101 protein-coding genes and 1 tRNA gene (2 of these 102 only partly in view) are annotated in these 115343 nt (G+C 65.1%); 54 read left to right on the top strand and 48 right to left on the bottom strand.

Annotated features, from left to right (window positions below; translation table 11 throughout):
• The 5 genes in view from BM118_RS21650 to BM118_RS21635 are tightly spaced (at most 48 nt apart) and all read left to right on the top strand, a layout consistent with a single transcriptional unit that may run on beyond the window.
• Nucleotides 1-1305, top strand: the 3' portion of a protein-coding gene (locus tag BM118_RS21650) for an exopolysaccharide transport family protein (RefSeq protein ID WP_092187595.1). Its footprint begins 1059 nt before the window's first position; the window shows 1305 of its 2364 coding nt (coding positions 1060-2364); its start codon lies beyond the left edge, outside the window; it ends in the stop codon at nt 1303-1305.
• Complete coding sequence (locus BM118_RS21645) at nt 1298-2104, top strand: WecB/TagA/CpsF family glycosyltransferase (protein ID WP_092187494.1); 807 nt, start codon at nt 1298-1300, stop codon at nt 2102-2104. The genes BM118_RS21650 and BM118_RS21645 overlap by 8 nt, the downstream gene beginning before the upstream one ends.
• 19 nt (nt 2105-2123) lie before the next feature.
• Complete coding sequence (galE, locus tag BM118_RS21640; protein ID WP_092187493.1) at nt 2124-3116, top strand: UDP-glucose 4-epimerase GalE; 993 nt, start codon at nt 2124-2126, stop codon at nt 3114-3116.
• 48 nt (nt 3117-3164) lie between these two features.
• Nucleotides 3165-3383 (top strand): hypothetical protein, encoded by a 219-nt coding sequence (locus BM118_RS41535; RefSeq protein ID WP_177234534.1) that lies wholly within the window; start codon nt 3165-3167, stop codon nt 3381-3383.
• Nucleotides 3347-3688 (top strand): hypothetical protein, encoded by a 342-nt coding sequence (locus tag BM118_RS21635; RefSeq protein ID WP_027547470.1) that lies wholly within the window; start codon nt 3347-3349, stop codon nt 3686-3688. The genes BM118_RS41535 and BM118_RS21635 overlap by 37 nt, the downstream gene beginning before the upstream one ends.
• Here the strand turns inward: BM118_RS21635 and BM118_RS21630 are convergent.
• On the bottom strand, nt 3662-7777 hold the full coding sequence (locus BM118_RS21630; RefSeq protein WP_177234533.1) for a bifunctional diguanylate cyclase/phosphodiesterase: 4116 nt from the start codon (nt 7775-7777) through the stop codon (nt 3662-3664). The two genes, BM118_RS21635 and BM118_RS21630, sit on opposite strands and share 27 nt — an antisense overlap.
• Nucleotides 7778-8082: 305 nt before the next feature.
• On the opposite strand from BM118_RS21630, the gene BM118_RS21625 reads away from it, so the two are divergent.
• The 3 genes from BM118_RS21625 to BM118_RS21615 are packed head-to-tail and all read left to right on the top strand — an operon-like array spanning nt 8083 to nt 11325.
• Complete coding sequence (locus BM118_RS21625) at nt 8083-9135, top strand: Ldh family oxidoreductase (protein WP_092187491.1); 1053 nt, start codon at nt 8083-8085, stop codon at nt 9133-9135.
• A 21-nt stretch (nt 9136-9156) separates the two neighbouring features.
• The gene (locus BM118_RS21620) at nt 9157-10524 is read left to right on the top strand and encodes an LLM class flavin-dependent oxidoreductase (RefSeq protein ID WP_092187490.1); all 1368 of its coding nucleotides are present in this window, start codon (nt 9157-9159) and stop codon (nt 10522-10524) included.
• 15 nt (nt 10525-10539) lie between these two features.
• Entirely contained in the window at nt 10540-11325 is a 786-nt protein-coding gene (locus BM118_RS21615) for a fumarylacetoacetate hydrolase family protein (protein ID WP_092187489.1), read from the top strand.
• 1 nt (nt 11326) lies between these two features.
• On the opposite strand, the gene BM118_RS21610 is transcribed toward BM118_RS21615, so the two are convergent.
• Entirely contained in the window at nt 11327-12247 is a 921-nt protein-coding gene (locus BM118_RS21610) for a LysR family transcriptional regulator (RefSeq protein ID WP_092187488.1), read from the bottom strand.
• A 61-nt stretch (nt 12248-12308) separates the two neighbouring features.
• Between BM118_RS21610 and BM118_RS42370 the strand changes: the two genes are divergently transcribed.
• From BM118_RS42370 to BM118_RS21595, 3 genes are all read left to right on the top strand, one after another.
• Nucleotides 12309-12755 (top strand): hypothetical protein, encoded by a 447-nt coding sequence (locus tag BM118_RS42370; RefSeq protein WP_092187487.1) that lies wholly within the window; start codon nt 12309-12311, stop codon nt 12753-12755.
• Nucleotides 12756-12817: 62 nt separating this feature from the next.
• Nucleotides 12818-13321, top strand: coding sequence for a hypothetical protein (locus BM118_RS21600; protein WP_092187486.1), 504 nt, complete (start codon nt 12818-12820; stop codon nt 13319-13321).
• Nucleotides 13322-13382: 61 nt separating this feature from the next.
• Complete coding sequence (locus tag BM118_RS21595; RefSeq protein WP_092187594.1) at nt 13383-14213, top strand: MFS transporter; 831 nt, start codon at nt 13383-13385, stop codon at nt 14211-14213.
• 14 nt (nt 14214-14227) lie between these two features.
• On the opposite strand, the gene BM118_RS21590 is transcribed toward BM118_RS21595, so the two are convergent.
• On the bottom strand, nt 14228-14683 hold the full coding sequence (locus BM118_RS21590) for an Lrp/AsnC family transcriptional regulator (RefSeq protein WP_092187485.1): 456 nt from the start codon (nt 14681-14683) through the stop codon (nt 14228-14230).
• Between the two features lie 154 nt (nt 14684-14837).
• Between BM118_RS21590 and BM118_RS21585 the strand changes: the two genes are divergently transcribed.
• Both BM118_RS21585 and iaaH read left to right on the top strand, forming a co-directional pair.
• Nucleotides 14838-18287, top strand: a complete 3450-nt coding sequence (locus BM118_RS21585) for an indolepyruvate ferredoxin oxidoreductase family protein (protein ID WP_092187484.1) — start codon at nt 14838-14840, stop codon at nt 18285-18287.
• A 76-nt stretch (nt 18288-18363) separates the two neighbouring features.
• Entirely contained in the window at nt 18364-19788 is a 1425-nt protein-coding gene (iaaH, locus tag BM118_RS21580) for an indoleacetamide hydrolase (protein WP_092187483.1), read from the top strand.
• On the opposite strand, the gene BM118_RS21575 is transcribed toward iaaH, so the two are convergent.
• Nucleotides 19783-20694 (bottom strand): LysR family transcriptional regulator, encoded by a 912-nt coding sequence (locus BM118_RS21575; protein ID WP_092187482.1) that lies wholly within the window; start codon nt 20692-20694, stop codon nt 19783-19785. The two genes, iaaH and BM118_RS21575, sit on opposite strands and share 6 nt — an antisense overlap.
• 279 nt (nt 20695-20973) lie before the next feature.
• On the opposite strand from BM118_RS21575, the gene BM118_RS21570 reads away from it, so the two are divergent.
• From BM118_RS21570 to BM118_RS21560, 3 genes are all read left to right on the top strand, one after another.
• Nucleotides 20974-22155 (top strand): HlyD family secretion protein, encoded by a 1182-nt coding sequence (locus BM118_RS21570; protein WP_092187481.1) that lies wholly within the window; start codon nt 20974-20976, stop codon nt 22153-22155.
• 115 nt (nt 22156-22270) lie between these two features.
• Complete coding sequence (locus tag BM118_RS21565) at nt 22271-23890, top strand: MDR family MFS transporter (protein WP_092187480.1); 1620 nt, start codon at nt 22271-22273, stop codon at nt 23888-23890.
• 27 nt (nt 23891-23917) lie between these two features.
• Complete coding sequence (locus tag BM118_RS21560; protein WP_007615070.1) at nt 23918-24379, top strand: carboxymuconolactone decarboxylase family protein; 462 nt, start codon at nt 23918-23920, stop codon at nt 24377-24379.
• Between the two features lie 146 nt (nt 24380-24525).
• Here BM118_RS21560 and BM118_RS21555 read toward each other — a convergent pair whose 3' ends face one another.
• The 6 genes from BM118_RS21555 to BM118_RS21530 form a co-directional block, all read right to left on the bottom strand.
• Nucleotides 24526-25386, bottom strand: a complete 861-nt coding sequence (locus tag BM118_RS21555; RefSeq protein WP_177234532.1) for a D-amino-acid transaminase — start codon at nt 25384-25386, stop codon at nt 24526-24528.
• Nucleotides 25387-25577: 191 nt separating this feature from the next.
• The gene (locus BM118_RS21550; protein WP_092187479.1) at nt 25578-26309 is read right to left on the bottom strand and encodes an amino acid ABC transporter ATP-binding protein; all 732 of its coding nucleotides are present in this window, start codon (nt 26307-26309) and stop codon (nt 25578-25580) included.
• A gap of 12 nt (nt 26310-26321) precedes the next feature.
• Nucleotides 26322-27014 (bottom strand): amino acid ABC transporter permease, encoded by a 693-nt coding sequence (locus BM118_RS21545; protein ID WP_092187478.1) that lies wholly within the window; start codon nt 27012-27014, stop codon nt 26322-26324.
• 4 nt (nt 27015-27018) lie between these two features.
• Nucleotides 27019-27750 (bottom strand): amino acid ABC transporter permease, encoded by a 732-nt coding sequence (locus BM118_RS21540; RefSeq protein WP_027547451.1) that lies wholly within the window; start codon nt 27748-27750, stop codon nt 27019-27021.
• Nucleotides 27751-27877: 127 nt separating this feature from the next.
• Nucleotides 27878-28789: an amino acid ABC transporter substrate-binding protein gene (locus BM118_RS21535; protein WP_092187477.1), complete on the bottom strand. Its 912-nt coding sequence runs from the start codon at nt 28787-28789 to the stop codon at nt 27878-27880.
• A gap of 113 nt (nt 28790-28902) precedes the next feature.
• Nucleotides 28903-30288 carry a M20 family metallopeptidase gene (locus tag BM118_RS21530; protein WP_092187476.1) on the bottom strand — a complete coding sequence of 462 codons (1386 nt, stop codon included), beginning with the start codon at nt 30286-30288 and terminating at the stop codon, nt 28903-28905.
• Between the two features lie 252 nt (nt 30289-30540).
• On the opposite strand from BM118_RS21530, the gene BM118_RS21525 reads away from it, so the two are divergent.
• Nucleotides 30541-31920, top strand: a complete 1380-nt coding sequence (locus BM118_RS21525; RefSeq protein ID WP_092187475.1) for an LLM class flavin-dependent oxidoreductase — start codon at nt 30541-30543, stop codon at nt 31918-31920.
• A 188-nt stretch (nt 31921-32108) separates the two neighbouring features.
• Here the strand turns inward: BM118_RS21525 and BM118_RS21520 are convergent, their stop codons facing one another.
• The 4 genes from BM118_RS21520 to BM118_RS21505 all read right to left on the bottom strand — a co-directional run bounded on the left by BM118_RS21520 (nt 32109) and on the right by BM118_RS21505 (nt 37524).
• Nucleotides 32109-33770: a thiamine pyrophosphate-binding protein gene (locus tag BM118_RS21520; RefSeq protein ID WP_092187474.1), complete on the bottom strand. Its 1662-nt coding sequence runs from the start codon at nt 33768-33770 to the stop codon at nt 32109-32111.
• A gap of 257 nt (nt 33771-34027) precedes the next feature.
• Nucleotides 34028-34531 carry a GFA family protein gene (locus tag BM118_RS21515; protein WP_092187472.1) on the bottom strand — a complete coding sequence of 168 codons (504 nt, stop codon included), beginning with the start codon at nt 34529-34531 and terminating at the stop codon, nt 34028-34030.
• Nucleotides 34532-34777: 246 nt separating this feature from the next.
• Nucleotides 34778-35905: an alkene reductase gene (locus tag BM118_RS21510; protein WP_092187471.1), complete on the bottom strand. Its 1128-nt coding sequence runs from the start codon at nt 35903-35905 to the stop codon at nt 34778-34780.
• Nucleotides 35906-36027: 122 nt separating this feature from the next.
• Nucleotides 36028-37524, bottom strand: coding sequence for an aldehyde dehydrogenase family protein (locus tag BM118_RS21505; protein WP_177234531.1), 1497 nt, complete (start codon nt 37522-37524; stop codon nt 36028-36030).
• A gap of 192 nt (nt 37525-37716) precedes the next feature.
• On the opposite strand from BM118_RS21505, the gene BM118_RS21500 reads away from it, so the two are divergent.
• Nucleotides 37717-38562, top strand: a complete 846-nt coding sequence (locus BM118_RS21500) for an SDR family NAD(P)-dependent oxidoreductase (RefSeq protein WP_092187469.1) — start codon at nt 37717-37719, stop codon at nt 38560-38562.
• A 10-nt stretch (nt 38563-38572) separates the two neighbouring features.
• Here the strand turns inward: BM118_RS21500 and BM118_RS21495 are convergent, their stop codons facing one another.
• The 6 genes from BM118_RS21495 to BM118_RS21470 all read right to left on the bottom strand — a co-directional run bounded on the left by BM118_RS21495 (nt 38573) and on the right by BM118_RS21470 (nt 42803).
• Nucleotides 38573-38779, bottom strand: a complete 207-nt coding sequence (locus BM118_RS21495; protein WP_092187468.1) for a hypothetical protein — start codon at nt 38777-38779, stop codon at nt 38573-38575.
• Between the two features lie 181 nt (nt 38780-38960).
• Nucleotides 38961-39374 (bottom strand): Rieske (2Fe-2S) protein, encoded by a 414-nt coding sequence (locus BM118_RS21490; RefSeq protein ID WP_177234530.1) that lies wholly within the window; start codon nt 39372-39374, stop codon nt 38961-38963.
• Nucleotides 39375-39381: 7 nt separating this feature from the next.
• Entirely contained in the window at nt 39382-40494 is a 1113-nt protein-coding gene (locus BM118_RS21485) for an amidohydrolase family protein (protein WP_092187466.1), read from the bottom strand.
• Nucleotides 40495-40509: 15 nt separating this feature from the next.
• Nucleotides 40510-41571, bottom strand: a complete 1062-nt coding sequence (locus BM118_RS21480; protein ID WP_092187465.1) for an amidohydrolase family protein — start codon at nt 41569-41571, stop codon at nt 40510-40512.
• 220 nt (nt 41572-41791) lie between these two features.
• Nucleotides 41792-42067, bottom strand: a complete 276-nt coding sequence (locus tag BM118_RS21475) for a YiaA/YiaB family inner membrane protein (protein ID WP_027547438.1) — start codon at nt 42065-42067, stop codon at nt 41792-41794.
• 40 nt (nt 42068-42107) lie between these two features.
• Nucleotides 42108-42803, bottom strand: coding sequence for a PspA/IM30 family protein (locus BM118_RS21470; protein WP_092187464.1), 696 nt, complete (start codon nt 42801-42803; stop codon nt 42108-42110).
• A 103-nt stretch (nt 42804-42906) separates the two neighbouring features.
• Between BM118_RS21470 and BM118_RS21465 the strand changes: the two genes are divergently transcribed.
• The 3 genes from BM118_RS21465 to BM118_RS21455 all read left to right on the top strand — a co-directional run bounded on the left by BM118_RS21465 (nt 42907) and on the right by BM118_RS21455 (nt 46810).
• Nucleotides 42907-43560, top strand: a complete 654-nt coding sequence (locus BM118_RS21465; protein WP_092187463.1) for a TetR/AcrR family transcriptional regulator — start codon at nt 42907-42909, stop codon at nt 43558-43560.
• Nucleotides 43561-43638: 78 nt separating this feature from the next.
• On the top strand, nt 43639-45093 hold the full coding sequence (hydA, locus tag BM118_RS21460) for a dihydropyrimidinase (protein WP_092187462.1): 1455 nt from the start codon (nt 43639-43641) through the stop codon (nt 45091-45093).
• 94 nt (nt 45094-45187) lie between these two features.
• A complete protein-coding gene (locus BM118_RS21455; RefSeq protein WP_177234529.1) occupies nt 45188-46810 on the top strand; it encodes an ABC transporter substrate-binding protein in 1623 nt (540 codons plus the stop codon).
• On the opposite strand, the gene BM118_RS21450 is transcribed toward BM118_RS21455, so the two are convergent.
• On the bottom strand, nt 46807-48150 hold the full coding sequence (locus BM118_RS21450; protein WP_092187592.1) for a glycoside hydrolase family 3 N-terminal domain-containing protein: 1344 nt from the start codon (nt 48148-48150) through the stop codon (nt 46807-46809). The two genes, BM118_RS21455 and BM118_RS21450, sit on opposite strands and share 4 nt — an antisense overlap.
• A 186-nt stretch (nt 48151-48336) precedes the next feature.
• Between BM118_RS21450 and BM118_RS21445 the strand changes: the two genes are divergently transcribed.
• From BM118_RS21445 to BM118_RS21435, 3 genes are read left to right on the top strand one after another with little or no spacing between them, the layout of a single operon-like run.
• On the top strand, nt 48337-49839 hold the full coding sequence (locus BM118_RS21445) for a DUF4153 domain-containing protein (protein ID WP_177234528.1): 1503 nt from the start codon (nt 48337-48339) through the stop codon (nt 49837-49839).
• A gap of 12 nt (nt 49840-49851) precedes the next feature.
• Complete coding sequence (locus BM118_RS21440) at nt 49852-50556, top strand: response regulator (RefSeq protein ID WP_092187458.1); 705 nt, start codon at nt 49852-49854, stop codon at nt 50554-50556.
• Nucleotides 50553-52139: an ATP-binding protein gene (locus BM118_RS21435; protein ID WP_092187457.1), complete on the top strand. Its 1587-nt coding sequence runs from the start codon at nt 50553-50555 to the stop codon at nt 52137-52139. Before BM118_RS21440 ends, BM118_RS21435 begins: the two co-directional genes overlap by 4 nt.
• Here the strand turns inward: BM118_RS21435 and BM118_RS41530 are convergent.
• Nucleotides 52136-52276 (bottom strand): hypothetical protein, encoded by a 141-nt coding sequence (locus BM118_RS41530; RefSeq protein ID WP_007597071.1) that lies wholly within the window; start codon nt 52274-52276, stop codon nt 52136-52138. The two genes, BM118_RS21435 and BM118_RS41530, sit on opposite strands and share 4 nt — an antisense overlap.
• Nucleotides 52277-52546: 270 nt before the next feature.
• Between BM118_RS41530 and BM118_RS21430 the strand changes: the two genes are divergently transcribed.
• From BM118_RS21430 to BM118_RS21405, 6 genes are all read left to right on the top strand, one after another.
• Nucleotides 52547-52942 (top strand): DUF3606 domain-containing protein, encoded by a 396-nt coding sequence (locus BM118_RS21430; RefSeq protein WP_092187456.1) that lies wholly within the window; start codon nt 52547-52549, stop codon nt 52940-52942.
• A gap of 36 nt (nt 52943-52978) precedes the next feature.
• Nucleotides 52979-53473, top strand: a complete 495-nt coding sequence (locus BM118_RS21425) for a hypothetical protein (protein ID WP_092187455.1) — start codon at nt 52979-52981, stop codon at nt 53471-53473.
• 109 nt (nt 53474-53582) lie between these two features.
• On the top strand, nt 53583-54512 hold the full coding sequence (locus BM118_RS21420; protein WP_092187454.1) for an alpha/beta hydrolase: 930 nt from the start codon (nt 53583-53585) through the stop codon (nt 54510-54512).
• Between the two features lie 203 nt (nt 54513-54715).
• Nucleotides 54716-55720, top strand: a complete 1005-nt coding sequence (dctP, locus tag BM118_RS21415) for a TRAP transporter substrate-binding protein DctP (RefSeq protein WP_092187453.1) — start codon at nt 54716-54718, stop codon at nt 55718-55720.
• 6 nt (nt 55721-55726) lie between these two features.
• The gene (locus BM118_RS21410) at nt 55727-57742 is read left to right on the top strand and encodes a putative bifunctional diguanylate cyclase/phosphodiesterase (protein ID WP_092187452.1); all 2016 of its coding nucleotides are present in this window, start codon (nt 55727-55729) and stop codon (nt 57740-57742) included.
• Between the two features lie 122 nt (nt 57743-57864).
• Nucleotides 57865-59088 (top strand): ABC transporter substrate-binding protein, encoded by a 1224-nt coding sequence (locus BM118_RS21405; protein ID WP_177234558.1) that lies wholly within the window; start codon nt 57865-57867, stop codon nt 59086-59088.
• 164 nt (nt 59089-59252) lie between these two features.
• Here BM118_RS21405 and BM118_RS21400 read toward each other — a convergent pair whose 3' ends face one another.
• Nucleotides 59253-60815, bottom strand: coding sequence for an adenylate/guanylate cyclase domain-containing protein (locus tag BM118_RS21400; RefSeq protein ID WP_177234527.1), 1563 nt, complete (start codon nt 60813-60815; stop codon nt 59253-59255).
• Nucleotides 60816-61008: 193 nt separating this feature from the next.
• Between BM118_RS21400 and BM118_RS21395 the strand changes: the two genes are divergently transcribed.
• The gene (locus BM118_RS21395) at nt 61009-62100 is read left to right on the top strand and encodes an enolase C-terminal domain-like protein (protein ID WP_092187450.1); all 1092 of its coding nucleotides are present in this window, start codon (nt 61009-61011) and stop codon (nt 62098-62100) included.
• 93 nt (nt 62101-62193) lie between these two features.
• Here the strand turns inward: BM118_RS21395 and ubiV are convergent, their stop codons facing one another.
• Genes ubiV through ubiT form a run of 3 tightly spaced genes read right to left on the bottom strand, consistent with a single transcriptional unit; the run spans nt 62194 to nt 64630 of the window.
• Nucleotides 62194-63084 (bottom strand): ubiquinone anaerobic biosynthesis protein UbiV, encoded by an 891-nt coding sequence (ubiV, locus tag BM118_RS21390; RefSeq protein ID WP_177234526.1) that lies wholly within the window; start codon nt 63082-63084, stop codon nt 62194-62196.
• A 32-nt stretch (nt 63085-63116) separates the two neighbouring features.
• On the bottom strand, nt 63117-64094 hold the full coding sequence (ubiU, locus tag BM118_RS21385) for a ubiquinone anaerobic biosynthesis protein UbiU (RefSeq protein ID WP_177234525.1): 978 nt from the start codon (nt 64092-64094) through the stop codon (nt 63117-63119).
• On the bottom strand, nt 64094-64630 hold the full coding sequence (gene ubiT, locus BM118_RS21380) for a ubiquinone anaerobic biosynthesis accessory factor UbiT (protein WP_092187447.1): 537 nt from the start codon (nt 64628-64630) through the stop codon (nt 64094-64096). Before ubiT ends, ubiU begins: the two co-directional genes overlap by 1 nt.
• A gap of 47 nt (nt 64631-64677) precedes the next feature.
• Between ubiT and BM118_RS21375 the strand changes: the two genes are divergently transcribed.
• The 3 genes from BM118_RS21375 (at nt 64678) to BM118_RS21365 (ending at nt 67425) form a co-directional block, all read left to right on the top strand.
• Complete coding sequence (locus BM118_RS21375; RefSeq protein WP_092187446.1) at nt 64678-66264, top strand: UbiD family decarboxylase; 1587 nt, start codon at nt 64678-64680, stop codon at nt 66262-66264.
• Nucleotides 66261-66845, top strand: a complete 585-nt coding sequence (locus BM118_RS21370) for a UbiX family flavin prenyltransferase (protein WP_092187445.1) — start codon at nt 66261-66263, stop codon at nt 66843-66845. Before BM118_RS21375 ends, BM118_RS21370 begins: the two co-directional genes overlap by 4 nt.
• A 112-nt stretch (nt 66846-66957) precedes the next feature.
• On the top strand, nt 66958-67425 hold the full coding sequence (locus BM118_RS21365; RefSeq protein WP_177234523.1) for an NUDIX hydrolase: 468 nt from the start codon (nt 66958-66960) through the stop codon (nt 67423-67425).
• A 12-nt stretch (nt 67426-67437) separates the two neighbouring features.
• On the opposite strand, the gene BM118_RS21360 is transcribed toward BM118_RS21365, so the two are convergent.
• The gene (locus BM118_RS21360; protein WP_092187443.1) at nt 67438-67911 is read right to left on the bottom strand and encodes an L-2-amino-thiazoline-4-carboxylic acid hydrolase; all 474 of its coding nucleotides are present in this window, start codon (nt 67909-67911) and stop codon (nt 67438-67440) included.
• Nucleotides 67912-68364: 453 nt separating this feature from the next.
• Between BM118_RS21360 and BM118_RS21355 the strand changes: the two genes are divergently transcribed.
• Together BM118_RS21355 and BM118_RS21350 are read left to right on the top strand one after the other, a co-directional pair.
• Nucleotides 68365-69663, top strand: a complete 1299-nt coding sequence (locus BM118_RS21355) for a heme-binding protein (RefSeq protein ID WP_143099501.1) — start codon at nt 68365-68367, stop codon at nt 69661-69663.
• A 165-nt stretch (nt 69664-69828) separates the two neighbouring features.
• Complete coding sequence (locus BM118_RS21350; protein WP_092187590.1) at nt 69829-70353, top strand: Cif family virulence factor; 525 nt, start codon at nt 69829-69831, stop codon at nt 70351-70353.
• Between the two features lie 140 nt (nt 70354-70493).
• Here the strand turns inward: BM118_RS21350 and BM118_RS21345 are convergent.
• Both BM118_RS21345 and cpdR read right to left on the bottom strand, forming a co-directional pair.
• Nucleotides 70494-70568: transfer RNA gene (locus tag BM118_RS21345), tRNA-Val, on the bottom strand.
• Between the two features lie 72 nt (nt 70569-70640).
• Nucleotides 70641-71000 carry a cell cycle two-component system response regulator CpdR gene (gene cpdR / locus BM118_RS21340; RefSeq protein WP_007597092.1) on the bottom strand — a complete coding sequence of 120 codons (360 nt, stop codon included), beginning with the start codon at nt 70998-71000 and terminating at the stop codon, nt 70641-70643.
• 376 nt (nt 71001-71376) lie between these two features.
• Between cpdR and BM118_RS21330 the strand changes: the two genes are divergently transcribed.
• From BM118_RS21330 to BM118_RS21320, 3 genes are all read left to right on the top strand, one after another.
• Nucleotides 71377-72267, top strand: a complete 891-nt coding sequence (locus BM118_RS21330; protein WP_092187440.1) for an N-formylglutamate amidohydrolase — start codon at nt 71377-71379, stop codon at nt 72265-72267.
• 547 nt (nt 72268-72814) lie between these two features.
• A complete protein-coding gene (gene hisN, locus BM118_RS21325) occupies nt 72815-73597 on the top strand; it encodes a histidinol-phosphatase (protein WP_092187439.1) in 783 nt (260 codons plus the stop codon).
• Nucleotides 73598-73656: 59 nt separating this feature from the next.
• Entirely contained in the window at nt 73657-74622 is a 966-nt protein-coding gene (locus BM118_RS21320) for a Bug family tripartite tricarboxylate transporter substrate binding protein (RefSeq protein WP_092187438.1), read from the top strand.
• A gap of 115 nt (nt 74623-74737) precedes the next feature.
• On the opposite strand, the gene BM118_RS21315 is transcribed toward BM118_RS21320, so the two are convergent.
• The gene (locus BM118_RS21315) at nt 74738-75628 is read right to left on the bottom strand and encodes a LysR substrate-binding domain-containing protein (RefSeq protein ID WP_092187437.1); all 891 of its coding nucleotides are present in this window, start codon (nt 75626-75628) and stop codon (nt 74738-74740) included.
• A gap of 95 nt (nt 75629-75723) precedes the next feature.
• Here BM118_RS21315 and BM118_RS21310 point away from each other — a divergent pair, with 95 nt between their 5' ends.
• On the top strand, nt 75724-76476 hold the full coding sequence (locus tag BM118_RS21310; protein ID WP_092187436.1) for a sulfite exporter TauE/SafE family protein: 753 nt from the start codon (nt 75724-75726) through the stop codon (nt 76474-76476).
• Between the two features lie 6 nt (nt 76477-76482).
• Here the strand turns inward: BM118_RS21310 and BM118_RS21305 are convergent, their stop codons facing one another.
• Both BM118_RS21305 and BM118_RS21300 read right to left on the bottom strand, forming a co-directional pair.
• Nucleotides 76483-76893, bottom strand: a complete 411-nt coding sequence (locus BM118_RS21305; protein ID WP_092187434.1) for a GFA family protein — start codon at nt 76891-76893, stop codon at nt 76483-76485.
• 66 nt (nt 76894-76959) lie between these two features.
• Entirely contained in the window at nt 76960-77592 is a 633-nt protein-coding gene (locus tag BM118_RS21300; RefSeq protein WP_092187432.1) for a LysE family translocator, read from the bottom strand.
• A 225-nt stretch (nt 77593-77817) separates the two neighbouring features.
• On the opposite strand from BM118_RS21300, the gene BM118_RS21295 reads away from it, so the two are divergent.
• A complete protein-coding gene (locus BM118_RS21295; protein ID WP_177234522.1) occupies nt 77818-79614 on the top strand; it encodes an adenylate/guanylate cyclase domain-containing protein in 1797 nt (598 codons plus the stop codon).
• Between the two features lie 169 nt (nt 79615-79783).
• Complete coding sequence (locus BM118_RS21290) at nt 79784-82591, top strand: di-heme-cytochrome C peroxidase (protein ID WP_092187430.1); 2808 nt, start codon at nt 79784-79786, stop codon at nt 82589-82591.
• A gap of 278 nt (nt 82592-82869) precedes the next feature.
• Here BM118_RS21290 and BM118_RS21280 read toward each other — a convergent pair whose 3' ends face one another.
• Nucleotides 82870-83817, bottom strand: coding sequence for an alpha/beta fold hydrolase (locus tag BM118_RS21280; RefSeq protein WP_092187427.1), 948 nt, complete (start codon nt 83815-83817; stop codon nt 82870-82872).
• 207 nt (nt 83818-84024) lie between these two features.
• On the opposite strand from BM118_RS21280, the gene BM118_RS21275 reads away from it, so the two are divergent.
• On the top strand, nt 84025-84495 hold the full coding sequence (locus BM118_RS21275) for an Hsp20 family protein (RefSeq protein ID WP_177234521.1): 471 nt from the start codon (nt 84025-84027) through the stop codon (nt 84493-84495).
• A gap of 318 nt (nt 84496-84813) precedes the next feature.
• Nucleotides 84814-85584 (top strand): alpha/beta fold hydrolase, encoded by a 771-nt coding sequence (locus BM118_RS21265; protein ID WP_092187424.1) that lies wholly within the window; start codon nt 84814-84816, stop codon nt 85582-85584.
• A 252-nt stretch (nt 85585-85836) separates the two neighbouring features.
• On the opposite strand, the gene BM118_RS21255 is transcribed toward BM118_RS21265, so the two are convergent.
• On the bottom strand, nt 85837-86610 hold the full coding sequence (locus BM118_RS21255) for a hypothetical protein (protein ID WP_092187422.1): 774 nt from the start codon (nt 86608-86610) through the stop codon (nt 85837-85839).
• Nucleotides 86611-87098: 488 nt separating this feature from the next.
• On the opposite strand from BM118_RS21255, the gene gltB reads away from it, so the two are divergent.
• Nucleotides 87099-91832 carry a glutamate synthase large subunit gene (gltB, locus tag BM118_RS21250; protein WP_092187420.1) on the top strand — a complete coding sequence of 1578 codons (4734 nt, stop codon included), beginning with the start codon at nt 87099-87101 and terminating at the stop codon, nt 91830-91832.
• 156 nt (nt 91833-91988) lie between these two features.
• Entirely contained in the window at nt 91989-93440 is a 1452-nt protein-coding gene (locus BM118_RS21245; protein ID WP_092187419.1) for a glutamate synthase subunit beta, read from the top strand.
• A 173-nt stretch (nt 93441-93613) separates the two neighbouring features.
• Here BM118_RS21245 and BM118_RS21240 read toward each other — a convergent pair whose 3' ends face one another.
• Entirely contained in the window at nt 93614-95356 is a 1743-nt protein-coding gene (locus tag BM118_RS21240; RefSeq protein ID WP_092187418.1) for an outer membrane beta-barrel protein, read from the bottom strand.
• 192 nt (nt 95357-95548) lie between these two features.
• Here BM118_RS21240 and BM118_RS21235 point away from each other — a divergent pair, with 192 nt between their 5' ends.
• Nucleotides 95549-96556 carry a KpsF/GutQ family sugar-phosphate isomerase gene (locus tag BM118_RS21235; protein WP_177234520.1) on the top strand — a complete coding sequence of 336 codons (1008 nt, stop codon included), beginning with the start codon at nt 95549-95551 and terminating at the stop codon, nt 96554-96556.
• A 241-nt stretch (nt 96557-96797) separates the two neighbouring features.
• Here BM118_RS21235 and BM118_RS21230 read toward each other — a convergent pair whose 3' ends face one another.
• Complete coding sequence (locus tag BM118_RS21230; RefSeq protein WP_092187417.1) at nt 96798-97346, bottom strand: carboxymuconolactone decarboxylase family protein; 549 nt, start codon at nt 97344-97346, stop codon at nt 96798-96800.
• Between the two features lie 72 nt (nt 97347-97418).
• Here BM118_RS21230 and BM118_RS21225 point away from each other — a divergent pair, with 72 nt between their 5' ends.
• On the top strand, nt 97419-97808 hold the full coding sequence (locus BM118_RS21225; RefSeq protein WP_092187416.1) for a winged helix-turn-helix transcriptional regulator: 390 nt from the start codon (nt 97419-97421) through the stop codon (nt 97806-97808).
• 88 nt (nt 97809-97896) lie between these two features.
• On the opposite strand, the gene BM118_RS21220 is transcribed toward BM118_RS21225, so the two are convergent.
• From BM118_RS21220 to hemH, 4 genes are all read right to left on the bottom strand, one after another.
• On the bottom strand, nt 97897-98340 hold the full coding sequence (locus BM118_RS21220) for an NfeD family protein (RefSeq protein ID WP_092187415.1): 444 nt from the start codon (nt 98338-98340) through the stop codon (nt 97897-97899).
• Nucleotides 98341-98439: 99 nt separating this feature from the next.
• A complete protein-coding gene (locus BM118_RS21215) occupies nt 98440-99432 on the bottom strand; it encodes an SPFH domain-containing protein (protein ID WP_092187414.1) in 993 nt (330 codons plus the stop codon).
• 230 nt (nt 99433-99662) lie between these two features.
• Nucleotides 99663-100634 carry an ABC transporter substrate-binding protein gene (locus BM118_RS21210; protein ID WP_092187413.1) on the bottom strand — a complete coding sequence of 324 codons (972 nt, stop codon included), beginning with the start codon at nt 100632-100634 and terminating at the stop codon, nt 99663-99665.
• Nucleotides 100635-100659: 25 nt separating this feature from the next.
• Nucleotides 100660-101697, bottom strand: a complete 1038-nt coding sequence (gene hemH / locus BM118_RS21205) for a ferrochelatase (RefSeq protein ID WP_092187588.1) — start codon at nt 101695-101697, stop codon at nt 100660-100662.
• 81 nt (nt 101698-101778) lie between these two features.
• Here hemH and BM118_RS21200 point away from each other — a divergent pair, with 81 nt between their 5' ends.
• The gene (locus tag BM118_RS21200; protein ID WP_092187412.1) at nt 101779-102177 is read left to right on the top strand and encodes an MAPEG family protein; all 399 of its coding nucleotides are present in this window, start codon (nt 101779-101781) and stop codon (nt 102175-102177) included.
• A gap of 154 nt (nt 102178-102331) precedes the next feature.
• Here BM118_RS21200 and BM118_RS21195 read toward each other — a convergent pair whose 3' ends face one another.
• The 3 genes from BM118_RS21195 to BM118_RS21185 are packed head-to-tail and all read right to left on the bottom strand — an operon-like array spanning nt 102332 to nt 106166.
• On the bottom strand, nt 102332-103456 hold the full coding sequence (locus BM118_RS21195) for a nickel/cobalt transporter (protein WP_092187410.1): 1125 nt from the start codon (nt 103454-103456) through the stop codon (nt 102332-102334).
• The gene (locus BM118_RS21190) at nt 103447-104085 is read right to left on the bottom strand and encodes a DUF1007 family protein (RefSeq protein WP_092187409.1); all 639 of its coding nucleotides are present in this window, start codon (nt 104083-104085) and stop codon (nt 103447-103449) included. Before BM118_RS21190 ends, BM118_RS21195 begins: the two co-directional genes overlap by 10 nt.
• Nucleotides 104085-106166, bottom strand: coding sequence for a M3 family metallopeptidase (locus BM118_RS21185; protein WP_092187408.1), 2082 nt, complete (start codon nt 106164-106166; stop codon nt 104085-104087). Before BM118_RS21185 ends, BM118_RS21190 begins: the two co-directional genes overlap by 1 nt.
• A 137-nt stretch (nt 106167-106303) precedes the next feature.
• Between BM118_RS21185 and BM118_RS21180 the strand changes: the two genes are divergently transcribed.
• The 5 genes from BM118_RS21180 to BM118_RS21155 all read left to right on the top strand — a co-directional run bounded on the left by BM118_RS21180 (nt 106304) and on the right by BM118_RS21155 (nt 111123).
• Nucleotides 106304-106555, top strand: coding sequence for a hypothetical protein (locus BM118_RS21180; protein WP_092187407.1), 252 nt, complete (start codon nt 106304-106306; stop codon nt 106553-106555).
• A gap of 661 nt (nt 106556-107216) precedes the next feature.
• The gene (locus BM118_RS21170) at nt 107217-108359 is read left to right on the top strand and encodes a type III PLP-dependent enzyme (RefSeq protein WP_092187406.1); all 1143 of its coding nucleotides are present in this window, start codon (nt 107217-107219) and stop codon (nt 108357-108359) included.
• A gap of 146 nt (nt 108360-108505) precedes the next feature.
• Entirely contained in the window at nt 108506-109093 is a 588-nt protein-coding gene (locus BM118_RS21165; protein ID WP_092187405.1) for a GNAT family N-acetyltransferase, read from the top strand.
• A gap of 148 nt (nt 109094-109241) precedes the next feature.
• Nucleotides 109242-109631, top strand: a complete 390-nt coding sequence (locus BM118_RS21160; protein ID WP_092187404.1) for a RidA family protein — start codon at nt 109242-109244, stop codon at nt 109629-109631.
• Between the two features lie 49 nt (nt 109632-109680).
• A complete protein-coding gene (locus tag BM118_RS21155; RefSeq protein ID WP_092187403.1) occupies nt 109681-111123 on the top strand; it encodes a homospermidine synthase in 1443 nt (480 codons plus the stop codon).
• 184 nt (nt 111124-111307) lie between these two features.
• Here the strand turns inward: BM118_RS21155 and BM118_RS41525 are convergent, their stop codons facing one another.
• The 5 genes from BM118_RS41525 to BM118_RS21130 all read right to left on the bottom strand — a co-directional run.
• Nucleotides 111308-111640 carry a hypothetical protein gene (locus BM118_RS41525; protein ID WP_177234519.1) on the bottom strand — a complete coding sequence of 111 codons (333 nt, stop codon included), beginning with the start codon at nt 111638-111640 and terminating at the stop codon, nt 111308-111310.
• 101 nt (nt 111641-111741) lie between these two features.
• Nucleotides 111742-112458 carry an MgtC/SapB family protein gene (locus tag BM118_RS21145; RefSeq protein WP_092187401.1) on the bottom strand — a complete coding sequence of 239 codons (717 nt, stop codon included), beginning with the start codon at nt 112456-112458 and terminating at the stop codon, nt 111742-111744.
• A gap of 30 nt (nt 112459-112488) precedes the next feature.
• A complete protein-coding gene (locus BM118_RS21140; RefSeq protein WP_177234518.1) occupies nt 112489-113508 on the bottom strand; it encodes a WD40 repeat domain-containing protein in 1020 nt (339 codons plus the stop codon).
• Nucleotides 113508-114554: a CobW family GTP-binding protein gene (locus BM118_RS21135; protein WP_092187399.1), complete on the bottom strand. Its 1047-nt coding sequence runs from the start codon at nt 114552-114554 to the stop codon at nt 113508-113510. The genes BM118_RS21140 and BM118_RS21135 overlap by 1 nt, the downstream gene beginning before the upstream one ends.
• 54 nt (nt 114555-114608) lie before the next feature.
• On the bottom strand, nt 114609-115343 hold the 3' portion of the coding sequence (locus BM118_RS21130; RefSeq protein WP_177234517.1) for a metal ABC transporter solute-binding protein, Zn/Mn family. Its footprint extends 129 nt past the window's final position; the window shows 735 of its 864 coding nt (coding positions 130-864); its start codon lies beyond the right edge, outside the window; the stop codon is at nt 114609-114611.

The following is a 115343-nucleotide window of genomic DNA, read 5'->3' as shown; positions in this document are numbered from 1 at the left end:
GATCGCTTCGCCCAGTCGGCCAAGAACGATCTGACGCGCGCCCGCGACTTTGAAGCCTCGCTCAACCGGGCGCTGGAGGCGCAGAAGCGGCAGAGCGTGCAGCTCAGCCAGGCCTCCGTGCGCCTGCGCGAGCTGGAGCGCGAGGCCGATGCCAGCCGCGACGTCTATCAATCCTTCCTGAAGCGCTCGCGCGAGACCGAGGAGCAGGAGAGCCTGAACACGTCGGCCGCCCGCATCATCGGCGAGGCCACCGTGCCGCAGCGGCGCTCGTTCCCGCCGGCGATGAGCCTGTTCGCCATGATCGGCTTCATCTTCGGCGCGCTCGCGGCTTCGAGCTGGTTCGTCGCCGCCGAGCTCCTGTTCGCTGGCGCACCCACGCCGGCCCGCCGTGAACGCACGCCGGCGCCGCAAGCTCCGCGGGCTCCAGAGACGAGCCGGACTTCGGAGAGTGCCCCGCCTCAGCAGGCATCGCGCACCCCGGAAGTCGCGCAGGCTCTGCCGGAACTCGCCGCGCCATCGCTGCAGCCCGCGATGGTCGAAAGGCCCCTGATCGAAAAGCCGCTGATCGCACGCCTGCAGGAGGCCGACGTCATCCACACGCTGGGTGCCATTCTCGCCACCGGCGGCGGCGTTGATCTGACACGGCTGGGCTGGCCGACGCTGCGCCCCGGCTTTCCCCTGACGACGCTGCTCAATGCCTGGCGCGACATGCGCGCCGCGGTCGCCCGGCGTGCCGGCGGCAAGGCGATGCCGGTGATCGCGCTCGTTGGTGCCAGCGAGACCACCGGACGCAGCGTGACCGCGCTGAATTTCGCGCTCGCGGCCGCGCGCGACGGTGCCCGCGTCCTGATGATCGATGCCGACCATCAGGCACGCTCGCTCTCGAGCAAGATCAACCTTCCCGGCAAGAGCGAGCCGAGCGCACTCGGCTGGCTCTCGATCGGCAGCAAGGCCGCGCGCGAGATCAAGACGGTGAACGGCATCTCGGTGCTGCCGGCCGCCGAAGGCGACGCCGGCAAGGCGACTGATGCCATCCGCAAGGCGATTTCGCAGGCGCGCGCCGCCGGCGGCTATGACCTCGTGATCCTCGACGGCCCCGCGATGCCGCTCCCGGCCGGCGGCCGCAAGCTGCTCGACGACGCCGACGCACTGGTGGCGGTGCTGCCGACCAGCCTCGACATCAACGACAGCCTGGAAGAGATCTTGAACACGCTCGGCCGCGCCGAGCGCAAGCTCGTCGGCGTCGTGCTCGACGAACTCGCCCCCGCAACCCAGGCGCGCCAGCGAGGCAGACAATATGCTTGAGCGCCGCGTCAATCTGGACGGCCGGGCCGCAACCGCCGACGTGCCGCGGATCACCGTCGGCGGCCTTCGCATGGCCGCGCTCGACCTGGAAGCGACCGCCGACTTCATGATCGAGGCGACCGATCCTGACAATCGCATCGGCCGTCCGTTGCACCTGACCTCGGCCAATGGCGAGGTGCTGGCGCGCTGCTCGACCGAGCCGGAGACCGAACGCCTGTTCCGCGGCGCCGACCTGATCAACGCCGACGGCCAGCCCCTGGTCGCGGCCTCGAAGCTGCAATCCTGGTTCCCGCTGCCCGAGCGCGTCGCGACCACGGACCTGTTCCACGTCGTCGCGCGCAAGGCCGAAACGGTCGGCCGCACGTTCTACATGTTCGGCGCCAGCGAGGACGAGAACGCCGCGGCGGTCGAGAATGTCCGCAATCTGTATCCAAACCTGAAGATCGTCGGACACAGCCACGGCTATCTGCGCGGCGAGGCCCTGCGCGCGAAGATCGAGGAGATCAATGCGCTCGCACCCGATTATCTGTGGGTCGCGCTCGGCGTGCCCAGCGAGCAGGCATTCGTGGAGGAATACACGCCGCTGCTGACCAATGTTGGCGTAATCAAGACATCGGGCGGCCTTTTCAACTTTTTGTCGGGCAGCCGCGCCCGTGCGCCGCAATGGATGCAGAAATTCGGCCTCGAATGGGCCTGGCGCACCTGGCTCGAGCCACGCCGCCTGTTCTGGCGCTATTTGACCACCAACCCCCGCGCACTCTATCTTCTCTTCAGCCGCAAACGGCCCTTCAACCGCTGAGAGAAGAGTAGAAGACGACATGACCGACCGACCGACTGTCCTCGTCACAGGGGGCGCGGGCTATATTGGCTCGCATGCCTGCCGCGCGCTGGCCGCCGCGGGCTATCAGCCCGTCGTTTATGACAATCTCTCGACAGGTCATCGCAGCTTCGTTGCCGGCCCCCTCGTGACCGGCGACCTTCTCGACGGCGCGGCGCTGGCGCGCGCCTTCGCCGATCACAAGGTCACGGCGGTGATGCATTTCGCGGCGGCGAGCCTCGTCGGCGAATCCATGACCGACCCGCAGAAGTACTACATCAACAATGTGCAGGGCACGCTGTCGCTGCTCCAGGCAATGCGCAACGCCGGTTGCCATCGCATCGTGTTCTCCTCGACCGGCGCCGTCTACGGCAACGCCGATTCCAAGGAGCTGCCGGAAGACTTCCCCTGCGCGCCGATCAATCCCTATGGCGCGTCGAAATGGATGATCGAGCGGATGCTCGCCGACTATCGCGCGGCCTATGGCTTCGGCGCGTTCTGCCTGCGCTATTTCAACGCCAGCGGCGCCGATCCGGCCGGCGGCATCGGCGAACTGCGCGACAACGAGACCCATCTCATTCCGCGCGCCATGATGGCGCTCCAGGGCCATGTCGACTTCGCCGTGTTCGGCGACGACTACGACACGCCCGACGGCACCGCGATCCGCGACTACATCCATGTCACCGACCTCGCCGCCGCGCATCTCGCGGCGCTGAAGCTGCTGGAACAGGGACATGCCGGCGGCAGCTTCAATCTCGGCACCGGTTCCGGATTTTCGGTGCGCGAGATCCTCAACGCCATCAGGCAGGAGACCGGGCGCGAGGTGCCGCACACCGTCAAGCCGCGCCGCGCCGGCGATCCCACCTATCTGGTCGCCGACCCCTCCGCCGCACGAAAAGTTCTCAACTTCGTGCCGCGCCACTCCGACCTGCCAACGGTCATCCGCACCGCCTGGGCCTGGCACCAGAAGGCGCATCCATTCAGGTCGCGTTAGGCAACCGTAACACCCGTACCTTGCCTGCCGTGCCTCCAAGCGGCTAGAATGGCTATTCGCCGCCGCCGTCGGCGCATCGCTGACGGCCGCATTTCAGGCATCGCCGACGATGATGTCGGCATGCATGGCTCGGCCAATTTGCGCGAGCCAACTTTTTCCGAGCGTCAAGGCCACGATCAAATCCGCGCATCGGCCCGTCGTCGGGCGCGGATTCCGGGAGTATCGACCGCATGCATCAGGCTGCACGCCTGGAGTTCGAGCGCGTGATGGATGAGTTCGTTCGCTGGCATGTCGTGCCCGAGGACGAGCGCTCGCCTGCGCCTGCCTGGTGGTGGGGGCCTGCCATGGCGGTGGTCGACGACCAGGAGCCGATGAGCGCCGCCTGGTGCTCCGAGCTCGGCTTGAATGAAGGCGCAAGCTTCGCCGACGGTGCGCGCACGATCCTCGCGCTGTTCGTCGAGCAGACCTCGCTGACGGAACCGCAGGATTTTCCGAGCAAGGCCGAAGGCACGGATCACGAGGTCCGCGAGCTGCACCCGCAGCCGTCAGACGACAGCGCGTTTCAGCCGTAGCGCCGCAGCTTCGGTGACGGCCGGATCCGGCTCGGGCTGGAGCGGCGGCGCAACCGGCAGAACCATCGGCCGCAGCAACTCCGCCATCTGCTTTGCCGGCAGCGGCTTCGAGATCAGAAAACCCTGCATCTCGTCGCAGCCATGGGTGCGCAGGAACGCTTCCTGTTCGGCATTCTCGACGCCCTCGGCGACCACGGTCATGCCGAGCGCCTTGCCCATGCTGATGATCGCCTGTGCGATCGCCTGGTCTTCCGAATCCTGCGGCAGGTCGCGCACGAAGGAGCGGTCGATCTTGATGGTGTCGATCGGGAAGTGCTTCATCAGCGACATCGACGAATAGCCGGTGCCGAAATCGTCGATGGCAAGGCGAATGCCGCGACTCTGGATGGCGTCGAGCACCTTGAGCGCGCGCCCGACATTGCGCATCATCATGCTCTCGGTGACCTCCAGCTGGAGCAGCACCGGCGACATGCCGGACGCGGCCAGCGCCTCGTCGACGTCCTGCAGCAGATGTTCGTCGGCGAACTGCCGCGGCGACAGGTTCACCGCCATCGACAGCGGCAGCAGGCCGCGGCGCTGCCAGGCCATCGCCTGCGCGCAGGCCTCGTTCAGCACCCAGCGGCCGATCGGCACGATCAGCCCGGTTTCTTCCGCGAGCGGAATGAACTGTGCCGGCGAGACGTTGCCGAGATCGGGATGGGCCCAGCGCAGCAGCGCTTCCACGCCGGTGATCTGGCCGGTCTCCATGTCGACCTTGGGCTGGTAGTTCAGCGAAAACTGCTCGCGCTCCAGCGCCCGGCGCAGCGCGCTTTCGAGCGACAGCCGCTCGATCGACTGCGTCTTCACCTCCTTGGAGAAGAAGCGGTAGCCGTTCTTGCCGTCCTCCTTGGCGAGATACATCGCCATGTCGGCGTTCTTGGTCAGCGTCTGCGCGTCGGAGCCGTTGGCCGGATACATCGCGATGCCGATCGAGGCGGTGGTGTGACACTCGTGGCCGGCCAGCTCCATGGGCTCGGCGAGCGCCGCGAGCAATCCGGTCGCGATCCGCTGGACGTCGTCGATCTCGCCGCACTGGTCGAGGATTACCACGAACTCGTCGCCGCCAAGACGCGCCACCACGTCGCTTGCGCGCAGCGCGTTGCGGAGGCGGTCGGCGACCTCGAGCAGGAGCAGGTCGCCGGCCTCGTGGCCGAGCGAATCGTTGATGACCTTGAAGCGGTCGAGATCGATGAACAGCACCGCGAAGCGATGGTCGTTGTGCTGCGCCGCGTCGATCGCCTTGCGCAGCAGCCCGTTGAAGGTCTCGCGGTTCGGCAGGTTGGTCAGGCTGTCGTGCGAGGCGAGATACTCGATCCGCTCGTCCGCCTGGTTCTTCTCGTCGGCGCGGTCGAAATTCTCCATCGCGAAGGAGACGTTGTCGGCAAGACGCTGCAACAGTTCGACGAACTCGCCCGTAAAAGTGTCGGGCTCGGTCGACATGTAGATCATGACGCCGACGGCCTGGTCGTGCACAATCAGCGGGAATGCCGCGCCTGATCGCGCACGGTCGTTACGAACAACGGCATGGAAGGCGGCGACCCGGTCATCGTTGAGATAATCGTTACTGATGCAGGGTTGCCGTGTGCGAAATGCCGTTCCGCTCATCCCGCGCCCTTCGGGACGCTCGGGGTCGATCGAGAGGCGGACGTTGCGCGTGGTCTCGGCGGACGGCCCGGCCGCGGCCACGATCTCGAGCTGGTCGCTGTCGGCCCTGGCCAGCGCGATCGTCGTCGAGGTGAACTTGGCGCCGTTCGATGCCGCGAGGCAGACGAGGTCGAACAGCTCGGCGCGCGACTTCGCCCGCATGATCGCCTCGTTGGTCGCGCTCAGCGCCGCGAACATGCGCGTCAGGCGCTCCTTCTGCACCTCGGTGCGGGCCTTTTCCTCGGCCCGATCGAAATTGTCGAGCGCAAACGAGACGTTCTCGGCAAGCCGCCCCAGCAGCTGGATCAGGTCTGGCGTGAACGCGCCTTCGTCAACCGAGAGGAACAGCAGCACGCCGACCGCCTTGCTGCCATTGCTGAGCAGCGGGAAGCAGGCCCCCGATTTCGTGCCCTGAATGCGCGCGATCTGGTGCCAATGCGCCGTGCGGATGTCGGTGAGAAGCTCGTTGGTGACACAAGGGGTGCGCGTGCGGAACGCGGTCCCGGTCAGCCCCCGGCCTTCCGGATCTCCTGCCGACGTCGAGAACCGCCACGACTTGACCTGGTAGCAGCTCTCGCCCTTGGTCATGGCGATGTCGAGGTAATGCCCGGTTTCGTCCACCAGCGCGATGGTTGCGGAGGAGAAGGTGCCGCCGAGCACCGCGGCTTCGCAGACCACTTCGAACAATTCTGCGCGGGTCTTCACCCGCATGATCGCTTCGTTGGTCGCACTCAGCGCCTCGAGCATGCCCCGCAGGCGATTTCGCTGGATTTCGGCCTTGGCCTTTTCATCGGCGCGATCGAAATTCTCCAGCGCGAAGGCGACGTTGGCCTGAAGCTTGCGCAACAGCTCGACGAACTCGGGCGTGAAGGTGCCGCGCTCCGGAGAATTGAACAGAAACACGCCCTCGACCCGGTCGCCATTCAAGAGCGGCAACGCCGCGGAGGAGGCGATCCCGTTGCGGCGGGCGCTGGCCTGCCACGGCTTGATTCGATCGTCGTCCATGACGTCGTTGCTGACCGAGGGCAGGCGCGTCCGGAACGCGGAGCCTGTCAATCCCCGCCCTTCGGGCACCTGGTCGGAGGTGGAGAACTTGAAGGTGCGGACCTGATCGGCGTTCGGCCCATAGCAAGCGACCACGCGCAGCAGCTCGGCACGATGGTCGGCGAGCGCGATGGTGACCGAGGTGAACTTGGCGCCCTTCGCCGTCGCCTCGCAGACCAGATCGAACAGCTCGGCCCGCGTCCGCGCGCGCAGGATCGCCTCGTTGGTGGCGCTCAGCGCCGCATACATGCGCGCCAGGCGCTCTTCTTCCGCGGCGATCCTGGCCTTGTCGGCCTCCCGGCCGAAATTCTCGATCGCGAACGAGACGTTCTCCGCCATGCGCAGGAGCAGCGCGACGACCTCCTCGTCCTTGGCCCACGACCTGCTGACGAAGGACAAAAGCACGCCGACGCTTTCGCCGTGCTTGATCAGCGGCGCGACCACGCAGGCGGCGACACCGGTGTTGACGTTGGCCTGCTCCCACGGCGTTCCCCGGGTGCGGCTGGCGAGATCGTCCTCGACGATGGCCTTCTGCGTCCGGAACACCTCGCCGGAGATGCCCTTGCCGTAGGGATTTTCCGGGTCGATCGAATAGCGCGCCTGGGTGACCAGTTCGAGGTTCTGTCCCGTGGAGGCGACCGGAATCATCCAGTGCGAGCCCGGTTCGCGAAGGAGAATGATGGTCGCAAGCGACTTGCCGCCATGCACGGAGGCATCGCATACGAGCTGGTAGAGCTCCTGCTCGGTCTTGGCGCGGAGAATGGCCTCGTTGGTGGCGCTGATGGCGCCGAACATGCGGTTGAGCCGCCGCGTCGCCCGCTCGCTGGTCTGCCGCGCCGTCTCACGCGCGAAATTGTCGAGGGCATAGGAGATATTGGCCGACATGCGCTCGAACAGCGACACCATCTGCTCGTTCAGCGAGCCGGCTTCACTGCGGGTCACGTACAGCACGCCGACACTCTTGCCGTTGCAGAGCAGCGGCAGCGCCGCGGCCGCGCCGATGTGGGCCTTGGCGGCGCCCTCGCGCCACGCCAGCGAGCGCGGATCGTTCAGATAGTCGTTGCTGACGCACAGCTTCTGATCGCGAAATGCCTCGCCGCCGACGCCCGATCCTTCGGGTGTGCCGGCGTCCGTAGTGATCTCGATCGAGCGCAGCCGCGGGATGTCGTCGCCACAGCCGGCCGCAAAGCGCAGCCGCCGTCCGTCCGGTCCCACCAGGAACACGGCCACGGCCAAAAAGTCCCCGCTCGAAAACCCGGCGTCGCAGACCTTCTGGTACAGCTCGTCCGGCGATTTCGCGTAGAGGATCGCTTCGTTGATGGCGCTCAACGCCGCAAAGGTGCGCGCGAGTGTCGTCGGCACGATCTCAGCTCCCGGGCATTTCTGCCTGATTTTCCCGGGTACTTTATGAACGGCCATCGCCTAAACGGTCGTTATTGCGCGCCGCAAACCGTCGATCAAAGTGAACGAGCTGCGAACGACCTCCGCCAAACTATCGAAAATACCGCCGCGCGGGACGAATCTTCGACCAAAGGCGCGCGCTCTTTACGAATTTGCAGCCCTGTATTGGTTTACGGGAGATTGATATCGGTCCTGCGCTTTGAGACGATGGCCCCCAACAACCGCCCGCCAGAAATCATGACAAGGGCGATGACCGGGGAAACGCCATGCCGATCGTCAGAGCCGACCGCCTCGCGCGCATCAGCGCCGCACTGCTCCAGGCAGCCGGCGCTTCTCAGGAAGAGGCCGATGCGGTCGCGACCGGCTGCGTCAACGCCAATCTCGCCGGCCACGACTCCCACGGTGTGATCGCGGTTCCCACCTATATCGACCGCATCAAGGCCGGGCACATCGTTCCCGGTGCGAAATGGACCATCGTCCAGGAATCGCCGACCACCACCGTGATCGACGGCCATTGGGGATTTGGTTTCCACGTCAACGCCAAGGCGATGGCGCTGACGATCGAGAAGGCGAAGACGGCGAATGTCGCCGCCTGCACCGTGTTCCGGCAGAGCCATGTCGGCCGCCTCGCCGCTTATCCGCTGATGGCGATGCGCGAAGGCATGATCGGGATTGCAACGGCGGACTCCGGCCGCTCGCCGAAGCACGTGGCGCCGTTCGGTGGCAAGGAGGCGCGGCTCGGCACCAACCCGATCTCGATCGCGGTGCCGTCCGATCTCGAGGCGCCGTTCTACCTGGACATGGCGACCTCCGCGGTCGCGGCCGGCAAAATCCAGCTCGCGGTGGCCCGCGGCGAGCAGATCCCGGCGGGATGGATCATCGATGCCGAGGGACGGCACACCACCGACCCGACCCACTACCGCAAGGGCGGCGCGCTGCTGCCGCTCGGCGGCACCGAGGGCTACAAGGGCAGCGGGCTTGCTGCCATGGTCGAGGTGCTGTGCGGCCTGCTCACCGGCCTCGGCTTCGGCGTCGAGCCCACGGGGCGGCACAATGACGGCTGCTTCATGGCGGTGTTCAACGTCGCCGCGTTCCGCCCGCTGAAGGAGTTCAAGCGCGAGGTCGCCGAGTTCGCGCGCTATCTGAAATCGACCCCGCCCTCCGAGGGCAGCACGGGCGTCTACTATCCCGGCGAGATCGAAGGCGTGCGTGCGCAGCAGCGGCTGCGTGACGGCATCGAGGTCGAGGATGCCACCTGGGAGAAGCTGCGCACGCTGGCGCGGGAGTACCGTCTCGACACCGTCCTTGATCTCTCCTGACGGAATTCGGAGAACAGCAGCATGACGCGGCAGATGGTACTGGTCGGCTTCCTCCAGGCGCAAAACTGCACCAATTTGCCGAGCTCCTGGCGGCATCCGGACTCGCGCGACGATTCGATGTCGGCGGATTACTATCAGGAGATCGCCAGGATCCTCGAAGCCGGCAAGTTTCACATGGCCTTCTTCGACGACCGCCTGGCGATGCCGGACCGCTACGGCAACGACCACGCCCACACCGTCGAATACGGCATCCGCTGCGTGAAGATGGATCCGCTGATCGTGCTGACCACGATGGGCATGGTCACCGACAAGCTCGGGCTTGGCGCGACCTGCTCGACCACCTATTACGAGCCGTTCGACGTCGCGCGCCGCTTCGCAACGCTCGATTTGATGTCCGGCGGACGCGCGGGCTGGAACGTCGTCACCTCGCTCAACGACGGCGAGGCGCTCAACATGGGCCGGGACTCCCATCCCGAACATGATTCCCGCTACGACCGCGCCGACGAGTTCATGGAGGTCGTGCTCGGCCATTGGGACACCTGGGAGGACGGCGCGCTCATCATGGACAAGACGAGCGGTCGCTTTGCCGATGCGGCCAAGGTGAAGCGGCTCGATCACAAGGGAGCGGCCTTCAAGTCGCGCGGGCCGTTCACCGTGCCGCGCTCGCAACAGGGCCATCCCGTCATCATCCAGGCCGGCGCATCCGGCCGCGGCCAGCGCTTTGCCGGCCGCTGGGGCGAGGTGATCTTCATCGCAGCGCGCAACCTCGCCGCGGCCAAGGAGGGTTATGCGGCCGTGCGCAACGAAGCCGCCAAAGCCGGCCGCGATCCCGACCAGATGTTTCTCTGCAACCTGACGACGCCGGTCTGTGGCGCGACCAAGACCGAAGCCGAAGACAAGATGGCGCTGATCAACAAGCTGCCGCTCCAGATCGACGCGCTGTCGCTGCTCGCCGAAGCGCTCAATTACGACTTCGCTTCCAAGGACCTCGACGAGCCGCTGACGACGGAAGAGCTGAAGAGCATGCAGGGCATTTTGGGCATCCGCGACGGCGTGCTGAAGAATTCGGGCAAGAGCAATCCGAGCGCGCGCGATTTCGTCGCCTTCTCCGGCCGCGGCCAGGTGCAGGACGCGATGGTCGGCGGCCCCAAGGAGATCGCGGACAAGCTCGAAGAAATGTTCGTCGAGCGCGGCTGCGACGGCTTTGTCATCGCGGCCACCTACGTACCCGGCTCCTACGCCGATTTCGTGCGCCATATCGTGCCGGAATTGCAGCGCCGCGGCTTGTTCCAGAAGGACTATCGCGGCAAGACGCTGCGGGAGAACCTCGGCTTGAGGCGGCCTGCCGCCGGTGCCTGGAAGGTGCAGCCGCGCGATGCTGCGGAATAACAACGAGGACACCACATGCGCTGGCTGAAATTCACCGCCTCGGACAAGACCTCCTGGGGGATCGTTGAAGGCGACAAGGTCATCGCAGTCGACGGCGATCCCTTCGGCGAATGGCAGCGCACCTCGCACACGCATCCGCTTAGCGACGTCAAGATCGAGCTGCCGCTGATCCCGCGCACCTTCTATTGCGTTGGCCTCAACTATTTGAAGCACCTGAAGGAGGCCGCCGACAAGCGCGGCGAGGTGCCGGCCGTGCCCGACCGGCCCGAGATCGGCTATCGCGCGCAAAACGCGCTGATCGCGCATGACGAGGAGGTCGTGATCCCCTCTTTCGCGACGGACAAGATCCACTACGAGGGCGAGCTCGTCGTCGTCATCGGCAAGAAGGTCAAGCACCTCACCAAACAGAAGGCGATGGATTGCGTGTTCGGCTACACCATCGGCAACGACGTCAGCGAGCGCAGCTGGCAGAAGGCGGACCGGAGCCTGTGGCGCTCGAAGAACGCCGACACGTTCAAGCCGATGGGCCCGTGGATCGAGACCGAGGCCGATCTCGCCAGGATGCAGACGATCGTCAGGGTCAACGGCAAGGAGACCAACCGCTTCCACACCAACGACATGATTTTTGGCGTAGTCCCGTTCCTGGTCGAGCTGACCAAATACTTTACGCTGTGGCCGGGCGACGTGATCTGGATGGGCACCGACGGCGCCTCGCCGGACATCAAGCATGGCGATGTCGTGGAGATCGACATCACCGGCATCGGCACGCTGCGCAATCGGTTCGTGCGGGAGCAGCGGTAGATCAGCTCGTGCCGCCTGAGCGGCCCTTCACATGATCGATAAAGGCCCGCAACTTCGGCATGATTTGTCGTTGACCGGGATAGTACAGGAACACGCCCGGTGTCATCGGCGCGAATTGCTCCAGGACGGGAACGAGCTTTCCCGCCGCCATGGCACCGGTGGCCAGCGGTGCGGGCACTTGCGCAAGACCCACACCTTCGACGGCGGCGCCGAGCATCGTCGGAAAGTCGTTGGCGATGAAAGGTCCCGCAACCACAATCTCGATCGAACGACCGTTGTCGTCGAGCGACCATGACGCAAGCGCACCGTTCGATCGTCGCAATCTCAGGCACGCGTGCTCGCGCAGATCGTCTGGCCGCTCGGGCCGACCGCGGCGGGCAAGGTAAGCCGGGCTGCCGAGGATAATGAGCGGTAGCGGATTCGTCAGGCGCACCGCGACCATGTCGGGGGCGATGAACTGGCCCAACCTGATGCCGGCGTCAAAACCTTTGGCGGCGAGGTCGACCAGTTCTTCGCTTGCGGCAAGCTCCACCTCAATCTCGGGAAATGCCCGGCAGAACGACGCAATCAGCGGCTCCAGCAGGATCGGCACGACGGAGCGCGGCACGGTGAGACGCAGGAGCCCGGCCGGTCGCTGTCCGAGCTCGCGCGCCGCGCCGCTTGCGGCGACGAGCTCCTCGAAGGCGGGTCTGGCGCGCGCAAGGAATCTTTCGCCGGCTTCGGTCAAACCGACACTACGGGTCGTGCGGATGAAGAGCGCGGCGCCAACGCGCGCCTCGAGCGCGCGTATGGCCTGACTGATGGCCGATGGCGTGACCCCCAGTTCAGCTGCCGCTCGGCGGAAACTGCGATGTTGGGCGACACTCAGGAACGCCTCCACGCCGTCCAGTGCACCGTGCCTGACTGTGAAGTTCTGCTTCATAGCCCGTGCACATTATCGCGAATAGTAACTCGCGGAAAGCAGCTTTACATCCAAATTGCAAATGAGCCGTGCCGCCGCAGCAACCGCCGCGATCGGAGAAATGAAATCGATGAAGACAATCCGCAACGTCGTCTTGGCAGTCACCCTCATACTCACAGGCGCAATCTCCATGGCCGATCCTTCACTTGCCCAATCACAGACCGCGTCGCCGACAAGCGGGGTCATGGTCATCCTGACCGTCAAGGCGGGCGTCACCCGAGATCAGATCATGGCCGTCATGCCCGATGAAATCAGGCAGACGGTGCAGCTCTATCTCAACGGGACGGTTCGCGAATGGTATTCGCGATCCGACGGGCGGGGCGCCGTATTCCTGTTGAATGCCAGGGATGTCGCCGAGGGACACGCGATCATGGATGGCCTGCCGCTCGCGCGGCAGGAGCTCATGGACCACGATTACATCGCAGTCGGTCCGCTGATGCCGCTCGGTCTGCTGACGGCCAAACCCTGAGCGTCCGCCGACGCCGAACCGACCGCACCCGGCCGGACAGGCCACCACAAGGGAATCCGAACGTGCCGCAAAGCTTCAACCTTCCATTCGTGCTCAGCGTCGCCGGCGCTTTCCTGACAAGCGCAGTGGTGGCTTCAATCTACGTCTGGCCGGCACTCCGCGCCATGCCGCGCTATGAGGCCCTGAGACTTCTCGCGGCCTTCAACGCGTTCAGGTTCTTCGGCATGAATTTCATGGTGACGGGATTCGTATCTCCGGAGTTGAGCCCGAATTTCGCCGCCGAGGTCGGATGGGGGGATCTCATTGCCGCCACTCTCGCGCTCGCGTCAATCGCAGCACTTTCCTGGCGATGGTCGATCGCCGTTCCGGTGGTCTGGACGTTCAACGTCTGGGGCACGCTGGATCTCTTGAACGCCTACTATATGGGCGTGACGAAAATCCAGGATCCCGGCCTCTTCGGCGCCGGCATTTACATTCCAGCCCTCTACGTGCCGCTGCTGCTCGTCAGCCATGTTCTCGTCTTCATGATTCTAGCGAAGCCCGGATCAGAAGAAAAAGCGGCCTGACATGGCCGCTGGCCGCAATCTCCTGCGTCCGCCGCAACCGACCTTTCTCGGAGGAACGCCGATGAACAGCGATGCTGCTTCCGTTGCCGCCCCGGCCCAGCCTCCCATCCGGCTCGGCTTGATGTGGACCGTTCTATTCACGATCCTGTGGACTTGGCTGATCTACTCGCTCCCCGCACTTCCGGAGAGCGGTTTTCCGGCCCTCGGCGTCCGGCTGCTGGCCCATGGCCTCATTGCGCTCGGCCTGTGGCTCGGGCTCGAAAACACCGCGTTGACGCCAGAGCAACGCCGGGCGACTTGGCTGATCGTCATGGTCCCCTTCACGCTTTGGGCTGCCCTCGCCTGGACGGCAGCCATCAATGGTGCATTCCGCACGGGTGCCTCCTCCTTGCCGCTGCTTCCCGCGGCGATCCTGCTGCCAGTGATCGTCGGCACTCCGGTGCTGACGCTATCGAAGCGGGTCGGACAATTGCTCGATGCGATGCCGACGACGTGGCTCATCGCCCTTCAGGTCTATCGCATCTTTGGCAGTCAGTGGCTCGCCTACTGGCTGCGCGGGGTGCTGCCGGGCGTCTGGGCATTGCCGGCAGGAGCCGGCGACGTACTGACCGGACTGTTCGCGGTGCCGGCGGCGATCGCCTTGGCGGCCGGGACGGCCGAGGGGCGGAAAGGCGCGATCTTCTGGAATATCTTCGGCCTCGCAGACTTCGCCATCGCGATCGCCCTGGGAATGGCGATGTCGCCTGGCCCGTTCCAGCTCATCGTTCCGGATGGCCCGAGCATGGCCGTCGATACCTTTCCGAACGTGCTGACCCCGGCCTTCGTCGTACCCAGCTCGATCCTGTTGCATGTGCTGTCGCTGCGCCGGCGCAGCCGGGCGGAGACGGTATGAGTCCCGTCGTTGCATCAAAACGGCAGCGCCACGCCGGTCTTGATCTCCTTCAGCACCACGTTGCTGCGGACGTAGCGGATGCCGGGTATGCGAAACATGAACTCGTCGAGAAACCTGTTGTAGGCCGCCATGTCGTGCACGACGACGCGCAAATGATAGTCGGCGTCGCCCGTGGTCGCAAAACACTCCAGCACCTCACGCCGCGTGGTCACTCGCGCGACGAACTCATCGACGAACTTGGTGTCGTGCCGCTCCAGCGAGACGTGGAGGATGGCGGACATCGCAAAGCCCGCCTGCTCGCGCGCGACCAACGCCGCATAGCCGCGGATGACGCCACTCTCTTCCAGAGCACGCACCCTGCGCCAGCAGGCCGAGGTCGACATGCCGACCTCGTCAGCGAGCTGCTGGTTGGTGGCACGGCCGTCCCTCTGGAGATGGGCGAGAATCCGCGTGTCCTGCTCTTCAATCATGGAAGCCCCCTCAATCGGATCAAATCTACCAAATTTGGCGGTCCATTGCAAAAATCTACCGTATTGACATCATATGCGGGATAGATAGGTAAGATCTACCAGCCGCGCCGGCATAGCCTTCCGTTATTCGGCAGCATGCCGCGCGAGGTCCGCCATGGACGCCATTCCGTCACTCGACCGCTACGAGCTCCCCGACCGCTACGACCGCGAGGAGGGCCGCGTCTTCCTCACGGGTACGCAGGCCATCGTCCGCATCGCGCTCGACCAGGCGAAGCGCGACCATATGCGCGGTCTCAACACCGCCGGCTTCATCTCCGGCTATCGCGGCTCGCCGCTCGGCGGCATCGATCTCGAGCTGTGGCGCATCCCGGAACGTCTCAAGCGGGACCGCATCGAATTCCTCCCGGCCGTGAACGAGGACCTCGCGGCAACCGCCGTGCTCGGCTCGCAACAGGTCGAGACGCAAGCGGAGCGCGAGGTCGATGGCGTGTTCGGGCTCTGGTACGGCAAGGGCCCCGGCGTCGATCGCTCCGGCGATGCGCTCAAGCACGGCAATGCCTACGGCTCCTCGCCGCATGGCGGCGTGCTGGTGGTCGCGGGCGACGACCATGGCTGCGTGTCGTCGTCGATGCCGCACCAGTCCGACGTCGCCTTCATGAGCTGGTTCATGCCGACGCTGCATCCGGCCGATGTCGGCGAGTATCTGGCGTTCGGCGAATATGGCTACGCGCTGAGCCGCTTCTCCGGCATGTGGGTCGGCTTCAAGGCGATCTCGGAGATCGTGGAGTCGGGTGCATCCGTCGCGCTGCGCCCGCCGCGCGCCTTCCGCACGCCCGACTTCACGCCGCCGCCGGGCGGCCTGCACTATCGCTGGCCCGACCTGCCGGGCCCGCAGATCGAGGAGCGGCTGGAGGCGAAGAAGCACGCGGTCTATGCCTTCGCAAAGGCCAATCCGATCGACCGCCACATCTACGACATCCCGGGTGCCACATACGGCATCGTCACCACCGGCAAGGCGCATCTCGATCTGATGGAAGCGCTGCGGCTGATGGGCCTCGACGAAGCGGCCTGCCGCAGCATCGGCATCGACGTTTACAAGGTCGGCATGGTCTGGCCGCTGGCGCTGCATGACGCGATGGACTTCGTGAAGGGCAAGCGCGAGATCCTCGTCGTCGAGGAAAAGCGCGGCATCATCGAGAGCCAGTTCAAGGAATATTTCTACGACTATCCCGGCACCAAGCCCGAGCGCATGGTCGGCAAGCACGACGAGCAAGGGGCGCGGCTGATCTCCTGGATCGGCGAATTGTCGCCGCGTGCGCTGGCTGGCGTGCTCGCCCGCCGGCTCGATCCGATGTTTCCTGGCCTCAATCTCGCCGCACGCGCGGCCGCCTTGATGCCTGAAGCCGCGCGCACGATCAACGTCAGCGGCGCGACACGCACGCCCTATTTCTGCTCGGGCTGCCCACACAACACATCGACAAAGGTGCCTGAGGGATCGAAGGCGCTGGCCGGCATCGGCTGCCACTTCATGGCGAGCTGGATGGACCGCGAGACGTCGTCGCTGATCCAGATGGGCGGCGAGGGCGTGAACTGGGCGGCGTCGTCGAGATTCACCGGCAACAAGCACATCTTCCAGAATCTCGGCGAAGGCACCTACTACCACTCGGGCTCGATGGCGATCCGGCAGGCGATCGCCGCCAAGGCCAACATCACTTACAAGATCCTGTTCAACGACGCCGTCGCCATGACCGGCGGCCAGCCGGTCGACGGCCCCATCAGCGTCCATGCCATCGCGCATAGCGTCCGGGCCGAAGGGGTGGCACGCATCGCGCTGGTATCGGACGATCCCGCGCAGTTTTCGCCGGCGGACCTGCCCATCGGCGTGACCATCCATCCGCGCGAGGAAATGGACCCCGTGCAGCGCGAGCTGCGCGAGATCACCGGCGTCTCCGTCCTGATCTACCAGCAGACCTGCGCCACCGAGAAGCGACGCCGCCGCAAGCGCGGGCAGATGGCCGATCCCAAGCGTTTTGCCTACATCAACGATCTCGTCTGCGAGGGCTGCGGCGACTGCTCGGTCGAATCCAACTGCCTCAGCGTCGAGCCGAAGGAAACGCCGTTCGGCCGCAAGCGACAAATCAACCTGTCGGCCTGCAACAAGGATTTCTCCTGCCTCAACGGCTTTTGCCCGAGCTTTGTCACCGTCGAAGGCGCCACGCGCCGGAAGAAGAGCGCGAGCGAGATCGACGCGGTCGGCCGCGCGGCTACGCTTCCCCTGCCCGCTCCCGCCACGCTCGACCGTCCCTACGACCTGCTGGTAACAGGCGTCGGCGGCACCGGCGTGATCACCGTCGGCGCGCTGATCGGCATGGCCGCGCATCTCGAACGAAGCGGCGTCTCGGTGCTCGACTTCACCGGCTTTGCGCAGAAGTTCGGACCGGTGCTGAGCTATATCCGCCTTGCCGCCTCGCCCGAAGCGCTGCACCAGGTTCGCATCGACCAGGGCGCCGCCGACGCGCTGATCGGCTGCGACCTCGTCGTCAGCTCGGCGCCAAAGGCGTCCGGCACCTATCGCCGCGGTACGCGCGCCGCCGTCAACACGGCGGAGATGCCGACCGGCGACGTCGTCCGCTTCCGCGACGCCGATCTCGCCTCGCCCGCCCGCCTGCGCGCGATCCGGCAGGTCATCGGCAACGACAATCTCGACACCATCAACGCCAACGCTCTGGCCGAACAGCTGCTCGGCGATGCCGTCTATGCCAACATCATCATGCTCGGCTTTGCCTGGCAGCACGGACTGATCCCTGTCTCGCTGCAATCGCTGCTGCGCGCGATCGAGCTCAACGGCGTCACGGTCGAACGCAACAAGCAGGCCTTTGCCTGGGGCCGGATCGCCGCTGCCGATCCGGACTTGTTGCCGAAGGCGGACGAGACGCCCAAAGTCGAGACGCTCGACCAGCTCATCGCCCGCCGCGCCGATTTCCTCACCGCCTATCAGAACGCGACCTATGCGGCACGCTACCGGACGATCGTCGCAAGAGTCCGCAAGGCCGAAGCCAACCTGGACAGCGAGGCGGTGACCGAGGCCGTCGCACGCGCGCTATTCAAGCTGATGGCCTACAAGGACGAGTACGAGGTGGCGCGCCTGCACATGCAGAGCGGCTTCCTCGACGAGTTGAAGCGTGAGTTCGAGGACGGCTTTAGCGTCCAGTATCACCTCGCGCCGCCCTTCCTGCGCTCCGAACGCGACGCCCGCGGCCGTCCACGCAAGCGCGCCTTCGGCCAGTGGATCCAGATGCCGCTTGCCATGCTCGCGCGGCTCAAGCTGCTGCGCGGGACGCCGTTCGATCCGTTCGGCTACACCGCCGAACGGCGCGCCGAGCGGGAGCTGATCTCCTGGTATGAGGGAGTGATCGAACGGATGCTCCGCCAACTCGATGCGGCGCGCCTGCCCGATTTCATTGCGATCGCCAGGGCTCCGATGGAGATCCGTGGCTACGGCCCGGTCAAGGACACCGCGGTCGCCAAGGTGAGGCCGGAGGTCGAACGGCTTCTCGCCGATGTGATCGCGGCATCGCCAGCAAAGATGCGCGCCCACGGTTGACGTGATGCCAGCGAGGCTTCAGCCTCCCGAATTCAATAGGGCTCCCTGATGGAGCCCGGCAATCGGGTGACGCATCATGGATTTCGACCAGTTGACCCTGACCCAGGCCGCGGCCGACCTTCGCGCCGGGAAAGTCACGAGCACTGCGCTCACTTCGGAAGCCCTTGCCCGCGCCAAGGCCAACACGGATCTCAACGCCTTCGTCACCCTGGACGAGGCGGGCGCCTTGAAGGCCTCGGCTGCATTCGACGCAAGCGGCGACAGGAGCAAGCCGCTCGGCGGCGTTCCCATCGTGATCAAGGACAATATCGAGGTGGCCGGGCTTCCCTGCAGTGCCGGCACGCCCGCGCTGAAGGATTACGTGCCGAAGACCGATGCGCCGGTCGCAGCAAGGCTGCGCGCCGCCGGCGCAATCATCATCGGCAAGACCAGCATGCACGAACTCGCCTTCGGCATCTCCGGCTACAACACCGCATTCAAGACCGGCGCCGAGTTCGGCGTACGCAACGCCTATGATCGCGCGCTCATCGCGGGCGGCTCCTCGTCAGGCACGGGTGCCGCGCTCGGGGCGCGGATCGTCGCGGGTGGGCTTGGTACGGACACGGGCGGATCGGTCCGGGTCCCGGCGGCGCTGAACGGATGCGCCTCGCTGCGCCCGACCGTCGGCCGCTATCCGCAAGAGGGCATTGCGCCGATCTCGCACACCCGCGACACCGCAGGGCCGATGGCCGCGACCATCGCCGATGTCGCGCTGCTCGACCGCGTCATCGCGGGTGGCGACGACGTCGTGCCGGCCGACCTGAAGCAAGTCCGCATCGGCATCGTGGAGATGATGCTGGCCAATCTCGATGCCGACACCGAAACAGCATTCCAGGCGGCCGTCGCGGCAATGAAGGCACAGGGTGTCACGGTGGTCGAGATCGAAATGCCGCAGCTTGCCGGGCTCAACGGCCAGGTCGGCTTTCCCGTCGCGCTGTACGAAGCCTATGACGACATGGTCGCCTATCTCGCGCACACCGGAACCGGCCTCACCATCGAGGCGCTGGCAAAGGAGATCGCCAGCCCCGACGTGAAGGGCACCTATGATGGCCTCGTCATCCCGCGCAAACTGCCCGCCCCCGACAACACGCTGCTCGACGCCAGGCCGATCTATGACGCAGCGATCAGGACAGCGCGGCCCGCGCTGCAGGCGCTCTACAGCGACACGTTTTCCGGGAATAAGCTCGACGCTATCGCCTTCCCCACCACGCCGCGCGTCGCCATTGCCTCCAATCCCGACTCCAGCAGTCTGGAGAATTTCGGCCTGTTCATCCAGAACACCGACCCCGGCAGCAATGCCGGCATTCCCGGCATCCAACTTCCGATCGCGCTCGGCGCCACTAGCAAATTGCCTGTAGGTCTCGAGCTGGACGGCCCGGCAGGCAGCGATCGCCGCCTGCTCGCGATCGGGATGGCACTTGAAAAGATATTCGGGCGGCTGCCGGCGCCGCGCCGGTCATGAGTAGGGATTGATCAGCTTCTGCTGCTCGGCGCTGTGGTGCACCAGCATGTCGATGAAGGTTCTGACCTTCGCCGACAGATGATGTTTGTGCGGATAGACCGCGTTCATCGACATCTCGACAGGACGATACTCGGGCAGGAGCCGAACGAGGTGACCGGCCTCGAGATCGTCCCGAATGAGAAACCCGGCCATCAGACAGACTGCAGCGCCTTCCAGCGCGACCTCCCGCAAGGCCTCACCGCTATTGGTGATGAAGCTGCCGGAGATCCGTACCGATGCCGGCGTGCCCTTGCGGTCGAAGAAGCGCCAATCGTCGCCGTAGGGATAATTCACGTGACGGCCGCAATTATGCGCGGTGAGCTCATCGAGCTTCCGCACGCGACCATGCCTCTCGAGATAGTCGTGCGAGCAGCACAGCACGTGGCGCCAGGTGGCAAGACTGCGGACGATCAGACTCGAATCCGGCGGTGTGGTCATGCGCAGGGCAACGTCATACCCTTCCTCGATGAGGTCGACCTCGGCTTCGCCCATGCGCAGATCGATCTTGAGCTCTGGATAGGTCGACAGCAGTTTCGCCGCAACGGGCGCGACAAACGGCACCATGTGCGTGGCGACGTGGACCCGCAACGTGCCGCGGGGGACCGACTGCAATTCGCTCGCGATATCGTCGGCCTGTTCGATATCGGCGAGGATCTGGACGCAGCGGTCGTAATAAGCCTTGCCGATCTCGGTGAGGTTGACCCTGCGCGTGGTGCGCTGAAGCAGCCTCACCCCGAGCCGGTCTTCCAGCGCCTGAACGTGATTGCTCACCATGGTGGTCGACATGTTGAGCTTGCGGGCCGCTGCAGAGAAGCCGCCGGCCTCGACCACCCGGCTGAAGACTTCGAGGCTGGTCAATCGGTCCATGCCGCCTGATTATCCGCTCTTGATCGATAATCTCAAGGTATTCGCCCCGATTATCTATCAGATCACCTCGCTTGCGGCATTGGTACGTGGGTTAGCAGCAATCGCTCGACAGGCGCGGCAATCGCTCTGGGGCAGACGCACGTCCGGTTGGGTAGACCATACCCACCTCAGGCGAGGCCCCGGACTATCCACTCCTAGTGGATAATCCTTCCAGCATTTCGCCGATTATCGCTCGAACTGGAAAGACCGATAGTCCCTGCCAGCCGATAGGAGACCGTCATGTCCGAGATGCCTCGCACCGAAAACTTTCAGCAAGCAACTGAAATCACTCAAGATTATTCCAAGGCGCCGCCGCGTGTGCCGGTCCGTAACAAGCTCCGGCGCGCGGCCTTGGTGCTCGCGCTCCTCGCGGGCACGGCAGCGATCGCCTATTACGGACACGACTACTGGACCAGCGGCCGTTATCTCGAGACGACCGACGACGCCTATGTAAAGGCGGACTCCACGATCGTCGCGCCGAAGGTTTCCGGCTACATCGCGAAGGTCCTGGTCGGCGACAATGAAAAGGTCAAAGCCGGCCAGGCGCTGGCCAGGATCGACGATCGCGACTTCAGGGCGGCGCTCGATCAGGCCCGCGCCGATGTCGCCGCCGCGGAGGCCTCCGTGCGCAACCTCGATGCCCAGCTCGAACTGCAACAGCCGATCATCGAGCAGAGCACGGCCGACGTCACGGCTGCGGACGCCAATCTGAAATTCGCCCAGGAGGAGCGCGCCCGCTACGACGATCTGATGAAGTCGGGCTCCGGCACGATCCAGCGTGCACAGCAGACCGATGCAGCGCTGCGCGCCAGCAGCGCGCAATTGCAGCACGCGAAATCGGGCCTTCTGGCGGCACAGCGCAAGGTCGACGTGCTCACCACCCAGCGCGCCCAGGCCACAGCCCAGCTCGCACGCGCCCGCGCCGTCGCGGACCAGGCGCAGCTGAACCTGTCCTATACCGAGATCACCGCACCGGTGGACGGCACGGTCGGCGCCCGTAGCTTGCGCGTCGGCCAGTACGTGCAGGCCGGCACGCAATTGATGGCGGTGGTGCCGCTCGATGCAGTCTATGTGGTCGCCAACTTCAAGGAGACGCAGCTCACCCATGTGCGTCCCGGCCAGCCGGTCGAGCTGCGCGTCGACAGCTTCCGCAGCCAGACGCTGCGCGGTCATGTCGACAGCCTGTCGCCGGCCAGCGGGCTCGAATTCGCACTGCTGCCGCCCGACAACGCCACCGGCAATTTCACCAAGATCGTGCAGCGCGTCCCGGTGAAGATCATGCTCGACGATCACAGCCTGACCGGCCTGTTGCGGCCCGGCATGTCGGCGGTGCCGACCGTTGACACCAAGCAGGCGGTGCTGGCCGAACGCGAAACGGCGAAGCGCCTCGCCGACAATACGTTCCACCCGAACGGCGGGTGACGCCGGCATGTCGGCTGGATCATCCAGTTCTGCTGGATGATCTTTCCAGAACTCCACCGATTATCGAAACCGTCCGCCCAATGCATCCTGTCTCCATAACCGAGACGAGGCTTCCATGAGCACGCTCCAACCGGCCGTCAACGCCGCTTCCGCCGCCAACCTCCCCGCGCCCGCCGCGGCTCCCACGACTCCGGCCGTGTCGGCCAAGACCTGGATCGCGGTCATCGGCGCGACGCTCGGCGCCTTCATGGCGGTGCTGAACATCCAGATCGTCAACGCCTCGCTCGCCGACATCCAGGGCGCGATCGGCGCCGGCATCGACGACGGCGGCTGGATCTCGACCTCCTACCTGATCGCGGAGATCGTGGTGATCCCGCTGTCGGGCTGGCTCGCCCAGGTGTTCTCGATCCGCATCTATCTCCTCACCAACGCGATCCTGTTTCTGCTTTTGTCCGCGGCATGCGCGCTGGCGCAGGACCTGCCGCAGATGATCGTGCTGCGCGCCGTGCAAGGCTTTACCGGCGGCGTGCTGATCCCGATGGCCTTCACGCTCATCATCACGCTGCTGCCGCGCGGCAAGCAGCCGGTGGGCCTTGCGCTGTTCGCGCTGTCGGCGACGTTCGCGCCCGCGATCGGCCCGACCATCGGCGGCTATCTCACCGAGAATTTCGGCTGGCAGTACATCTTCTATGTCAACCTCGTGCCGGGCGCGATCATGGTCGGCATGCTCTGGTATGCGCTCGACGCCAAGCCGATGAACCTGTCGCTGTTGCGCGACGGCGACTGGGCCGGCATCATCACCATGGCGATCGGCCTGTCCGCGCTTCAGACCGTGCTGGAGGAAGGCAACAAGGACGACTGGCTCGGCTCGCCTTTCATCGTGAAGCTGTCCGTCATCGCGGCCGTCGCGCTGGCTGCCTTCCTGATCATCGAGCTCACCGTGAAGAAGCCGCTCTTGAACCTGCGCCTGCTGGTGCGCCGCAATTTCGGCTTCGGCATGCTCGCGAACTTCCTGCTCGGCATCGCGCTGTACGGCTCGGTGTTCATCCTGCCGCAATATCTGGCGCGCATCCAGGGCTACAATGCCGAGCAGATCGGCATGGTGCTGGCATGGACCGGACTGCCGCAGCTCGTGTTGATCCCGCTGGTGCCGCGCCTGATGCAGCGCTTCGACGCGCGGATCATCATCGGCGTCGGCTTCGTCCTGTTCGCGGCCTCGAACTTCATGAACATCGACATGACCAACGACTACGCCGCCGACCAGCTGCTGTGGCCCAACATCGTTCGCGCGATCGGACAGGCGCTCGTCATGGCCCCGCTGTCGGCGGTCGCAACGTCAGGCATCGAGCCCGAGAATGCGGGCTCAGCCTCCGGCCTGTTCAACATGATGCGCAATCTCGGCGGCGCCGTCGGCATCGCGCTGCTCCAGACCGTGCTGACCAAGCGCGAGCAGTATCACTCCAACGTACTCATGCAGTCGGTCTCGGTGTTCGAGCAGGCCACCCGCACGCGGCTGGAACAGCTCACCCAATATTTCGTCAATCACGGCATTCTCGACCGTGCGGATGCGTCGCATCGTGCCTATGTCGCAATCGGCCATATCGTGCAGAAGCAGGCCTATATCCTGGCCTTCAGCGACACCTTCTACCTGCTCGGCATGGCGCTGATCGTGGCCCTGATCGCCGTCCTCTTCCTGAAGAAGCCCGGCCAGACCTCGGCCGGTGGAGCCCACTGACGTCAACCCAGCAAAAGGAGAACGACCATGAAGCCCCGCATGAATTTCTACCAGGCCGCCCCCGACACGATGAAAGCGCTGATGGCACTGGAAGAGCAGATCCAGTCGACCGGCCTCGAAAAATCGCTGATCGAGCTCGTCAAGATCCGGGCGTCGCAGATCAACGGCTGCGCCTTTTGCATCAACATGCACACCGAGGACGCCCGCAAGCGCGGCGAGACCGAGCAGCGGATCTATCTGCTCAACGCCTGGCGCGAATCCCCGCTCTACACCGACCGCGAGCGCGCCGCGCTGGCCTGGACCGAGTCGGTCACGCTGATCTCCGAGACGCATGCGCCCGACGACGTCTACGAGCAGGTCCGCGCGCAATTCTCCGACGCGGAGACGGTGAACCTGACGATGCTGATCGGGGCCATCAATGCCTGGAACAGGATCGCGATCGCATTCCGTGCGGTGCATCCGGTGAAGGTGAAGGCGTCGGTGGCGTGAGGGGCACGACGCTGCCGCGACTCACTCCGCTGTCATGCCCCGCGAAGGCGGGGCATCCAGTACGCCGCAGCCTCTCGATTCAATCACGGGCGTCACGGAGTACTGGATCGCCCGCCTTCGCGGGCGATGACAGTGGAGGGTGTGGCTTAAACCGCCGTCGCCTTGGCGAATTCCACATAGATCTCGCGCAGACGCGTCGCCATCGGGCCGGGCTTGCCCTCGCCGATTGTCTTGCCATCGACTGCGACCACCGGCTGCACGAACGACGAGGCCGAGGTGATGAAAGCTTCCTTGGCGGCGAGCGCCTCGGCGACCGTGAAGGACCGCTCCTCGACGCGGAGCTGACGTTCTTCCGCGAGCGCGATGACGGCCTTGCGGGTACAGCCCGGCAAGATCGCGTTGGAGTTCTTGCGGGTGACGATGACGTCGTCCTTGGTGAGGATGAACGCCGACGATGACCCGCCCTCGGTGACGTACCCATCCTGCAGCATCCAGGCTTCGCCCGCGCCGGCTTCCGCCGCGGCCTGCTTCGCCAGTACCTGCGCCAGCAGCGCCACGCTCTTGATGTCACGCCGTTCCCAGCGGATGTCGGGCACGGTGATCACGTTGATGCCGGTCTTCGCCGAGGCAGCATTGATGATGTCCTTTTCCGAAGTGAACATCACCAGGCTCGACTTGACCTCAGCCTTGGGGAACGGGAAATCGCGGCCCTTGTCCGCGCCGCGCGTCACCTGGAGGTAAACCAGGCCGCTTTCGAGCTTGTTGCGCGCAATGAGCTCCTTCTGGATCTCGGTGATGCGCTCGACCGTCTCCGGCAGCCTCAAGCTGATCTCGCCGACAGAACGCTCCAGCCGCGCCAGGTGCGAGGCGTTGTCGACCAGCTTGCCGTCCAGCACGGCCGAGACCTCGTAGATGCCGTCGGCGAACAGGAAGCCGCGGTCGAGGACCGAGATCTTGGCTTCCGAGAGCGGGACGAATGAGCCGTTGACGTAGGCAATCGAGTCCAAGGCAGGTCTCCTGGCGGGAAAAGGGGATTTGGCTGTCCGTATACGGGATTTGGTGAGCCCGATAAACCCTCGATCCGTCATTCCGGGGGCATTCGCAAAGCGAATGAGCCCGGAATCCATTTCACCTTCCGTATTGCCGCCCGATGGATTCCGGGCCCGCGCCAAGTGGCGCGTCCCGGAATGACGACTGGTCAGTGGGAGAGAATCTTCGACAGGAACTTCTGCGCGCGGTCGCTGCGCGGCTTGCCGAAGAAATCCTCCTTCGCCGCGTCCTCGACGATCTCGCCGCGATCCATGAAGATGACGCGGTTGGCGACCTTGCGGGCAAAGCCCATCTCGTGGGTGACGACCATCATGGTCATGCCCTCGCGGGCGAGATCGACCATGACGTCGAGCACCTCGCTGACCATTTCAGGATCGAGCGCCGAGGTCGGCTCGTCGAACAGCATGACGATCGGATCCATCGCGAGCGCGCGCGCAATCGCAACGCGCTGCTGCTGGCCGCCGGAGAGCTGCGCCGGAAACTTCTGCGCCTGCTCCTTGAGGCCGACGCGATCCAGCAACTGCATGCCTTTCTTCACCGCCTTGTCGTAGGGACGGCCAAGCACCTTCTGCTGGGCAAGGCAGAGATTCTCGATGATCTTGAGATGCGGAAACAGCTCGAAGTGCTGGAACACCATGCCGACGCGCGAGCGCAGCTTCGGCAAATCGGTCTTGGGATCGTTGACCTTGGTGCCGTCGACGCTGATGTCGCCCTCCTGGAAAGGCTCCAGCGCATTGACGCATTTGATCAGCGTCGACTTGCCCGAACCCGAGGGACCGCAGACCACGACCACCTCACCCTTGGTGACGCTGGTGGTGCAGTCGGTCAGCACCTGGAAGGTCGGGCTGTACCATTTGTTGACGTGGCTGATTTCGATCATGACCGACACGCTCTATCGAATGATGGCGATGCGCGCCTGGAGGCGACGAACGCCGAAGGACGCAACACAGGAGATGGTGAAGTAGACGACGGCGGCAAACAGGTACATCTCGACCAGGCGGCCGTCGCGCTGCGCGACCTTGCTCGCCGCGCCCAGAAAGTCCGGGATCGAGAGCACGTAGACCAGCGAGGTGTCCTGGAACAGCACGATGGTCTGCGTCAGCAGCACCGGCAGCATGTTGCGGAACGCCTGCGGCAGCACGACGTAGCGCATGGTCTGGGCGTAGGTCAGGCCGAGCGCGTTGGCGGCGGCCGGCTGGCCGCGCGAGATCGACTGGATGCCGGCGCGCATGATCTCGGAGAAGTACGCCGCCTCGAACATGATGAAGGTGATGAGCGAGGAGGCGAACGCGCCGACGCTGATCGGCCGCGACGCGCCGGTCACCCACTGCCCGATATAGGGCACCAGGAAGTAGAACCAGAAGATGACCAGCACCAGCGGCAGCGAGCGCATGAAGTCGACATAGATGCCGGCGATGCGGCCGAGCACCTTGAAGCCCGACAGTCGCATCAAGGCGATCGCAGTGCCGAAGACCAGGCCGCCGAAGCCGGCCAGCGCCGTCAGGGTCACCGTGAACGTCATGCCCTCGTAGAACAGATAGGGCAGCGCGCGGCGGATGACGTCGAAATCGAGATTACCGAACATGGCGCTATTTCCCCGTGATGTAGCCGGGGATCGCGACGTAGCGCTCGAGGAAGCGCATCGCGGTCACGACGACGGCGTTGACAAGGAGATAGAGCAGGGTCGCTGCGGTGAAGGCCTCGAAAACCTGGAACGAGAATTCCTGCATCGAGCGCGCCTGTCCGGTCAACTCGAGCAGGCCGATGGTGATGGCGACCGCCGTGTTCTTGATGGTGTTGAGGAACTCGGAGGTCAGCGGCGGCAGGATGATGCGGAACGCCATCGGCAGCAACACATAGCGATAGCCCTGCACGGTGGTCAGGCCGAGCGCCGTTGCGGCCATCTTCTGCCCGCGCGGCAACGAGCCGATGCCGGCCTGCAATTGCACGGCGACACGCGCCGACATGAAGAGGCCGACGCCGATCGCAGCGGTCCAGAACGGTGCGTTCGGCAGTTGCTTCAGCCAAGTGCCGGCCGCCTTCGGCAACAATTCCGGCAGCACGAAGTACCACAGGAACAGCTGCACCAGCAGCGGCATGTTGCGGAAGAACTCGACCCAGCAGAAGCCGAACCAGTAAGCCGCCCTGGAGGGCAGCGTGCGCATGACACCGATCAGCGAGCCGAAGACCAGCGCGATGATCCAGGCAAGAACCGCCGTCTTCAGGGTCAGCGCCAGCCCCGACAGCAGCATGTCGAGATAGGTGCCGGTCCCCATCGGGTTCGGCTCGAAGAAAATTCCCCAGTTCCAGTGGTAGTTCACGTGTCCCCCGCGCGAACGAGCCAATCATAGATGTCGTAAACGTCTATGCAAATGTCCGGCCACTCCCTCCAGAATGGCCGGAATTTGCTTCCTCTCCCCGCAAGCGGGGAGAGGCGAACAACTCAGCTTACTTGTAGTCGTCCGGGTTCGGCGAGTCCGTCGGCTTGGCGAACTCGTTCTTCAGCTCGGCCGAGATCGGCGAATTGAGGTTCAGGCCCTTCGGCGGAATCTTCTGGGTGAACCACTTCTCATAGATCTTCTGGCCTTCGCCCGAGGTGTAGAGCGCGGCGGTCGCCGCATCGACCACCTTCTTGAACGGCGCGTCGTCCCTGCGCAGCATGATGCCGTAGGGCTCGGGCTTGGAGAACGCGTCCTTGGAGATGACGTAGTCGTCCGGCGACTTGGAGCCGGCAACGAGGCTCGCGAGCAGGATGTCGTCCATCACGAAGGCGACCGCGCGATCAGTCTCGACCATCAGGAAGGACTCAGCATGGTCCTTGGCCGGGATGATGTTGGCGCCGAGGCCCTTCGCAACATTGGCTTCGGTGAGCTGCTTGATATTGGTGGTGCCGGCGGTCGAGACCACCGTCTTGCCCTTGAGGTCGTCGATCGACTTCAGGCCGCTCGACTTCTTGAACACGTAGCGGCTGGCGGTCAGGAAGTGGGTGTTGGTGAAGGCGACCTGCTTCTGGCGCTCGGCATTGTTGGTGGTCGAGCCGCATTCGAGGTCGATGGTGCCGTTGGCCATCAGCGGAATACGCGTCGCCGAGGTGACCGGGTTGAGCTTGACCTCGAGCTTGTCGAGCTTGAGCTCCTTCTTCACGGCGTCGACGATCTTGTAGCAGATGTCCATCGCGAACCCGATGGGCTTCTGGTTGTCATCCAGGTAGGAGAACGGGATCGAGGAGTCGCGGAAGCCCAGCGTGATGGCGCCGGTGTCCTTGATGTTCTTCAGCGTGCCGGTCAGCTCCTGGGCCCCGGCCTGGCTGACGGCGAAGGTCGCGGCGAGCGCGAGCCCGATGTGACGGAAATGCTTCACTTTTTTGTTCCCCTTTCAGGATAATGCGGCCGGATGCAAGCACAAATCGGCCCGGATTAGAATGTGACTTTCGGCTGGCTTGCGGCCCAGGTTAATGGCCCAAGGTCAGAGGCTCAGGTCAGCGGCCTGGGCAATTCCCCGAGATCCCAGAACAGCCCGGCCATCACCGTCAAGGCCTCTTCGGTCAATGGCAGCAGGATGTGCTCATTGGGCGCATGCTGGGAGCATCCGGGATAGGAGTGCGGGACCCAGATCGTCGGCAGGCCCAGGATCTCGGAAAATACGTCGTTCGGCAGCGAGCCGCCGAAGTTCGGCAGCACAGCCGGCGCCTTGCCGGTCGTTTCTCGCACCGAATCCGCCGCCCATTTGATCCAGGGGCTGTCGAAATCAGTACGTGAGGCCGCAAAGCTCTGTGCGGCCCGCACCTCGACCATTGGGAAACCCTTCTCGACCAGATGCGCGCGGACGGCCTCGATCAGGCCGTCGATCTTCGTGCCGACGACGAAGCGCAGTTGCAGCACGGCATTGGCATGACCGGGAATGGCGTTGGCCGGCTTCTCGATATTGCCCGAGGACATCGCCAGCACTTCGAGCGTGTTCCAGGCATAGAGCCGCTCGGCCGCTGACAATCCCTCCTCGCCCCAGTTCTCCGCCAGCGCCGGCTCGTCCTCGGTCGGGACGACCTGCACATCGGCAAGATAGCTGCGGATCTGGTTGGTCAGCCGGGGCGGCTTCAGGGCATCGAGCTGGAGACGGCCATGGCCATCGACCAGCGTCGAGATCGCGTTGACCAGAATGGTCGCTGGATTGGCGAGCACGCCGCCCCAATTGCCGGAATGATGGCCGCCATCGCGCAAATTCACGTCGAGATGGATACGGATGCCGCCACGGCAGCCGAGGAAGAGCGTCGGGCGATCTGCCGACAGGCGCGGTCCGTCGGAGGCCATGAACAGATCGGCCTTGAGCGCATCGCGATTGAGATCGCAGACCTTGCCGAGATCGGGCGAGCCTATCTCCTCACCCATCTCGACGATGAATTTGGCGTTGAAGCCGAGCTTGCCGCCGCGGGCCTCGCGCACCGCGCGGAGCGCCGCCATGTTGATGCTGTGCTGGCCCTTGTTGTCGGCGGTGCCGCGGCCGTAGAGGCGCGTGCCCGCAACCGTCGTGCGCCAGGGATCGCGGCCATCGCGCCATTCGCCTTCCATGCCGTCGACGACGTCGCCATGGCCGTAAATCAGCACGGTCGGGGCGGACGCGCTCTCGTGATGCTCGGCGAACAGGAACGGCGCCTTGCCGCTGGGGGATTCGACCATACGGCTTTGAAAATCGAGCGCGGCGAAGGCCGGCTGCATCTCCTGTTCCAGATAGGCACGCAACTCGGCGCCACGCGACGGATTCTGGCTTTCGGTCTTGAAGGCGACGCGGCGGTCGAGTTCGGCGAGGAACGCGCCCGATTTGAAATCCTCACGGGCACGGGCGATGGCGTCGGCTCTGGTCATGACTTGTTTTCGAGATTTTGCGACGAAGGACCTTACCCGAGACAGGCTGCCCTTCGAAAGTGGCGGGGAGTTGGATAGTTCTTCGAGTTCTCTTGTGATTTCGTTCTTGCTCTCTTGAGATTGGCTTGCCAAGCGCGGCAGCACCGCTGATTTTGGCCTTGCCAAGGCCCGGTTATATGCAAGAACTTCGCCAAGTTGTGGCGCACGTCTATCATTCGAAGAGCGCTCAGTACAGAGCGCCGGGGGATCATCATGGCCAAGCAGATCAGGCTCAACGCCTTTGCGATGAATTGCGTCGCACACCAGTCGCCGGGCCTGTGGACCCATCCGCGCGACCGCACCGCCGAATATAACCGCCTGCCCTACTGGATCGACCTTGCCAGGACGCTGGAGCGCGGCCGCTTCGACGGGTTGTTCCTGGCCGACGTGCTGGGCGTCTACGACGTCTATGGCAACAGCCCTGACGCAGCCTTGCGCAATGCAGCACAGACGCCGTCGAACGAGCCGCTGCTCCTGCTCTCGGCGATGGCGGCGGTGACACAAAATCTCGGTTTCGGCGTCACCAGCAATTTGTCCTTCGAGCCGCCCTACCCCTTCGCGCGGCGGATGTCGACGCTCGATCATCTCACCGAGGGGCGGATCGGCTGGAACGTTGTCACCGGCTATCTCGACAGCGCCGCCCGCGGCGCCGGCAAGGACAAGCAGACCGGGCATGACGACCGCTACGACATCGCCGACGAATATATGGATGTCGTCTACAAGCTCTGGGAAGGGAGCTGGGAGGACGATGCCGTGCTGCGCGATCGCAAGCGCGGTATCTTTACCGATCCCGCAAAGGTTCATCGCGTCAATCATGAGGGCGCGAACTACCGCATCAACAACACCGTTCACCTCAGCGAACCGTCGCCGCAGCGCACGCCCGTGCTGTACCAGGCCGGCACCTCGCCGCGTGGCCGCCAGTTCGCGGCGCGTCACGCCGAATGCGTGTTCATGTCGGGACCGTCAGCCAAGGTGATCGCACCGCGCGTCTCCGCGATCCGGCAAGAGGCCGCCGCGCTCGGCCGCAATCCGGCCGAGATCCTGATGTTCTCGATGATGACGATCATCCTCGGCCGGACCGAAGCCGAGGCGAAGGAGAAATACGCCGACTACCGCCGCCATATCAGTCCCGAAGGCGCGCTGGCGCTGATGTCGGGATGGACCGGTGTCGACTTCTCCGGCTACGACCTCGACCAGCAGGTCCGCCACGTCCAGAACGACGCCGGCCGCAGCGCGATGGACAACGTCACCCGCGCCGACCCCGATCGGGTCTGGACCGTGCGCGACGTCATTGAGCATGTCGGCATCGGCGGCGCCGGCCCCGTGGTGGTCGGCACGCCCGAGATGGTGGCGGACAAGATCGAGCAATGGTTCGAGGCGACCGATGTCGACGGGCTCAACGTCGCCTTCGCGATCTCGCCCGGCGATTTCGAGGACATCGCCGACATGCTGGTGCCGGAGCTGACGAAGCGCGGACGGTACAAGCCGGAGTACGCAAAAGGCACATTGCGGGAGAAGCTGTTCGGCGATGGCCGCGCGCGGCTCGGCGCGCCGCATCCGGCGGCGGGGTATCGGGTGGGGAAGACGGGGTAGCCCCCTCTCCGGCGTCGTCCTGGCGAAAGCCAGGACCCATTACCCCAACAAGAAGTTTGGCGAAGACCGGCCGTTCGGGATCAGCACCACCCGCACTCGATAGATCACGCGGTATGGGTCCTGGCTTTCGCCAGGACGACGATGTGGAAGCATCGTGCCTCTACATCGTCACGACGGCGGTAGGCGGACTACACCTTCCCGTCCACCATCACCTCGATCAGCTTCGTTCCGGGCCGGCCAAACGCCGACGACAGCGTCGCCTTCAGCTCGCGGGGGTCGCTGATCTTGATCGCCTCGCAGCCCAGCGCCTTGGCGATCCCGGCGAAATCCACCGGCGGGTCGACGAAATCCATGCCGACATAATTGTCGTCGCCATGGAAGGCGAGCAGGCGCTGCTTGATGATGCGATAGCCGCCATTGTTGGCGATGACGACGTTGAGCGGCAGCTTGTGATGTGCCGCCGTCCACAGCGACTGGATCGAATACATCGCACTGCCGTCGCCGGAGAAGCACACCACGGGACGATCCGGATTGGCGATGCTGACGCCAACCGATGCCGGCAGGCCCCAGCCGATGCCGCCCGAGGCAAGGCCGTGATAGCCGAAGCGATCGCGGTGCGGACGCAGGTTCGTGATCTGGCGGCTGGAGGTGAGGCCTTCATCGACGAGAATGGCGTTCTCGGGCATGGCTTCTACCATGTGCAGCACCAGATAGTCGGGATCGATCGGCGTGCGCCCCGCGCTCTTGCCGATCTGCTCGACCAAAGCGGCGCGGCGCGCGCTCCAGTTCTTCGGCGCGAGCTCGGCGAGACGCTGGCTGGCGCGTTGCGCCAGTGCCGGACCGCCGATCTCCTTCAACACCGGAATCAACGCGCGCAGCGTTTCCTTCACGTCCGCCTTCAGCGCAATCTCCGCGCCAAAATTCTTGGCGATCTCCCAGTCGACGAGGCCGACCTGCAGAATCGGCAATCCGTCCGGCAGCGGGTCGACTTCGCTATAGACCGACATGCGCACTGGATCGCCGCCGAGCGCGACCAGGAGATCGTAGGGCGCGAGCGTATCGCGTGCGACCTTCTGGACGCGCGCCAGCGTGCCGACGAAGCTCAGGCTTTCCGAGAGGAAGTGCGAGCCATAGGCGGTCGAGGATTGATAGGCGGCAGCGCCGAGCAGCTCGGCGAGTTCGGCCGCCTCCTTCAGCGCATCGCTCTTGACCACCTCGTCCATGGTGACGATGACAGGACGTTCGGCCTTGAGCAGCCGCGCGGCAAAGGCCTTCAGCGCTTCGTCCGACGGTCTGGTGCGCGCGTCGATGCGGGTGGAGCGGCCAAGATCGATGCCGGCTTCGCTGTTGAGGATGTCTCCGGGCAGCGAGATGAACACCGGCCCGGTCGGCGGCGTCATCGCGACCTTGGCGGCCCGGCGCACGATGCGCGGCAGATCCTCGAGCCGCGTCACCTCGACGGCCCATTTCACCAGCGGCTCGGCCATGCGCACCAGCGGACCGTACAGCACCGGCTCCATCAGGCCGTGGCCCTGCTCCTGCTGGCCCGCGGTCAAGATCATCGGGGTACCCGTGAACTGGGCGTTGTAGAGCGAGCCCATGGCGTTGCCGAGGCCGGGCGCGACATGGACGTTGCAGGCGACGAGCTTGCCGGAGGCGCGGCTGTAGCCATCGGCGATCGCCACCACCAGGCTCTCCTGCATCGCCATCACATAGGTGAGGTCAGGATGGTCCTTCAGCGCATGCATGATCGGCAGCTCGGTGGTCCCGGGGTTGCCGAACAGGTGGGTAATGCCCTCGTCCTTGAGCAGCGCGAGAAAAGCGGAGCGGCCGGTGATCTTGTTCTTCATGTTTCCTCCAGAAGCGGGCGTTGCCGCAAGGACGGAGGCATGATGGCCGAAATCGCGGGAGCCGCGCAAGGAAGCGCGGTCATGGCTGCGTTGCGTGGGCGCGCGCCGATCACTCTCGTGTCCCGGACGCGACGCAGCGCGTAGCGTTGCGACGCAGAGCCGGGACCCATCGTGCACCGACACCGCTGTCAGATGGGCCCCGGCTCAGCAGCGCATCACCGAAGGGGTGCTGCGCTGCGTCCGGGGCACGAGCGGAGCTACATCTCATCCCGTCCCAATTCGAACAAATCCTCGCCGCTAGCGCGCTTCTTCTTTTTCGAGCGCTGCCAGACCACACCGGGAAAGCCTTTCAGCGGCACCAGCGGCTCGCCGGTATAGGCCCATTCCTGGAGCTCCTCGATGGCGATGTGATAGAGCGGCTGGCGGCCGGTGCGCTCCTTGAACAGGGCGCGCGGGATGTTGACCATGTGCGGGCCCCGCGGGCGCTCGTAGGCGATCGGCGTGCCACAATGCGAGCAAAAGCTGCGCGCGGTCTTGGTGGCCTTGTCCTCGTAGCGCGTGAGCGCAGTCTTGCCGGAGGTGATGCGAAAGCGCTTCTTCCAGCTGCCGACATAGGTCGCGTAAGCCGCGCCATGGGCGCGGCGGCTACTGGCGGAATGATCATGCCAGGCCCAGCGCGCGGGAACGTCGATCTCGAAGGTGACCTTGCCGCAGAGGCATTGGCCGGTGGCTATACCTGCTGCGGCTGCGGCTTTGGCCATGATGTTTCCTCATCGTCATTGCCAGCGTAGCGAAGCAATCCAGACCGCCTCCACGGAAAGACTCTGGCTTGCTTCGCTACGCTCACAATGACGGAAATTGTGTTGACGGTCGCGCAACAAATCAAGCTCGTCATTCCGGGGCGATGCGAAGCATCGAGCCCGGAATCCATCCCACCTCCAGGCATGCGGCCCGATGGATTCCGGGCTCGCGACGTCGTCGCGCCCCGGAATGACGGAAGAGAACGCCTACGCCGGCGTCAGCTCGTCATACGCCGGATAGTCCGTATACCCCCTCTCCTCGCCGCCGTAGAACGTCGCGCGATTGTAGGGGGTGATCGGATAATCGTGCTCAAAGCGCCGCGGCAGATCGGGGTTGGAGATGAAGATGCGGCCGAAGGCGATGATGTCGGCGTGGCCGTCGGCGATTGCCGCATTCGCGGTCTCGCCGGTAAAGCCGCCGGCCGTCATCAGCACGCCGCTGTAGAACGGACGGAACAGCACCATCGCCGAGGGCACGTTCTCCCAGTGGACGTCGGCACGGCCGGCGCCGCTGGAGCGCGGCTCGATGAAGTGCAGATAGGCGAGACCGAGCTTGTCGAGCGCCTTCACGACATGGGTGTAGAGCGGCATCGGATCGGGCTCGCCGGAATCGTTGGCGATGCCGTGCGGCGACAGCCGCACGGCGACGCGGTCTGCCCCCCAGACGTCGATCGCGGCCTGCGTGACTTCGAGCAGAAGCCGCGCGCGGTTCTCGATCGATCCGCCATATTGATCGGTGCGCTGGTTGCTGCGCGATTGCAGGAACTGCTCGAGCAGATAGCCGTTGGCGCCGTGGATCTCGACGCCGTCGAAGCCGGCGGCGAGCGCATTCTTCGCGCCCTGCCTGAAGGCCTCGACGATGCCCTTGACCTCGTCCGTCTCCAGCGCGCGGGGCGACTCGTAGTCGGCGATCTTGCCGTCGGCCGTCATCGCCTTCATGCCCTCGGCCTTGATCGCAATCGCCGAGGCCGAAACCGGCAGCGCGCCACCGTGGAAGGAGGAATGCGAGACGCGGCCGACATGCCAGAGCTGGAGGAAGATGATGCCGCCCTTGGCATGCACGGCATCGACCACCTCGCGCCAGCCGGCGATCTGGGCGTCCGAATAGATGCCGGGCGTTGCCGGATTGCCGCGGCCGTGCGAGAGCACCGGCGAGGCTTCGGCGATGAGCAGGCCGCCTTGCGTGGCGCGCTGGCCGTAATATTCGGCATTGAGCGGCCGCGGCGAAAAGCTGCCGCGCTCGGCGCGCATGCGCGTGAGCGGCGCCATCGCGACGCGATGCGCCAGCTTGTACGGACCGACCTGCAACGGTTTGAACAACGCCGGGAATTTCATGCTGGCCCCAAAGTGGCTATGGAAGGATGCGGATCATATAGCGAAGGGCGGTCACCGGAAAAGATGCCGCCCCCGCAAAAGCAAATATTCCCTCCCGCGGAACGCGCGGGAGGGAATAGACCTTACGCCGTCTTGATCCACACGGCCTTCACGTTGAGATACTCCTCGACGTGCTGCTTGCCGGATTCGCGGCCGTAACCGCTCATCTTGTAGCCGCCGAAGGGCACGGCCGGGTCCATCGCCTGGTAGCAGTTCACCCACACCGAGCCGGCGCGCAGGCTCTTCGCAACCGCATGCGCCTTGCTGACGTCGCGCGTCCACAGGCCCGAGCCGAGGCCGAACGTGGTGTTGTTGGCGCGCTTGACCAGCTCGTCCATGTCCTTGAACGCGATCGCGGAGATGACGGGACCAAAGATCTCCTCCTGCGCGATGCGCATATTATCCTGCACGCCCGCGAACACGGTCGGAGAGACGAAGAAGCCCTTCGACAGCGCGCCTTCGGTGACGCGGCCGCCGCCGGCGAGCGCCCGCGCGCCTTCCTTCTGGCCGATGTCGAGATAGCCGGTGACGCGCTCGAGCTGCTGCTCGGAGACGAGCGGGCCGATCTGCACATTGGGATCGAGGCCGTTGCCGACCTGCAGCTTCTTGCCGAACTCGGCGACACGGCCGACAAACTCCTCGTAGATCGACTGCTCGACGAACAGGCGCGTGCCGGCGCTGCAGATCTGGCCGGAGTTGGCAAACACCGCCATCGCGGCACCGGGCACGGCGGCATCGAGATCGGCATCCGCGAACACGATGTCCGGCGACTTGCCGCCGAGCTCGAGCGAGACGCGCTTGAGGTTGCCGGCCGAAGCGCGGATGATCGACTGTCCCGTGACATGCGAGCCGATGAAGGCGACCTTGTCGACGTCGTGATGCGAGGCGAGCGCAGCGCCCGCAGTCTCGCCATAGCCGGGCACGACGTTGACGACGCCGGGCGGAATGCCCGCCTCCATCGCAAGCTCTGCGATGCGCAGCGAGGTCAGCGGCGCCTCTTCGGCGGGCTTGAGCACCACGGTGCAGCCGGTCGCGATCGCGGGGCCGATCTTCCAGATCGTCGCGGTGAGCGGGCCGTTCCAGGGGATGATGGCGCCGACGACGCCGATCGGCTCCTTGAGCGTGTAGGAGAAGATTTCGCCCGGCAGCGAGTTCTCGATGGTTTCGCCGTGGATCGCGGTGGTCTGGCCGGCGTAATAGCGCAGCATGCCGACGGCGCGCAGGCGATAGGCGCGGGTGCGGCTGAGCGGCGCGCCCATGTCGAGCGTGTCGAGCTGCGACAATTCGTCGAAATTCTTCTCGACGAGGTCGGCAAGCTTCAGGAGCAGGTTCTGCCGCTCGAACGGCTTGACCTTGCTCCAGGGTCCTTCGAAGGCGCGGCGAGCGGCGGCGACCGCACGGTCGATGTCTTCCCTGTCGCCCTCGGCAACGGTCGCGAGCAGTTCGCCGGTCGCGGGATTGTGGGTCTCGAAGCGCTTGCCGGAGGCGGCATCGACCCACTTTCCGTCGATCAGCATCTGCTTGTAGGACCCATTGGCGAACGGGTGGCGCGTGATCGGAATAGCCTGCGACACAGCCATGGCTGCACTCCCTGTCAGATGATTGATTGGGTTCGATCTGGGCGGGATCGTTAGGTCAGAGAGAATACAGCGGTGCCGGAAGGGCGTAAAGGCGGCGTGGAACGAAGACCTCCCATGCCGACTTGTGCAGGGTCGCGCGAACGCCATGTTATAGCTCGACCGAACTTGACGCCCCTTCCCGGAGAATGAGCCATGTCGCATCCTGTCATCGCCAAGGACAATGTCGCCGTAATCACCGGGGGCGCATCCGGCATCGGCCTCGCCGCCGCCATGGCCTTCGCACGTGCGGGAATGAAGGTGTGCATCGCCGACGTCGACCAGACACGACTGACCGAGGCCGCAACAAAACTGTCATCCGTCACGGCCGCCACACATGTGATGACATTCGTCGCCGATGTCAGCCGCGCCGAAAGCGTGAAGGAACTGGAACGCGCCGTGGGTGCGCATTTCGGCGGGACCGACATCCTCATGAACAATGCGGGCATCCAGCCCGGCAGCACGCTGTTTGGCGAGCCCGATAATTGGCAGCGCATCATCGCCGTCAACATGTGGGGCATCGTCAACGGCTCGCGCATCTTCGCGCCCAACATGATCGGGCGCGGCAAGGCCGGTCTCATCATCAACACCGGCTCGAAGCAGGGTATCACCACGCCGCCCGGCGATCCCGCTTACAATGTCTCGAAAGCCGGCGTGAAGGCCTTTACGGAAGCGCTCCAGCATGAGCTGCGCAACACGCGAGACTGCCACATCACAGCGCATCTGCTCATTCCCGGCTTCGTCTTCACGGGATTGACCGCCAAGGGCCGCGCCGAGAAGCCGGCGGGAGCCTGGACCCCCGAGCAGACCGTCGACTTCATGATCGCGCGGCTCGAGGCCGGCGATTTCTACATCCTGTGCCCGGACAACGACGTGCCCCGCGCCCTCGACGAAAAGCGCATGCTCTGGGCCGCCGGCGATATCGTGGAGAACCGCCCGCCGCTGTCGCGCTGGCACCCGGATTACGCCGATGCGTTCGCGAAGTTCGTGAAGGGCGGCTAGGCGCCGCGGCCTACAGCGTCTCTTGCTGGTGCCCGCAATTCTTGCAGGCGAACTTGACGCGGGTCTGGCCTTTTGGCGCCTGCACCCGGTTCGGGGCGCCGCACTTGCCGCAGACCGCCTCGATCCGGGTATCGCCCTGCTTGACGACGATGGTCTTCTTTTCCATCGATTCGCGGATCAGGCGCTCGGCCTCCTCTCGCAGGGATTGTTTGGACAAAGCTCATCTCCGCCATGAATGCGGGCGAGGCTTATCGCACCTGCGTCGAAATCACAATCCGTGATGGTGATCGCGGCTCTATCAACATGTCATTCCGGGATGGTCCGCAGGACCAGACCCGGAATCTCGAGATTCCGGGTTCATTCGCTGCGCAAATGCCCCGGAATGACGGTGTATGACTTCAGACCTCGACAATCACATAGCTGTCCTCGACATGCACCGGAAAGGTCTCGGCGACATACGGGCCTTTCTGCAACTCCTCGCCGCGTTCCACGGCGACCGGATAGGACCTGATCTTGACCCGTTTCGAGTCGAACCAGGACTGGCCGTTGCGCATGTCGAATTCCCAGCCGTGCCAGGGACAGCGCAGCATCTCGCCGACGCGCGACCGCTGATAGATGCCCGGTTCGGGCGAGGTCAGCCGCGCCACGCAGGCCGCCTTCTCCAGCGGAGCACCTTCGTGCGGGCAGCGGTTCAGAAGCGCAAAGAACTCTCCGTTGACGTGGAACACGACGATGTCGCGACCCGCGACGTCGACGACCTTGTTGCCGCCGGGCGGGATGTCGGAGGTGCGGGCGACGATGTGACGGGCCATGCTGGTTTCAGAACTTGTAGACCGCGCGGGCATTGGTGCTGAAGATCTTCTTCCGCTCGGCCTCGGTCAGCGGCGTCTTGAAGGCGAAGCGCGGATCGTCAAAATCCCAGTGCGGATAGTCCGACGAGAACAACAGCCGGTCGATGCCGACCCATTCGATCAGCGCGCGCAGGTGCCGGGCCTCGTCCGGCTCGTCGATCGGCTGGGTCGTGAACCAGAAGTGCTCGCGGACATATTCCGACGGCTTGCGCTTGAGATGCGGCACCTCGCTGCGGAAACGCTCGAAATGCTGGTCCATGCGCCACACCGCCGAGGGGATCCAGCCGAAGCCGCCCTCGATGAAGACGATCTTCAGTTTTGGAAAGCGCTCCGGCACGCCCTCGATGACGAGGCTCGCAAGCTGCGCGGCAATGGTGTGCGCGTTCGACTGGTGCTCCTCGACATAATAAGACGGCCAGCCGCCGCCGGTCGGCGCGTGACCGCCATAGCCGCCGACATGGATGCCGAGCGGCAGATCCAGCGCCTGCGCGCGCTCGTAGATCGGCCAGTAGCGGCGGCGGCCGAGCGGCTCGTTGGCCCGCGGCGAGACGTTGATCTGGATGTATTCACCGATCTTGGCGCAGCGCTCGATCTCGGCAATCGCAAGATCGGTCCCGTCCTGCCCGACCAGGATCGAAGCCTTCAGGCGAGGATCGCGGTGCGTCCAGAACGCCAGCTGCCAGTCATTGATCGCACGCTGGATCGCGGCCCCGAATTCGAGATTCTGCTGCGAGAAGATGAAGAGATCGAGCACCTGGAGAATGCCGAACTCGACGTCGAGCGGATCGAGATGCTGCTTGCGCATGAAATCAAGATCGGAGCCGGGCGGCCCACCGGTCGGCGGCCAGGCATCACGCCGCGCGATCAGCGGCGAGGACCGCGGATAGGGCGTGGTGAACAGATAGGGCGTGCGCAGATGGCTGCCGTATTCCTTGAGATGCTGCTGCCAGCGTTTTGGCAGGAACTCGTTGAGATCGTCGGTAGAGCGCAGGCTCGGATGGACGTCACAATCGACGATACGCAGCCGCATCGCGGCAGGCTTTTCATCATCGCGCAACGGACGGTCGATGACCTCACTCATGCGATCCTCCAGAATCTAATTCAAAGACAACCGCGGAAACGTCTCCAGCGGATTGTCGACGCACATCTTCGCGACGATGCTCTTCGGCAGGTTGGGCGGGATCGGATCGTCGCCGTCGAACTGCCAATGCGGGTAGTCGGACGCGAACAGGAACATTTTGTCGGAGCCGATCTGGTCGATGATCTCCTCGACGCTTTTCGCATCGCTAGGTGCATCGAACGGCTGCATGGTGACACGGAAATTGTCGCGGATGATCGATGCAGGCTCGCGCTCGACCCAGGGCACCTCGACGCGCACGCCGCGCCAGGTCTTGTTGGCCCGCCACATGAAGGCCGGCAGCCAGCTCACGCCCGACTCCATCAGCACGACCTTGAGATCGGGGTATTTGCCGAACACGCCCTCATAGATCAGGCTGAGGATCTGCGCCTGAAATGCCTGCGCCTCGACGAAGTAGTATTCATAACGATGCGACGGCCAGCCGGCGGAGCTCGGCGCCTGACGATATTGCGTGCCGGCGTGGATCGCGAGCGGCAGCTTGTATTTCTCCGCGAGCTGATAGACCGGCCAGAAATGCCGCCGGCCCAGCAGCGTCTCGCCCTGCGCCAGCACCAGGATGGAGACGAAGCGATTGTCGCCGGCGCGGCGCTCGATCTCCTCGATCGCGAGATCCGGCGCCTGCATCGGCACGACGATCGAGGCGCGCAGGCGGGAATCGCGCGCGAGCCATTCGGCGGCGATCCAGTCGTTGATCGCCTTGCAGAAGTCCGCCGCCATGTAGGCGTCGAACACGGCCTGCGCACCATAGAGCACGTTGAGGATGGCGTGGCTCGCGCCCAACTGGTCGAACGCGCCCTTCTGCACCATGGCGAGATCGGAGCCCGGCTTGGCGCCATTGGCCGGCCGCCAGTCGGCGCGGCCCGAAAGCGGCATGCCCGGCGGATAGGAGGTGAGGTCGAGCCCGTCGATCGCCCGGCTCACCACCTGCTCTTTCCAGTGATCGCTGAGATAGGGCAGCAGCGTCGTGCGCGTGCCACCAACCGCCGGGTGGATGTCGCAGTCGATCCGCGTCACCGCCATGGATGCTTCCTCGCCGAGATCTTGTAAGCAGGTCCTTATTGGCGGCGTTCTTGGTGCGCCGCCTGGGCAGAGTGCTCCGGCCGCCATCGCTTCGCAAGGGCGCGCGCCCGCGCGATCCGTCATGGCTCGGTTGCATTTCGCAGGCGCGATATGCGGATCAGTCGGGCGGTGGATGCTCCGACACCACCGCGTCAGATTGCAAACCGTTGCGCACTTCTCCTCAAGCCGCCTTGGAAACCTCCATCAGCAGACGCTCGGCCTTGGCATCCTCGATGCGGTTCATCAGCCGGCCGCTCTCGTGATTGTCGCGCACCGTCTTGGTCAGCGTGATGCAGGTCTGGATCAGCATCACGATGCCCATGGTGAGATAGCCCTTCATCCAGAGGTCGATCGGCAGGAAGAAGATCCCGACGGCGACGAGGAACGCGGAGGCCGCGAAGGACACGTAAGTGAAGGTCACCCAGGCGTTGCTGTGGGGCTGGCCGTTCTGGTTCATGGTCGTCTCCTGTTGGTTCGAATGATGATGGGATCTGAGTTCAGGCAGTCGGCGTGCGCTTGGACTTCAACCGCGCCAGCACATCGTCCGCGGTCGTCTTGAGCCGGGGGCCGAAGCCCTGCTCGGCGAGTCGTTCGGCGGTCGCAAGCGGACCGGTGGCCGCATCGAGCTCAAACAGCGCATCGTCGGCGGCCTGGGCCTCAATCTGTCGCCCGCGCAGGCGCCTCAAGGTGCTCTCCGCTTCCGGCAGCGTGGATTCGTAAGGACGTGCGGCCTCGATGCCGCTGCGGCGAAGCGAGCGCACCGCTTCCGAGGCACGGGCAAGGCGACGGCCGCGATCGAGCTCGGTGATGCGGGCCTGGGCGCTTGCAACGTGCCGCTTCAGCCGGGCGATCTCGGTCGCGAACAGCGCGCGGGCCGTCATCGCCGCATCGCGGTCGGCCTCGAGGCCCGCGATGGCTTCGGCTGCCTCCTTGGCGAGGTCCTCGCGGCCGCCATCGAGCGCCGCCACCGCGCGGGTCTCTAGATCGGCGATGCGAGCGACGGTCGCCTCGAGCTTGCGGCCTTCCTGCTGGTCCTGCGCGATCGCCAGCGCCAGCGTCCGCTTGCTGCGCTCGACGGCCGCAGCCGCATCGCGCATGTGCTGGTCGAGGATCAGCAGGGCCGTACGGTCCTCCAGTTCCTCGCCCGCGGCGGCCACGCTGCCGCGGAAAAGTGTCACGACGGTCTTGAACATCTGCAGCTCCCTGTTTATGAGCGTTGCTCACACATGCTTTGTAGCAGGAATCTTGAACATCGTTCAATAAAAAAATGAGCGACGCTCAAGAATTTGACTCCAGATGACTAAGGCCTTGGAACGTCGAGCGAAACTTCGGACCGACCTGATCCAGGCGGCCGAGCGGATGATCGCTGAGCGGGGGTTGGCGGGTCTGAAAACCCGCGATCTGGCCCGCGAGATCGGCTGCGCCAATGGCGCGGTCTACAATCTCGTCGCCGACGTGGACGAACTGATCCTGCGTGTCGGTTCGCGCACCCTGCTTCGCCTCGATGAGGCGCTCAGCGCAGCGGAAAGCGCGGGTGATCCTTCGCCACATGAGACGCTGATCCGCATTGCGATTGCCTATTGCGATTTCGCCGCCGAAAATCTCGAGCTCTGGCGCGCGCTGTTCGAGCACCGCATGGAGGCCGACAAGGCCGTCCCCGACTGGTCCGTCAACGACCAGATGCAGCTGTTCCGCCACATCTATCATCCGCTGGCGCTGCTGCTTCCCAAGCGCAGCCCCGAGGAACTCGGCATCACCGCGCGCAGCCTGTTCTCGGCGGTGCATGGCATGGTGGCGCTGGGGCTGGAACAGAAGCTGGTCGCCGTTCCGCTGCCGGCGCTGCGGAACGAGATCGCGGGCCTCGTGCGCGCGATGCTGGACGGGCTGGTCGCGCGCGCGCGGCGTAGAGCCCGAAGAACCGCAGCGAAATTGTCGGCGGCGACTGACTAAAATTTCGCCTGTCGCATCGTGGGCAGCGCGCTTAGCCTTCACGGCACCCCGTCCCCTCACCTCTGTCCGGAGTCTCCCATGCCCCTCCTCATCCGCGGCGGCACCGTCGTCAATCACGATCATTCGCGCCGCGCGGACGTGCTGATCGACGGCGAGACCATCGTCGCGGTCGGGACATCGCTCGACGCGCCGACGGGTGCCGAGATCATCGACGCCGGCGGCGCCTACATCATCCCGGGCGGCATCGATCCGCACACCCATCTCGAAATGCCGTTCATGGGCACCGTCACCGCCGACGATTTTGAATCGGGAACGAAGGCGGCGCTGACCGGCGGCACCACCATGGTGGTGGATTTCTGCCTGCCAGATCCCGGCCAGTCGATGCTCGCGGCCTATCAGGAGTGGCGGCACAAATCCGAGAAGGCGGCGGCCGACTACGGATTCCACATGGCGGTGACGTCGTGGTCGAAGCAGATCTATGACGAGATGGAGACCGTGGTCAAAACCTACGGCATCAACACCTTCAAGCACTTCATGGCCTACAAGGGCGCGCTGATGGTGAACGACGACGAGCTCTACAACTCGTTCGCGCGCTGCGCCCATCTCGGCGCCATGCCTGTTGTCCATGCGGAGAACGGCGACGTCGTCGCCCTGATGCAGGAGGCACTGATCGCGCGCGGCGTCACCGGTCCCGAGGGCCACGCTTATTCGCGGCCGCCGGAAGTCGAGGGCGAAGCCACCAACCGCGCCATCATGATCGCAGACATGACGGGCACGCCGGTCTATATCGTGCACACGAGCTGCCGCGAGGCGCATGAGGCGATCGCGCGGGCGCGCGCGGCGGGAAAACGCGTCTACGGCGAACCGCTGATCCAGCATCTGCTGCTCGATGCCGGCGAGTACCAGAACAAGGACTGGGATCACTCCGCGCAGCGCGTGATGTCGCCGCCGTTCCGCGACAAGTCGCACCAGGATAGTCTTTGGGCCGGCCTGCAAGCCGGCTCGCTCCAGGTGGTCGCGACCGACCATTGCGCCTTCACCACGGAGCAGAAGCGGTTCGGGCTCGGCGATTTCAGAAAGATTCCGAACGGCACCGGCGGCCTCGAAGACCGCCTCGCGCTGTTGTGGACCGCGGGCGTCGCGACGGGACGGCTGACGAAGGAAGAGTTCGTCGCGGTGACCTCGGCAAACATCGCCCGCATCCTCAACATCTATCCGCGCAAGGGCGCGGTCGCCGTGGGCTCGGATGCCGATATCGTGGTGTGGGACCCCAAGGCGACAAAGCGCATCAGCGCAAAGCGGCAGATGAGCCGGATCGACTACAATGTGTTCGAAGGCTTTGCCTGCACCGGCGGACCGGCGGCGACGCTCTCGCGCGGCAGCATTGTCTGGAAGGATGGCGACCTGCGCGCCGAGGCAGGCGATGGCCGCTACATCGAACGCCCCGCCTTCTCGCCCGTGCATGTGGCGAATTCGACATGGAAAGAGCTGACCACCCCGCGCGCGGTCGCACGCGGAGCGGTGACGCCTTAAGCACGCGATCCGCGCGGGTTGCGACGCCATGAAGCGCGGCTGATGGCACGCGCTTTGCCTCTTTATATCGCAACTTTCTCTCAAGGAGGCCGCGATGAGCGCATCATCTTCCGACATGAACCGTCGCAGCGTCGTGCTCGGCGGCCTCGGCATCGCCGGAATGACGGCGATCGCGCCACGCTTCGCCCGGGCGCAGGGGCGCAGCGAGACGCTGCTGGTGGTGCAGGAGCTGGGGCCGAATTCGCTCGACATGCAGGGCGTCGGCTCCAACCAGACCGTGAACGGCCTGTCCTGGAATTGCTACGATCGCCTGCTGACCTACGCCTCCAAGACGCTGCCCGATGGGACCGTGTCCTATGATCGCGAGAAGCTCGCGCCGGAGCTCGCCGAGAGCTGGGAGGTTGCGGCCGACGGCATGTCCTGCACCTTCAAGCTTCGCAAGGACGCGAAATTCCACGACGGCACGCCGGTCACGGCCAGGGACGTCAAATGGTCGTTCGACCGCGCGGTGAAGGTCGGCGGCTTTCCGACCTTTCAGATGTCGGCGGGATCGCTGGAAAAGCCCGAGCAGTTCGTGGTGGTCGACGACCACACCTTCCGCATCGATTATGTCCGCAAGGACAAGATGCTGCTGTTCAACGTCGCGGTGGTCGTGCCCTTCATCATCAACTCCGAACTCGCCAAGAAGAACGCAACGCCTGAGGATCCGTGGGCGCTGGCCTGGCTGAAGACCAACGAGGCCGGCGGCGGCGCCTACAGGATCGAGAGCTGGAAGCCCGGCAGCGAGACCGTGCTGGCGCGCTTCGACGACTGGAAGAGCGGACCACTGCCGAAGGTCAAGCGCGTGATCGCACGCGACGTCCCCTCCGCGGGCACCCGGCGCGCCATGCTGGAGCGGGGCGATGCCGATATCTCCAGCGGCTTTGCGCCGCGCGATTTCGAGCAGATCATCAGGGAGGGCAAGGTCAAGGTATCAGGCGTGCCGATCCCGAACGCGCTGTGGTACGTCGCGCTGAACACGGCAAAGCCGCCGTTCGACAATGCCAGGCTGCGCCGGGCCATCGCCTGGGCGATGCCTTACGAGCAGATCCAGAGCAGCGCCTTCTTCGGACGCGCCGTCCCCATGTATGGCGGCGCGGCCGATGTCTCAAAGCCGGTCTGGCCGCAGCCGTTTCCCTATGTCACCGATCTGGACAAGGCCAAGGCCCTGATGAAAGAGGCCGGCCTCGAGTCCGGGCTGGAAACGACGCTGTCGCTCGACACCGGTACTGCGACCGTCGGCGAGCCGACCGCGATCCTGATCCAGGAGAGCCTCGCCAAGATCGGCATCAAGGCGTCGATCGAAAAAATCCCCGGCGCGAACTGGCGCACGACGCTGAACAAGAAGGAGCTGCCGCTCGCGCTCAACCGCTTCAGCGGCTGGCTCGATTATCCCGAATATTACTTCTACTGGAATTTCCACGGCAACAACTCGATCTTCAACATCTCCTCCTACCAAAACAAGGAGATGGACGCGCTGATCGACAAGGCACGCTTCACCGCGGATGCGGTCGAGTACGACAAGGCCGTGAAGGATTTCATCGCGCTCTGCATGCGTGACGTTCCCGTCATTCCGCTCAACCAGCCGATCCACGACGTCGCCATGCAGAAAGGCATCACCGGCTACGAGTTCTGGTTTCACCGCGAGCCGGACTACCGTCAGTTCGCGAAGGGCTAGTGCCGATCGACGACGCGGACGAGGCCTGAGGGGCCTCGCGCCTGCTCGGTCGGAAAGCCCCTTTCCAGCCGCGCCTCGCTCGCACGCAGCATCGCCGCATCGAGCTTGCCTTGCCGCGATCCGTCCAGCGCGCAGGCAAAGATCCGGTAGAACTGCGCACCGTCATAGGCGACCAGCAGCAGATCGACGCCGGCATTGATCGCCTCGATCACGGCCTTGCAGACGTCGTGCTGGTAGATCGCGCCCATCACGAGGTCGTCGGTCATCACCATGCCCTGGTAATTCCAGCTGTCGCGGATGATGCCCTGGACGACTCGCTTCGAGTGCGAGGCGGCGCGATCGGGATCGACGGCGGTGAGCGTGACATGGCCGACCATGAGCGCGCTGCGCGAACGCGACAGCACCTCGCGGAACGGGAGCCAGTCGGTTGCTTCCAGCTCCCTAACCGGCGTGTCGAGATTGGCGCTGAAATGATGCGTGTCGGTGCGCACGCGCCCGATGCCGGGAAAATGCTTGAGCGTGGCGCCGACGCCGGACTCCTCCAGCCCGCGCACATAGGCGTTCGCGATCGTGCTGACCACGACGGGATCGGTCGCAATCGCCCGTTGACCGATCAGCGTGTGGAAGTCGAAACGATTGCGGCGGACCGGCGGCTTGAGGTCGAGCACCGGCGCGAGATTGAGATTGACGCCGAGGCCGGCGAGCTCGCGGCCGTGGATACGGCCAAACTCTTCGGCTTTGGCCTGCTGGTCGTCGGGAGCGAGCCCGGTGAGGGTCGCCAATGCCGGCACCTTCGTCAGCGGCGGCGCGAGATGCCCGACGATGCCGCCCTCCTGGTCGGCGGCGACGACCAGCGGCGGCAGGCTAGCTGCCCGCCGCTTGTCCTGGAGCGCCGCGATCTCGGCACGCAGCGTCTCGACCGTCCGGCCGCGGATGTTGTGCCGGGTCACGTAGACGCCGCCGATCAGGCCCTGCTCGGCAAGACGCGCGATCTCGGGGAAAGAGGAGTAGCCGACCATGAAGTGAGGCCCGAGCTGCCGCGCCTCGGCGGCACTCGTCGCCAGAACATCGTGCCTGCGCAGCTCGAACTTCAGATGTGCGGCCGACATCAACAGCGGCGGCAGGCACCAGAGCAAGACGAGAAGCTTGCCGGCCATGGTGCGCCACCGCCCTCTGCGAAGCAGAAGCATGACGATCGCGATGCTTGCAGCGACAAGCACGATGTTTCCGGCACCGCGCAGCGGGACCAGATAAGGATCGTTCTTGTTCGCGGCCGCGAATGCGACGAGGGGCGCGGTCAGCCAGAGCAGGATGAGACCGATACGTCGGAGGAATTGCATGATGCGCCACATGAAGGTGATGAATGCTTCGCACCTAACAAGGCGATTTGCGCTGCGCGAGGGGCAAAAGCGCGCCTGCACGAAAACTGCAAAAGACTCCTGAAACCGTGCAGACGATGATCCCGCCTTCTGCACAAGCAGCGTTCAGACTTCGTGATGTCACCCATCACGAGAGGTCTTCCGGACATGACGAGCCTGGCTTCGACGATCGCAGCGGACATCCAGCCGATCAGGCATTCCTCGATTCCGGCCAAGGTCGGCCTCGCGCTGGCGCTGGCCGCGCTCGCCGACTGGCTGTTCTATGGCGAGCGGATCGGACTTCCTCTCACGCTCTTTGCCGTTGCGATCGGCTGCGCGTCCGTGCTCTTCAACCATGAGGCACTTGATTTTCGGCGCGCGGCGATCGGCGGCACGATCTTCATGCTCGGCCTCATGCCCGCCGTCGAGGAGCTCAACACGCTGTCGTTCCTGATCCTGGTCACGTCGCTGACGATTGCGCTGCTGCTCGCGACCAACCCGGAGACGACTGAACTTGGCGACCGCGCCCGCGCGCTGCGCAACTTTGTCCTGCTCGGTCCCTTCAGGTTCTTCCCCGAGGCGCTCCAGATCTTCAACATGTCGGCCTTCACCCGCGGCATCGCGCTCTGGCTGCTGCCGGCGGCGCTCGGCGCGGTGTTCGTCGCGCTGTTCGCAGCGGCCAATCCGGTGATCGAGCAGTGGGTGTCGCTCCTCAATCCAAAACTCATCTTCGAATATGTCAGCGTCTGGCGCGTGCTGTTCTGGACTTTGACGCCGGCGCTGGTCTGGCCATTCATCCATGTGCGCTGGCGGCGCAGGAAGGTTCTCACCACGACCGTCGACGATGGCCCGGTGCCGCCGCCGCTCCCGCCCCTGGTCCCGGCCGAGTTCGTGGGCCCCTCGGCGATTCTGCGCTCGCTGATCCTGTTCAACCTGCTGTTCGCAGCACAGTCCATCCTCGACGGCATCTATCTCTGGGGCCATGTGGCGCTGCCGGCCAACCTGACCTACGCGGCCTATGCCCATCGCGGCGCCTATCCGCTGATCGCGACCGCCCTGCTCGCCGCTGCCTTCGTGCTGGTGGCAATGCGCCCGGGCGGACCGGTGGAGAAATCGAAAGTGATTCGCCCGCTCGTCTATCTCTGGGTGGGGCAGAACGTGCTGCTGGTCGCCTCCTCCATCCTCCGCCTCGATCTCTACGTCGGCATCTACATGCTGACCTACTGGCGCATCGCGGCCTTCATCTGGATGGGGCTGGTGGCGCTCGGGCTAGTCCTGATCGTGGCCCGCATCGCGCTCAACCGGTCCAACCGGTGGCTCGTCAGTGCCAACCTGATCGCGTTAACAATCGTGCTCTATAGTGCCTCGCTGGTGAACTTCGATGCGTTCATTGCAGACTACAATCTGACGCACAGCAGTGAAATGTCGGGCAAGGGCGTGGCAATCGATGCCAACTATCTCCTCACACTCGGACCGCAGGCGCTGCCCGCGCTCGACAAGGTCATCGCCCATCGCCCGGGCGACGACTGCCTTGCGCGCCGCCGCGATCGGCTTGTAGAAGCTCAGCGGCTGGACATGGCCTGGCGGGCCTGGGGCTTTCGGAGCTGGCGGCTGCAGCGCCGGCTCGATGCTCTGGCCAAAAGCCAGCCCGGCAATCAGCCGGCAGGGTGAGCGGAGAGTTTCTTGGCGCATCGCATTCTCATCGTCGACGACGAAGGCCATATCCGCGAGGTCATCCGCGTCGCGCTGAAGAAGGCCGGCATGGATGTGATCGAGGCGCGCGACGGCAAGGAGGCGCTCGCCCGCTTTGCCGCCGACAAGCCCGACCTGATCGTGCTCGATATCGGCATGCCCGAGTTCGACGGCCTCGACGTCTGCCGCGAGATACGCAAGAGCTCCGACGTGCCGATCCTGTTCCTGTCGGCGCGCGACGAGGAGATCGACCGCATCCTGGGCCTCGAGATCGGCGGCGACGATTACGTGACAAAACCGTTCAGCCCGCGCGAGCTGGTGGCGCGGGTCAACGTCATTCTGCGCCGCCTCAGCCCGCGCAACGGCGAGGCCAAGGCCGGGCCGAGCGCGCTGGCGCAAGGCGGCCTGCTGATCGATCCCGAGCAGCATGTCGCGTCCTTCGCCGGCACGCCGCTGAAGCTGACCGCGATCGAGTTCGGCATTTTGCGCGCGTTCCTGACCCGGCCGACCTCGGTGTTCAACCGCGAACAGCTGATGCGGGCGGCCTATCAGCTCAACATCCAGGTCTCCGACCGCACCATCGACAGCCACATCCGCAACATCCGCGCCAAGCTCGCGGCGCTGGCTTGCGACAACGTGATCGAGACCATCCACGGCGTCGGCTTCAAGCTCGGCCGCTGCGAGAAACAGGCATGAGCGCGGCGCCCGACAAATGGCGGCCGTCGCTCGGGCTCGTCATCTTCGCGGTGCTGGCGACCGTCGCGGTGCTGCCGCTGGTCGGCCTGTTCTTCTTCCGCCTCTACGACAACCAGCTGATCCGCCAGACCCAGGCCGAGCTGATCGCGCAAAGCCGCGTGCTGGCGACGATCTATGCGCAGGAGGTCACCGCGCGGCTCGATAGCGGCCTCACGCTCGGCGCCGAGGTGCCTCCGGGCGTGCTGCCCGATCCCGGCGACCAGGTCACGCCGATCCGTCCCGCGCTTGACCTGACCGCCAACGATTTGTTGCGGCGGCGGCCCGATGCGCAAGCCGCAATCCGGCCGGCGCAGCCGGCCTATGTCGAGATCGGCGCAAGGCTGACGCCGATCATCCGCGAGACCCAGAAGGTGACGCTGGCGGGCTTTCGCATCCTCGATCCGCAGGGTGTGGTGATCGCCGGACGGCAGGAGGTCGGCCAGTCGCTCGCCCATATCGAGGAGGTCGCGGACGCGCTGCACGGGCAGTACCGCGCCACCTTGCGCAACCGCGTGCCGGACAAGCCGCCGCCGCCGATCTATTCCTTCAGCCGCGGCCTCGGCGTGCACGTGTTCTCGGCGATGCCGGTCATCGTCAACAACCGCGTTGCGGGGGTGATCTACACCACGCGGACGCCGAGCAACATCTTCGACCATCTCTACCAGGAGCGGGCCAAGTTCGTGCTGGCCGGGCTTGCCGTGATCCTCGGCACGATCGCGATCGGGCTGGTGTTCTCGCGCACCATCACGCTGCCGATGCGCGAATTGATCGACCGCGCCGCGCGGATCGGCCGCGGCGACCGCGAGGCGTTCCAGCCGCTCCGCCATTACGGCACGCGCGAGTTCGCCCAGCTCTCGCACAGCTTCCTCGGCATGGCCGAGCAGCTGGCGCGCCGCTCCGACTATATCGCGACGTTCTCGGCCCACCTCACCCACGAGCTGAAGTCGCCGCTGACCTCGATCAAGGGCGCGGCCGAGCTGCTGCAGGATTCGGTTCAAGGCAAGGCTGGCAGCCTGACACCGGCCGAGCAGGCGACGTTCATCGCCAACATCCTGTCCGACACCCAGCGGCTGGAGGCGATGGCGCAGCGGCTGCGCGAGCTGGCCCGCGCCGAGAGCCTGCCGCAGAATGAGCGCACCGAGCTTGCGCCCGTCATCGCCGACCTCAGGAGCCGGTTTCCGGCAAGCTCAATCTCGGCCAGCGGCAGCCTCGACCGGGTGATCGGCATGTCCGGCGAGAAGGCATTGATTGTGCTGTCGCATCTCGCCGACAACGCGGTGCGGCACAAGGCGAGGTCAATCAGGCTGGAGGCGGTGGACGAGCGGACGACCCTGCTTCTGACCGCGAGCAATGACGGCGAGCCGATCTCGGCGCCGAACCGCGACAGGATCTTCGACGCCTTCTTTACCACCCGCCGCGACCAGGGCGGCACCGGGATGGGGCTGGCAATCGCGCGCGCGGTGATGGCGAGCCATGGCGGCTCGATGAGGCTGAAGCCGACCGACGAGGGCGCGGCCTTCGAGCTGCAGTTTCCGGTCGCCTAGATTGCGAACACCCAGGCGGCGACGATGGTGCCGATGGTGACGAGACCAGCGATGGTCCAGCCGGCGGCATATTCCAGTTCAGGGTGACCGGTCGCCCGCATGATCTCTGCCGGATCGGCGGTATGCTTCTCTGCCATGACAGCCTCGCACGTTTCTCCCCGTGTCTATGGATTAAGTCGCACCAGCCGCCATAAGGTTCCATCACGGACATGCGAGGAATAAAAAACGCGAAAACAACCCCATGCACAGTAGAAGGCCTGCTCCGGCGCGAGGCGGGGTCGCGCCGCACAACCTTCTGACACACCGGTGCAAAACGACCCCGCCGCGCAATTCCCGCGCGCACCGCGCCTTGCCTTCCAAATCCGGTTGCATGCTAGACTAGACGCTGTCCACGGCAGGAGGGAAGCATGGCCGACAACAAGGCAAAGCGGGGCGGAGCCGATCGCACCCTGATTGCGGTCACCGAGAAATACGAAGTCGCCTATTGGTCGAAGAAGTTCAAGGTGACGCCGGCCAAGCTGAAATACGCCGTCAAGAAGGTCGGCCACTCCGCCAAAAAGGTCGAGGCCTACATCAAGCTCCAGAAGCACCGCGCCTCCGACAAGAGCCGGATCGCGCTCGGCGAGGCCTACGAGGTCCGCTACTGGTCGAAGAAATTCAAGATCACCCCGGCCAGGCTGAAGGCCGCCGTGGCCGCAGCCGGCCATTCCTCCAAGAAGGTGGAAGCGTATCTGGCGGCCCAGAAGGCGGCGAAAAAGGCCAAGAAGGCGAAGAAAACGGTCAAACGGAAGAAGGCCGCCTGAGATTTCGTGCCCATTTTCGGACTCTTGGAGGCAGGGATGAAATCCGGCCGATCGATCCTATCCTGCGCCCTTGTTCTTGCCGCCACGTCCCACCTCGCCGGCGCCTCCGCAGCCACGCCCGCAAAGGTCTCGGGCGCGACGGCGCTGGCGCTCGCGGGCGTGATCGCGCCGCTGTCGCCGAATCTCACCGGTGCCGAGAAGAAGGCGGTGGCGATGCTGTTCGCCGCCAATGCCGACATTCCCTACAAGAAGGCCATCGTCGTGACGGCCGACCGGATCGTCTGCCGCACCGGCAATGTCGACATCACCGTTCGCAATTGCGAGGTGACCTTCGGCAAGAAGGTGAAGACCGTGAACGGCTCCACCGCCAACGAGATCTTCGCCACCGAAGCGCTGGCCGGCGTTCCGCCCGACGGCGCGGCGGGATCGAATTTCGAGAGCCTCGCCAAGCTGAGCTGCACGATCGACCCCAACGCGATCAGGCGGAAGGACGGCAGCGGCGCGGATTGCACATTCGAGCCGGGGAATTGAGAGCCGAAGGTGCCGTCAAATCGCCTCAAGACCAGCCAACTAATAAGGCGAATTGAAAAGACAGGCCCCGACAGCGAGCCAATATGAGCGCGCAAGGCCCGGCACCATCATGAAGAATTATCTCGCATTTTTGCTTGTACTGACCGTCTCGACAGCCTCCGCACATGGTCCGGTCCCGACGCGGCTGGCTGCGCCGTCCGATCTCGTCCGCGTCGGGCTCACCGACAACGACACCACCGCCGGCGGCACCGCGCGGCTCTGCGAGCAGGTCACCTTCGCGCGCGGCCTGCGCTACGGCGAGAGCGAAGCCAATGTGCTCGATGTCGCCACCAGCGCGACCAAGGCGGATACGCCGCGGCCGGTGCTGCTGTTCGTGGCGGGCGACACCTTCACGGGCGACCATGCGGCGCCGGAGCTGTCGCGCCAGATCCAGGACCAGGCCATGTGCTTTGCCGCGCGCAACGACATGATCGGGGTGCGCGTCAGCTATCGCCTCGCGCCATCGGCGACCTGGCCCGTCGGGGCGACCGACGTGGCGGCGGCGCTGTCCTGGGTTCACGGCAATATCGACCTGTTCAATGGCGACGCCCGCGAGATCGTCGCGGTCGGCTATGGCGCCGGCGCCTTTCACGTCGCCACTCTGCTGGCGCATCCCGAGTTCCAGACCGACCGCGCCGACGTCGCGGGCGTCGTGCTGGTGTCCGGAATCTACCGTGCGGGCAAGGACGCCAGCGACAGCGTGAAGGCCTATCTCGGCGGCGACGCCAGCCAGTACGACAAGCGCTCGGTCTTCCCTGGCATCCTCAATGTCGACGTGCCGATCGTGCTGGCCTGGGCCGCGGACGATTCCGCCGGGCTGGTGGCACAGGGCGAGACCCTGAAGAAGACGCTCTGCGGCGCCGGCCATTGTCCGCGCGGCACCATCCTGCGCAGCCGCGACGGCATCGCCGCCGCCTTCGGCCTCGACGGCTCCGGCGACAGCCTCGCCGAGCCGACGCTGCTACTGGTGCATCAGCTCGAGGCGCGGGGACTGCCGTAGCGGGGCGTTGCCTCCCAGACAATTGTCTCGCCGGCGTTAGCACGCCTCAAACCACGATTCGCGATTTGGCCGCCGCCTGGACCGCCGCATGCTATCTAGGAGAGTTATCTGGAACATTTCTATCTATGGGGGGTTCGCTAGAGACCGAGGAAACCGGCGTTCGCACAACTGTGTGACGCGCCGCCGCCACGATCGGAAAACCGATGCTCAAGTTGCTTGCGCGATGCGCGGTGATCTCTGTTGTGTTGATTTCGGCGTCGGCCGCCGAACCGGTCAAGCTCAAATTGGCCTTCCCCAGCTCCGACCGCTCGACGAGTTATCTCGCCGCGGTCAGACCATTTGTCGACGCGGTCAACGCCGAAGCAAGAGGCCTGATCGAAATCGAAACCTATTTCAGCGGCGTGCTCGGCAAGGATCCGGCTGAGCAGCCCCAGCTCGTGCTCGATGGTACGGCCGACATCGCCTACGTCGTGACAGGCCTGACGCGCAACCGGTTCGCAGATAATGCAATCATCGAGATGCCCGGTCTGTTTACGAGCATGCGGGAGTCCGTTGCCGTGTTCACCCGGCTCGTGGCCGCCAATGCTTTGCAAGGATACGATGACTACACCGTGATCGGCGCCTACGTCACCGAACCGGAGACGATCCACAGCAAGATCCCGATCACGTCGCTGAATGATTTGAAGGGCAAGAGAATTCGCGTCAATAATCCCGGCGAAGCCGCCGCGCTGGAAAAACTCGGAGCGCAGCCCGTGTTTCTGGCGGTCACCAAGATCTCAGAAGCCATCGGCAACGGCAGCATCGATGGCGCGCTCGTGCCACCGTCTCCATTGGTCGACTATGGCATCAAACGCGTTGCAACTTATCATTACCTTCTTGGAATCAGCGGCGCGCCATTGATGGTTTTGATGAACCGAAAAACGTTCGATCGGCTGCCCGAATTGGCCCAGGCGATCATCCTCAAATACAGTGGTGAGTGGGCTGCCGCGCGCTTCATGGATACCTACGAAGCGGTGGAAAACAGCATTATGCGGGAACTGAAATCCGATCCGAAGCGCCAAGTGATCATGCCCTCGTCGTCGGACCTAGATGCGGCAAATGCCGTGTTCGCAGCCATTGCGAATGATTGGGCTTCAAAAAGTGAGCGCAATGCCGAACTGCTGAAAACGGTCCGGACCGAGCTCACGAAAATGCGATCGACCCGGTAGCCGCGGATGCCGTCGCTCGCCAACATCTGGCCTCAGCGAAACATCGTCACCATCGTCGCTGCGCTCGCCATTCTGTTGACGGGTACCGGGATGACCCTGAAGATCACGACCGATCACCTTCTCCGCCAAGATGCGATGTCGACCGCACAGAGCTGGGCGAGTTTCCTGGCGGCCAGCGTCACCGATCTTGAGCAGATCGCCGGCGGCGAGCAGCCTTCAGCCGCGAGTCTGAGGTTCTTCCTGTCGGCGCGAAATTCCGGCGAGGTCTTTCACTACGAAATATTCAACCGCAATGGCTACTCCCAGCTCGTTTCGACTCGCGAGAAGATCGCGCTCGTCGACTTGTCCGAATACAGCCCCGATGCGGCGCGATCAGTGATTGACGGTCGTCCGATCGTCGACGTCAGGGAGGGAAGTTCGCCCGACCGACCGGCATTCTTCGCTCGCGCCTATGTCCCGATCCAGACCGATGGTCGCCTCACCGCGGTCGTTGCGGCCTACGTGGATGAAACCGAGCAACGCAAGAATGTCCACAATACGTTCCTGACCGCGGCCATATTCCTTTGCCTGCTGTCGGGCCTCGCCTTCTCCATTCCCGCGATTGCGTGGTACCGTGAAACAAAGGTGAAACAGGCTGACCGACGCATCCGTTTCCTCGCCCACCATGACGCGTTGACCGGACTGACCAATCGTCCCCATCTGATCGAAAAACTGGAGAGAGCTCTCGCTCACTTGCCGAAGCGGGGCGGCAGCCTTGCCGTGCACTTCATCGACGTCGACCGCTTCAAGGAGGTCAACGATACGCTTGGTCATGACGGCGGCGATTTTCTGCTCAAGACCATCGCGGAGCGTCTGCGTGCAACGGTCCGGATCGACGACGTGGTGGCCCGGCTCGGCGGGGACGAGTTCGTCGTCGTGCAGTATGACGTCGCCGGCAGGACGCAGGCCGAGTCGTTTGCGCGCCATCTTGCCACCGCTGTAAATGCTCCGGTGAAGTTCAAGCAGCACGAGATCCTCACCACCGCCAGCATCGGCGTGGCCCTGGCGCCGGAGGAAGCCACCACCGCGGAGCAGTTGCTCAAGAACGCCGATCTGGCGCTGTACGCGGCCAAGGCAGCCGGACGCAATTGCATCCGGTTTTTCCTGCCCGAGATGGATACTGCGTTGCAAGCGCGGATCGAGCTCGAGAGGACGATCCGCGAGGCGGTGCTAAATGATCGCTTCGAACTGCATTACCAGCCGCTCTTCGAAATGTCTCAGCGCCGCCTTGTCGGCTTCGAAGCGCTGATCCGTATGCCCGCGGCGGACGGAACGCTCATTCCGCCATTGACCTTCATTCCCGTCGCCGAGGAGTTGCGGCTTATCGACCAGATCGGGGCGTGGGTATTGCGGGAAGCATGCCGCACCGCCGCGACCTGGCCGGAACACCTGACCGTTGCGGTGAACCTGTCGCCCGCGCAGTTCGTGGCGGGCAGCATCAGCGGCATCGTCGCCGCCGCACTGAAAGAGGCGGGCCTCGCGGTGCACCGGCTCGAATTGGAGATCACCGAAAGCCTGCTGCTCGGCAACACCGAAACGATCATGGCGCAGCTCCAGACGCTCAAGGCGATGGGCGTAGCCATAGTGATGGACGATTTCGGGGCCGGCTATTCGAGCTTCAGTTATCTGTGGCGCTTTCCGTTCGACAAAATCAAGATCGATCGAAGCTTCATGCAGGGCCTCGACGGCTCCCATTGTCAGGTCGGGACGGTGGTGAAAGCGATCATCGCGCTCGGACGCGAGTTGCACATGCGAGTGACGGTCGAAGGCGTCGAAACCGCCAACCAGGCGGCTTTTCTCGAATCGGCCGACGGTGATCAGGCCCAGGGGTTCTTCTTCGGCCGGCCGGTCCCCGCCTCGGAGCTCAGCGCCAGCATTCTCGCGGACTTTGAGAAGACAACGCCGACACCTTCGTCCGCGGCTGCACAAGCGGCCCGCCACGTTCGGCGCGTCAGCACGCCTGCCGTTTTCTCTCGAGGCTGACAGACAACGCTGCTTTAAAGCCGGCGACCCAGCCACACGATTGACAAACGCTTGACGTAGATCAACTCGCCTTGGTGCGGACTGAGCCGACCTCGTTGGGGGCCAACGACAAGGTGTCGAGTATGCGCGTCACCGGCAGGCTGCTATTCGTTTTGACCATCGCCTTCGCTTCGCTCGGGGCGATGTCCCAGCAACGGTCCGAACAACCGGCAAGCGACGAGGAAATCCGCATCGGCAATGTCATGCCGTATTCGGGGCCGCTCGCGGAATTCGGCGCGATCGGCACGGCGGAGGCCGCCTATTTCGACATGATCAACGCGCGCGGCGGCATCAACGGACGCAAGATCCGTTTCATCACCCGCGACGACAATTCCGATCCGGCGGCCGCGCTGGAGCTGACCCGCAATCTGGTGGAGAAGGACGACGTCCATCTCATGTTCGGCTCGTTCGGCACGCCCGGGAATATCGCCACGCGCTGGTATCTGAACGAGAGGAAGATCCCGCAGCTCTTCCTCGCCACTGGCGACGAGGAGCTGAGCCAGGCCAAGGCGTTTCCCTGGACCATGGGCTGGCAGCCGTCGTTCCGGTCGGAGGGGCGCATCTACGCCAACTACATCCAGGCCTATTATCCCAGGAAGAAGATCGTCGTGCTCTGGCAGAACGACCAGTTCGGGCGCATGCTCTACAAGGGCATCCAGGAAGGTCTCGGCGACCTCAACCGGCTCGTCCTCGTCGACATCGCCTTCGACATCAACGACGAGCATCTCGAAGGGCACGTCTCGATCCTGAAGCGCGCGGGCGCCGATATCTTCGTCTTTCTCGGCGTGCCGTCGACGGCGTCCAAGGTGATCAAGCTGGCGGCGTCGCTCAAATGGCGTCCGGTCTTCATCGTGAACGATGCCTCCGCCTCGATCGCCAATGCGATGGCGCCGGCGGGCCTGGAAAATTCGGCCGGCGTGATCTCGGCCGCCTTCCTGAAGGATCCGAGCGATCCCGCATGGAAAGACGATCCCGCCATGAAGGACTGGTTCGCCTTCATGGACCGGTACCATCAGATCGAAAGTACGAACAACAGCGCGGCCGTCTATGGCTACGCCGCGGCCGAGGCGCTGACCAGGGTGCTCAAGCAATGTGGCGACGACCTCTCGCGCGAGAACATCATGCGTCAGGCGGCTTCGCTCAAGAGTTATCAGCCCTCCGTTGCGCTGCCCAACATCAGGATGAGCACCTCGCCCAACAGCTATCTGCCGATCAAGCAGATGCGGCTGGTCCAGTTCGACGGCCGCTCCTGGCAGCCCTTCGGTGAGGTGATCGAGACCGCCTTCACGGAGGGCGCGGCACGGTGACATTCAATCCAAATGCAACCGATGCAACCGTCATGCCCGGGCTTGTCCCGGGCATCCACGTTCCTTGTGCTGCGTGGCAAGATGTGGATGGCCGGGACAAGCCCGGCCATGACGGTGCGGATACTTCGGTGCCCCAGGCCTCGGACTGTGATCAGCTCTGAACCTCACGCCGGCTTCAGCGAGGCCAGCGCGCTTTCCAGCAGCGAGCGCACCCGTGCGGCGTCGCCTGACTTCACCACTGCGGGATCGAGATAGAGCTCGAGGCCGGGCGCGCGCTCGGTGATGATGCCGCTCTTCTCCGCCGCGGCATCGTTCAGCGCGTCGACCGAATAGGGGATCACCTCGCGGCTGATGCCCTTCATCGTGATCGCCGGCAGCGCGTGGGCGCGGACGATGTCGCTGACCAGCGCAAAGGTCTCGTAGCTCAGCACGATGCCGCCGGGCTCGGCGATCGATTGCAGGCGCGCGGCAAGGTTCGCCTCGGCACCGATGATGGTGTAGTCCATGCGGTCGCTGCTGCCGAAATTTCCGACATTGCAATAGCCGGAATTGATGCCCATGCGCGAGCGGAACGGCTGCTCGATGCCGGAGGCGCGCCATTTCGCGTTGAGCTCGGCAAGCCGCTGCTGCATGCGCCAGGCCATCTGGAGGCAGGCCTCGGCGTCGGCACGGTCGCCCCTGGTCTCGGGGTCGCCGAAGAAGATCAGCATGGCATCGCCGATGAACTTGTCGATGGTGCCGCCATATTCGTGGGCGATCGCCGACATCTCGGTGAAATATTCGTTGAGGAGCTGGGTCAGCAATTCGGGCTGAAGCCGCTCGGCGGTCGCGGTGAAGTTCTGGATGTCGGAAAAGAAGATCGTGAGCTTCTTGCGCTCGGTGTGGATGGTGACGTCCTTCTGACCGGAGAAGATGCTCTTGTAGACCTGCGGCGGGATGTAGCGCGAGATCTTCATCGAGAGCGAGGCGAGGAAGTCGTTGGCGGATTCGAGCTCCCTGTTCATGCCCTTGATGCGGCTCGCCTGGCGGCGCTGAAGCGAGAGGAACGAGAGGCCGCTGCCCGCGGCGATCAGGAAATAGGCCAGCAGGAACTTGAACGAGAAGATGTTGGCGGCGATCGGCTGGGCGATGATCACCTCCTGGATGCCCCTGATATCGCCGACCTTCCAGTCCTTCTTCGGGCTTTCGGGATGGCTGTTGTGGCAGCTCACGCAGGCCGGGCCCATCGTGACGGGGGCGACGAGGCGGACCTTGTCGTTGAACAGCGAGGTCTCGGTGTCGATGATCTTCTGCTCGGGATCACTGCGCAGCGCGTCGAGCGCGTCCTTCTCGAACTTGTCGAGCTGGTGCGGCGCACGGTTCTGGAACGGGAAGTCCGAAACGAAGCGGTAGGTGATGTTCTCCTGCTGCGCGCCGATCACCCGGCCGAGCTCCAGCGACAGCGTCGCCGGGATCGGGATCGCGCCGGGGACGGATTCGTAGTTGTGAACCACCCTGGTCGTGCCGTTCGGATTGGCGATGATGCGCCCGACCACGTTGGTCGCGTAATAGCTGCGCACGCTCGTGATCACCGAATTGAGATCGGCGGCCTGCCGGCGCAGCGCCGTCTTGCTCAGCTCGGTCAGGTCCAGCCACACCGCGAGCGGCAGCGCGAGCAGCAGGAAGGCGATCGCGGCACCGGTCAGGACGCCGCTCTTGCGCTGTTCTTCGGCGATCTCTTGTTTCACACTGTGGCTCCGTTGTGTGCGTTTTTGTCGCAAACCTCTCGCGATTTGCGGCAAAGCCCGCGGCGGCACAGAGCCAACAAATGCGGGCTCGCGCAACCCCATTTTATGGTGGTCGCACCAAGCGTCTTTCCGTTTCATCACGAAGGTTTAAGATCGGGATCAACCTGTGTTGATAAATCGGGAGCCAGTGCCCATGACCGAGACCGTCCGCATCAAGCGCTTCATTGCGCGGCCCGTGATCGTGCCGATGAACCTGCCGCTCCAGACCTCGACCGGCGCGGTCGCCAAGGCGCCGCTGGTGCTGATCGACTGCGAGACCGACCAGGGCGCCCGCGGGCACGCCTATCTGTTCTCGATCACGCCGTCGGCCTTGAAGCCTCTGACGGCGATGGTCACGGAAATGTCGGAGCTGCTCGCCGGCGACGAGCTGCTGCCGTTCGAGATCGAGCGCAAGCTGACCCAGCGCTTCACGCTGCTGGGCCTCGCCGGCCTGCAGCGGCTGGCGCAATCCGGCATCGACATGGCGGCCTGGGACGCGCTGGCCCGCGGCAGAGGCCTGCCGCTGGCGAGGCTGCTCGGCGGCGCGCCGAAACCGGTCAAGGCCTACAATTCGAAGGGGCTCGGCATCATGCCGGCGAGCGCAGCGGTGGATGAGGCCCACAAGCTGCTGGCCGAGGGTTTTCACGCCGCCAAGATCCGCGTCGGCCGGCCCGATGCGCGGGAGGATCTCGCCGTGGTGCGCGCGGTACGAAAGGCCGTCGGCGACCGGATCACGCTGATGTGCGACTACAACCAGGCGCTGACGGTCACCGAAGCCATCCGCCGCGGCGAGATGCTCGACGACGAGGGGCTGACCTGGATCGAGGAGCCGATCCGCCACGACGATTACGCCGGCTGCGCCCGCATCGCGGACGCGCTGCGCACGCCGGTCCAGATCGGCGAGAACTTTGACAGCGCCTTCGCGATGCAATCGGCGCTGTCGGCCGAAGCCTGCGACTACGTGATGCCGGACGTGCAGCGCATCGGCGGCGTCACCGGCTGGCTCCGCGCCGCCTCGCTCGCGCATGCCGCCGGCATCGAGATGTCCACCCATCTGTTCTCGGAAGTCAGCGCGCATCTGCTGTGCGTGACGCCGACCGCGCACTGGCTGGAATATGTCGACTGGGCCGACGCGGTGCTTTCGACGCGGCTGACGATCAAGGACGGTTATGCGCTCCCGAACGAGGAGCCCGGCAACGGGATTGCTTGGGACGAGGCGGCGGTGAGGAAATATCTCGTCAGCTGATCCGGCAAGGGCCCCGTTCCGACGGGGCTCTGGATTCATTATTTTGACGCGTTTTCTTGACGCGAACCGGTATCCACTTCGCACGAAGACGCTCTACGCCCGCGCGAAGGAAAAACCGGGTTGGCCGCGCAGGAAGCCGTTGGCAAAGGCGACGCCGGGATAAAGCTCGGACAGTCGGCCGCCGCCGTTTTCGGCCGACCTGCGCCCGTCGAGCACGTCGCGGAAGGCTTTCGCGACTTCGACCATGTCGCAATCCTGCGGCGACAGGCGCAGCGAGCCGATCCCGGCCTCGCGCAGCGCACCGATGTCGGCGATGAGATTGGTGCAGGCATGCGACAGGGTCTGCACGCCGTTGACGGTCAGGAAATCCTGCTGGTCCAGCGTCTTCAGCGCGAGCCCATCCGGGTCCTTCTCGCAGACGAAGCGGCAATTGTCCTTGGAGAGCTTGTGCAGCCGCGCGTGGTAGCAGCGGGCCGCGATCGCCAGCGGCACGCGGCCGAAAGCGAATATCTCGATCACGGCCTCCGGGAGCGCCGCGGCGATCACCGCCGCCGACGAGATCGGCAGTTCGGGCGGCAGGCAGATGCGCGCGGCGCCCTGCCGGACGTGAAAGGCAGCGCTGGTCTCGTTGTAGATGTTGACGTAGGGCCCGATCGCGTGCGGCCGGCCCGTGATCGACCTCAGGCAAGTGAGGTCGTTGACCTCGACCAGCGCGTCGCCGGCGGCGCAGAGCTCTTCGGTCTGACGCCGTTCGCGCCGCAGCGACACCAGGATCAGCGAACCCAGGAGGACCTGCTTGCCGGCCTGCTGGAGGCGTTCGATCACCACTGGCAGATGCTCGGTAAAGAACGGAGACCGTTTCGAGCACACGATCTCGCCGACGGACACGACGTCGACCGGCGCCTCGTCGGCGATCCGGAAGTAGAAATCGCGCCAGCGTTCCGGCGCCCAATTGTACAGGACCGGGCCGAGACTAAGCTGCATCGGGATTTCTTTCATTCATGGCGGGCCGCCGTTTATCGCCATGTCTTGCGATAGGCGCCGAGCGTGGAGGCCTGGCCTTCGGTGAACGGCTTCAGGCTCACGATGTCGGCTTCGCTTCCATCCTCCAGCGTATCGAGCGCACGGCGGAAATGACGGACCACGCTTTCGATATAGGCGCGTCCGCGCTGGCGCCCCTCGATCTTCAGCGCGGCGACGCCGGCGCTCCGCAATCCGCCGAGCAGCGTCGTGGCGTCGAGGCTGACCGGATCCTCGAAAATGTAGCCGTCACCAAGCGCGGTCGAGAACCGCCCCTTGCAAAGGGTCGGATAGCCCGCGGCCTCCTGCGGAGCGAAGCGGTTGATGGTGAAGCCGCCGAGCCGGGACGTCGTTCCTTTCGCGGTCTCCTCGTAGGCCACGTGGCTTGCCGGCGAGCAGACGCCCTGCATGTTCGGCGATTTTCCGGTGGCATAGGACGACAGGGAGCAGCGCCCTTCGGCCATCACGCAGAGGCCGCCGAACACGAACACCTCGGTCTCGCATGTCGTCTCGCGGGTGATCTCGGCGATCTCCGAAACGCTGAGCACGCGCGGCAGCACGACGCGGCGCGCCCCGAACGTCTCGACATAGAAGGCGATGGCGTCGGGGTTCGCGGCCGCCGCCTGCACCGAGACATGCAGGCGCTTGTTCGGATGGCGCCTTGCGACATAATCCATCAAGCCGATGTCGGCGACGATCAGCGCGTCCGCACCGGCATCGACGGCATCGTCCACCGCCCGTTGCCAGAGTGCCACGGACGAGGCGCGCGGAAAGGTATTGATGGCGACGAGGATGCGCGCGCCACGTCCGTGGGCAAAGGCGATCCCCTTGCGCAGTTCGTCGCGGCTGAAATTCAGCCCCGGAAAATTGCGCGCATTGGTCTCGTCATTGAAGCCGCAATAGACGGCGTCCGCGCCCGCATCGATGGCGCTCCGCAGGGCGGCCGGCGTACCGGCGGGACAGATCAGCTCCATCACCCCTGCTCCCGGGGCGCGCCGGTCAGCCTGTCCCGCGCGAGCTCGAACGAACGCCTGGCCGGCTCGCCCAGCGGACCGAACAGGGAACCCAGCTCCGCGGCCAGATCGAGCCGCGCATCGTCGATCGCGTTGCGCAAGGCCAGCACCGCCTCCATGTCGCCCTCGATTCCGAGCTGGCGCGAGAACATCAGCGCATCGCCATCGACCCTGCCCTCGACCAGGGCAAGCAGGTTCGCGAGCGAGGCGGAGACGCAGGCATCGAGGCCGGATGGCAATTCGCGCACCACCGACAATCGCGCTGGCGCGGCCTCGACGATGAACGCGAACGGCAGGTCGGTCGGCTTGATTCCGAACCGTGCACGGCAATGCTCGCCGAGCCTGTCGAGCAGGCCGGGGTTGCGCTTCAGGATGCGCTCCAGGAATCCACCGAGAACGATTTGCAGCGGCAGCAGGGGCAGGGGACGTATCGCGAGCGCGAGAAGCGGCGGGATTGTCGGCAACGGGCCGGACGACACGGCGGAGGAATGACTCATGAGACACTTCTGAGCCGATTTTACGCAGATGTATTTGAGCCGGAACAATGAGGAGCGAAATCGCTCCGGCTAGCTTCTGTTCCTTTCAGGAGATTGTCCGCTTGCAACGTGACGTTCCGCGCTTCCGCGAATTATCCGACTTCCTGCGCTTCATCGAAAACAAGGGACAATTGCGACGCATTCGCGAGCCGGTCTCCGTCGTCCACGAGATCACGGAGATCCACCGCCGCGTCATCGGCGAGCACGGTCCGGCACTATTGTTCGAGCGGCCGATCAGGGCCGACGGCCTTCCATCCGGAATGCCGCTCCTGACCAATCTGTTCGGTACGGTGGAGCGAACCGCGTGGGGCATGGGCATCACGCCCGACAGGCTCGAAGAGCTCGGCGCGATGCTGGCCGAGTTGCGCGCACCGCGCCCCCCGCACGGCGTTCGCGATGCCTGGCGCAAGCTGCCGCTGGCGCGCGCCGCGCTCGCGACCCGGCCACGCTCGCGCGCAGCCGCGCCGGTGCAGGATCGCGCCGCCATGGGCGAGGACGTCGATCTGACAAGGCTGCCGGCGCAAATCTGCTGGCCGGGCGAGCCCGCCCCCTTGATCACCTGGCCGCTGGTCATCACCGCGCCGCCGCAATCGCCGGCCGCGGACCAGGAGGAGAATGTCGGCGTCTATCGCATGCAGATCCTCGGCCGCGACCGCGCCATCGTCCGCTGGCTCGCCCATCGCGGCGGCGCCCGGCATCATCAGCAATGGAAGGCCGTGGGGCGCGACATGCCGGTCGCGATCGTCATCGGCGCCGACCCCGCGACCATCCTCGCCGCCGTGCTGCCGCTGCCCGAAACGATCTCCGAGCTACGCTTCGCCGGCATCCTGCGCGGCGAGCGGCCCGAGCTGACGCCCTGCCTCACCGTTCCGCTCGAGGTCCCTGCTGCGGCCGAGATCGTCATCGAGGGCTTTGTCTCGGCGACCGAGACGGCGGCCGAAGGTCCCTATGGCGATCACACCGGCTACTACAATTCGGTCGAGGCGTTTCCGGTGCTGCGCGTCACCGCCATCACGTCGCGGCAACAGCCGGTCTATCTGTCGACCTTCACGGGCCGCGCGCCGGACGAGCCGTCCCGGATCGGCGAGGCGTTGAACCGGCTCTTCGTGCCGCTGATCCGGCAGCAATTCCCCGAGGTGACCGACTGCTGGCTGCCGCCAGAGACCTGCTCCTACCGGGTCGCGATCGCATCGATCAAAAAGCGCTATCCCGGCCAGGCGCGACGGCTGATGCTGGGCCTGTGGTCGATGCTGCCGCAGTTCAACTACACCAAGCTATTGATCGTGGTCGACGACGACATCGACATTCGCGACTGGCGCGCCGTGATGTGGGCGGTCGCGACGCGGAGCGACAGCTCGCGCGATCTCGTGACGCTCTCCGACACGCCGATCGACTATCTCGACTTCGCCTCGCCGAAATCCGGGCTCGGCGGCAAGCTCGGCATCGACGCCACCACGAAGATGCCGCCGGAGACGGAGCGGGCGTGGGGCAAGCCGCTGGCGATGGATTTCGCCGTAATCGCCAAGGTCGATGCGATGTGGCCGGCGCTCGGCCTCGGCGGGATCGGCGGGATGCAACTGCGCGAGCCCGCATGAGCCAGCGGCACGGCGTGATCGTCGGGATCAGCGGCGCCTCGGGCGCGGCCATCGGCCTGCGCATCGTCGAGCGCCTGGCGGAGAATCCGCGCTGTGCGGTGCATCTGGTGATCTCGCCGGCAGCGGAGCGTACGCTCACGGAGGAGGTCGGCGCCGAGGCGCTGCCGCGGCTGCGCGCCCTCGCCTTCCGCGACCACGCACCGTCGAACATCGGCGCCAGCATCGCCAGCGGCTCGTTTCCGGTCAGCGGCATGATCGTGGCGCCGTGCTCGATCCGCACGCTGTCGGCCATTGCCTTCGGACAGCTCGACAATCTTCTGGTGCGGGCCGCCGACGTGCAGCTCAAGGAACGCCGGCGCCTGGTGCTGCTGGTGCGCGAGAGCCCGCTGCATCTCGGGCATCTGCGCGCGATGGTGCAGGCAACCGAGATCGGCGCCATCATCGCGCCACCGCTGCCCGCCTTCTATCTGAAACCGCAGTCGCTGGGCGAGATCGTCGACCAGATCGCCTGCCGGGCGATCAATCTGCTGGACCTGCCGGACATTGCGGCCCCGGCGCTGCGATGGCACGGCGATAGATAGGCGTCAGCGCGCGGCAGCTTTCGGGTCCATCGCCTCGAGCAGGCCGTCCTGCCGCCAGGCGATGAAGGCGTTCATCGTTGCGCGCAGGTGCGACACGGATTATCGATGCTCCATGACCACATGGCGCCCTCACCCGCACATCCGAGTCGTCGCGATCGGCCTGCACTGGCGTGACGGGCGGCTGCTCGCGGCCGAGGTTCGCGACGATGCGGGCCGGATCAAGGGCGTCCGTCCGCTCGGCGGCGAGATCGAGTTCGGCGAGAGCTGGCGGGCGGCGCTCGTGCGGGAATTCCGCGAAGAGCTCGGCATCGACATTACCATCACGGGCGAACCGCTGATGATGGAGAACATTTTTTCGCACGAGGACGCCATCGGGCACGAGGTGATGTTCATCGTCGAGGTGGCATTTCCGGACGGCGCGTTCAACGGCCAGGACCGCATCGATTTCCGCGAGGACAACGGCGAGCAGATCGTCGCGCGCTGGTTCGACCTCGCCGATCTCGACGTGGAGGGCGGGCCCAGCCTCTATCCGGGCGGACTGAAGGGCTTGCTGCTGGGGGCAAGAGACGGGACTGCGTGAGAGGCGCCCCTCTCATCGCGCCCCGCCGTCATCGCGCCGGTAGCGGAAATCGCAATGATCGGCGCCTTGCATGATCGTCTGCGTGCGCGTGAGCCTGACGTCGGGGCCGAATCCTTCGGCGGTCGCAAAGTCCGCGGTGCAGATCAGGAGAAAGCCGAGCTCCGGCTCGCCCAGCGCCTTGTAGAACTCGGCATAGGCGCATCGCTTGACGTCGAACGCGAAGGCGTCGTGGCTCTGCTCGATCACGTCATAGGCGAGCGCATCGTCGCGGGCATAGGTCCTGAACGCCGACGAGACGGCCTTGCCGAGATCGCTCTCGTTCTTGGCCTTCCAGAATTCCTCGCCGAAGCCGCGATAGAGATCGCCGAGCGCCTTGCGCACCAGCGCGTTGGCGCGCGCCTCGCCGAGCTCGGCCTGGAGCGCCCTGACCAGCGGCACCAGCACCTGCGCCTGGATTCTTGCCTGTTCGATGACGGAAACGCTCATGGGCAGCCTCGCTCGCTTCTCGTTGCTGCGACTCTTTGGCCCTGTGACCTGGAACACATATGCGACCACCTTAAGGTTGTATGATAGTCCAGCATAACCGAAGCCGGCCAGGCGCCCGACATCCATTTTGACGATCTCATTTTCGAGCACGGAGAAGGAAGCAATGCTTCGCTCAGTTCGCAGCGCTCGCCCATTTCCCGACCGCACATTTCCCCGAACCGTAAGTTGAAAATCACGATCGATTCACGCAGACCCGTTCAGCATCCGGTCCGGCCAACAACGTAAGGCCGCTCGATGTTCTCAGTCAGCACGCGCGCATGAGCGCGCGTGAACGATGTTGTGATGCCCGGCATCGGGCGGGATCACGAGGCGCAATAGCGCAAGACTCACCTGCCCGGACAGCCGGCCCGGGGGAATGCCGGCATCGACAATTGCAGCGTCATGAGGATCACCATGGACGAGCCCAAATCACTCACCAGTGCATTCACCAAGACCGCGAATTTCTCCATCCACCAGGTCGACAATGTGTTCAGGGACGCAGCGCACCCCCCCGCGGCGGCAGCTGCCCGAGCCGCGCATCCGCCGATCACCTTGCCGCCCATCCTCGGTCCGCTGTCGGCCTTCACGGGCACCTTCACCGGACAGGGGTTCAATACGATCTTCCGGCCCGACAGCAAGATCACGCCGACGCCGATGCCGGGGCCGATCAACACCACCGACCCGGACGACAACGTGCTGGAGCTGAATCTCACCGACGAGACGATGTCCTTCTCGAACAATCTCGGCTCGATTCCCAATCGCGGCTCGCTGCAGCAGGCAGATGCATTCCTCAACGGCGTGCCCTATCTCCAGACCATCAACGATATCACCACGGGAACGCCCGTGGGCATTCACTTCGAACCCGGCATCTGGCTGGCGGTGCCCGCCACCACCCATCCGAACGAGCCATTCACCGTTGCGCGCATGGCGTCGATCCCGCACGGAACGACGGTCGTTGCGCAAGGCACCGCGCTACCCCCGGTCGCCGGCAAACCGACCATCGCAGCGATCGACATCACCCCGTTCATCGGCGGCAATCCGGGCAACAAGATCCCATTCCAAAATCAGACCGCGGCCAACAAGACGACCCGCAGGCTACCTCAGGATCTGACCGCACTGATGGCCTCCGGCAAGCTCACCCAGGCGATGATCACCGACCCGAACACGGTGCTGCGCAATCAGATCGCGCATCAGACCATCACGCAGACCATCGTCATCGAGACATCCACGAAGCCCGGCACGCCGCTGTCCGGCGGCCCCTTGCCGGCCATCCCCTCGCCCGGCCCGCATCCGCAGGCGCCGAACTTCGCCGGCGGCACCTCGAACATCGCGTTCCTTCAGGGCTTGCCGGTTCCGCCGCCGGGCGGCAATGGCGCGAACGCCAACGCCTTCCAGATGGACGCGGTGTTCTGGATCGAGACGGTGATTTACGACATCGACGTGCCAGCCCTGCCGCCGGGAACGCCGCCGGTGATCCTGCAACCGCGCCAGAGGGGCAGCGTGCCGCTGGTTCCGAGCTTCGTCGCCGCGATCCCGTTCGTGCCCAACAAGGGATTCAAGGGCGGCCACGTCAAGGTGGCGACGACGCAGATCCAGTATTCACAGAAGGTCATGCTGGATTTCGCCGGCCTGACCTGGCCGCATGTCTCCGTCGCATCGCTCGTGCCGGCAGCGCCAGTCCCGATCCCGGATCATCTGTTGCCGCTGACGTGAGCGGGGCCGGATGGCGGTGTGACGACGATGCGCCACGTTCCGCGGCATCGGACCTGGCCTGAACCAACGCATCCGTGATGCAACAATGACCGCCGCTCGCGCGATCCTGAAAAGCCGTCGAGACGATCAATGGTATGATCATTGTCATCCAAAGGAGAGATGAACATGCCCCCTTCCATCGTGTCTCGAGACACCGTCAGGTTACGACGATTTGCGCGGCACGGTCGTCTTGCGGCAGTTGCTGCAGCGCTGTTTCTCGCGGCGACCGCCTGGTCGGCCGGACCGGCGCTGGCCGCGGCAGATGATGCGGAGGCGCGAGCCATCTTCGAGAAGTTCATTGCCGCGCAGAATGCGCACAACGCGGACGATGTGAAGGCCATGCTGTGGAATTCGCCCGGCACGCTGCTGTTTGCGAGAGGCATCGAAACCAGAGGCCGTGATGCGGTCGCGGACCGCTTCAAGGGCTACTACGAGGGCACCTGGCACCTCGAGCCCGACATGTCGAAATTCCGCGTCGCCGTGATCTCGAACGAGGTCATGCAGGTCCTCGTTCCCATCGTCTTCACGCGCGGCCTTCCCGGCAAGCCACCCCAACAGAATACGTTTCTGATCAGCCAGACCTACGTGCGGGATGCGAACGGCTGGTCCGTCGCCTCCGTCCTGCCGGTCGCGAACACGGAACTGAAATAGCTGCGCTCCATCCGGGCTACACGCACGCTTCGCAATGTTGGATTGTTTGGGCTCGCCTGGCCGAAGCTCGCGGCGGCAGCCCGCCTGCGCCCGTTGGGCTTCGGCGCGGCATCCTTCTCTCGGCTATCGCGAGCGAAGGATGGTGGGCACGACAGGGATCGAACCTGTGACCCCTACCATGTCAAGGTAGTGCTCTCCCGCTGAGCTACGTGCCCTAGAGGTCATTTCATCGGTGGGGTCCCTATAACGGCTCAGGGGACCCGGCGCAAGGACGGAAGGGGGCCGATTTAGGCCGCCAGCATCTTGTTCACTTCGCTGACCAATTCGCGCAGATGCACGGGCTTGGACAGCACCTTGGCGTTCTTGGGGGCGTCCGAATCCGAGTTCAGGGCGACCGCGGCGAAGCCGGTGATGAACATGATCTTGATGTCGGGGTCGAGTTCCGAGGCCCGGCGGGCGAGCTCGATTCCGTCCATTTCCGGCATCACGATGTCGGTCAGCAGCATCTCGAACGGCTCTTCGCGGAGCCGCTGATAGGCGGCCATACCGTTGTCATGGGACGAGACCTGAAAACCGGCGTTTTCCAGCGCCTTGACCAGGAAACGGCGCATGTCGTTGTCGTCTTCGGCGAGCAGGATCTTTGGCATGGCAGGAAACGTCGAATCCCCAGAGGATATCAGCAGAGGTCACTAAGCCCGACAGAGGGTAAATTTGGGGTGAAAATCTTTACCCTGGACGGCTCGCGCTGCCGGCTCCTTGTGAACCGGAATGCGGCTCGAATCAATCGAAGCCGACCAGTCGATCCCCGCCCCGCTGCCCACACGGTTAAGACATGTTCCAGCGCCGATCACATCTTTTCGCTTGGCAGAATGGTTGCGATTCCAGACAATGACGACACATAAGAGCCGCTCGACCGGCCGAATCAATCCGTTCAAGCCTTTGCCGGACCTTGCAGGATCCTGCGGGGCGGATCTTGTGGCGTGAAGGGACGAAGCCTGGGAATAAGGGACGAAGCCTGAGAAGATGACCCGGTTTGACGGCGAGATGTCGCCAGCCTTCGAGATCGTCGAGCCCGCCGAATGGCGCGCGCCGGTCATCTTCAACTCGCCCCATTCCGGCTCGACCTATCCGGACGAATTCCTCAGCGCCTCCAGGATCGACCTGCCGACGCTGCGGCGGTCGGAAGACTCCTTCATGGACGAGCTGATCGGCCATCTCAGCGCCCGCGGCTTTCCGACCGTGCGGGTCAACTTTCCCCGCTCCTATGTCGACGTCAACCGCGAGCCCTACGAGCTCGACCCCCGCATGTTCACCGGGCGCCTGCCGAGCTTTGCCAACACCCGCTCGATGCGGGTCGCAGGCGGCCTCGGCACCATTCCGCGCGTGGTCGGCGACGGCCAGGAGATCTATCGCGACCGCATCCTGGTCGACGATGCGCTGGCGCGGATCGAGACGCTCTACAAGCCCTACCACCGCGCGCTGCGCCGGTTGATCAACAAGGTGCACCAGATGTTCGGCACCGTGGTGCTGGTCGACTGCCACTCGATGCCCTCGGTCGGCGTCAGCAGAGACGAGCCGCGCCGGCCCGACATCGTGATCGGCGACCGCTACGGCACGAGCTGCACGCCGCTCTTGCCCGACCGGGTCGAAGAGACCATGGGCGGGCTCGGCTATTCGATCGGCCGCAACAAGCCCTATGCCGGCGGCTTCATCACCGAGCATTACGGCAATCCGGCGAGCGGGCTTCACGCGGTGCAGCTCGAACTCAACCGCGCGATCTACATGGACGAGCGACGGCGCGAGCGCAGTCCGCGCTTCGCGCAAGTGGCAACCGACTTCGGCGTCCTCGCCGACGTGCTGGCGAGCACGATTCCGTTCGGCGATCTCGGCCCGTTCCAGGCCGCGGCGGAATAGGCGCAAGCCGACATCGCGCGACGACGTCGCGAATCAAGGACAGAACACAGCTGCGCTCGTATCGGACGCCGGATCTTCACTTCGCGCTTTCGCGCAGCTGAATCGAAACAGACGGCCCAAAGAAAAAAGGGCCGCTTCTGATGAAGAAGCGGCCCAAGTCTAGGGAGGAAACGCCCAAGGAGGGCAGCGGTAACGCAAAGCGCTACCGCACCGCAACAATATGCGGCCGCGCCGCACAAAGTGCAAGGGCTTTTGAGCCGTTTCCCATGCAAAACACACATGGCTCTGTTGCTTCTAGAGAAACCCAGATTCAGTTTCTTTGATAAGGAAATTCAATGGGTTGATCGTCATTTGCATACGAACAAGGCATATTCGGAACTAAGTTTTCAACTCAATGATCGATATTTGGCCAGCATATGGCTCGGATGAGGCAACCGGCCTCCGCATCCAAAATACCAGGGTGCAAATCAAGTCAGCGCTGCACGCGAGAGGCGAATTGAGATAGGCAGATGCGAGCTTCACCCGACTTTCGTTTTGAGGATGCGCCGTGACGGTGATCGACTTCTCAGCCTTCATCGGACGGCTCGCCACCGCCTCCGGCGAAACCATCCTGCCGTTCTTCCGCACCTCGCTGTCGATCGACGACAAGAGCAAGACCAAGGATTTCGATCCCGTCACCGAAGCCGACCGCGCCGCGGAGGCGGTGATGCGGCGGCTGATCAAGGCCAACTTCCCCCAGCACGGCATCGTCGGCGAGGAATTCGGCAATGAGGGCGAGGACGCCGACTATGTCTGGGTGCTCGATCCCATCGACGGCACCAAGTCCTTCATCGGCGGGTTCCCGATCTGGGGCACGCTGATCGCGCTGCTGCACAAGGGCGCGCCGGTGTTCGGCATGATGCACCAGCCCTTCATCGGCGAGCGTTTTTCCGGCGACAACGGCTCGGCCAATTATAAAGGCCCCTCCGGCGAGCGCCGGCTCCAGGTCCGCCGCTGCGCGTCGCTGTCGGAGGCGACGACCTACACCACCAGCCCCTTGCTGATGAACGAGCGCGACCGCGCCATTTTCGGCCGCATCGAGAAGGGCGCGCGGCTGTCGCGCTATGGCGGTGACTGCTACTCCTATTGCATGCTGGCGGCCGGCCACGTCGATCTCGTGGTCGAGACCGAGCTGAAGCCCTACGACATCGCAGCCCTGATCCCGATCGTGACCGGCGCCGGCGGCGTCGTCACCACCTGGGAAGGCAAGTCGGCCCAAGGCGGCGGCCGCATCATCGCGGCCGGCGACGCCAGGGTTCACGAAGAAGCAATGAAACTGCTCAATGGATGAACGACCCATCGTTTGAAAAACCGCTGCACACTTTTCCGGACCATGCTTCAGGGGCTTGTATGAAAAACTGGCGTAAGCTCGTCCTCGCAAGCCTGCTTCTGTTTCCCACCCTCGCCTCGGCGCAGAATTTTCCAACCAAGCCGATCAAGCTGATCGTGCCGTTCCCGGCCGGCGGTCCCAACGATATCATCGCGCGCGTGATCGGCCAGCGCATGTCCGAGCTATCGGGCCAGCCGGTGCTGATCGACAACCGCGGCGGCCAAGGCGGCGTGCTCGGCACCGACGCGGTCGCGAAGGCCGCGCCCGACGGCTACACCATCGCCATCTCCAGCGCCGGCGCGCTCGCGATCAGCCCGAGCATGGAGCGGGTCGCCTACGACACATTGACCGACCTCACGCCGGTGACGCTGGTTGCGACCGTGCCGGAAATGCTTGTCGTCGCCACCAACGTGCCCGCCAAGGACATCGGCGAGCTGATCGCGCTCGCCAAGGCGCAGCCGGGAAAGCTCAACTTCGCCTCCTCCGGCCCCGGCAGCCTGCCGCATCTCGCCGGCGAATTGTTCAAGCTGACGGCCAGGATCGACATCGTGCATGTGCCCTATCGCGGCGCCGCGCCCGCGGTGAACGACCTGCTGGGCCAGCAGGTGCAGATGACGTTCCTCGATCTTCCGGTGCTGCTGCCGCAGGTCAAGGCCGGCGCCTTGCGGCCGATCGCGGTCGGCTCTGCCGAGCGCGCACCGACGGCGCCTGAGGTGCCGACCACGGCGGAAGCGGGCTTTCCTGATCTTCGCATCGAGAACTGGTACGGCATGGTCGCGCCCAAGGGCACGCCGAAGGAGATCGTCGCCGCGCTGCATGGTCTGGCGACGAAGGGGATGGCGGATCCGGCCGTGAAGGACAAGCTCGCCGCACAAGGCGCGACGCTGATCGGCGACGAGCCGGAGCATTTTCGCCAATTCATCGCGGACGAGACCAGGAAGTGGACGAAGGTGATCAAGGACGCCGGGGTCGAGACGGCGAAGTGATCAACGGCTTGAGTCGTGACGCCGCCACGAGGTAGGTGCGTTCCGTCCCCCCTTGCGGGGGAGGGAGCGCAGTTGAGTTCGCGGCCACGCCGCAGGCTCACATCAGCACTCGCCCTCACACCGCCTCTGCCCGCAAATGCTCCACCAGCATCTTGGCCGGGCGCGGCAGCGTCTTGAAGCTTCGCGCGCAGATCACGAGTTTGCGGTTGGCGAAGGCATCGCGCAGGCGGACCATGGCGAGCGGCATCAGCTTGGCGCAGCGGCGGGCGGCGGCTTCGGGCACCAGGGCGACGCCGACATCGGCGGCGACCATCTGGCAGATCGCGTCGAAATCGCGCAGGCGCGCGCGGTAATGCGGCCGCATGCCGAGCCGGGCGGCGTGCTTCGAAATATGAACCTGGAGCGCGGTGGCGCTGGTGAGCCCGACGAACTCGCACGCGCCCGCCTCCTGGAAATCGATCTGGCGGCGGCCGGCGAACGGGCCGCGCCTGGACGTCACCAGTGTCAGGCGGTCCTCGCTGAAGACGAAGCGCTCGATATGGTCGGGCAGCGCGTGCTCGGCGGCGAAGCCGAGATCGGCGGCGCCGGCGGTGATCGCGGCCGCGATGTCGGTGCTCTCGCGCTCCTCGATGTCGACGGAGACGTCGCGATGCTCGCGCAGGAAGCCGGCCAGCGCCTTCGGCAGATGCTCCGACAGGCCGGAGGTGTTGGCGAGGAAATGCACGCTGGCGCGCACGCCGCTGGCGAAACCGGCGAGATCGCCGCGCATGGCGTCGATCTGGTGGATGACGAGGCGCGCATGATCGAGCAGGCTCTCGCCGGCCGCGGTCAATTCGACGCCGCGGCGGCCGCGCTTGAGCAGCGCGACGCCGAGCGCATCCTCGAGCCCCTTGATGCGCGCGCTGGCCGAGGCCAGCGCCAGATGCGACCGCTCGGCACCGCGGGTGATGCTGCGCTGGTCGGCGACTGCGATGAACAGCTGGAGATCGACGAGATCGAAACGCATCCGGATTCCTCCAACCCTAGCCTTCGCCGATAGCGAAGGCTGTCTCCGTAACCTCCAGATTGTGCCCGGGCGCGGCTTCGGTCAATGTGCCGGTCATGATCGACCCTCTCCTCATTGTCATCGCCGCCGTCTTCCTGATCGCCGGATTCGTCAAGGGCGTGGTCGGGCTCGGCCTGCCGACCGTCTCCATGGGCCTGCTCGCGGTGAGCATGGCGCCGAGCCGCGCGATCGCCATCGTCATCGTGCCCGCCATCATCACCAACATCTGGCAGACCTTCGTCGGACCTCATCTGCGCGACATCCTCAGGCGGCTGTGGCCGCTGATGATCGGCACCGTGATCGGCTGCTGGCTCAATGCCGGCGCGCTGACCGGCCCGCATGCGCGCTATGGCACGATCGTGCTCGGCGCCCTGCTCGTGATCTACGCGGTGATCGGCCTGAACAAATTCCAGTTCCGCGTCGCGCCTGAGAACGAGAAATGGGTCGGCGGCGTGGTCGGCGTCGTCACCGGCGTGATCTCCGCCTCGACCGGCGTGCAGGTGATCCCCTCGATGCCGTTCATGCAGGCGATCGGCATGGAGAAGGACGAGCTGGTGCAGGCGCTCGGCGTGTTCTTCACGACCGCGACGCTGGCGCTCGCCTTCAACCTCACCGCCGGCGGCTTGCTGACGCCGGCCAATGCCCTGCCGGGTGCCGTGGGCCTCGCCATGGCCTTCGCCGGCATGTTCATCGGCCAGTCGGTGCGGGCGCGGATGCCTGCGGAAGCGTTTCGGCGCTGGTTCCTGATCGCGATGATCCTGCTCGGCCTCTATCTCGCGGGCAGCGCGCTCCTGAAAGAGCTTGCCTAACGAGATCTACGACTTCGGCGCGTAACCCGGCACCCATTTTTCGTGCTGGGGCAGATCGTCCTGGATCGTCCACCACGGCGCGCGCGACGAGGTGAAGACGTGGAGGCGGGGCCTGACGTCCGGATCGTCATCGAGCAGGCCGGCGGGAATGCTGACGGTCGGCAAATAACTCGCCTTGCCCGGCGTCAGACAGCCGCAGGTCTTGCAGCGATGGCGGAAACTGCCCGGCGCGGATTCGTAAGCCACCGTCATGTCCCCGCCCGCGACAAAGCGGAACTTGTCGGCATCGACATGGGCGTAGGTGGCAAATGCCGCCCCGGTCAGCTTGCGGCAATTGGCGCAATGGCAGTGGGTCAGCGAGCGGACCTTGTCGATCTCGAAACGCACGGTGCCGCACAGACAGCTTCCACGAACCATCGAAACCTCCCTCGCGCGGCCTCTATCGGGCCGATTGTAGCCGCACCAATCATTCGTTCGAATGAGTTACCGCGTCTCCAGCATGGCGACGCGGATGCCGAGATAGATGAAGAGGCCGCCGAGCGCGCGGTTGACCCAGGCGATCGCGCCCTCGGAGGTCCGCAAGCGGTGTGCGGCCTTTGCCGCGAACGCCGCCAGCACCAGGCACCACAGCGTTCCCGTGCAGATGAAAATCAGCCCGAGCGTCAGGAAGGCGAGCGGCTTGTGCGGTGAATCGGCTGCGACGAATTGCGGCAGGAAGGCCAGGAAGAACAGCGCGACCTTGGGATTGAGCGCGTTGGTGAAGACGCCCTGGAGGAACACCCGCCGCAGCGAGCTCCGCGCCGGCTCGTCGATCGCCGATGCCAGCACCGGCCGCGACCACAGCATCTGAAGTCCCGTTACGACCAGATAGGCCGCCCCGACCAGCTTCAGGATCGAGAAGGCGGTGGATGAGGCCATCAGCAGGGCCGAAAGCCCGATCGCCGCGCCCGCGACGTGGAAAAAGCAGCCGCAACTGATGCCGAAGGCGGCGGCAGCCCCGCCCCGCCAGCCCATCTGCATGCTGCGGCCGATGACGTAGACGGAGTCCGGTCCCGGCGTGATGTTGAGCAGCACGCCCGACAGGATGAAGAGCCAGATTTCGTGAATGCCCAGCATGTGAGGTGTCCCGCCGCCCCGCTCCCCGTCTCAAGGGATCGGGCTTAGTCGGTTCGGCCGCCCCCGTCCACCGCCGGGACTGCCTAGGATTTACGTCGAATTTGCAATGCGGATCATACTTTCGCTCGGCCTCATCTGTTCTATAAAGGCTGGGTTCTTGAAATGCGGGATTCGAGGCGACTGCCACGCCGTGGCCGGTCCTCGGTCCGTTGGAGCTCCGGGGCTATGGAAAGACGTCTGGCCGCCATTGTCTGCGCCGATGTCGCCGGCTATTCGCGCATGATGGGCAGCGACGAGGCCGGTACCCATGCCGCCTTCAAGGCCCATCGCAGCGCGATTCACCCCATCATCCTCAATCACGGCGGCCGCGTCGTGAAGAACACCGGCGACGGCTTCCTGCTGGAATTCCCCTCGATCGTCGGCGCCACCGAGGCCGCGATCGCGATGCAGACGCTGATGGCGGAGCGCAACCACCACCTGCCGGCCGACCGCGCCATGCAATTCCGGCTCGGCATCCACATGGGCGACGTCATCGCCGACGAGGACGAGGTGTTCGGTGACGACGTCAACATTGCCGTCCGCCTGGAATCGGTGGCGAGCCCCGGTGGCTTCGCCATCTCGGCCAAGGCCTATCGCGAAGCGAGCAAGCATCTCACCGTGCCGCTGGTCGATGCCGGCAACCATCGCTTCAAGAACATCAAGGATGCGGTCGGGGTCTGGACCTGGAAGCCCGAGGGCGCCCCGGCGCTCGTTCCCGCGCTGAGGGAGGCGTCCACCCTCTCGCAGCAGTACCGCACCGCCATCGTCGGCGTGCTGCCCTTCGCCAATCTCAGCGACGCCCAGGACGAATACTTCTCCGACGGCCTCACCGAGGATCTGATCCACGCGTTGTCGCTGCAATCCTTCTATCGCGTGCTGAGCCGCAACTCGACCTTCGCCTTCAAGGGCAAGAACACGAGCACCCGGCTGATCGCGCGCGAGATCGACGCCACCTACCTGATCCAGGGCTCGGTGCGGCGCGCCGGAGCCAAGATCCGCGTCACCGCGGAGCTGATCGCGCCGGAGACCGGCGAGCAGCTCTGGACCGGGCGCTACGACCGCGACATCGGCGACTTCTTCGCGATGCAGGACGAGATCACCACCAACCTGTCCGCCGCCATCGCCACCGAGATCGTTCGTGCGGAGGCCTCGGCGCCGGCGCGGCTCTCGACCGACGTGACCGCGTGGGACCGTTTCCTCAAGGGGCTGTCGCATTACTACCGGCAGACCAAGGAGGACCTGGCCGCCGCCATCGACCTGTTCCGGGAGGCCATCGAGATCGATCCCAACCTGGCGATCGCGCACGCCTATCTTGCCACGATCCAGATCCAGAGCATCCAGTTCGGCTGGGTCAAGGGCACGCGGGAGATGTGGGCCGAGGCGATGAACCTCGCCGAAACCAGCGTCCGGCTCGACCCGCGCTCCTCCTTTGCGTTCTCGATTCTGTCCTGGGCCCATGCGATGGAGGGGCATTACGAGGCCGCGATGGACGCCGCCAAGCGCGCGGTCGCGCTCAACCCCTACGACATGGGCGCGCGCGGCGTGCTCGGCATCTGCCATTTCGTCATCGGCGAGCACCGCGAGGCGATCGAGCTGTTTTCGATGGCCGCGCAGCGCGACAACAGCGACCCGCGCTACCAATGGGCCGCGCTGAACGCGTTCAGCCATTATCTGCTGGGGCAGTATGACGCGACCCTGTCGTGGGCCCGCGAGCAGCTCTACATCAACCCGAACCACATGCAGGCGCTGGCGATCCGTGCCGCGGCGCTGGCGCAATTGGAGCGGACCGACGAGGCCGTCGAGGCCACCCGCGTGCTCATGGGCAACTACCCGACCCTGAACGTCGACCGCCATTTGCGCAATTTCCACTGGAAGCGGCCCGAGGACCTCGCCCATTACCGCGAGGGGCTGCTCAAGGCGGGCGTGCCGCTCGGCAAGCTGACTCTCGTCCAGAGCGACGTCAAACGCGCCGCCGAGTCCTGACCGGCGGGCCGCGGCCGCTTCACGACCCGCTCTTATTGACACAACAGTGAATTCCGCCACACTTCGTCACACGCTGAGGTAGTATACCCTGCTGTCGGTTTGTTAGGACTTTTCGCGCTTGATCGGCGCGTCTGCATTTCACGATTCGCTGTTTTCAGGATTTTGGGCCATGAACGACCCCGCCTCGAAGCCCCCCTTCAATCCCTCGATCCAGGTCTCGCCGAACAATCCCTGTCCCTTCCTGCGCGGCCTCGTCGGCGAAGGTTTTGTCGACGGCGGCACCGTGCCTCTCCGGACGCTGTCGCAGACCATCGCGAATGCAAGCGGCGAGGCTGGGCTGAAGAAGGTCTCGGCCCGCATCCAGACCCGTGGCGTCGCGCTGATCGCCAACGGCGCCTGTCACATCCTGCAAAGCATCTTCTGGGGCGCACAGCTCAATGCGCTACGCGGCGGCCCGCTCGACAAGCTCGGTGCCGGCTCGCGCATCCTCGGCGTCGACGGGCGCGTCAACGAGGACGAGATCGCGCGGCTCGCCAGTTTCGGCGGCACCTATGCCGATCCCGATGGCGGCACCGAGACCGGGCTCAACGCCTCGCAAATCAAGACCTTCATGGACGACAATCTCAAGCGCGCCGGCAATCAATCGCGCTGGTACTACCCGATCCTGATGAAGTTCGAATGGCCGATCCTGCTCAAGATCATGGGCAAGGGTCAGGGCGATGACCGCTATCTCAGCGTGGCCGAGGTGAGGACGTTGTTCAACGAGCGCAAATTCCCTGACAGGATCACCCAGCGGGTCGTCAGCCAGCCGGTCACCCCGCCCTCGCTGATATTGCGCGCTGCCGGCGGACTCGTCGCCGCGCTCCTCGTCTTTGGCGTCGTGGCACTGCGCTTTCCCGATCAATTCCAGCCGATGCTGCCCGGCATCCTCGGGGACCTGGTGGCGCCGCCATTGCCGGAGCAGGTCGAACCCCGGGCCGCGTACTGGCTTGAGCAAAACTGGGCGCTGGAGGACCGCCACTGGTTTCATCACGCCAGCCAGGGCACCGCGACCTTCCCAGTGCCCTACAGCTGGTTCATGGCGCTCGAGCAGCCGCGGCTTCATTTCTTCGCTAAGCCCGGGATGCTGCATGACAGCGACCATCTGCAGCGCTTCGGCTTCATCCCCAGCCCGCAGACGATCAACACCGACGACGCCACGCTGCGCCGGTTCGGCTACGCCAACGTCTACGACAAGACGAAGCCGGTGCCGGCGCGGCTGTGGGATCCGCCGGTCAACTGGGGCACCCAGGCTGAAAACGTCGACGGCCTGCCCGTCGGCTTTGCGCGCATGACCGGCGTACCCGATCCTGCGACCGGCCAGATCGGCGAGGACCGGATCGGCCTGACCTGCGCCGCCTGCCACACCGGCCAGATCCACTACAAAGGCATCGACGTCCGTTTCGACGGCGGCCCGGCGATGACCGACCTGAGGAAGCTCGAGGTCACGACCGGCCTGTCGATCGCCTACACGCTGATCGTGCCGGGTCGATTTACGCGCTTCGCCGACCGTGTGCTCGGCTCCTCCGCCAGCGATGCGGATCGCGATGCGCTGAAACAGAAGCTGCGTGCGATCAGCACATTCCTGATCGACTGGGAGAAGACCTACGCGAAAACCATCGACGGCAAGACGAGGTTCAACGAGAAGACGAAGCGGGATGAGCCGCAGCAGGACACGGAGGAAGGATACGGCCGTCTCGACGCGCTCAACCGCATCGGCAATCAGGTCTTCTCCCAGGACATGACGCTCAGCGGCCTCAGCGGCTTCGAAAAGAATCTGCATGCCAAGGACGCGCCGGTCAGCTTCCCGCCGATCTGGACCGTGCCCTGGCTCAAATTCGCGCAATATGACGCTTCCATCGAACAGCCGCTGATCCGCAACGCCGGCGAAGCGCTGGGCGTGACCGCGCTGCTCAATTTGTCCGACAATAGCCCCAAGGACAGGCTGTTCCGCTCGTCGATGGATATCAAGAATCTGAACTGGATCGAGGATCTGCTGAAGGGGTCGGCACCCTATCCGAAGAAGCAGCTCTCCGGACTGACATCGCCGAAATGGCCGTCGGACATCTTCGGCGACAATGCCTGGAAGATCGATGGCGAGCGCGTCAAGAACGGCCGCAAGCTGTACGCGCAGATCTGCACCGAATGCCATCTCGGGCCGGTCAACGATCCCGTGTTCGACACCGAGTTTCCGGATCAGAGCATCTGGTCCTCGTCGCGCTGGGAGACCATCGGCAACGACAAATTCCTGAACGAGGTCCAGAAAAGCGTCAAAGGCATGGGGACCGATCCCGCTCAGGCCAGCGTGCTGGAGACGAGGACGGTTCAGGTCCCGGGGTTTCTCAAGCTCGATCCCACGCAGAATCTCAATGCCTGGTGGAGCTGCAATCTGCCGGATATCTCGTCGACCGACATGCCGTACTCGCTCGGGCTGATGGTGCTCGTCGACATCGTCAGCCGCAAGGCGATGGACGATGCGAAGATCCCCCCGAAGGTGCAGCAGGCCTGGTGGGGTGAGCGCAAGAACTGCCCGAATCCCGGTCCGCAGCCGCCCGACAAGAAGGAGCCGCGGCCCTGGTATCGCGCGCGCCCGCTCAACGGCGTCTGGGCCACCGCGCCTTACCTGCACAACGGATCGGTGCCTTCGCTCTACTGGATGCTGAGCCCCGCGGCCGAGCGCCCCAAATCGTTCTGCATGGGTGGTGGTCGCGACTACGATCCGAAGCAGGTCGGCTTCGCGGTCGCCGACGGCGAGAGCTGCAAGACCGGGCAGTCGCGCTTCTCGACGCGAGCGTCTGATGGCGCCGAGATCTTCGGCAACAGCAATGCCGGCCACTCGTTCGATGGCACGCCGGGCCCCGGCAAGGACGGCACCATCGGCCGCGTGCTCAAAGAGCAAGAGCGCTACGACCTGATCGAGTATCTGAAGACGCTGTGAGTTACGCTTCACCTCTCCCCCGCTCTCGTCCGCTGAAACTTCAGCGAAGGGGGACGCGGGGAGAGGTCGGAATTCATCCACACCGTCATTGCGAGCGCAGCGAAGCAATCCAGAATCCTTCCGCGGGGACAGTCTGGATTGCTTCGCTGCGCTCGCAATGACGGAGAATGGGGATTGTCAGCGAGTCCCAATGTCACCGCCCCCGCGGAGCCTCCCCCTCACCCCAACCCTCTCCCCGCAAGCGGGGCGAGGGAGCACACCGTCGCTGCGGCTACGCCTCACTTGAACAGCGGCGTGCCCGGCACGAAGGCGTCGAAGGCGGCCCAGAACTGGGAGCGGTAGCGGTCCTGCTCCTGTAGGATCTCGTGCTTCGAGCCGGCGATCACGAGATGGGAGCCGGCGCGCAGATGGTAGGCGAACTCCTCGATCGCCGCGGTCGAGACCACGGTGTCGCTGGAGGCCGCCAGCATCAGGATCGGCTGGCGGATCTCGGAGGGGTAGCTCATGCCCTTGAAGGTGTGCATGGCCCGAAAGGCGGAATCGGCCCAGGCGACCGTCGGTGACGCCAGTCCGAGCGTCGGATCCTCCTCCAGGATCGCGGCATTGCGCGCATAACGCACGGGATCGCTGGTCAGGGGATTGTTGATGAAGGGATCGAGCCCGGTGATGTGGTCGCTGCCGCCGGGAACATAACGGCCGCCCATCCCCAACATGCGCATCGTCTTCAGCAGCGCCCGCGCCGGCAACGAGGTGGTGCGGCCGGGCAGGTCGATCATCGGCGCCGACAGCACCATGCGGTCGAACCAGCGCTTGCCCGCATGCGCGACGCGCAGCATCACCGTGCCGCCCATGGAGTGGGCGAGCGCGAAGAAGGGCGGCGGGCAATCCGGCAGCACCACCTGCTGCACGAAGGTCTCGACGTCGATCTCGAAATCGGAGAAGTCGCGCACATAGCCCTTGCGCGGATCGCGCAGGCGGCGCGAGGAGTGGCCCTGCCCGCGCCAGTCGATCATCGCCACCGCAAAGCCGCGGTCGCGCAGGTCGCGCACGGTCTCGAAATATTTCTCGATCTGCTCGCTGCGTCCGGTGAAGACGCAGACCGTGCCCTTGCGGTTCGCCGGCGGCGCCCAGCGCGCAAAGCGCAGCTCGGCGCCATCGGGTGTCTTGATGGTGCCGCTGACGACGTCTTCGGGAACGGGATTGGACGGAATCGAGATCAGCGTCATTGGGCGAGAAATGCTGAAAATCAAGGGGCGGGAGCGCCGAAAAGGCGCTGGTGCCGCCCTCTTGAACGCAGTGTCCCTGAACCCATATCACCATGGTGCAGGCCGCTACCAGTGTTTCGGAACCGGAACATCAGGCTGCACACAGACTAAAGCCCGGCCCGATTGGCGGGCGGGTTAGCAAACAGTCGCTCAATGGAGGACTTGACCATGCGTACCTACGATCTCACCCCCTTCTATCGTTCCACCGTCGGCTTCGACCGCCTCTTCAACCTGCTCGATCAGGCCGGTTCGGACGGCAGCCCCGGTTATCCCCCCTACAACATCGAGCGCACCGGCGAGAACACCTACCGCATCACCGTTGCGGTCTCGGGCTTTGCCAAGGATGAGCTCTCCATCGTCGCGAAGGAAAACACGCTGACGATCAAGGGCGAGAAAGTCGCTGGCGAGAATTCGAAGTCCGAAGTGCTCTACCGCGGCATCGCCGCGCGTGCCTTCGAGCGCGCCTTCCAGCTTGCCGATTTCGTGCAGGTGAAGGACGCCTCGCTCGAGAACGGGCTGCTTCACGTCGACCTCGTGCGCGAGATTCCCGAAGCCAAGAAGCCGCGCCAGATCGCGATCAACGGCGGCGCGCCCAAGGCGCAGGTGATCGAGAACTCGGCCGCGCAAGTCGCCGCGTAAACCGCACGCACGCCACTTCCGAGTTGCGAAAACGCCCCGGTGCCCCGGGGCGTTTTTTTGTTTTGCCCAAGCCCCTCCCCCAGCGTCGTCCTGGCGAAAGCCAGGACCCATACCGCGAGGTCTATCGATCGTGCTCGGTAGCGATACCGAACGACGAGTCTTCGCCAAATATCTCCCAGGGGTAATGGGTCCTGGCTTTCGCCAGGACGACACCGGATACTCTTTTGCACCGCATCACAGAACGGTGAGGACGCGTAACGATCTCGCCTTGCGCTCCGTCCTTTGGGCATCGACCCCAAAACAAGACGGAGAACGATCATGACACTTTGGCGCAGCCTTTTCGTCGCCGCGAGCCTGCTGGCGGCCCCTCTCAGCCTCGCTCACGCACAAACCCCACAAACCGTGAAGGCCAAGAACGTCGTGCTGGTGCATGGCGCCTGGGCCGACGGATCGAGCTGGTCGGAGGTGATCCCGATCCTCCAGGCAGCGGGCCTTCACGTGACTGCCGTGCAAAATCCGCTGTCCTCGCTTGCGGACTCCGTCGAGGCGACCAAGCGCGCACTGGCCGAGCAGGACGGGCCGACCGTGCTGGTCGCGCATTCCTGGGGCGGCACCGTGATCAGCCAGGTCGGCACCGACCCGAAGGTCACCGGCCTCGTCTATGTCGCCGCACGCGCGCCCGACGCGAACGAGGATTTCGTCGCGCTGTCGAAGCAGTTTCCGACCGGCCCGGTGCGCGCCGGCATCGTCGAGCGCGACGGCTACACCAAGCTCTCGGAAGACGCCTTCCTGAAGTATTTCGCCAACGGCGTGAAGCCGGAGCAGGCCAAGGAGCTCTATGCCGTGCAATGGCCGACCGCGGCCTCGATCTTCGCCGGCCGCACCACCGAAGCTGCATGGCACGCCAAGCCAAGCTGGTACGCGGTGTCGAAGAACGACGACACCATCAATCCCGATCTCGAGCGCTTCCTCGCCAAGCGCATGAACGCAACGACGATCGAGCTCGATGCCGGCCACCTCTCGCTGGTGTCGCATCCGAAGGAAGTGGCGAATCTGATCCTGGAAGCTGCGGGGTATGGGCGAAGCTGAGGACAGACTGCCTTGATGCAAAAGGCGCCTGAGTGCTCAGGCGCCTTTTGTTTTGCTCCGCTCTCTCCCCATCGTCGTCCTGGCGAAAGCCAGGACCCATTACCCCAGGGAGTGGTTTGGCGAAGACCCGTCGTTCGGTACTCACACCACCCAAAATCGATAGACCTCGCGGTATGGGTCCTGGCCTTCGCCAGGACGACACCCGTTGGCGTGGTCGCACTCTCGCGTCAAACGACCCGTGCGAGGAGCTTGCTATTCCAGCCCCTGCGCGGCCGGCATGTCCTGCATCGGCGGAATCGTCCCCGCCGGCTTTGCCTGCCCCACTGTCGGCGCAGCGGCTTGCGGCGCGGCTTCGGTGGGCTTGGCCTGCACGGCCGCGGCCTGCTGTGCAGGTTGGGGCTGCGGTGCCTGGGCCTGCGGCACCGCGGGCTCGGCCGGCTTCACGGCTGCGACCGGCGCCTCGCCGCGCGGAGGAGCCGCCTTCGGCAGCGGCACGGTGCGACTGGCGACACGCGGGATCGGCGCCGGCGGGCGCGGCGGGCCGCGGCGGACCACGGTCGGCGGCGGCAGCGCGCTTTGCGGACCGTAAGGGGCGACCGCGCGCTCCTCATAGGTGGGGGCCATGCCGTAGGCGTCAGCGGCGGGCATGAAGCGCAGGATTCGTCCGTCGCGGGCGTCGATCACCAGCCGGCCGTCGTCGCCACGGCGGTCGATCACCGCGATGGTGTAGACGCTGCCGCGCAGGCGCGGGATGCCGAGCGGCGAGAAGCCGTTGTCGCGCAGCACCGCATAGACTTCGGTGGCCGGCAACAGCGCCGGCGCCGGGCCGCGCTCCTCGTAGCCATAGCCATAGCCGTATCGCGGCGGTGGAGGCGGCACAGCGTCCGGCGGCGCATAGGGCCTGTCGAAATCCGACACCGCGATCATAGCCCCTCCCGCAATACCGTTCGCTGGAACTTGCGCCTCTGCCGCGGTCACGGCCAGCGCCAGCGCGGCGGCGGCCACACATCCTGTGAAAAACTTCATGGTCGACACGCTCCTGTCAGGCCCGGGTGGATCGCGCTCTTTCGCTTCTTGCGGCGTGGCGCGCCTTCCGAAGGGTCGATCCGAAGCTTCATTCGGGATTTCGGCGTCGGCGGGGCCGGATCAGGGCGCGTTTGCTTCAAAACCGGGGCCGCGCACCGCGCGGAAAGCGATGATTGACACTTTGGGAATCGGGACTTTCGCGCGCTTGTGTGATAGACAAAAATTTGGCAAGGTGATGGTTAGGACAGGAAAGCTGTCTCAATTTTGCTTGCGGTTCCGGCATAGGGATTGCAACGAAAGTCGGTGCTTCCGAGCACCAAGAAGGCAACAGGCAAAGCCGTTCACGGGGACGTAGAACGCCTTGGCCTGAATTTAAGAAAATGCGGCTCGCAGCGGACGAGCGGTGACCCAGAGGCGGGTGCCGCGGAACGCCCAAGGTGCGCCGAAGATGGCGGTGAGACAGCTTGCCGCATGGAGAGGACGAGGACATGAACGGGTCGCAATTCGAGCGCGCAAACATCGTGGCAGAAGAACTGTCGGCGACGGTCGCCTCGAAAACGACTGATCCGATTCAGGAACACAATTCGCGCCCGCCGGCCGAAGGCCTCTACGATCCGAGCCTGGAAAAGGATTCCTGCGGCGTCGGCTTCATCGCCAACATCAAGGGCAAGAAGTCGCGCGAGATCGTCTCGGACGCGCTGAGCATCCTCTGCAACCTCGAGCATCGCGGCGCCGTCGGCGCCGATCCGCGCGCCGGTGACGGCGCCGGCATCCTGGTGCAGATCCCGCACGCGTTCTTCAGCCGCAAGGCCAAGGAGCTCGGCTTCGCGCTGCCGCAACCCGGCGAATACGCCATCGGCGCGCTGTTCATGCCGCGCGACACCGCCTGGCGCAACGTCATCAAGAGCATCATCGCCGACCAGATCAAGGAAGAGGGCCTGACCCTGCTCGGCTGGCGCGACGTGCCGACCGACAATTCCTCGCTCGGCGTCACCGTGAAGCCGACCGAGCCCGCCTGCATGCAGGTGTTCATCGGCCGCAACGGCACCGCCAAGACCGAGGACGATTTCGAGCGCCGGCTCTACATCCTGCGCAAGTCGATCTCGCAGGCGATCTACCAGCGCCGCGACCGCGGCCTTGCGGGCTATTACCCCTGCTCGATGTCCTGCCGCACCGTGATCTACAAGGGCATGTTCCTCGCCGACCAGCTCGGCAAGTACTATCCCGACCTGCACGAGGCGGACTTCGAGAGCGCGCTGGCGCTGGTGCATCAGCGCTTCTCGACCAACACCTTCCCGGCCTGGTCGCTGGCGCATCCCTACCGCATGATCGCGCACAACGGCGAGATCAACACGCTGCGCGGCAACACCAACTGGATGGCGGCGCGCCAGGCCTCGGTGAGCTCCGAGCTCTACGGCAAGGACATCAACCGGCTCTGGCCGATCTCCTACGAAGGCCAGTCCGACACCGCCTGCTTCGACAACGCACTCGAATTCCTGGTGCAGGGCGGCTACTCGCTGCCGCACGCCGTCATGATGATGATCCCGGAGGCGTGGGCCGGCAATCCGCTGATGGATGAGACGCGCCGCGCCTTCTACGAGTATCATGCCGCGCTGATGGAGCCGTGGGACGGCCCCGCCGCGATCGCCTTCACCGACGGCCGCCAGATCGGCGCGACGCTCGACCGCAACGGATTGCGGCCGGCGCGCTATCTCGTGACCAAGGACGACCGCATCGTGATGGCGTCCGAGATGGGCGTGCTGACGATTCCCGAGGACCAGATCATCACCAAGTGGCGTCTGCAGCCCGGCAAGATGCTGCTGGTCGATCTCGAGCAGGGCCGCCTGATCCCCGACGACGAGATCAAGGCCGATCTCGCCAGGAGCCATCCCTACAAGGAGTGGCTGGAGCGGACCCAGATCGTGCTGGAAGAGCTACCGAAGGTTCCGACCACCGGCGTGCGCTCCAACCTGTCGCTGCTCGATCGCCAGCAGGCGTTCGGCTACAGCCAGGAAGACATCACCATCCTGATGACGCCGATGGCGGCCACCGGCGAGGAAGCCGCGGGCTCGATGGGCAACGACACGCCTATCTCGGCGCTGTCGGCCAAGGCCAAGCCGCTGTTCACCTACTTCAAGCAGAACTTCGCGCAGGTCACCAACCCGCCGATCGACCCGATCCGCGAGGAGCTGGTGATGAGCCTCGTCTCGATCATCGGACCGCGGCCGAACCTGTTCGACCTGCAGGGCCTGGCCACCACCAAGCGCCTCGAAGCGCGCCAGCCGATCCTGACCGACGCGGACCTCGAAAAGATCCGCTCGATCTCCGACGTGGCCGAGTCGCACTTCAAGTCGCGCACGCTGGACACCACCTTCCACGCCGGTCTCGGCGCGGCCGGCATGGACCAGGTGCTCGACGAGCTCTGCGCGCGTGCGGAAGCCGCCGTCCGCGAGGGCGTCAACATCATCATCCTGTCCGACCGCATGGTCGGCACCGACCGGGTGCCGATCCCGGCACTGCTCGCCTGCGCCGCCGTGCATCATCATCTGATCCGCGTCGGACTGCGCACCTCGGTCGGTCTCGTCGTCGAATCCGGCGAGCCGCGCGAAGTGCATCACTTCGCCTGCCTCGCCGGCTATGGCGCGGAAGCGATCAATCCTTACCTCGCGTTCGAGACCATCATCGCGATGAAGGACCGCCTGCCCAGCTCGCTCGACGACTACGAGATCGTCAAGCGCTACATCAAGTCGATCGGCAAGGGCCTGCTGAAGGTGATGTCCAAGATGGGCATCTCGACCTACCAGTCCTATTGCGGCGCGCAGATCTTCGACGCGGTCGGCCTCAAGGCGGACTTCGTCGGAAAGTTCTTCGCCGGCACTCATACCCGCGTCGAGGGCGTCGGTCTCGCCGAGATCGCGGAAGAAGCCGTGCGACGCCATGCCGACGCGTTCGGCGAGGCGCTGGTCTACAAGACCGCGCTCGACGTCGGCGGCGAATATGCCTATCGCAGCCGCGGCGAGGACCATGCCTGGACCGCCGAGTCGGTCGGGCTGCTTCAGCACGCCGCGCGCGGCAATTCGCTGGAGCGCTATCGCGCCTTCGCCAAGATCCTCAACGAGCAGTCCGAGCGTCTGCTGACGCTGCGCGGCCTGTTCCGGATCAAGAGCGCCGAGGAAGAGAAGCGCAAGCCAGTGCCGCTCGACCAGGTCGAGCCGGCCAAGGACATCGTCAAGCGTTTCGCCACCGGTGCGATGAGCTTCGGCTCGATCTCGCGCGAGGCGCACACCACACTCGCGATCGCCATGAACCGGATCGGCGGCAAGTCGAACACCGGCGAAGGCGGCGAGGAAGCCGACCGCTTCAAGCCGATGCCGAACGGCGATTCCATGCGCTCGGCGATCAAGCAGGTCGCCTCGGGCCGCTTCGGCGTCACCACGGAGTATCTCGTCAACTCCGACATGATGCAGATCAAGATGGCGCAGGGCGCCAAGCCCGGCGAAGGCGGCCAGCTGCCCGGCCACAAGGTCGACGCAACCATCGCCAAGGTGCGGCATTCGACGCCGGGGGTCGGCCTGATCTCACCACCGCCGCACCACGACATCTACTCGATCGAGGACCTGGCGCAGCTCATCTACGACCTCAAGAACGTCAACCCGACGGGCGACGTCTCGGTCAAGCTCGTCTCGGAGATCGGCGTCGGCACGGTGGCCGCGGGCGTCGCCAAGGCGCGCGCCGACCACGTCACCATCGCGGGCTTCGAGGGCGGCACCGGCGCTTCGCCGCTGACCTCGATCAAGCACGCCGGCTCGCCGTGGGAGATCGGCCTTGCCGAAACCCACCAGACGCTGGTGCGCGAGCGGCTGCGCAGCCGCATCGTGGTCCAGGTCGACGGCGGCTTCCGCACCGGCCGCGACGTCGTGATCGGCGCGCTGCTGGGGGCCGACGAGTTCGGCTTTGCCACCGCGCCGCTGATCGCGGCCGGCTGCATCATGATGCGCAAGTGCCATCTCAACACCTGCCCGGTCGGCGTCGCGACCCAGGATCCGGTCCTGCGCAAGCGCTTCACCGGCCAGCCCGAGCACGTGATCAACTACTTCTTCTTCGTTGCGGAAGAGGTCCGCGAGATCATGGCCTCGCTCGGCTTCCGCACCTTCAACGAGATGATCGGCCAGGTTCAGCTGCTCGACCAGACCAAGCTGGTCTCGCACTGGAAGGCCAAGGGCCTCGACTTCTCCAAGCTGTTCGTCAAGCAGAAGGAAGAGAAGGGCCAGAAGATCTATCACTCCGAGCGCCAGAACCACCATCTGGAGGCGGTGCTCGACCGCACGCTGATCGAGAAGGCGACGCCCGCGCTCGACCGCGGCGCGCCGGTGAAGATCGACGCCGCGATCAACAGCACCAACCGCTCCGCGGGCGCGATGCTGTCGGGTGCGGTCGCCAAGATCTACGGCCATGCCGGCCTGCCGCATGACACCATCCATGTCAGCCTCAAGGGCACTGCCGGCCAGGCCTTCGGCGCGTGGCTCGCCCACGGCGTCACCTTCGAGCTCGAGGGTGAAGGCAACGACTATGTCGGCAAGGGCCTCTCGGGCGGCAAGATCATCGTCAAGCCGCCGAAGAACTCTGCAATCGTGCCGGAAGAGAGCATCATCGTCGGCAACACCGTGATGTACGGCGCGATCCAGGGCGAGTGCTACTTCCGCGGCATCGCCGGCGAACGTTTTGCCGTGCGCAATTCGGGCGCGGTGGCCGTGGTCGAGGGCGCGGGCGATCATTGCTGCGAATACATGACCGGCGGCATCGTGGTCGTGCTCGGCAAGACCGGGCGCAACTTCGCGGCCGGCATGTCGGGCGGCATCGCCTACGTGCTGGACGAGACCGGCGACTTCGACAAGCTGTGCAACATGGCCATGGTCGAGCTCGAGCCGGTGCTGTCGGAAGAGATGATCAACGCCGACACGTATCACGCCAGCGGCGATCTCGAGGCCCATGGCCGGGTCGACGTGTTCAAGAACCTGCTCGCCTCCGACGTCGAGCGGCTGCACGTCCTGATCACGCGCCATGCCAAAGCGACCGGCTCCAAGCGCGCCGCCGACATCCTTGCCAATTGGAAGGACTGGCTGCCCAAATTCCGCAAGGTGATGCCGGTCGAGTACCGGCGCGCGCTGCGCGAAATGGCGGCCAACGCGGACGCCGAGCCGAAAATCGCGATCGGGGCGTAATAAAGAAGCCTCATGGTGAGGAGGCGCGTAGCGCCGTCTCGAACCATGAGACCACCATCCGGGCCTCTATCCTTCGAGACGCGGCGCGAAGAGCGCGCCGCTCCTCAGGATGAGGAGTGAGAGAACAAACGACTAAGCGGCAGGACTTCGGGTTTAATGGGCAAGATCACGGGTTTTCTGGAAATCGAACGGCACGACCGCAAGTACACCCCGGTCGCCGAGCGCGTGAAGCATTTCAACGAGTTCGTCGTTCCCTTGACCGAGAAGGAAACGCGCGACCAGGCCGCGCGCTGCATGAATTGCGGCATTCCCTTTTGCCACGGCACCGGCTCGGTCGCGCCCGGTACGCCGGGCTGCCCGGTCAACAACCAGATCCCTGATTTCAACGACCTCGTCTATCAGGGCAATTGGGAAGAGGCCTCGCGCAACCTGCACTCGACCAACAATTTCCCGGAATTCACGGGGCGCATCTGTCCTGCGCCGTGCGAAGCGTCCTGCACGCTCAACATCGACGACAACCCGGTCACCATCAAGACCATCGAATGCGCGATCGTCGACCGCGCCTGGGACAATGGCTGGCTGAAGCCCGAGGTCGCCGCCGTCAAGACCGGCAAGAGGGTCGCCGTGATCGGCTCGGGTCCGGCCGGCATGGCCTGTGCGCAGCAACTGGCACGCGCCGGCCACGACGTGCACCTGTTCGAGAAGTTCGCCAAGGCTGGCGGCCTGCTGCGCTACGGCATCCCCGACTTCAAGATGGAGAAGGGCATCATCGACCGCCGCGTCAAGCAGATGGAAGGCGAAGGCGTCACCTTCCACTACAACAGCCATGTCGGCGCCGACGGCAATGTCGATCCGCGCGAGATGCTCAACGAGTATGACGCCGTCGCACTCACCGGCGGCGCCGAAGCCCCGCGCGACCTGCCGATCCCCGGCCGCGATCTCGCTGGGATCCACTACGCCATGGACTTCCTGCCGCAGCAGAACCGCCGCGTCTCCGAGGAGCCGCTGAACGGCGTCCAGGAGATTTTGGCCGGCGGCAAGCACGTCGTCGTCATCGGCGGCGGCGACACCGGCTCGGACTGCATCGGCACCTCGCTGCGCCAAGGCGCGCTCTCCGTGACCCAGCTCGAGATCATGCCCGCCCCGCCCGAGCGCGAGAACAAGGGCCTGACCTGGCCGAACTGGCCGCTGAAGATGCGCACCTCCTCCAGCCAGGCCGAAGGCGCGATCCGCGAATATGCCGTGCTGACCCAGAAGTTCACCGGCGAGAACGGCCAAGTCAAGAAGCTGCACTGCGTGCGCGTCGACGACAAGTTCAAGCCGATTGCCGGCACCGAGTTCGAGCTCGATGCCGAGCTCGTCCTGCTCGCGATGGGCTTCGTCCACCCCGTGCACGAGGGCCTCTTGAAGCTGCTCTCGGTCGAGCTCGACCCGCGCGGCAACGTCAAGGCCAACACCTTGGACTACCAGACCTCGCGCCCGAACGTGTTCACCGCCGGCGACATGCGCCGCGGCCAGTCGCTGGTGGTGTGGGCGATCCGCGAGGGCCGGCTGTGTGCCCGGTCGATCGACACGTTCCTGATGGGGAAGACGGATCTGCCGCGGTAGTCGCTGTCGTCCTGGCGAAAGCCAGGACCCATACCGCGGAATCTATCGATGGGCCGATGATCGCTGTACCGAACGCCCAGTCTTCGCCACACGACCTCTTGGGGTAATGGGTCCTGGCTTTCGCCAGGACGACAGCTGAGGGCTTGGCGCCACCAGTACCCCTCGCGGCGCGGCTAATTCTGCAACCTCACGCCCAGCATCACCACCGTGCCCTGCGAGCTCGAGCCCGCCTGGTTCGAATCCAGGATGTCGTGGCGCAGCGTGCCCTTGATCCAGACGTTGCGGTTGAGCTTGTAGATCAGATTGCCTTCGAGCGAGTAGGTCTTGTCGTTGCGGTTCTGGCCCTGGTAGTCGTAGGTGCCATAGGTGAACTTGCCGACCGCGGTGAGCCAGCGGCGGAAGTCGTGATCGACTTCGGCGGCGTAGGTGTGCACCAGCACGCCGGAGGAGCCGGCGACCGTGGTCTCCGCGATCTGCGTGTCGGTGACGAATTTCACCGTGGTGAGGCCGCTGGCGTTCCAGATCAGCGAGCCCGAGGTGAGGAAGCCCGAGAGCTGGCTGAGGCGCGGGTCGACATAGTTGCGCGCGGAATAGCCGACCGAGACCTCGCCGGTGAGGATGCGCGAGAACTCGAAGGACGTGCCGACCTTGCCATAGCCGCCGTTTGAATCGCGGAAGTAGCCGCTGCGGTCGGCGGGCTGGTCGTGCACGCGGGTGTCGCCCTGGATCTCGACGAACGGCTTCAGGCCCGGCTTCAGCTCGTAGGAGAAGCGCCCGACGCCGCCATACTGGTTGAAGTCGCGATCATTGTTGCTGGAGGTCGAGCCGTCGGTGAGCTTGGAGTCGGTGTAGGCGGTGCGGTCCACGGTGGCGCCGGCCGCGACCTGGAAGCGGTTGAAGGTCTGGTCGAAGCCGACGGTCGTGCCAAAGGTGGCGTAGACGGGATATTTCTGGAGGCCGGCCTGCACGTTCGGGCTGCCGGGATTGTCGGTGGCGAGCCGCAGGCGGAGCTGCGAGGTCAGCTTGAGGTCGCGGTCGACATCGACGCGGCCGTCGACATGACCGATGAAGTCGGGGCGGTTGATCTCGACCGGCGAGGGCGAGGGAAAGCCGTCGATCGTCGCCGGCATGTTGTTGGTGTAGCCCGAGAACGAGCCGCGCAAATCGGCGACCAGCGCGTGGCGCTCCCAGTCGGACACCACGAGGAGGTCGGGCGCGACGACATAGACCGGCGAGCCGACCGGCTTGTTCAGACGCGCCGGGTTGGTGTCATAGCCGGCGGAAAGCTCGAGCCCGCCCTTGATCAGGAAGCTGCCGGCATAATCGCCGACCGCGCCGAACGCGTCGTCATCGGCCTTGAGGCGGCGGCGCAGCGGCTGGCCGGGCACGTTGCCGGCCATCGCCGGCGGCACCGGCACCTTGTGCGCGGTCTCGGACGGCGGCGGCGCGATGCGCGGCGGGCCGAGCGTCCTGTCCGGCGTTGTCGGCGGCACCGGCGAGCCGGGGCCGACCGGGCGCTTCGGCTTCGGCTGCCCGGGATAGAGCTTGGGTTGCTGCCGCTTGCGGTTGAGCGAGTCGTAACCCGAGCCGCTGGCGCCGTTGGCGGCTGGCAGACCGTAGGTCGGGACCTGGCCGACGCGCGAGGTCGCCGGCGCCTGCTGGCGCTTGCGCGGATCGGCGTTGGGATCGGGCAGCGCCGGCAGCGCGTCCGAAGGCGCCTGCGGTACGCCCGCCGTGCGGCGCGTCGGCAGCGTCTCGGGCGTGGCGAAACCGCCGCGGTTGGGATTGAACAGGTCGGGCGTGAGGCTCTGGGCGGCCACTGGGCCGCTTTGCAGGGCCGTCAGCGCAAGACACGGCAAAGCCGCGCACAGGAAATGCGCGCGTTGGCTCCGGCCCGTGCCTGGAGACGACCCCACGATGGTATTACCCCAACGAAATCAAACACTTTCGCGATTGTCCCCGCCGGCTGGCAGAAACCATCGTTAATGGAGTTAAAACAATTATGGTTAATGACCAGTTGAGGGGCGGGGCGGCCGCGTCGCCTCATGCGCCGAGGCGTGCTAAAGCAGACGCCAATGGGCCATCGCCCCTCCTCCCTGGACCTGTACATGCCGAGTTCGAAACCGCTGATGACCCAATCATCCGGCCCCGTCCCTGCAAGCGTCGAATCCGCGCTCCGCACGCTGGAGACCGAGAGCGGCGGCATCAACGCGCTCGCCGCCGCGCTGCGCGGCCCGCTGGGTGCGACCTTCGCCAAGGCGGTCGACCTGATCCGGCAGGCCAAGGGCCGCGTCATCGTCACCGGGCTCGGCAAGTCAGGCCATATGGGCCGCAAGATCGCGGCGACGCTGGCCTCGACCGGCACGCCCGCCTTCTTCGTTCACACCGCTGAAGCCGGCCACGGCGACCTCGGCATGATCACCACCGACGACGTCATCATGGCGCTGTCCTGGTCCGGCGAGCAGCCGGAGATGAAGAACCTCGTGAACTATTCGGCGCGCTTCGCGATCCCCATGATCGCGGTGACGTCGAACGCGGCGTCCTCGCTCGGACAGGCCGCCGACCTCGTGATCGAGCTGCCGAAGGCACGCGAGGCCTGCCCGCACAATCTGGCGCCGACCACCTCGACCCTGATGCAGGCCGCGATCGGCGATGCGCTCGCGATCGCGCTGCTGGAAGGGCGCGGCTTCACGGCGCTCGAGTTCGCGCATTTTCACCCCGGCGGCAAGCTCGGCGCGATGCTGAAATTCGTTCGCGACTACATGCGCACCGGCGCGGAGATCCCGCTCAAGCCGCTCGGCACCGAGATGTCGGAGGCCGTGGTCGAGATGTCGGCCAAGGGCCTCGGCTGCGTCTGCATCGTCAATGACGCCAATGAGGCCGTCGGCATCATCACCGACGGCGATCTGCGCCGCCACATGCGGCCCGACCTGCTGACGGTCACGGTCGACGACATCATGACCAGGCAGCCGAAGACCGTGCCGCCCTCGATGCTCGCCACCGAGATGATCGAGGTGCTGAACACCCGCAAGATCACGACGCTGCTGGTGACCGAGGCGGACAAGGTCGTGGGCATCGTGCACCTGCACGATCTGCTGCGGGCGGGTGTGGCGTAAGGCACGCCATCTCCTATCGTCATTCCGGGGCGCGCCACTTGGCGCGAGCCCGGAATCCATTCATCTCCGAGGTTGCTGCGCGATGGCTTCCGGGCTCGCGACTTCGTCGCGCCCCAGAATGACGAGGAAAGTGTGGCGCGCCCCTCTCCTCCGTCATTGCGAGCGCAGCGAAGCAATCCAGACTGCCTTCGCGGAAAGACTCTGGATTGCTTCGCTGCGCTCGCAATGACGGGGGCTGGAGCTACGGAAACCGCGCCGCCTTCGCTTCCAGCGGCAGCCTCAAGCCGTTCGCCAGATACGACACCGTGCGATAGAAGCCGCACAGCAGCATGACCTCCAAAATCTGCGCCTCGTCGTAATGCGCCGCGAGCGCGGCGAATTCCGCATCGGTGAACGTCGCCCGGTGATGCAGCGCGTCGACGGCCGCGATCAGCGCCTGTTCGCCCGGTGACCAGCACGGCGACGTCGCATCGCCCTCTACGGTGGCGCGGACCTCGTCCTCGGTGAGGCGCGCCGGACCGGCAAAGACCGCGACATGCACGCCCCATTCATACTCGCATTTGTTCAGCGCGCAGGTGCGGTCGATGACGATCTCGCGTTCACGCAACGACAGCGGCCCGGGATCGAGCAGGCCGCCGGCGCGGAACTTGTCCCAGGCGCGGCTGTGGCCCGCCATCACCCGGAACAGCAGCAGCGGCGGCGCGCCGCGCATGATGCGGTCGAACTGCGCCTGGATCTCCGGGGGATAAGGCGGCGCGAGCGGCGCAATGCGCGGTGTGACCTGGGACATCGGCCGCCTCCGTTGCTACAATTATCGTAGCACGACGCTACATTATCTGTAGCAATATGCAAGAGGGCGACGATGGCGAAACAGGCCGGCTCGACCACACGCAGCGTCCGCGGCTCACGCACGGGACGGCCGATCATGGCGCTGCTCGACCTGCTCGGCCGGCGCTGGACCTTGCGGATCCTGTGGGAGTTGCGCGACGCCCCCCTCACCTCCCGCAGCCTGCGCACCGCCTGCGACGAAGCCTCGCCGACGGTGCTGCAAGCGCGGCTGGACGATTTGCGCGAGGCGGGGTTCGTGGAGCTCGGCGAAGGCGGAGGCTATAGGCTGACGCCGCTCGGGCGGGACCTGTGCGAGACGTTCATGCCGCTGCACCGGCTTGCGGAGAGGTGGAAGAGCTCTTCCCCCTCTCCCCGCTTGCGGGGAGAGGGTCGGGGTGAGGGGGAGCCTCCGCGCAGACGGTGAGAGACGACTCGCGGAGAGCCCCCTCACCCGGATTGCATCTACGATGCAATCCGGCCTCTCCCCGCAAGCGGGGAGAGGCGAAGGGTCCTCACGCCACCGCCACCGTCAGATTCACGCCGTCCACCTGCACCACCTTCACGCGCGTCCCGGCCGGCGTATCGGGACCTGCGACGCGCCAGACCGTGTCGCCGATGCGCATGGTGCCGTTGCCGTCGATGATCGGCTTCTCCAGCGTGAACTCGCGGCCGAGCAGCGCCTCGGTGCGTTTGTTGAGAAAGGGGCTTCCGCTCGCATCCGGATTCGGCCGAGAGAGACGGCGCCACACCGGCACCGCGGCAGCGGCGAAGATCGCGAACATCACCAGTTGCACCTGCCAGGACACGGCGACGGCGAACGAGATCAGCCCGACCAGCAGCGCGGCGAGCCCGAGCCAGAACAGGAATACGCCCGGCGCCAGCACCTCCAGCCCCATCAGGATGAAGCCGAAGATCAGCCAGTTCCAGGTGCCGAGCGATACGAACATGTCGGTCATGACACGACCTCTTTGAAGTGGCGCATGCCCCTATCGGAAAACCGGTGTCCACTTTGCACTAACGTGGCCCTCCGGGTCCGGGGCATGCGCATGGTCCCGTTACGGCACCGCCGGCGGCATCGGGCCGGACGACGGCACCGAGCCGCCACGGCGCGCCGCGGCAGCGGCGGATGCCGCACTCTCGCCGAACGTCGCTTTCGCGATCTCGCCGATGCCGGCGAGCGAGCCCAGCATGCTCATCGCCTCGACCGGAAGCATGATGACCTTCTGGTTCGGCGAGTCCGCCAGTTGCCCGAACGCCTTGATGTACTTGTCGGCGATGAAATAGTTCAGCGCCGCGACATCGCCCTTGGCGATGGCTTCGCTGACCATCTGCGTCGCCTTGGCCTCGGCCTCGGCGGACCGCTCGCGGGCCTCGGCGTCGCGGAACGCGGCTTCCTTGCGGCCCTCGGCCTGGAGGATCTGGCCCTGCTTGGCGCCCTCGGCGCGCAGGATCTCCGACTGCCGCTGGCCTTCGGCGGCCAGAATGTCGGCGCGCTTGACGCGCTCGGCCTTCATCTGCCGGCCCATCGCCTCGACAAGGTCGGCGGGCGGCACGATGTCCTTGATCTCGATGCGGTTGACCTTCAGGCCCCAGGGCGAGACCGCGGCATCGACCACGCGCAACAGGCGCTCGTTGATCTCGTCGCGATGCGACAGCACCTGGTCGAGATCCATCGCGCCCATCACCGAGCGGATGTTGGTCATGGTCAGGACGGTGATGGCCTGGGTCAGGTTGGAGACCTCGTAGCTCGCCTTGGCGGCGTCGAACACCTGGTAGAAGGCGACGCCGTCCACCGTCACGGTGGCGTTGTCCTTGGTGATCACCTCCTGCTCGGGAATGTCGATCACCTGCTCCATCATGTTGATCTTGCGCCCGACGCGATCGAAATAGGGCACGATCAGGTTGAGCCCGGGGCTCAGCGTCTGGGTGTATTTTCCGAACCGCTCGATGGTCCAGTCATAGCCCTGCGGCACCGTCTTCACGCCGGCAATCAGCGTGATGATGACGAGCAAAACCAGAACAATCGCGAAAATGTCGAAACCGCTCATATGTCCTCCAAGGCAGGAAAAAGCCCTTTCCCGCGCTGTCATTGGTCGGGATCGCGACCCTACCGGTTCAGCGGTCGCGATTCACGTCGGCATTCGGACGATTCTGCACAAGACGCACTCCGGGGGAAACGGTCACGATATGTATTTCCGAAAGGCTCTTGAAAGCGTCCGGGCGCAGACCTAGCGGCGAAAGTTAACGAATCCGGACCTCTCGTCCGTCGCGGACGACCTTATTCGATGACATCGTTCGCTGTTGCAAGCAGGCTTGGGGGAATGGTGACGCCAAGCGCCTTGGCGGTCTTGAGGTTGACCGCGAGCTCGAACTTGGTGGGGTTCTGCACCGGCAGGTCGGCGGGCCGCGCGCCCTTCAGGATGCGATCGATGTAGCTGGCGGCGCGGCGGAGCTGCTCGGCGCTGTCGGTGCTGTAGGACATCAGCCCGCCCTCGTCGACGAAGGTGCGACTCCAGAACACCGCAGGCACGCGCGCCTCGGCGATCGCCGCGAGCAGATGCGCGCGATTGGCCATGGTGAAGAAGTCCGGCAGGATCAGCAGGCCGCCGTCCTTGCGCGAGGCCAGCGCCGCGATCGAGGCTGCGTCATGGACCGGGGCGGTCTCTACCGTCACACGAAGCGTCCGTGCGGCGTCCTCGATCGTGCGCAGCATGAGGGGCGCGAACGGCGCGGTGGCGGGATTGTAGACGACGAAGACGCGGGACACTTTCGGCGTCACTTGCGTCAGCATCTCCAGCCATTTGCCAGCCAGCGGGCCGTCGTAATCGGTGAAGCCGGTGATGTTGCCGCCGGGATGGGCGAGGGTCTGGACAAAGCCCTGGCTGACGGGATCGGTCACCACGGCGAACACGATCGGGATCGTCGTGGTGCGCCGGCGCAGCTCTTCGACCGAGGGCGTGCCGACCGCGAGCAGGATGTCGGGCTTGAGCGCGATCAGCTCGTCGGCGAGCCCGGCGATCCGCGCCCGGTCGCCGGCGCCGCTGCGCCAGTCGATCCTGAGATTGTCGTGCTCTTTCCAGCCATGGCCGACGAGCGCCTCGACCAGGATGGCACTGCGCGTCTGCCCGATCGCATCGTCGGCGGCCGTGACCGAGAGTACGCCGAGCCGCCGCGTCGGTTGCTGCGCCAGTGCCGGGGACGGCAGCGCCGCGATCATCCCAAGAAGCCCCAACACCTCGCGGCGGTTCATGGGGGGCCCATCAAATCCAGGCTCATTATATCCACCCCTGGAGCTCGCGCAGCACCAGGGTGCTGATCACGTCCATGCCGGGTTCGCTGTCGTTGAGGCAGGGGATCGCGGAAAACTGCTCGCCGCCATTGTGCCTGAAGATCTCGGCATTCTCCTGCGCGATCTCCTCCAGCGTCTCCAGGCAGTCGGCGGCAAAGCCCGGCGTCACCACCGCGATGCGCCGCACGCCCTCTTTGGCGAGCCGCTCCATCGTCTTGTCGGTGTAGGGCTGGAGCCACTCGTCATTGCCGAAGCGCGACTGGAACGTCAGCAGCAATTTTGACGCGTCCATGCCGAGCCGGCGGCGCAGCGCCTCGGTCGTGGCGATGCAATGCTCCTGATAGGGATCGCCCTTGTCGACATAGGATTTCGGCATGCCGTGGAAGGAGGCGACGATCAGCTCCGGCTTGAACGGCAGGGTTGCCAGATGCGTCTCGATCGAGACGGCGAGCGCCTCGATATAGGCCTCGTCCTGATAGTACGGCGGCGTCACCCGCAGCGTCGGCTGCGCACGCAGTCGGGCGAGCACGCGGAACACCTCGTCGCAGACGGTCGCCGACGTCGAGGCGGAATATTGCGGATAAAGCGGGACGGCGAGGATGCGGTCGCATCCCTCCGCGATCAGCGCGTCGATGCCCGACTTGATCGAAGGATTGCCGTAGCGCATCGCCCAGTCCACGACGACGTGATCGCGATCCGACAGCGCGGCCGCGAGCTTGTCGCTCTGCGACCGCGTGATGGTCTTCAGCGGCGACTCGTTCTTCTCGTTGTTCCAGATCTTCTGGTAGTCGAGCGCCTTGGTGCGGGGACGGCTGCGCAGGATGATCCCGTTCAGCACGAACTGCCAGATCAGGCCCTGGTCCTCGATGACCCGGGCGTCCGAGAGGAATTCCTTGAGATAGACCCGCACGCCCGGCGCATCGGCCGTATCGGGCGTGCCGAGATTGACCAGGAGCACGCCGACCCGCTTCTGGCCGGACACGACGGTTGGCTGTGTGGTCTCGTTGGGGGCGGCGGTCGACATGATCAGTTGCGTCGCGCGTTGCACCGAACTTGTCAAGATGAGCCCGGTTTCGCTAGGGTCTCCCTAAGCGGGGGAGGGAAGATGACACTCGCGGAATGGTGCGTTTTCGGAGCGCTGCTGCTCTATCTTGCGACGATCGCCTCGATCAAATGGATCCGGTTTCGCGGGTTCGACAATTCCCGGCCGCGCGATCCCGCCTTCTATGAGGACGCCATCGCGCAGCGCGCGCTCGGCGCTCATCAGAACGGCATCGAGACCTTTCCGTTCTTCGCCTTCGCGGTGCTGCTCGCCGAATTCAGGGACGCGCCGCAGCGGCTGATCGACGAGCTCGCGGTGCTGTTCCTGATCGTACGGATCGCCTACGTGCTGACCTATCTCGGCAACCGCCCGACGCTGCGCTCGATCCTCTGGAGCATCGGCTTTGCGATCAATCTCGGGATCTTCTTCATGCCGATGCTGAAGCGGTTCTTGCCGGTGTGAGTTGCCGTGTCCCGGACGCGCTGCAACGCCCTTAGCGTTGTGGCGCAGAGCCGGGACCCAGCGGGCCACAGCTACAGTATGGAAAGATGGGCCCCGGCTCTGCAGCGCACCGTCGAAGGGACGCTGCGCTGCGTCCGGGGCACGAGAGCGTGCCTCAAAAACACGTCGTCCGTTCGGCCGCGATGTAGCCGAACAACAGGCCGACGCCGAACAGCAGCACGAGACCGGCAGCGCTGAATTCGATGCCGCGCATGAACAGCGCGCCGCCGCCGTCGCGACCTGCGCTCAGGCGGGCGGCGATGTCCTTGGCGGAGACGGCGACGACGGCAATGGCCGCGACCGTGATCGCGGTGCCGAGCCCCATCAGGAAGGTCGCGGCGATGCCGGCCCAGAACAGGCCCTGGGCGAGCGCGAACACCAGCACCAGGATCGCACCCGAGCAGGGGCGGATGCCGACGGTCAGGATCGCGGCGAATCCGCGCCGCCAGCCACCGGGACCGGCGAGCTCGCTCGGCGCCGGGCCATGGGAATGGCCGCAATGCTCGTCATGGACGTGGTCGTGCCCGTGATCGTGATGGACGTGGGCGTGACCATGATCATGGTGATCGTGGTCATGATGATCGTGCGCATCATGATGGTGGTGATGGCCGTGATCATGGTGCTGCGGCACGCCCGCGATCGCCGGCACCGGCTGGGCCACCTGAAGCGCGCGGATGAAGGCGCCGCCCTTGACCCAGACCAGCCGCAGGCCGAACAGCGCGATCAGGCCATAGCTCGCGATCTCGATCACGCCTTCGGCCTTGCACATGGTCTTGGCCGTCGCGTTCAGCACCCAGGCCGAGATGCCGACGATCAGGATCGCGACCAGCGACTGCATCAGGGCCGAGGCAAACGACAGCGCGATGCCGCGCCGCGCGGTTTCGCGGTTGGCGACGAGATAGGAGGCGATCACCGCCTTGCCGTGGCCGGGCCCCGCGGCATGGAAGATGCCATAGGCAAACGAGATGAAGAGCAGCGTCCACACCGCCGAGCCGTCGGACTTGGCGGCCCGGATGGTCGCCGACATCTGGCGGTAGAACTCCGACTGTTTTGCCAACAGCCAGCCGATGAGGCCGCTGGCCTCGGGCTCGGCCGCCTGCGCGGATTTCGGTGCGCCGAACGGATTTTGCGCGAGGAGATCGTGAAGCGCGGCATCGGCCAGGCCCAGCACGACGATAACCGCGGCACAGGCAAGAAGCCCGCGGACAAGCGGAGAATGCAGACGACCGATCAAGGGCAATCCACCGTGATCTTGTTGGCGAACATCATGCCGAAATTGGTGTTCTCGCCGCTCATGAAGGTCTGCTCGTTGAGCTTCTGCGCGGTCGCAGTGCCGTCGCTGGGACGATCAAGCTTCATCTGGCAGCCGGCGGGCGCGCCGACCAGCTTGACCGGATTGTCCTTGGCCATCTGGAAGTCGATGAAGAAGGAACGGTCGAACACTTCGAGCACCAGTTGCTTGGGCTTGACCGGGTTCTTCAGCAGCAGCGTGAAGTGCAGGGTCAGCACCGTATCCTTGTAGTCGAGGAAGTAGTCGACCGGCTCCTGGAATCGCTCCTTCTTGCCGTCCGCTCGCGCGAAGGTGAAGTAGGCGTATTCCTTCAGCGACTCGACATTGGTCTGCGCCAGCGGCCCGAGCTCCTCGCGCGTATAGGCGCCCTTGGTCTTGCTCTCGAGCCCCTGCACCGCATAGGCCGAGAACATGTCGTCAAAGGTCCAGGCGTGGCGGACGCCGGTGATGCTGCCGTCCTCCGCATAAAGAAGCTCGCTGGTCGCGGTGATCCAGACATGCGGATGCGCGCTCGCCGCGCCGGCTCCGAGCACCATTGCGGCGGCGAGCAGCAGACCGAGAAGGGCGCGCATGCCCATCAGGCCGCCTTCGGGGCGTCGAGCAGGCCGCGGCGGCGGAGCAATGCGTCGGGCTCCGGCGGGCGGCCGCGAAAGGCCTCATAGGCGGCTTCCGGATCGACCGATCCGCCGCTCGAATAGATGTCGTCGTGCAGGCGTTTTGCGACATCGGGATCGAAGATGTTGCCAGCCTCCTCAAACGCGCCGAAGGCGTCGGCGTCCATCACCTCGGACCACATGTAGCTGTAATAGCTGGCGGCATAATGGTCGCCGGTGAAGATGTGACCGAATTGCGTCGGCCGGTGACGCAGCGCGATCTCCTCGGGCATGCCGATCTTCTCGAGCTCCTTCTTCTCGAAGGCGCGCACGTCGCTGGCCGCGGCGGCCGGCTGGGTGTGGAATTCGAGGTCCACCAGCGCCGAGGAGACGAACTCGACCGTGGCAAAGCCCTGGTTGAATTTTCGCGCGGCGAGGAAGCGCTGGAGCAGGTCATCCGGCAGCGGCTCGCCGGTCTGGTAGTGGCGGGCGAATTGCTGGAGCACCTCGGGCCGTTCCTGCCAGTGCTCGTAGAGCTGCGACGGCAGCTCTACGAAGTCGGTGAACACGGAGGTACCCGACAGCGACGGATAGGTCACGTTGGACAGCATGCCGTGCAGGCCGTGGCCGAATTCGTGGAACAGGGTGCGGGCGTCGTCAGGCGACAGCAGCGAGGGCTCGCCGCCGGCCCCCTTTGCAAAATTGCAGATATTGAGAATGAGCGGCGCGACGTCGCCGTCGAGCTTCTGCTGGTCGCGCAGCGAGGTCATCCAGGCGCCGGAGCGCTTCGACGGCCGGGCGAAGTAGTCGCCATAGAACAGAGCCTTGTGCTTGCCGTCCCTGCCCTTCACTTCCCAGACCCGGACGTCCGGGTGCCAGACCGGCACGTCCTTGCGCTCCTCGAAGGTGATGCCGAACAGGCGCGTGGCGCAGTCGAAGGCGGCGGCGATCATGTGGTCGAGCGCGAGATACGGCTTGATCGCGGCATCGTCGAAATTGGCGCGCTGGAGGCGGAGCTTTTCGGCATAGAAGCGCCAGTCCCACGGCGCCAGCTTGAAATTACCGCCCTCGGCCGAGATCAGCGTTTGCATCTCGTCGCGGTCGGCGAGCGCTCGGGCGCGCGCCGGCTTCCAGACCCGCTCGAGCAGTCCCCGCACCGCTTCCGGCGTCTTGGCCATGGAGTCCTCGAGCCGGTAGGCGGCGTAGGTCGGGTAGCCGAGCAGGTTCGCGCTCTCCTCGCGCAGCTTCAGGATCTCGACGATGGCCGTATTGTTGTCGTTGGCATTGCCGTTGTCGCCGCGCGCGATGAAGGCCTTGTAGACCTTCTCGCGCAGGTCGCGCCGCGCCGAGCTCTTGAGGAACGACTCGACCGAAGAGCGCGACAGGGTGACGATGGCCTTGCCGGCCATGCCGCGCTCTTCCGCCGCGGCCTTGGCGCTGGCGACGAAGCTCTCCGGCAGGCCCTGGCGGTCGGCCTCCCCTAACTCCATGAACCATTCCTGCTCGTCGCCGAGCAGGTGATGGCTGAAGCTGGTGCCGAGCTGGGCGAGCCTCTCGTTGATCTCGGCCATCCGCGTCTTGGCCTCCTCGGAGAGGCCGGCGCCGGAGCGGTGGAAGCGGGTATAGGTGCGCTCCAGCAGGCGGAGCTGTTCGGGCGAAAGACTGAGATTGGCGCGGTTCTCGTGCAGCTGGGCGATGCGACCGAACAGCACGGCGTTCATCATGATCGGATTCCAGTGCCGCGCCGTCCGCAAGGAAACCTCCTTGTCGATCTCCAGGATGGCCGGGTTGGAATGCGCCGAGACGAGGTCGTAGAACACCGCCGCGACCTTGCTCAGCAGCTTGCCGGAGCGCTCCAGCGCCGTGATGGTGTTGGCGAAGTCGGGCGCGGCCGGATCGTTGGTGATCGCCGCGATCTCGGCGGAATGGTCGGCGAAGGCCTGCTCGAAGGCCGGGAGGAAGTGCTCCGGCGTGATCTCGTCGAAGGGCGGGGTCGCGAACGGCGTCACCCAGGCCTTCAGCAGCGGGTTGGTCTCGGCGTCCGTAGTTTGGCGGAGGTCTGACATCGCAAGTCCCGGTTTTCGAGCTGGTTTGTTGCGACCAGCTATAGCACGCGATGGGGCTTTTTTGGGCCATTTGGCCTTGCTCCCGCCCGCCTTTTCGGAGAGATTGCGGCCCTCGAAGACACGGACCCCTGAGCCCCATGAACGCGCCTTCCTCCTCCCGCCAGATCGTCTGGCGCAGCGTCATCACCGTCATCAGCGCCGCCATCCTGATCGGCGCGGAGGTGCTCGGCGCGGCCTTTGCCGGCGGCTGGGCCCTCGCGATCCTGTTCGGTTTAGGCGATCAGGGCACGCACATCCTCCAGGCCGTGCTGTTCGCACTCGGCGTGCTGGTGATGACCGCGTTCATCCGCGCAGCACAGCGCGTCGAGCCCTTCACCAAGCGCGGCTGACACTCGCTCGCGCGCGAGAGACACGCGCGCAAGCTTGAAAACTTAACGCACGTTCATCTTCCGCGTCGCTCGCGCCACACTGCGCAAGCAGATGTTAGGCAATTCTGTTCTCAGCCTAAAAAAATTCTTGCGAAGCAGAGTCAAAACGCTTATGTGCGGTCTTGCCCAATTTCGCACGTGCCTGTGGTCGTGTGTCAGTCGGTAGGTATCCGGACAAGAGGCCGGACAGCCGCCAAGGGGTGAAGAAGCCGAGGGGCTCTTCGGAAGCGCGGAAGTCGAGAAGACGAAGCGAACCCGAAGCGTCCAGCATCTCTCTCAAAGAGATGCCTTGTCGAAGGTGACTTCGCTCTTTGCAACCGTGACTGGCAGCCGGAGGCGAACCGGCGCACCCCGCTCTCAACGGGGGACGCGACTTAAAGCAACGACGGATCGGGCTTTTTTGGTCTCTACCGGCAGTCCAACGCCGGCGCGGGCTACTGAAAAGGCTTGTCCTTCATTGCCAGGTGTGCGGGCGGGAAATTCCCAACCAATCCACGGCAGCACAGTCTGGTTTGAGTCTTTTGGCTTCGTTGCGCCTCCATCGCGCAATCCGGCCAGAGCACTCTTATCCGACGTCATTTTTTGAACGGATCCCCGTCGCTGGGCCGTTTGGGAGAGTGCTATGACCGAACGTATTCAGGAATTCCTGCGCAACCGCCGCAGCGAGGGCCGGGACACCGAGCCTTGCCTCGTCGTCGACCTCGAGGTCGTGCGCGACAATTACCAGACCTTTGCCAAGGCGCTGCCCGACAGCCGCGTGTTCTATGCCGTCAAGGCGAACCCGGCGCCGGAAGTGCTGGCCCTGCTCGCCTCCATGGGCTCCTGCTTCGACACCGCGACCGTCGCCGAGATCGAGATGGCGCTGGCCGCCGGAGCTACGCCCGACCGCATCTCCTTCGGCAACACGATCAAGAAGGAGCGCGACATCGCGCGCGCCTTCGCGCTCGGCATTCGGCTGTTCGCGGTCGACTGCGCCGCCGAGGTCGAGAAGATCGCCCGTGCCGCTCCCGGCGCGAAGGTGTTCTGCCGCATCCTCTACGACTGCGCCGGCGCCGAATGGCCGCTGTCGCGCAAGTTCGGCTGCGACCCGGAGATGGCCGTCGACGTGCTCGACGTCGCCAAGCGCCTGGGCCTGGAGCCGTGCGGCATCTCCTTCCATGTCGGCTCGCAGCAGCGCAAGGTGAAGGCGTGGGACCGTGCGCTGGCGATGGCCTCGCAGGTTTTCCGCGACTGCGCCGAGCGCGGCATCAACCTGTCCATGGTCAACATGGGCGGCGGCTTCCCGACCAAGTACCTGAAGGACGTGCCGCCGGTCGTGACCTACGGCCGCTCGATCTTCCGCGCGCTGCGCAAGCACTTCGGCAACCAGATCCCGGAGACCATCATCGAGCCGGGCCGCGGCATGGTGGGCAATGCCGGCGTCATCGAATCCGAGGTCGTGCTCATCTCGAAGAAGAGCGACGAGGACGAGGTGCGCTGGGTCTATCTCGACATCGGCAAGTTCGGTGGTCTGGCCGAGACCATGGACGAGTCGATCCGCTACGCCATCCGCACCGCCCATGACGGCGCGGACATGACGCCGTGCGTGCTCGCGGGACCGACCTGCGACAGCGCCGACGTGCTGTACGAGAAGACCCCGTATCCGCTCCCCGTCACGCTCGAGATCGGCGACAAGGTGCTGATCGAAGGCACCGGGGCCTATACGTCGACCTACTCGTCGGTGGCATTCAACGGCATCCCGCCGCTGAAGACGTACCACATCTAATTTGCCACATCTGACCCGCCTCTCTGTCTGAGGCCTGACGAACCCGGGAGCCGGCTTGCCGGCTCCTCCCTCACATTCCTGATTTCTGACGACGCCTTGAGCCGGCGTGCTGATCGCACGTCGGTTCAAGCGGGGACTGACGCGCCATGACTGCTTTTCGGAAGCCACAGATCGTCCTCACTTCGAAAGCCGCTCCGTTCGCGATCCGTGCGGAACGTGCTGCCGACGTCGCCGCCCGTGAAGCGCTGCTCGATGCCTCCTTTGGCGAGAACCGCCATGGCCGCACCTGCCAGCGCCTGCGCGACGGACGTGCACCTGCCGCAGGCCTTGCCCTGTCGGCTGTGCGCGAGAGGACACTCGTGGGAACCGTGCGGCTGTGGCACGTCAGCGCCGGAGGCAGGCCCGCTCTGGTCCTCGGACCGCTGGCGGTGGACCCTGCCTGCCGCGAGCTCGGGATCGGCGCCGCGCTGATGCAACAAGCGCTGGCCGCCGCCCGGGCGCGCGGGCATGCCGCCGTGATCCTGCTCGGCGATGCCCCCTACTACGCCCGCTTCGGCTTCTCGGCAGAGAAGACCGGTGCACTGATGCTGCCCGGCCCGTTCGAGCGCGACCGTCTGCTGGCGATCGAATTCCAGGCCGGTGCGCTGGATGGCGCCGAGGGGACGATCGTCCCGACCGGCGCGGCCCTGCCCAAACGGAGGGTAGTTCGCCCCCTCCAGGCGCACGCGGCCTAAGGGATTGCCATGATGGCGACGACCGAAGCCGCATTGAACGGCAACGCCCGGCCGCGCCTGTGCTGAACTCTATTCCTTTGGGGTTGCGCAGGCCCCGGAAACGCCCTTTAACCCCCGCGAAACACCTCTTTCAGCCGAGGTCCAAACCATGTCCCGTCGCCTGATCTCCACCGGCTCCCCGTTCGAGAAGACCGCCGGCTACAGCCGCGCCGTGATCGACGGCGATTTCGCCTTCGTTGCGGGAACCACCGGCTATGACTACACGACGATGACGATGCCGGCCGATGTCACGAGCCAGTCACGCAACTGCTTCAAGACCATCGAAGCCGCCCTGAAGGAGGGCGGATTCGAGATGGCCGATATCGTCCGTGCGACCTACTACGTCACCGACGCCAGCTACATCGATGCCCACTTCGCCGTCTGCGGCGAGGTTCTCGGCGATATCAGGCCGGCTGCGACCTTGCTGGTCGTCAGCGCTCTCGCCAAGCCCGAGATGAAGGTCGAGATCGAAGTCACCGCCAAGCGCCACAGCGCCTGATCCACCCCTCACCATTTTGTCCGCCAGCACTTTCTGGAGAAACCATCCCATGAGCCCTGCCTCGCAGATCTACGCGAAGATCACCGGCCCCATCGTCATGGTCGGCTTCGGCTCCATCGGCAAAGGCACGCTGCCGCTGATCGAGCGGCATCTCGACTACGACAAGTCGCGCGTCACCGTGATCGATCCCAAGGACGAGGGCCGCAGGGCGCATTGCGAGAAGCACAATGTCCGCTTCATCCAGAAGGGCGTGACCAAGGACAATTATCGCGACTTGCTGACCCCGCTGCTCACGGAAGGCGGCGGCCAGGGTTTCTGCGTCAATCTCTCGGTCGATACCGGCTCCACCGACATCATGGAGCTCTGCAACGAGCTTGGCGCTCTCTATATCGACACTGTCAACGAGCCCTGGCTCGGCTTCTATTTCGATTCGTCGAAGGGCCCGGAGGCACGCTCCAACTACGCCCTTCGCGAAGTGACGCTGGCCGCCAAGAAGGCACGCCCCGCGGGCTCGACGACGGCCGTCTCCTGCTGCGGCGCCAATCCCGGCATGGTGTCCTTCTTCGTCAAGCAGGCGCTGCTCAATGTCGCCGCCGACCTGAAGCTCAATGCCCCCAAGCCGAAGACCAAGGCCGAATGGGCAGACTTGATGCGGCAGGCCGGCGTCAAGGGCATCCACATCGCCGAACGCGACACCCAGCGCTCCAAGAAGCCGAAAGAGCCTGATGTCTTCGTCAACACCTGGTCGGTAGAAGGTTTCCTGTCGGAAGGCGTGCAGCCGTCCGAACTCGGTTGGGGCACCCATGAAAAATGGATGCCCGAAAATGCGCGGACCCACGAAGCCGGCTGCGGCGCCGCCATCTATCTGATGCAGCCCGGCGCCAATACCCGCGTGCGCACCTGGTGCCCGACCCGCGGCGCGCAATACGGCTTCCTCGTCACCCACAACGAGTCGATCTCGATTGCCGATTACTTCACGGTGCGTGACGCCTCGGGCACGGCGGTCTATCGGCCGACCTGCCACTACGCCTATCATCCGGCTGACGACGCCGTGCTGTCGCTGCATGAAATGTTCGGCCGCGCCGCGAAGATGCAGGAAAAGCACCACATCCTCGACGAGAACGAAATCGTCGACGGTATCGACGAACTCGGCGTGCTGCTGTTCGGCCACGACAACAATGCCTATTGGTACGGCTCGCAGCTCTCCATCGAAGAGACCCGCAAACTCGCGCCCTATCAGAACGCCACCGGCCTGCAGGTGACCTCCGCCGTGCTCGGCGGCATGGTGTGGGCGCTGGAAAACCCGAACGAGGGCATCGTCGAAGCCGACGAGATGGATTTCGATCGTCTCCTGGAAATCCAGCTGCCGTATCTCGGCCCGGTGAAGGGTTTCTACACCGACTGGACGCCGCTGACGGATCGGCCGGGACTGTTTCCGGAAGATATTGATACCAGCGATCCCTGGCAGTTCCGGAATATTCTGGTGCGGTGAGGGGCGCTTCTTCCGCCCGTCATTCCAGGACGCCGCTGCCCCGCACTCCACTGTCATGCCCCGCGAAGGCGGGGCATCCAGTACGCCGCAGCTTCTCCGTATCCACGCGCCGTCTCTGGAATACTGGATCCCCCGCCTTCGCGGGGGATGACACCGAGTACGCGGCTGGGAGCGCGGCTGCCTCCTACTTCTCCCTGATCGGCGGCGCGATCTTCTCGGCGGGAGCCTGCGGCAGCGCCGGCTTGATGGCCGCGCCCTGCGTTTGCGGATCGGGGCGCGCGGGCTCGGGCGCCGGCGTGGTCGGCCGATCGCCGCCGGGCTTTGATTCAGCCGGAGTCTTGCCCTGATCGTCGGACGGCGTGCCCTGGAGCGGCCCCGTCGCCTGCGCCAGCTCCATCCGGCTCTGTGCCCGGATCTGCGCCAGCGACAGGCCTGACACCACGACGCCGACTGCGAACAGCGAGCAGGCGATCATCAGGTCGAATTTCAGTCTGCGCTTGTCATTTTGGCCGGGCATGTCGATCACCGCCTTTGTCCGGGGGATCAACGAAGTTGCCCGACCGCGGTTCCGTGCCGGACGAGGCGGGAACCGCGCCTCCGCGCGCCAAAACGCCGCGCTCAGTCCGTCGTGCTGACCTCCCAGGTCGCGTGGCGCACGCCCGGCAAATGCTGGAGATCGGTCGCCACCGCGTTCAGCTCGTTCGGATCGACCGCGGTCGCAACCAGCTTTGCGACGATCTCCAGAACATCCTCGCCGATCTCGACCGCGTCGATATCGGCCACCGGATATTTTGCAGCCTCGAGCTTCTCGACCAACCGGTCGCGCATGTCGGGCAAGGCGTCCGCCGCCACCGCAAGCTTGAAATAGTAGGTCGCCTCCGAGGTCTTCTCGTTCAGCGGAATGCGGTTGATGGCATTGACCAGCGGGCGCAGCATGGTGTTGCCGGCAATCACGAACACGGTCAGCGCGGCCGCCTGCGCGACCATGTCGGCGCCGGCGCAGGAGCCGACAGCGGCCGAGGCCCACAGCGTCGCCGCGGTGTTGAGCCCGCGCACGTCCATGCCCTGCTTCATGATGACGCCCGCCCCCAGGAAGCCGATGCCGGAGACGACATAGGAGATCACCCGGACCGCGCCGTCGGCGCCGGTCAGGTGCATGGCGAGATCGACGAAGGCGGCAGCCCCGACCGCGACCAGCACATTGGTGCGCAGGCCCGCGGTGCGCTGGCGGTATTGCCGCTCGGCGCCGATCAGCGTACCCAGCACGAAGGCCGTGAACAGGCTGACCAGCGTATCGGCGAAATCAGCAAGCTGGAAGGTCGTCAGAAACCGCATGGTCCCCTATACGGCCGGAACGATGACAGATCAAAGCTCCAGCAGGCCGCCGTCCCCATTTTCGTCCGCAAACGCCAGCAGCGTGCCCTTGGCGTTCCATGCGAGCGCCGCCACCGGCGGGGTGCCATTGCGGCGGACCAGGATCTCGGCGCCATCCTCGAGCCGCACCATAAGCACGGTGCCGTCGCTGTAGCCGGCGGCGAGGATGTCGTTCTTCGGATGACAGGCGACGACCGAGACGCGCGCCTGGAGCGGCGCGAGCATCGCGGGCTCCTTGCCCATCGGGCCGTCCTTGCTGCCGAACGGCCACAGGATGACGGTGTCGGCGCCCGACGTCGCCAGCGCCTTGCCGCCCGCGCTCCAGGACATCGAGCGGACGCGGCCGGGATAGCCGGTCATGCGCATGTGGCGGTTGTCGGCGAGCCGCCAGCCGTGCAGCGCCGGCTCGTGCATCGCGGTGACCAGGAATTTGTTGTCGGGGCTGAAGGTGACCGCGTGATGCGAGCCGGCCCAGGGCAGGAATTCAGCCGTCGCCGCCATGTTCGGAAACCACAGCGTCGCGCCGTTGTAATGCGCAATCGCGAGCCGCAGGCCCTTCGGCGCGAACGCCAAGCCGCCAACGGTCGAGGGCACCTCGATCGACTTTTCCTCGGTCTTGCCGCTCTTGACGGTCGCCGTCTTGCCGGCCGACCAGGCGAAAGCGCCGTCCGCATGCAGCGCCACCGCGTCGATCCAGCGGCGCTTCGGGTCGGTGGCGAGCAGCTTCACCTCGCCCTTGGCATCGAGCGCAACGACCTTGCCGTCGTCGCCTCCCATGATGAGGCGCTTGCCGTCGGACGCGGTCGAGAGAATGCCGCCGCTGTGCGCGGCAACGGTGGTGATCTCGCCCTTGCTGTCGACGAGCGCGACGTTCTCCTCGCCGCCGACGAAGGCGGCGCGGTCACCGAGGAAATGCACCGACGTCACGCCCATGCCGAGCGCGACCGGTTTGACGCGGCCGGTGACGGAGACGATCGAGGCGGAATCGGGGGCCGGCGTAAACTCTTTCATCACGAGACGATGCAGCTCTCAAAACCCTTGCGGATGGCTTCTTCCGGCAATTCGCGGCCGATGAAGACGAGGCGGCTCTCGCGCGGCTCGCCGTCCTTCCATTTCCGCTGGTGGTCGCCCTCCAGCATCATGTGGACGCCCTGGAAGACGTAGCGGTCGTCGTCGTCGTGGAAGGCGAGGATGCCCTTGGAGCGCAGGATCTTGCCGCCCTCCACCTGCACCAGGTTCTGGAGCCAGGGCATGAACATGTTCGGATCGAGCGGCTTGTCGGTCTTGAGCGACAGCGATTGCATGTCCTCGTCGTGATAGTGCTTCAGGCCGTGGCCGTGATCATGGTGGTTATGATCGTGGCCATGATGGTGATGATCATGGTCGTGGTCATGATCGTCGGCCTCCAAAAAGTCCGGCTCGATGTCGAGGATGCGGTCGAGGTCGAAGGCGCCGCGATCGAGCACGTCGGCCAGCGCCACCGAGCAGCGCTCGGTGCGGTGGAGTTTCGCATAGGGGTTGATGGCGCGGATGCGGGCCTCGACCTCGGCGAGCTCGGGCTTGGTGACGAGGTCGGTCTTGTTCAGCACGATGACGTCGGCAAAGGCGATCTGGTTCTTGGCCTCGGGCGCGTCCTTCAGACGGTCGGACAGCCATTTGGCGTCGGCGACCGTGACCACCGCATCGAGGCGCGCGTTCTTCTGCACGTCCTCGTCGACGAAGAAGGTCTGGGCCACCGGCGCCGGATCGGCAAGGCCGGTGGTCTCGACGATGATGGCGTCGAACTTGCCCTTGCGCTTCATCAGCCCGTCCATGATGCGCACGAGGTCGCCGCGCACGGTGCAGCAGATGCAGCCATTGTTCATCTCGAACACTTCCTCATCGGCACCGATGATGAGGTCGTTGTCGATGCCGATCTCGCCGAATTCGTTGACGATGACGGCGTATTTCTTGCCGTGGTTTTCCGACAGGATGCGGTTCAAAAGCGTGGTCTTGCCGGCACCGAGATAGCCGGTCAGAACGGTCACGGGAATTTTCTGGGAGGTCGCTTCAGACATAACTACTCCGGGGTCGGGCTTTTCCGCGCGACGCGAGGCGGGGTGGCCCCTGCCCTAGTGGTCAAGCGCGCTGGTCAGGGCCTTTATATTGTGCCTGACCATGTCAATGTAAGTGGGGGCAGGCCCCTTTTCACCCGTCAAACCGTCCGAAATCAAGGTCCCGCCGACCTTTGCGCCGGTCTCGGCGGCGATCCGCCGGATCAGGCGGTCGTCGCTGATATTCTCCAGGAAAACGGCCGGGATTTTCTGGGCCTTGACCTGGCCAATGATGGCGGCGATGTCCCGCGCGCTGGGCTCGGTTTCGGTGGAGACGCCGAGCGGCGCGATGAACCGGATACCGTATTCGGCGGCGAAATAGCCGAAGGCGTCATGGGTGGAGATCACCTTGCGCCGCTCGGGCGGAATTTTCGCAACCGCCTCGCGCACCTCGCGGTCGAGCGTTTCGAGCCTTTCCAGATAGGCCTTGGCCTGGGCGCGGAAGAACTCCGCGTCATCAGGATCGGCCGCGGCCAGCGCGTTGGCGATATCCGTCACGTAGACCTTGGCGTTGGGAACGGACTGCCAGGCATGCGGATCTGCGGCCGAGCCGAGCTTCAGGGGCGTGATGCCGGCGCTGGCGGTGACGACCGTTGCCTTGCTGCCGGAGGATTGCACGAGGCGCGGCAGCCAGCCCTCGAGGCCGAGCCCATTGACGACAACGAACTTTGCGTCCGCGATGCGCTTCGCATCGCTTGGCGCCGGCGTATAGACATGGACGTCGCTGTCGGCGCCGACCAGCGTGGTGACGCT

It is taken from the genome of Bradyrhizobium sp. cf659, assembly GCF_900113725.1.
Classification (GTDB): domain Bacteria; phylum Pseudomonadota; class Alphaproteobacteria; order Rhizobiales; family Xanthobacteraceae; genus Bradyrhizobium.
The sequence above is the reverse complement of the archived record's forward strand: the minus strand, read 5'-3'. Positions and strand labels throughout refer to the sequence as shown.

Bases quoted from the DNA above. Each gene is read 5' to 3' on its own strand.
- BM118_RS21645 (WP_092187494.1), top strand. From the start codon at position 1,298: ATGCTTGAGCGCCGCGTCAATCTGGACGGCCGGGCCGCAACCGCCGAC.
- galE (WP_092187493.1), top strand. From the start codon at position 2,124: ATGACCGACCGACCGACTGTCCTCGTCACAGGGGGCGCGGGCTATATT.
- BM118_RS41535 (WP_177234534.1), top strand. From the start codon at position 3,165: ATGGCTATTCGCCGCCGCCGTCGGCGCATCGCTGACGGCCGCATTTCA.
- BM118_RS21635 (WP_027547470.1), top strand. From the start codon at position 3,347: ATGCATCAGGCTGCACGCCTGGAGTTCGAGCGCGTGATGGATGAGTTC.
- BM118_RS21625 (WP_092187491.1), top strand. From the start codon at position 8,083: ATGCCGATCGTCAGAGCCGACCGCCTCGCGCGCATCAGCGCCGCACTG.
- BM118_RS21620 (WP_092187490.1), top strand. From the start codon at position 9,157: ATGACGCGGCAGATGGTACTGGTCGGCTTCCTCCAGGCGCAAAACTGC.
- BM118_RS21615 (WP_092187489.1), top strand. From the start codon at position 10,540: ATGCGCTGGCTGAAATTCACCGCCTCGGACAAGACCTCCTGGGGGATC.
- BM118_RS21610 (WP_092187488.1), bottom strand. From the start codon at position 12,247: ATGAAGCAGAACTTCACAGTCAGGCACGGTGCACTGGACGGCGTGGAG.
- BM118_RS42370 (WP_092187487.1), top strand. From the start codon at position 12,309: ATGAGCCGTGCCGCCGCAGCAACCGCCGCGATCGGAGAAATGAAATCG.
- BM118_RS21595 (WP_092187594.1), top strand. From the start codon at position 13,383: ATGAACAGCGATGCTGCTTCCGTTGCCGCCCCGGCCCAGCCTCCCATC.
- BM118_RS21590 (WP_092187485.1), bottom strand. From the start codon at position 14,683: ATGATTGAAGAGCAGGACACGCGGATTCTCGCCCATCTCCAGAGGGAC.
- BM118_RS21585 (WP_092187484.1), top strand. From the start codon at position 14,838: ATGGACGCCATTCCGTCACTCGACCGCTACGAGCTCCCCGACCGCTAC.
- iaaH (WP_092187483.1), top strand. From the start codon at position 18,364: ATGGATTTCGACCAGTTGACCCTGACCCAGGCCGCGGCCGACCTTCGC.
- BM118_RS21575 (WP_092187482.1), bottom strand. From the start codon at position 20,694: ATGGACCGATTGACCAGCCTCGAAGTCTTCAGCCGGGTGGTCGAGGCC.
- BM118_RS21570 (WP_092187481.1), top strand. From the start codon at position 20,974: ATGTCCGAGATGCCTCGCACCGAAAACTTTCAGCAAGCAACTGAAATC.
- BM118_RS21565 (WP_092187480.1), top strand. From the start codon at position 22,271: ATGAGCACGCTCCAACCGGCCGTCAACGCCGCTTCCGCCGCCAACCTC.
- BM118_RS21560 (WP_007615070.1), top strand. From the start codon at position 23,918: ATGAAGCCCCGCATGAATTTCTACCAGGCCGCCCCCGACACGATGAAA.
- BM118_RS21550 (WP_092187479.1), bottom strand. From the start codon at position 26,309: ATGATCGAAATCAGCCACGTCAACAAATGGTACAGCCCGACCTTCCAG.
- BM118_RS21545 (WP_092187478.1), bottom strand. From the start codon at position 27,014: ATGTTCGGTAATCTCGATTTCGACGTCATCCGCCGCGCGCTGCCCTAT.
- BM118_RS21530 (WP_092187476.1), bottom strand. From the start codon at position 30,288: ATGACCAGAGCCGACGCCATCGCCCGTGCCCGTGAGGATTTCAAATCG.
- BM118_RS21525 (WP_092187475.1), top strand. From the start codon at position 30,541: ATGGCCAAGCAGATCAGGCTCAACGCCTTTGCGATGAATTGCGTCGCA.
- BM118_RS21520 (WP_092187474.1), bottom strand. From the start codon at position 33,770: ATGAAGAACAAGATCACCGGCCGCTCCGCTTTTCTCGCGCTGCTCAAG.
- BM118_RS21515 (WP_092187472.1), bottom strand. From the start codon at position 34,531: ATGGCCAAAGCCGCAGCCGCAGCAGGTATAGCCACCGGCCAATGCCTC.
- BM118_RS21510 (WP_092187471.1), bottom strand. From the start codon at position 35,905: ATGAAATTCCCGGCGTTGTTCAAACCGTTGCAGGTCGGTCCGTACAAG.
- BM118_RS21505 (WP_177234531.1), bottom strand. From the start codon at position 37,524: ATGGCTGTGTCGCAGGCTATTCCGATCACGCGCCACCCGTTCGCCAAT.
- BM118_RS21500 (WP_092187469.1), top strand. From the start codon at position 37,717: ATGTCGCATCCTGTCATCGCCAAGGACAATGTCGCCGTAATCACCGGG.
- BM118_RS21490 (WP_177234530.1), bottom strand. From the start codon at position 39,374: ATGGCCCGTCACATCGTCGCCCGCACCTCCGACATCCCGCCCGGCGGC.
- BM118_RS21485 (WP_092187466.1), bottom strand. From the start codon at position 40,494: ATGAGTGAGGTCATCGACCGTCCGTTGCGCGATGATGAAAAGCCTGCC.
- BM118_RS21480 (WP_092187465.1), bottom strand. From the start codon at position 41,571: ATGGCGGTGACGCGGATCGACTGCGACATCCACCCGGCGGTTGGTGGC.
- BM118_RS21475 (WP_027547438.1), bottom strand. From the start codon at position 42,067: ATGAACCAGAACGGCCAGCCCCACAGCAACGCCTGGGTGACCTTCACT.
- BM118_RS21470 (WP_092187464.1), bottom strand. From the start codon at position 42,803: ATGTTCAAGACCGTCGTGACACTTTTCCGCGGCAGCGTGGCCGCCGCG.
- BM118_RS21465 (WP_092187463.1), top strand. From the start codon at position 42,907: ATGACTAAGGCCTTGGAACGTCGAGCGAAACTTCGGACCGACCTGATC.
- hydA (WP_092187462.1), top strand. From the start codon at position 43,639: ATGCCCCTCCTCATCCGCGGCGGCACCGTCGTCAATCACGATCATTCG.
- BM118_RS21455 (WP_177234529.1), top strand. From the start codon at position 45,188: ATGAGCGCATCATCTTCCGACATGAACCGTCGCAGCGTCGTGCTCGGC.
- BM118_RS21450 (WP_092187592.1), bottom strand. From the start codon at position 48,150: ATGCAATTCCTCCGACGTATCGGTCTCATCCTGCTCTGGCTGACCGCG.
- BM118_RS21445 (WP_177234528.1), top strand. From the start codon at position 48,337: ATGACGAGCCTGGCTTCGACGATCGCAGCGGACATCCAGCCGATCAGG.
- BM118_RS21435 (WP_092187457.1), top strand. From the start codon at position 50,553: ATGAGCGCGGCGCCCGACAAATGGCGGCCGTCGCTCGGGCTCGTCATC.
- BM118_RS41530 (WP_007597071.1), bottom strand. From the start codon at position 52,276: ATGGCAGAGAAGCATACCGCCGATCCGGCAGAGATCATGCGGGCGACC.
- BM118_RS21430 (WP_092187456.1), top strand. From the start codon at position 52,547: ATGGCCGACAACAAGGCAAAGCGGGGCGGAGCCGATCGCACCCTGATT.
- BM118_RS21425 (WP_092187455.1), top strand. From the start codon at position 52,979: ATGAAATCCGGCCGATCGATCCTATCCTGCGCCCTTGTTCTTGCCGCC.
- BM118_RS21420 (WP_092187454.1), top strand. From the start codon at position 53,583: ATGAAGAATTATCTCGCATTTTTGCTTGTACTGACCGTCTCGACAGCC.
- dctP (WP_092187453.1), top strand. From the start codon at position 54,716: ATGCTCAAGTTGCTTGCGCGATGCGCGGTGATCTCTGTTGTGTTGATT.
- BM118_RS21410 (WP_092187452.1), top strand. From the start codon at position 55,727: ATGCCGTCGCTCGCCAACATCTGGCCTCAGCGAAACATCGTCACCATC.
- BM118_RS21405 (WP_177234558.1), top strand. From the start codon at position 57,865: ATGCGCGTCACCGGCAGGCTGCTATTCGTTTTGACCATCGCCTTCGCT.
- BM118_RS21395 (WP_092187450.1), top strand. From the start codon at position 61,009: ATGACCGAGACCGTCCGCATCAAGCGCTTCATTGCGCGGCCCGTGATC.
- ubiV (WP_177234526.1), bottom strand. From the start codon at position 63,084: ATGCAGCTTAGTCTCGGCCCGGTCCTGTACAATTGGGCGCCGGAACGC.
- ubiU (WP_177234525.1), bottom strand. From the start codon at position 64,094: ATGGAGCTGATCTGTCCCGCCGGTACGCCGGCCGCCCTGCGGAGCGCC.
- ubiT (WP_092187447.1), bottom strand. From the start codon at position 64,630: ATGAGTCATTCCTCCGCCGTGTCGTCCGGCCCGTTGCCGACAATCCCG.
- BM118_RS21375 (WP_092187446.1), top strand. From the start codon at position 64,678: ATGAGGAGCGAAATCGCTCCGGCTAGCTTCTGTTCCTTTCAGGAGATT.
- BM118_RS21370 (WP_092187445.1), top strand. From the start codon at position 66,261: ATGAGCCAGCGGCACGGCGTGATCGTCGGGATCAGCGGCGCCTCGGGC.
- BM118_RS21365 (WP_177234523.1), top strand. From the start codon at position 66,958: ATGACCACATGGCGCCCTCACCCGCACATCCGAGTCGTCGCGATCGGC.
- BM118_RS21360 (WP_092187443.1), bottom strand. From the start codon at position 67,911: ATGAGCGTTTCCGTCATCGAACAGGCAAGAATCCAGGCGCAGGTGCTG.
- BM118_RS21355 (WP_143099501.1), top strand. From the start codon at position 68,365: ATGGACGAGCCCAAATCACTCACCAGTGCATTCACCAAGACCGCGAAT.
- BM118_RS21350 (WP_092187590.1), top strand. From the start codon at position 69,829: ATGCCCCCTTCCATCGTGTCTCGAGACACCGTCAGGTTACGACGATTT.
- cpdR (WP_007597092.1), bottom strand. From the start codon at position 71,000: ATGCCAAAGATCCTGCTCGCCGAAGACGACAACGACATGCGCCGTTTC.
- BM118_RS21330 (WP_092187440.1), top strand. From the start codon at position 71,377: ATGACCCGGTTTGACGGCGAGATGTCGCCAGCCTTCGAGATCGTCGAG.
- BM118_RS21320 (WP_092187438.1), top strand. From the start codon at position 73,657: ATGAAAAACTGGCGTAAGCTCGTCCTCGCAAGCCTGCTTCTGTTTCCC.
- BM118_RS21315 (WP_092187437.1), bottom strand. From the start codon at position 75,628: ATGCGTTTCGATCTCGTCGATCTCCAGCTGTTCATCGCAGTCGCCGAC.
- BM118_RS21310 (WP_092187436.1), top strand. From the start codon at position 75,724: ATGATCGACCCTCTCCTCATTGTCATCGCCGCCGTCTTCCTGATCGCC.
- BM118_RS21305 (WP_092187434.1), bottom strand. From the start codon at position 76,893: ATGGTTCGTGGAAGCTGTCTGTGCGGCACCGTGCGTTTCGAGATCGAC.
- BM118_RS21300 (WP_092187432.1), bottom strand. From the start codon at position 77,592: ATGCTGGGCATTCACGAAATCTGGCTCTTCATCCTGTCGGGCGTGCTG.
- BM118_RS21295 (WP_177234522.1), top strand. From the start codon at position 77,818: ATGGAAAGACGTCTGGCCGCCATTGTCTGCGCCGATGTCGCCGGCTAT.
- BM118_RS21290 (WP_092187430.1), top strand. From the start codon at position 79,784: ATGAACGACCCCGCCTCGAAGCCCCCCTTCAATCCCTCGATCCAGGTC.
- BM118_RS21280 (WP_092187427.1), bottom strand. From the start codon at position 83,817: ATGACGCTGATCTCGATTCCGTCCAATCCCGTTCCCGAAGACGTCGTC.
- BM118_RS21275 (WP_177234521.1), top strand. From the start codon at position 84,025: ATGCGTACCTACGATCTCACCCCCTTCTATCGTTCCACCGTCGGCTTC.
- BM118_RS21265 (WP_092187424.1), top strand. From the start codon at position 84,814: ATGACACTTTGGCGCAGCCTTTTCGTCGCCGCGAGCCTGCTGGCGGCC.
- BM118_RS21255 (WP_092187422.1), bottom strand. From the start codon at position 86,610: ATGAAGTTTTTCACAGGATGTGTGGCCGCCGCCGCGCTGGCGCTGGCC.
- gltB (WP_092187420.1), top strand. From the start codon at position 87,099: ATGAACGGGTCGCAATTCGAGCGCGCAAACATCGTGGCAGAAGAACTG.
- BM118_RS21245 (WP_092187419.1), top strand. From the start codon at position 91,989: ATGGGCAAGATCACGGGTTTTCTGGAAATCGAACGGCACGACCGCAAG.
- BM118_RS21235 (WP_177234520.1), top strand. From the start codon at position 95,549: ATGCCGAGTTCGAAACCGCTGATGACCCAATCATCCGGCCCCGTCCCT.
- BM118_RS21230 (WP_092187417.1), bottom strand. From the start codon at position 97,346: ATGTCCCAGGTCACACCGCGCATTGCGCCGCTCGCGCCGCCTTATCCC.
- BM118_RS21225 (WP_092187416.1), top strand. From the start codon at position 97,419: ATGGCGAAACAGGCCGGCTCGACCACACGCAGCGTCCGCGGCTCACGC.
- BM118_RS21220 (WP_092187415.1), bottom strand. From the start codon at position 98,340: ATGACCGACATGTTCGTATCGCTCGGCACCTGGAACTGGCTGATCTTC.
- BM118_RS21215 (WP_092187414.1), bottom strand. From the start codon at position 99,432: ATGAGCGGTTTCGACATTTTCGCGATTGTTCTGGTTTTGCTCGTCATC.
- BM118_RS21210 (WP_092187413.1), bottom strand. From the start codon at position 100,634: ATGAACCGCCGCGAGGTGTTGGGGCTTCTTGGGATGATCGCGGCGCTG.
- hemH (WP_092187588.1), bottom strand. From the start codon at position 101,697: ATGTCGACCGCCGCCCCCAACGAGACCACACAGCCAACCGTCGTGTCC.
- BM118_RS21200 (WP_092187412.1), top strand. From the start codon at position 101,779: ATGACACTCGCGGAATGGTGCGTTTTCGGAGCGCTGCTGCTCTATCTT.
- BM118_RS21190 (WP_092187409.1), bottom strand. From the start codon at position 104,085: ATGGGCATGCGCGCCCTTCTCGGTCTGCTGCTCGCCGCCGCAATGGTG.
- BM118_RS21185 (WP_092187408.1), bottom strand. From the start codon at position 106,166: ATGTCAGACCTCCGCCAAACTACGGACGCCGAGACCAACCCGCTGCTG.
- BM118_RS21180 (WP_092187407.1), top strand. From the start codon at position 106,304: ATGAACGCGCCTTCCTCCTCCCGCCAGATCGTCTGGCGCAGCGTCATC.
- BM118_RS21170 (WP_092187406.1), top strand. From the start codon at position 107,217: ATGACCGAACGTATTCAGGAATTCCTGCGCAACCGCCGCAGCGAGGGC.
- BM118_RS21165 (WP_092187405.1), top strand. From the start codon at position 108,506: ATGACTGCTTTTCGGAAGCCACAGATCGTCCTCACTTCGAAAGCCGCT.
- BM118_RS21160 (WP_092187404.1), top strand. From the start codon at position 109,242: ATGTCCCGTCGCCTGATCTCCACCGGCTCCCCGTTCGAGAAGACCGCC.
- BM118_RS21155 (WP_092187403.1), top strand. From the start codon at position 109,681: ATGAGCCCTGCCTCGCAGATCTACGCGAAGATCACCGGCCCCATCGTC.
- BM118_RS41525 (WP_177234519.1), bottom strand. From the start codon at position 111,640: ATGCCCGGCCAAAATGACAAGCGCAGACTGAAATTCGACCTGATGATC.
- BM118_RS21145 (WP_092187401.1), bottom strand. From the start codon at position 112,458: ATGCGGTTTCTGACGACCTTCCAGCTTGCTGATTTCGCCGATACGCTG.
- BM118_RS21140 (WP_177234518.1), bottom strand. From the start codon at position 113,508: ATGAAAGAGTTTACGCCGGCCCCCGATTCCGCCTCGATCGTCTCCGTC.
- BM118_RS21135 (WP_092187399.1), bottom strand. From the start codon at position 114,554: ATGTCTGAAGCGACCTCCCAGAAAATTCCCGTGACCGTTCTGACCGGC.